This window comes from Streptomyces sp. NPDC055966, assembly GCF_042269865.1.
Lineage (GTDB): Bacteria > Actinomycetota > Actinomycetes > Streptomycetales > Streptomycetaceae > Streptomyces.
Window position 1 is genome coordinate 327096 of the sequence record NZ_JBHJYK010000004.1, and the last position, 83402, is coordinate 410497.

The following is an 83402-nucleotide window of genomic DNA, read 5'->3' on the forward strand; positions in this document are numbered from 1 at the left end:
CTCGACGGCGACCTGGCGCCAGCCGTGCGCACCGCTGTCCGGCTGCGGCTTGACGCGCAGGTTCGGGGAGTCGGTGTGCGCGCCGACGATGTGGAACGGGGTGTGCGGCTCCGCGCCCTCGGGGACGTACCAGGCGACGATCGCGCCGCCGCGCAGCACGTACCTGCCGCCGCTCCCCGCGGCGGAGGCCGCCGATGTCCGCGCGTCCCAGGCGTCCGTCTCCGAGACCTGGCGGAAGCCGGCCTTCTCCAGCCGCGCCGCGGTGGTCGCCACGGCGTGGTACGGCGACGGTCCGGCCGCCAGGAAGGACATCAGGTCGTCGGTGTGGCCGCGGTCGAAGCGGGCAGCGGGTGCGCTCATGGGTTCACCTTAACGACGGGCGCGGGCCCGCTCCCCCCGGAAGGGAAGCGGGCCCGCGCGACGGACCTACGGGATCAGAACGCGGCCTCGTCCAGCTCCATCAGGTCCAGCTCGACGCCCGTGGCGACCTTGCGGGCGAGGGTGACGCCGGGCAGGACGTTCGCGGCGAAGAACTTCGCCGCGGCGATCTTGCCGGTGTAGAAGGCCTGGTCCTTCGCCGAGGCGGTGGCCAGCTTCTCGGCGGCGATGGCGGCGCCCTTGAGGAGCAGGTAGCCGATGACGACGTCGCCGGAGGCCAGCAGCAGGCGGGTGGTGTTCAGGCCCACCTTGTAGATGTTCTTGGTGTCCTGCTCGGTGGCCGCGAGGTCGGTCAGCATCAGGCCGACGATGGCCTCCAGCTCGACGGCCGCCTTGGCCAGGTGCTCACGGGCGCCGGACAGCTCCTCGCCGCCGGTGCCGAGCGCCAGGAACTTCTTGATGTCCTCGGCGAGGGAGTTCAGCGCGGCGCCCTGGTTGCGGACGATCTTCCGGAAGAAGAAGTCCTGGCCCTGGATCGCCGTGGTGCCCTCGTAGAGGGTGTCGATCTTGGAGTCCCGGATGTACTGCTCGATCGGGTACTCCTGGAGGAAGCCGGAGCCGCCGAAGGTCTGGAGCGACTGGGCGAGCTGCTCGTAGGCCTTCTCGGAGCCGTAGCCCTTGACGATCGGCAGGAGCAGGTCGTTCAGCGCGTGCTCGGCGGCGGCGTCCTCGCCGTTCGCCTCCTTGACCTGGATCGCGTCCTGGACGGAGGCGGTGTACAGCACGAGGGCGCGCATGCCCTCGGCGTATGCCTTCTGCGTCATCAGCGAGCGGCGCACGTCGGGGTGGTGGGTGATGGTGACCTTGGGCGCGGCCTTGTCCATGAACTGCGCGAGGTCGGGGCCCTGGACGCGCTCCTTGGCGTACTCCAGCGCGTTCAGGTAGCCGGTGGAGAGCGTGGAGATCGCCTTCGTGCCGACCATCATGCGGGCGAACTCGATGATGCGGAACATCTGGCGGATGCCCTCGTGCTTGTCACCGATGAGCCAGCCCTTGGAGGGGTGCCGGTCGCCGAAGGTCATCTCGCAGGTGTTGGAGGCCTTCAGGCCCATCTTGTGCTCGACGTTGGTGGCGTAGACGCCGTTGCGCTCGCCCAGCTCGCCGGTCTCGAAGTCGAACTCGTACTTCGGCACGAGGAAGAGGGACAGGCCCTTGGTGCCGGGGCCGGCGCCCTCGGGGCGGGCGAGGACGTAATGGAGGATGTTCTCCGACATGTCGTGCTCACCGGAGGTGATGAAGCGCTTCACGCCCTCGATGTGCCAGGAGCCGTCCTCCTGCTGGACGGCCTTGGTGCGGCCGGCGCCCACGTCGGAGCCCGCGTCGGGCTCGGTGAGCACCATCGTGGAGCCCCACTGCTTCTCCACGGCGATCTTGGCGATGTGCTTCTGGACCTCGTTGCCCTCCTCGAAGAGGATGCCGGCGAACGCCGGGCCCGAGGAGTACATCCACACGGCCGGGTTGGCGCCCAGGATCAGCTCGGCGTAGGCCCAGATCAGGGAGCGCGGCGAGGTGGTGCCGCCGATCTCCTCGGGCAGGCCGAGGCGCCAGTACTCGGAGTCCATGAAGGCCTGGTAGCTCTTCTTGAAGGACGCGGGGACCGGCGCGGTGTTGGTCTCCGGGTCGAAGACCGGCGGGTTGCGGTCGGCGTCGGCGAAGGACTCGGCCAGCTCGTTCTCGGAGAGGCGGGTCAGCTCCTCCAGGACGCTCTTGGCGGTCTCGACGTCCATCTCCTCGAACGGGCCGGTGCCGTACACCTTGTCGCGCCCCAGTACTTCGAAGAGGTTGAACTCGATGTCGCGGAGATTCGACTTGTAGTGCCCCATGGCGACGGCTCCGTAGAGGGATCGGCGAGGCACTGACTCCTCGCAGCCTAATTCACATACCAACAAGTAGCTACGATGATGCTACCCGTCGGTAATAAGACGCAACCCCTCTCGGCCCGAGTGTGAGAAGGGTCTACTCCGCGGGGGTTCTGCCGCTCTGCCCCTGCCCCGCCCCGGGCCTCGGTACGCTTGCGCCCATGTACGGATACGGCCAGCCCATGGACGGTGGTGCTGCTCAGCAGCAGTACGGCTCGGCGCAGCAGCAGATGCAGGGCGGAGCCGGCGGGTACGGCCAGCAGCCGCCGCTCTACCCGGAGCCGTCCCCGCCCTCCCTCGCGGACGCGGTGCGCGCCTTCACCACCGGGCAGATGGCCGCCGAGGACTTCCAGCAGATCTTCGCCACGTCGAAGGTGTACTGCCCGCGCGGTGACACCCCCGGCTTCCTTGCCCTGCACAACACCCAGCAGCCGGTGATCCCGATGTTCACCTCGCTGAAGGAGCTGCGCCGGTACGCGGGCAAGGAGTCCAAGTACTTCGTGATCACCGGCGCCGAGGTGATCGACCTGCTGCCGACCGGCTACGGCTTCGTCCTGGACATGGAGGGCGAGCACCGGATGGTGTTCGACGCGAAGGCCGTCGAGCAGATGGTGGACTTCGCGATGCGCCGGATGTACGGCGGCTGAGCCGCGCGCCGTCTCGACCGAGAGAGCCCGGAGGGAATGCCCTCCGGGCTCTTCGCGTTGGGGGTGGCAGAAAGTTCAACGCTCAACTAAAGTGGGCGCACAAGGAGGTACCGACCATGCCTGCAGTGACCGTCGAGAACCCGTTGACGCTGCCCCGCGTGACCGCACCCGCCGACGCCGTCGCGCGTCCGGTGCTGGCTGTCAGCACCGCTCCGAGCGGTTTCGAGGGCGAGGGTTTCCCCGTCCGTCGGGCGTTCGCGGGGATCAACTACCGTCACCTCGACCCGTTCATCATGATGGACCAGATGGGCGAGGTGGAGTACGCGCCGGGCGAGCCCAAGGGCACCCCCTGGCATCCGCACCGCGGCTTCGAGACCGTCACCTACATCATCGACGGCACCTTCGACCACCAGGACAGCCACGGCGGTGGCGGCACCATCACCAACGGTGACACCCAGTGGATGACCGCCGGCTCGGGCCTGCTGCACATCGAGGCCCCGCCGGAGTCCCTCGTGGTGTCCGGCGGCCTCTTCCACGGCCTCCAGCTGTGGGTGAACCTGCCCGCCAAGGACAAGATGATGGCTCCGCGCTACCAGGACATCCGCGGCGGTCAGGTCCAGCTGCTCACCTCCCCCGACGGCGGCGCGCTGCTCCGCGTCATCGCGGGCGAGCTGGACGGCCACCAGGGCCCCGGGATCACGCACACGCCGATCACGATGATCCACGCGACGCTGGCGCCGGGCGCGGAGATCACCCTGCCGTGGCGCGAGGACTTCAACGGCCTGGCGTACGTCCTGGCGGGGCGCGGTGCGGTCGGTGCCGAGCGGCGTCCGGTCCACCTGGGCCAGACCGCGGTGTTCGGCGCCGGGTCCTCGCTGACCGTCCGCGCGGACGAGAAGCAGGACAGCCACACCCCGGACCTGGAGATCGTCCTCCTCGGCGGACAGCCGATCCGTGAGCCCATGGCGCACTACGGCCCGTTCGTCATGAACACCCGCGACGAGCTCCAGCAGGCCTTCGAGGACTTCCAGAAGGGCCGGCTGGGGACGATCCCGGCGGTGCACGGCATGACCGAGGGCGGACCGCAGGGCTGACTCGGTTGGTTCAAGGAAACAGGGCACACGTCCGGCGGTCATGATCCGCTGGACGTGTGCATCTGCTCCCCGATCCCGTCCGGCGCCTCGCCGCCTGGTGCGCCGTGCTGCTGCTCGTCGCGGGAGTGGGCTGGGTCGGGGTGCGGCTGTGCGGGGAGTTCCGTACGGCCGTCACGCCGGTGCTGCTCGCGCTGCTCGGGACCGCGCTGCTCGGGCCGTTGTACCGGCAGCTCGTCGCGGCGCGGGTACAGCCGTCGGTGGCGGCCGCCCTGACCTGCGTCGCCGTCGTGGCCGTGGTCGGCGGGGCCGTGTACATCGTCGTCGCCGCGCTCGTCGACACCGGGGACCAGATCATCTCCTCGCTGCGGGCCGCCGCCAAGAGCGTGTCCCAGCACTTCGGGGCCGCCGGGACCGGGCTGGACGACCTGGCCGCCAACTCCCGCAAGCTGCTGGCCAAGTTCGGCGGGACGGCCGCCTCCAACGTGATCAGCGGGGTGAGCGTCGCCGCCGAGAGCATCGCCATGGCGGTCCTCGCCCTGCTGCTCGTCTTCTTCTTCCTGCGCGACTCCCACCGGGCCGTCGAGGGCCTGCGCGCCATTGCGCCCGGGGACACCGCCGACACCGTGGAGGCCATCGCCCGGCGGGCCTTCGAGGCGGTGGAGGGGTTCATGCGCGGTACGACGCTCATCGCGCTCATCGACGCCGTCTGCATCACCGTCGGCCTGCTGGTCCTGCGGGTGCCCGGCGCGATCGGGCTCGGCGCGCTGGTCTTCGTCGGCGCCTACATCCCCTATCTCGGCGCCTTCCTCTCCGGCGCGGTGGCCGTCCTGGTCGCCCTCGCCGACCGCGGCTTCGTCATCGCGCTGTGGGCGCTCGGCGTCGTCCTCGCCGTGCAGGTGCTGGAGGGGCATGTGCTGCAGCCGGTCATCCAGAGCCGGACCGTGCAGATGCATCCGGCGGTGGTGATGCTCGCGATCACCGCCGGGGCGTCCGTCGCCGGCATCCTCGGCATGCTGCTCGCCGTACCGCTGACCGCGGCCGCCTTCGGGGTGGTGCAGGAGCTGCGCGGCCGTTACGCGGCGCCGCCCTCCGCGGCCGCCTCGGCCTCCCCGACGCCGTCGGACCCGTCGGCCCCGCCCCCGGACTCGTAGAGCGCGAACCAGATGCTCTTGCCCTCGCCCCGGGGGTCCACGCCCCAGGCGTCGGCGAGGAGCTCGACCAGCATCAGGCCGCGCCCGGAGGAGGCCAGCTCGCCGGGGCGGCGCCGGTGGGGCAGGTCGTCGCCCGTGTCCGTGACCTGCGCCCGGAGCCGGCGCGCCCCCGGTTCGCCGGTCACCTCGGCCAGCAGCAGCGCGTCGGTGTCGGTGTGGACGAGGACGTTGGTGACCATCTCCGAGACGAGCAGCACCGCCGAGTCGACCTGGTCCGGCGAGGCCCAGTCGTGCAGCAGCTCGCGCAGGTGCTGGCGGGCCTCGGTGATCCGGTCCGGCTCGTCCTGCGCCACCGACAGCAGGGTGCGCCGGACCGCGGGCCGGGCGGTGCGCTCCGGCGTCCGGCACAGCAGCACCAGCGCGATGTCGTCCTCGCGGCGGTCGGCCAGCGGGCCGGTGGTGTGGTGCGAGGACGGCCCGTGCACGCCCTGCACCAGCGCGTCCGCCAGCGACTCCAGGCCGGCCGCCCCCTGCTGAGCGTCCGCCGGGTGGTCCTCCAGGATCGCGCGCAGCCGCAGCCAGCCGCTGTCGATGTCGTGCCCGCCGGTCTCCAGCAGGCCGTCGGTGCACAGCATCATCGTCTCGCCGGGTTCGAGGGCGAAGCGGGTCGTCGGGTAGTCGGCGTCCGGGTCGATGCCGAGCGGCAGCCCGCCCGCCGTCGGCCGCATCATCACCGTGCCGTCGGCCATCCGGATCGCCGGGTGCGGGTGTCCGGCGCGGGCGATCTCCAGCATCCCGGTCGCCGGGTCCACCTCGATGTACACGCAGGTCGCGAAGCGCAGGTCGGCCGACTGGTCGGTGTGGTCGGCACGGGCGTGGCCGGCGTCGCGGGTGTCGTGGCCGTCGTGGGCGATGCCGTGCAGGAAGCGGGAGACACGGGAGAGCACGGCGTCCGGGCGGTGGCCCTCGGAGGCGTACGCCCGCAGGGCGATGCGCAGCTGGCCCATCAGGCCCGCCGCCCGTACGTCATGGCCCTGGACGTCCCCGACGACCAGCGCGAAGCGGCCGGAGGGCAGCGGGATCATGTCGTACCAGTCGCCGCCGACCTGGAGTCCGCCGCCGGTCGGGATGTACCGGGCGGCCACCCGCATGCCCGGGATCTTCGGGCCGAGCGAGGGCAGCATGGAGCGCTGGAGGCCCTCCGTCAGCTCGCGCTCGGACTCGACGGCACTGGCCCGGGACAGCGCCTGGGCGAGCATCCGGGCGACCGTGGTGAGCACCGCGCGCTCGTCGGGCGTGAACGCCACCGGGCAGGTGAAGGCGGCCAGCCAGGCGCCCATCGTGTGCCCGGCGACCGTCAGCGGCAGAAAGGCCCAGGACCGGCGGCCGAAGGGCTGGGCGAGCGGCCAGGTGACGGGGTAGCGCTCCTTGTACTCCTGCGGCGAGGAGAGATAGACCGCCCGGCCGGTGCGAGCGACCTCGGCCGCCGGGTAGTCGGTGGCCAGCGGCATGTCCGAGAACGGGTTCATGTCGCCGGGCTCGTGCCCGTGCTGGCCGGTGATCGTCAGCCGGTCGCCCTGGACCCCGAAGACCACCAGCCCGTCCGGGGAGAAGCCCGGCATCGACAGACCGCCGGCCACCCGCAGCACCTCCTCGGTCGACCGGGCCTCCGCCAGCGCCCGGCCCGCGTCCAGCAGGAACGCCTCCCGTGAGCGCCGCCAGTCCCCGGTGACCGCGCTGCGCCCGGCCGGCGTGCCCGGGGCCGGCTCGGTGACCTCCTGGAGGGTGCCGATCAGCTCGAAGGCCTGCCGCTCACGGTCGTAGGACGGCTTCGACCGGCTGCGCACGACCCGCAGGACGTTCCCCCGCTCGTCCATGATCCGGATGCGTACCTCGGCGAGCGTGCCCTCGGCGACCGCCAGCGGCACCACCCCGGTGATCTCGTTCCAGTCGGCCGGGTGCAGCCGGGCCCGCGCCTGGGCCTCCGTGAGGGTGGCGGGCTCCGCGGGCAGCCCGAGCAGCCGCGCCGCCTCCGCGTCGACGGTGACCAGTCCTGTGGCCGTGTCCCAGTGCCACAGCCCGGTCGCGAGGGCGGCGAGGACGTCCCCGACGGACGGAAGCGGCTCGCGTGTACGCATTGCCCCACTTTAGGAAGGTCCGAGCGGAGGGTGCCACCGTAGGAACGGGAGGAACCTGCCCGCCCTCGCATACGGAGGATCCTCCAGTCGGGGACGCGGAAAAGGGTGGAGAGCCGATCTTGGGGTGCCCGGTACCCTTGATGGGTCCGGGCCCCGTGCCCGATTCGGTCAGGGAGAGCACCCTGGCGGACCACGAACGAAGGACGATGAACGACGATGCATCGGTACAGGTCCCACACCTGCGGCCAGCTCCGCGCCTCTGACGTCGACACCGACGTCCGGCTGAGTGGCTGGCTGCACAATCGGCGCGACCTGGGCGGCATCCTCTTCATCGATCTGCGCGACCACTACGGCATCACGCAGCTGGTCGCCCGCCCCGGCACGCCCGCGTACGAGGCCCTGGACACGATCTCCAAGGAGTCCACGGTCCGCGTCGACGGCCGCGTTGTTTCACGTGGAACCGAGAACATCAACCCCGAGCTGCCCACCGGCGAGATCGAGGTCGAGGTCTCCGAGGTCGAGCTGCTCGGCGCGGCAGCCCCGCTGCCCTTCACGATCAACGCCGAGGACGGGGTCAACGAGGAGCGGCGCCTGGAGTACCGCTTCCTGGACCTGCGCCGCGAGCGCATGCACCGCAACATCATGCTGCGTACGGCGGTCATCTCCGCGATCCGCCACAAGATGACCGCGCTCGGCTTCAACGAGATGGCGACGCCGATCCTGTCCGCGACCTCCCCCGAGGGCGCCCGCGACTTCGTCGTCCCCTCCCGGCTCAACCCCGGCAAGTTCTATGCCCTGCCGCAGGCCCCGCAGCAGTTCAAGCAGCTGCTGATGATCTCCGGCTTCGACCGCTACTTCCAGATCGCGCCCTGCTTCCGCGACGAGGACGCCCGCGCCGACCGCTCGCCGGGCGAGTTCTACCAGCTCGACGTCGAGATGAGCTTCGTCGAGCAGGAGGACGTCTTCCAGCCGATCGAGCGGCTGATGACCGAGCTGTTCGAGGAGTTCGGCGGCGGCCGCCACGTCACCTCCCCCTTCCCGCGGATCCCGTTCCGCGAGGCGATGCTGAAGTACGGCTCCGACAAGCCGGACCTGCGCGCCCAGCTGGAGCTGGTGGACATCACCGACGTCTTCGAGGGCTCGGAGTTCAAGGCCTTCGCCGGCAAGCACGTGCGCGCCCTGCCGGTGCCGGACGTCTCCGCCCAGCCGCGCAAGTTCTTCGACCAGCTCGGCGACTTCGCCGTCTCCCTCGGCGCCAAGGGCCTGGCCTGGGTCCGCGTCGGCGAGGACGGCGCGCTGTCCGGCCCGATCGCGAAGTTCCTCACCGAGGAGAACGTCGCCGAGCTGACCAAGCGCCTCTCGCTCGCCCCCGGCCACGCGATCTTCTTCGGCGCGGGCGAGTTCGACGAGGTCTCCAAGATCATGGGCGCCGTCCGTGTCGAGGCCGCCAAGCGCGCCGGCCACTTCGAGGAGAACGTCTTCCGGTTCTGCTGGATCGTCGACTTCCCGATGTACGAGAAGGACGAGGACACCGGCGCGATCGACTTCTCGCACAACCCCTTCTCGATGCCGCAGGGCGGCCTGGAGGCCCTGGAGACCCAGGACCCGCTGGACATCCTGGGCTGGCAGTACGACATCGTCTGCAACGGCGTCGAGCTGTCCTCCGGCGCGATCCGGAACCACGAGCCGGAGATCATGCTGAAGGCCTTCGAGATCGCGGGCTACGACCGCGAGACCGTCGAGGAGAAGTTCGCGGGCATGCTCCGCGCGTTCCGCTTCGGCGCCCCGCCGCACGGCGGCATCGCCCCCGGCGTGGACCGCATCGTCATGCTCCTCGCGGACGAGCCCAACATCCGCGAGACGATCTCCTTCCCGCTCAACGGCAACGCCCAGGACCTGATGATGGGCGCGCCGACCGAGCTGGAGGAGGCCCGGCTGCGCGAGCTGCACCTGAACATCAGGAAGCCGCAGCCGAAGTAGACAGTGCGTGCGGCTGAGGCCCGGAACCCCGAGGTGGGTTCCGGGCCTCAGCCGTTGTCGGTGTCGTCGTTGTCCTCGTCGTCGGTGTCGGGGAACTCCTCGTCGGGAGACGCGCCGTCCTCCAGCAGCCGTTCGGCGATGTCGTCGGACCAGTGCTGGGCCCAGGCGCGCAGGGCGACGACCTCGTTCTCGTCCAGCCCGTGGCGCAGGAAGTCCCGGTCGGCGTAGAAGTCCGTGCCGGTCAGCCGGGACTGGAGGGTGGGCAGGTCGAAGGGGTCATGGGCGTGCCGGCGGCCCAGCTCCTCCAGGCCGGGCAGCGGGAACCGGGCGGCCGCGGCCCGCGCGTCGACCAGGTCGACGGCGGCGCCCCGGTCGTACAGCGCGCGGATCTTCGTACCGACCGCGTCCGCCAGGGACAGCGTGGGGCCGTACTCGGTGAGGCACGGCGGCCGCCAGAGCGCCTCCTTGTGCAGCGCGAGCGCGCACTGCTCGCCGCTCTCGGGGTCGGTGACCGTCAGCTGAGCGGTGAGCACGCCGACGGTCCCCGTCCGCACCCGGCGGCCCCGTGCCTCCAGCGCGGCGGCCACGGCACCGGCGATCATCGGCAGGTCCTCGGGGCTCTCCGTGGCGAAGTCGAGGTTCGCGTGCGGCCGGTGCAGCAGACCGTGCGCCTGGAGGGCGTAGCCGCCGGCGAGCACCAGCCCGTGGGGGCCGCCCGCGGTGACGACGTCGGCGAGCAGCCGGCGGTGGGATTCGGGGAGGTGGACGTGGTGGTTCACGACATCGGACTCTGCCAGAGAGAATTCCGGGAAGGTCGGCAACTCCTCGCGGCGCGGCGGCCACTGAGGGGGCGCCAGTACCAGATCCACGACGGCGACCTCGACATCACCAACGGCTCGGACCTGGTCACCGTCGACGACGGCTATGCGCCCCTGTACAGCATCGACTCCCGCGCCAAGGCGCAGGTCGTGGCGCAGAACAACTTCTGGAAGGTGCCGAGCGGCGGCAAGGTCGCGGCGCTGCTCAGCGGCGACGGCACCGGCGTCCTGAAGGAGGCCGCCCGGACCCGGGCATGCGCGAGGGCGCCGAGTGCTGAAACTCGGCGCCCTCTGCGCTACGGAGTACGACCCGGTCAGCCCGCGTCGCCGCCGAAGCGCTCCTTGTACGCCGCCAGGTCCTCGTCGGTCAGCTTGGCGAACAGGACCGGCGGGACGGTGAAGGCGGTGCCCGGCGGGACGGAGGCGAGGGACCTGGCCTCGTCCGGGGTGACCCAGGTCGCGGTGTCCTCGGTCAGGGCGAAGGCCTCGCGCATCGCCTTGGCCGTGGCCGGGATCAGCGGCTCGGAGACCACCGCGTACAGGTGGATCAGGTTCATCGCCGTACGCAGCGTCAGGGCGGCCGCGTCCTTGTCGGTCTTGATCTCCAGCCAGGGGGCCTTCTCCTCCAGGTAGGAGTTGCCGGCCGACCACAGGGCGCGCAGGGCGGCGGCCGCCTTGCGGAACTGGAGGGTCTCCATGTGGCCCTCGTACTCGGCGAGGAGCTCGGCGATCTGCTCGCCGAGCTTCGTCTCGGCCTCGCCGGGCGTGCCGCCCTCCGGGACCGCGTCGCCGAAGCGCTTCCTGGAGAAGGACAGGACGCGGTTGACGAAGTTGCCGAGGGTGTCGGCGAGGTCCTTGTTGACCGTGGCGGTGAAGTGCTCCCAGGTGAAGGACGAGTCGTCCGACTCGGGCGCGTTGGCGATCAGGAAGTAGCGCCAGTAGTCGGCGGGCAGGATCTCCAGGGCCTGGTCGGTGAAGACGCCGCGCTTCTGCGAGGTGGAGAACTTGCCGCCGTAGTACGTCAGCCAGTTGAAGGCCTTGACGTAGTCGACCATCTTCCAGGGCTCGCGGATGCCGAGCTCCGTGGCCGGGAACATCACCGTGTGGAAGGGGACGTTGTCCTTGGCCATGAACTCGGTGTACCGGACGTCCTCGGCCTCGTACCACCACGACTTCCAGTCGCGGTTCTCCGGGTCCCGGTCCGCCCACTCCTTGGTGGCGCCGATGTACTCGATCGGCGCGTCGAACCAGACGTAGAAGACCTTGCCCTCGGCGGCCAGCTCCGGCCAGGTGTCGGCCGGGACCGGGACGCCCCAGTCCAGGTCACGGGTGATCGCGCGGTCGTGCAGACCCTCGGTCAGCCACTTGTGGGCGATCGAGGAGGCCAGCTGCGGCCAGTCCTTGTCGTGCTTGGCGACCCACTCGCGGACCTCGTTCTCCAGCTTGGACTGGAGGAGGAAGAGGTGCTTGGTCTCGCGCACTTCGAGGTCCGTGCTGCCGGAGATCGCCGAGCGCGGGTTGATCAGGTCGGTCGGGTCCAGCACGCGGGTGCAGTTCTCGCACTGGTCGCCGCGGGCCTTGTCGTAACCGCAGTGGGGGCAGGTGCCCTCGACGTAGCGGTCGGGCAGGAAGCGGCCGTCGGCGGGGCTGTACACCTGCCGGATCGCGCGTTCCTCGATGAAGCCGTTCTCGTTCAGCCGGCGGGCGAAGTGCTGGGTGATCTCGCGGTTCTCCGCGGACGAGCTGCGGCCGAAGTAGTCGAACGCGAGCGCGAAGCCGTCGTAGACCGCCTTCTGGGCGTCGTGCGCCTGCGCGCAGAACTCGGCGACCGGCAGACCCTGCTCCTTGGCGGCCAGCTCGGCGGGGGTGCCGTGCTCGTCCGTCGCGCAGATGTAGAGGACGTCGTGGCCGCGCTGGCGCAGGTACCGGGAGTACACGTCCGCCGGGAGCATGGACCCCACCATGTTGCCCAGGTGCTTGATCCCGTTGATGTACGGAAGGGCGCTGGTGATGAGGTGTCGAGCCATCGTGGCTGCTCCCAGGTCGCTGCTTTTTCTGCGGTTTCGAACCTTGAAATCGTAGCCGACAGGGGTGGGCCGCCCGCTTCCCGTTTTGCAGGGTGGGACCCGGAGGGAAGGGGCGGCCCGGTGGGGACGGGGTGACTACTGTCGGTTACGGCTTCCAGTCGATCAGTACGCCGTCGTACAGCTCGGTGTCCGTCAGCTCGCGGGGGGCCGGGCCCGCGTGGAAGAAGGACGTGTTGGGGGTCTTCAGCTTGCGGAGGTAGTCGAAGGCCTTGTTGTCGTTGTCTCCGAAGGCGACGAAGGAGAAGAAGACGGCGGGGTGGGAGCCGGCGGCCGCGGTGAGGGCCTGGGTGGCGGGGGTCTTGGCGTCGGGGGCGCCGTCGGTCTGGAAGACGACGAGGGCGGGCGTGCCGGGGCCGTCGTTGTCGTTGGCGTCGTTGTGCCGGTCGTAGTGGGCGAGTACGGCTTCCACGGCGGCGTGGTAGCTGGTACGGCCCATGCGGCCGAGGCCGGCGTGGACGTCGTCGATCTTCGTCTCGTGGTCCGGGGTGAGGGTGAGGTCGGTGGTGCCGTCGATCTCCGTGGAGAAGAAGACGACGTGGACCGAGGTCTCCTCGGGCTCCAGGTGGGCGGCGAGGGCGAGGGTCTGGTCGGCGAGGGCCTGGGCGGAGCCGTCCTTGTAGTACGGGCGCATGCTCGCGGAGCGGTCGAGCACGAGGTAGAGCTTGGCTCGGGTGCCGGTGAGGCCGGCGGTGGCGAGGGCGTCCGCGGCGGCCTTGTGGGCGGTGGCGAGGGAGTGGGGCAGGGGGGCGGTGGCGGTTGCCTCCGGCGCGACGGGAGTCGGCGCCTCGGCTTCGCCTTCGGCACCGGTGCCCCCACCCGCACCACCCGTACCACTCTCGTCGTCGACCGCGGGTGGCCCCTGCGGGACGTCCTCGCCGTCGGCGGCTTGCGGCACGGTGGCCGGCTCCCCGGCCGCCGCGGCGGCGTTGTCCGCGGGGGCGGCCGTCTTGTCGGCCTCGGGGGCCGGTGCCGGGGCCTCCGGCGCGACAAGGGCGGGCGCTGCCTCCGGTTCGGGCTCGGCTTCCGGGGTGGCGGTGTTCGCCTCCGGCGCGGCGGGGACGGGCGCCGGCTCGGCCTCGGGCTCGGCTTCGGGCGTGGGGGCGGTCGCCTCCGGGGCGGGGGCAGTGGCTTCCGGCTCCGCCTCCGTCTCCGGTTCGGTGGGCTCTTGCGCGACCTGCTCGACGGTCGGCTGGGGTTCGGTCTCCGGTTCGGCCGTCGGCTCCGTGGCCGTCTGAGGCTCGGCCGCTTCCGCGGTGGTGGGTTCCGGTGCGGCCTCCGGCTCGGTCCGTGCCGCTTCCGGTTCCGGCGTCGGGTCCACGTCGGTGGTGGGCGTGGCCTCGGCCGTCTCCTGCGGGCCCGGCTCGGCGCCGTCCGCCGCCTGCGGCTCCGCGTTCCGGGGCTCCGCCTCCGGCTCGGTGTCAGCCTCGGCTTCGGCTTCGGCGCCAGCCTCGACCCCGGCCGTCGTCTCGGGCTCGGTGCCAGCCTCGGCCTCTGCCGTCGTCTTGGGCTCGATGTCGGCGTCGGACTCGAAGCCAGCCTCGACCAGCGAGTTGGCTTCGGCGTCGCCCCCGACCTCGGCCGTCGTCTCGGGCTCGGCGTCGGTGTCGACGGTTGCCTCGCCCTCGACCGTCGCCTTGGGCTCGGTGTCGACCTCGACCGTTGCCTTGACCTCGCCGTCAGCCGTCGCCTCAGCCTCAGCCGTGGCCTCGACCTCGCCCTCGACGGTCGCCTCGCCCTCGGCCTCAGCCTCGGCCGCCGCCTCGTCCTCGACGGTCGCCTTGTCCTCGGCCTCAGCCGTCGCCTCAGCCTCAGCCGTCGCCTCGACCTCGCTCTCGACGGTCGCCTCGCCCCCGGCTTCAGCCTCGGCCGTCGCCTCAGCCGTCGCCTCGCCCCCGGCCTTCGTCTCGGCCTCAGCCTTCGTCTCCGGGCCGGTGCTGGATTCGGTCAGGGCCTCCGGCTCGGTCGGGTGGGGGACCTTGACGTTGTCGAAGGCGGCTGCCACCAGGTCGTGGGTGCCGGGGTTTTCCTGGCGGGGTTCGGGGACCGTGGCGGTCGGGCCGGAGGCCGTTGTGGGGGGCTCGGTCGGTCGGGTCGCGAGACGGCTCGCACCCTCCGCCTCGGCGGCTCGTCCCTTGCGTGAGCGGCCGAATGCGTTCCGCAGGAGAGTGAGAATGCCCATGTGCGCAACCCTTCGCGTGAGTTGATGCCCGTAGATCCCTGGCCAGGACGGACACGTAAGGTTAGCGAAGCGCTCAGTGGGGAGATGCGATCGACCGGGCCGCGGCGACCTCCTGGCGCAGGGGTTCCAGAACGCTGCCCGCCGGGCCGGTGAGATCCGTGCGAACCGGGGTCAACGTTTCGGCGTTGCGCACGCCCTCCGACAGCTCCCGCAGTTGCAGCGCGATCTGCGCGACCTCGGCCGGCGACGGCGGCTGTGCCCCGTGCTTCACGCGGACGCGGGCCGCCGTCGTGGCGTCCACGATGCGCTCGACGGCGACGACCAGCGGCCACCAGGCCGCCGCGCGGCGGCCGGTCGGCGGCGGTTCGGTCAGGGCCCGCTGGAACTCCGTACGGATGACCGACAGATCGCGGTAGAGGCGGCGGCGCATGCGGGCGCGGGCGGCGGGGTCCGGGGCCGTGCCCGGGGCGAACGCCTTCTCCACGTAGGCCGCCGTGTCCGCCACCGCGTCCGCCAGACGGTCGCCGACGCGGGTGCGCCAGCTCTCCGGCCACAGGAGGTACCCGGCGGTCAGGGCGATCGCGCAGCCCAGGAGGGAGTCCGTCAGGCGGGGCAGGAGGAGGGCCGTGCCCTGGTGGTTCAGGATGTCCGAGAGGAGGAGGATCACCGGGGTGATGGCGGCGGTCTGGTAGCCGTAGCCCCGTGGGGTCAGGGCCGGGATCAAAGGGGCCAGGAACAGCATCGCCGGGACGTCCCACCAGCCCAGGGGGACCTCGGCCAGGACCACCGCCGCGATCACCAGGCCCGCCACCGTGCCGAGCGCGCGCAGCAGGGCGCGGGAGAAGACCGAGCCGAAGTCGGGCTTGAGGACGAAGGTGATCGTCAGGGCCACCCAGTACGAGCGCGGGACCGGGATCAGGGAGACGAGGGCCTGGGCGATGCCGATGCAGACGGCGAGGCGCAGGCCGTAGCGCCAGGAGTTGGCGGAGAGGATCACGTTGCGGGTCGCCCGTGCCGTGCGGATGCCCAGGGCGGCGGGGCGGCCGAGGCGGTCGTCGATGCCGCGCGGGTCCACGTCGGGGCAGGCGACCACCTCGGCCGTGTGGCGCAGGGCGTGGTCCACCGCGCGGGCCGTCTCGGTCAGCGGGACCGGGAGGTCGAGCGCCGTCGGACCCGTGGCGCCCGTTTCGACGGCGTGGGCCAGGCGGTGGACGGCCTCCGGGATCTGCGGGGACAGCGGGCGGGCCGCCCAGTGGGCCGCGGGGGCCGCCTCCAGTATCGGGGTGACGGCGTTCAACTGGGCCAGCAGACGCGTGAGTTCGGGGCTGCGGCCGTGCTGGCGGGCGCGGCGGGCCAGCACCAGGTCGTACGACTGGTTCAGGGACTGGGTGACCGCCTGGCGGGCCTGGTCGTACTCCTCGATGCGGTCGGTGCCGGAGACGGTGAGGAGCGCGGCGACCGCGCGGTACGTGGCGGCCACCGCCGCGCGTTCCGGTACGCCCGAGCGCAACGGCCAGGCGAGCAGGGCGAGGAGGAGGACCAGGAGGCCGCCGCCGCTCATCAGGGCCGGGGCGAGCCACCAGGGGTGGGGCAGGGGCAGGCCCGCGCCCACCACGCAGTTCAGGAGCAGGAGCAGGCCGGAGACCGAGGCGACCGCGCCGATCGTCGAGATCATGCCGGAGAGCAGGGCCACGCCGGTGACCGCCGCCACCGCGTACCAGCCATGGCCGTACACCAGCGTGCCCAGCGTGACGCCGACTGCGCCGAGGAGCTGGGGGACGGCGATGTTGAGGATGCGCATGCGGTAGGCGTCGGCGGTGTCGCCGATGACGCCGGAGAGGGCGCCCATGGAGGCGAGGGCGCCGTAGGCCGGGTGGCCGGTGGCGAGGCCGATCGCGAGGGGGAGGGCCAGGGCGATGGCGGCGCGGGCCACGGCGGGACGGTTGACGGGGGACTGCTGGGGTTGGAGGTTCCGGACCAGCCAGTCGGGAGGGGTGAGGCCGATGGGGAACTCTCGGGACATGGGCCCATTATCCGGTTCCGCTCCGGCTTCCTCTCAGGTCAGGTCGGGTCAGGTCGGGTCAGGCCTGTGCCCGGGACCGGGGTGTCTCCGGTGTCGGCGCCGGGGCCGGCGGCCGGCGGCGGGAGGGGCGGCCCGGGCGGTTCAGGCGGACGTTGCGGGTCAGCCAGGTGACCGCGGCCGCGGTCAGGCCGAGGGCCAGCAGGAGCCAGGCCGTGGTGCGGAGGGTGGCGGTGAGGGCGTCGTAGACCGCGGCCGCGGCGGGGTGGGGGACGTCGGCGGGCAGGTCGGCGAGGGTCAGGGCGCGGCCGATGGACAGGGCCAGGGCCAGGAGGCCGCCGCCCAGAGCCGTGCCGAGGGCGGTCGCCGTGATGGCCCGGCGGCGGTGGACGGCCAGGCCGATGCCGGTCGCGGCGAAGGCGACCGCCGCGACCGGCAGCCAGAAGCCGGCTACCTCCAGCACGTGGAACCCCTTCCGGTACGCGGCCAGTTCGTCCCCGGGGAGCACGGCGACCGGGGTGTGCTGCACCGGGATGCGCGCGGCCAGCGGCACGTGGTCCTCGGTGAGCCGGCGCTTGACCGGGTCGGTGACGGAGGCGAGGTCGACGGTGACCGGCTGCCCGGCCGTCATGTCCTGCTCGTCGCGCAGGGCGCGCAGCACCGCGTCGTGGGTGACCTGGTTGCCGGTGTCCCAGGCCAGCCGGAACGCCTCGGTCTGGGTGAAGGAGCGCACCGCGTCGTGCACGAAGGGACGCAGGGAGCCTCCCCCGGAGGGGGTACCCCCGGCCGGGCGGACGGTCATGTGCTCGTCCACCACGCGCCAGAGGCCGTCGCCGACCGTGTTCGCGACGGCTTCCCGCACCGCCGGGTCGGCGGCGAGCGGCGCCATCGTGGTGACGTAGCGGCCCGTGTCCACCAGCCCGTACGCCGCCCAGGCCGCCAGCGTGCCGAACGGTACGAGGAGGCAGGACAGGGTGATCAGTGCGGCCGACAGGGCGCTCCTGAGACGTGGGGGCACGTTTCCAGGCAACGGCCTTCGGACGGGGCGCGCGACCCGGGCGCGGCGTTCGGGTGGTCTTCGCCCCGTCGTGCGCCCCGCCGTGCGGCCACCGTGCGCCCCGCCGTGGGCCGCACCGCGCGCACCTGGGGCTTCGGCTCCTCCGGTGGAGGGTTCGGCCGAACGGGTGTTTCCTGGTGCTGGGGAGACGGAAACCGGCTCATGGGGCCGGTGTGGGTAGAGGGAAACAGGGGAGTGCGTGGGCCCCGGTCCGACGGCCCGCCGGACGGGGCCCACGCACACACGCGCCACGCGGTGGCCCGCTCAGCGGATGCGGTGCCCGAAGGCGTCCTCGCGCGTGTAGTAGCGGTAGAAGAACGTGGCGAACGTCGCCCCCGACACCACCAGCGACATCACCGTCGACCGCCAGATCGAGTGCCCGGTCTGGCTGTAGAGGAAGCCGAACGCACAGCCGGCGAACACCGTCCACAGCAGCGCGTGCACCTCCCGCGGCATCCGCGGGGCCAGCGTCAGCAGCGCCATGGACACGACCGCGAACACCAGCGCGCTGACGAACCCGAGCAGCAGGTTCCAGCCCGTGATGGCGCCGCCGGCGCGGTTGTCGGCCGCGACCCAGTAGCCGTACACCAGGCCGAGCACGACCGGGCCGGCGATGTGGGCGACGCGGTGGGTGCGCGCGTCGAAGACGTCGGGCGGGCGGGCGTGCCGGGCAGCTTCCACCTCCGGTGTCCGCCCGGGGCGGGACATGCCGCCGGGCGCGGGTGCCGCTTGAGCCATGAGAGCGCTCCTCTCTCTCCTCGCCCCCGCCTTCCAGAGCACACCTGGGACCGTGGCCCGGCAAGTCGGCCGGACGGGTGAAGTCGCCCGGGCGGTGCCCGGATGCGGGCGGATACCCGGCGTGTTTCGCTGGGTGCATGGAGGGCTGCCCACCGTGACGGAGACGGAGTACGGGCGGGGGCGTCAGCTGCTGCGGGTCCGCGGCCGGAGCGTCGCCTGGGTGCCGTCGCTGCTGCTGCTCGTCGGCATCGTGCTGGTGGACCTCAACACCACCGAGCGGTTCCGGATCATCTCCTGGATCGTGCTGGTCCCCGGCACGGCCGCGGCGATCTGCGGGGTGTGGACGACGGGCGCCTTCGCCGTGCTCGCGGTGGTGACGTACTTCGCCGTCGACAGCGCCTGGCCCGGCGAGTACCGGGCCGGGCTCGGCGACTTCGTCCTGGTCGGCCTCGGCGGCATCCTCGCCACGCTGGCCGCGGCCGTGCGCGAGCGCAAGGAGCGGCAGACCCTGCACATCCTGGACATCGCCGAGACCACCCGGCGCACGGTGCTGCGCCCGCTGCCGGCGCGCTGGGCCGGGCTTGAGCACGCGGGCGTGTACCTGGCCGCCGACGTCGAGGCCCGGGTCGGCGGCGACTTCTACGACATCCAGCCCGGACCGCACGGCACCCGGGTCCTCGTCGGTGACGTGCAGGGCAAGGGGCTCGGCGCGGTGGAGGCCGCCGCCGCGCTGCTCGGCACCTTCCGCGAGGCCGGCTACCACGAGAAGGATCTCGCGACCGTCGCCGAACGCCTGGAGATCCGGATGCTGCGGCACCGCACGCTCTCCACGGCGCTCGGCCGGGACGACGGGGACCGGTTCGCGACCGCCGTGCTGATCGGCTTCTGCGACGACTGCCCGGACGTCGTCGAGACCGTGAACTTCGGGCACGAGGCGCCGCTCGCCGTCGGCCCGCACGGGGTGCGTGAGCTGCCGAGCGGGGACGGGCTGCCGCTCGGACTAGGGGAGTTGGCGGCGGGACCGCCGCCCGTGCACCGGGTGCCGCTGGCCGCCGACGAGACGCTGCTGCTGGTCACCGACGGGGTGACCGAGGCCCGTGACCGCGGCGGCGTCTTCTACGCACTGGCCCCGGACGTCGCCCGCGCCGTCGCCGCCGAACCGGACCTGCGCGCCGAGCCCCTGAGCCTGGTCCGCCGGGTCCGGGACGGGGTGCTGCGGCACAGCGGAGGGCGGCTGGGCGACGACACCACCGTGTTCGCCGTACGACGCCTGGCGGAGGCGGAGGCGGAGGCGCGGGCGGAGCCGGGGGCGGAGGAGCCGGCCGGTGCGGGCGGGGACGAAGCGACCGAACGGGGTTGTCCGCGGTCCTGAGGCGCGCGTGTGCAGCCGCAGCGGTTACGGTGCTGGCTGGAAGCAAGCCGTGACCACGGGTTGCGCGGGGTCGACGGTCGACAGGGGGAGGGACGATGCCCGGAACCGTACTGCTGCTCGCGGCCTCGCCGCTGGGCAAGGGGCGCCTGGTGGACGCGGCCGCCGTGCTGCCGGTGCTGGCCGCGGTCGCCCCGGCCGTGCTGTCCAGCACCGAGACGGCCAACGTGGTCGAACTCGCCGATCCGCTGGACCCGCAGGCCGTGCTGACCCGGCTGCGGGCCGCGGCGGCCGCGCCCGGGCCGCTGACCGTGTACCTCGCCGGGCAGCTCCAGCTGGACCGCAAGCAGCATCTGCCGCACGTGGCGCTGGCCCGCACCACCGCGGCGACCGTGCGCTACACCGCGTTGCCGTGGCACTGGATCCGGGACGAGCTGCGGCTGCGCTCCGCGGCGGACGCGGCGCTGGTCGTGGATCTGCACGCGGACGCGGAGGCGTGGCGGTACGTCGCCGAGCGGGGGCTGGACTGCGGGCCCAACGCGGCGGTGTACGGCCGGGTGGCTCCGGCGTCCGGGCGGCGGGGCCCGGCGGAGCCGGCGTACATGAAGGCGGTGGCGACACTGCTGCGCAGCGGGCATCGGCCGCCGCTTCTCCGGTTGCACGAGCAGGCGCTGGCCCGGATCGCCGAGTCCGGCGCCGGCCGGGACCTGGTCTTCGCGCACCCGCCCACCGGCCTGCCCCGCCCGCAGACCCCGACCCCACCCCCACCGGGCGCCTCCCCGCACCCCTACCCCCACCCCCAGAACCCCCGCCCCGGCACCCCGGCCGCCCCACCGGCCGCCCCCGCCGCCCACCTCACCACCACTCACCCCGCGCGCCCCGCGCACCCCGCCCCTCAGGACCCGCACACGGTCATCAGCACCGCCGTGCGCAGCGGCCGGCACGCCGAGGCCGCCGATCTGGCGGCCCGGTACGAGGCGGCGGCCGTGCGGGCGCACGGGCCGGCTTCCGACACGGCCCTGCACTGGGCCGAAGTGCGGGCCGATCTCGCGATGTTCGCGGGGGACGCGGTGGGCAGCTGCCGGGCGTGGCTCGCGGTGGCCGGGGTGCGGCTGGCCGCCGGGCAGGCCGTGGACGCGCCTGCCGTGGAGGCGGCCGCGGACCGGGCGCACCACCAGTGGGGCCGGATCAGGGACTCGGCGCGGGCCCGTGAACTCGGCCCCGCGCTCGCGGAGTTGCGGCTGCGGGTACCGGGCCGCAGGCAGGGTGCGCTGGAGAACGTCCAGCGGCAGTTGAGCCAACTCCAGGCGGCAGCCCGGTAGTCACGCGGTCGGCAGGAACGCCAGGGCCCCGGAGACGAGGGTGCGGACGCCCGGGGCGATCACCGACAGGTCGGGCGCGAAGTGCGGGCTGTGGTTGCTCGGGACGGCCGCGAACTTCTCCGGGAGGGTGTCGCCGGGGGCCTTCTCCCACACCTCGGCGGGGGTGGTCGTCACGAACCAGTACGCGTACGGGAGGGTGCCGTCGAGGGCCAGCTGGGGGAAGTCCTCGCTGCCCATCGCCGGGCCCGGGTCGAAGACCGTGCCGGGGCCGAAGACCTCGCCGTGCACGGCGGCGACGGCGGTGTCGGTGGCCGCGTCGTTCACGGTCACCGGGAACGTGTTGCCGACGACGACCTCCGGCTCGCGCGGGCAGCCGGCGGCCAGGCACTCGCCGCGCGCGATGCGCTCGATCGCGGCGAGCATCCGCCGGCGGACCTCCTCGGACTGGCTGCGGAGGTTGAGGGAGATGCGCGCCTCGGAGGGGATGATGTTGTGCCGGGTGCCCGCCTCGATCCGGCCCACGGTCAGCACGGCCGACTCACCGGCCGCCAGCTCCCGCGAGACGACCGTCTGGAGGCGGGTGACCAGGTAGGCGGCCGTCACCACGGGGTCCACGGTGGCCTCCGGGCGTGAGCCGTGTCCGCCCCGGCCGTGCACGACGATGTCCACGTCCGTCGCCGCCGACATGATCAGGCCGGGTGAGTGCGGGTACAGGCCCGCCGGGCCGGGGGCCGCGTGCTGGCCGAGCAGCACGTCGGGGCGGCCGAAGCGTTCGTACAGGCCGTCGGCGACCATGCGGGCCGCGCCCTGGCCGGTCTCCTCGGCGGGCTGGCCCACGAGCAGCAGGGTGCCGCGCCAGGCGTCCCGGCCGGCGGCGAGTGCCGCGCCGGCCCCGGCCAGCCAGGTGACGTGCAGATCGTGTCCGCAGGCGTGCATCACGCCGTCCGTCCGGGAGGCGTACGGCAGCCCGGTCTCCTCGTGCACCGGCAGCGCGTCCATGTCGGCGCGCAGCAGGACGGTGGGCCCGTCGCCGTTGCGCAGCCGGGCCGCGACGCCGGTGCCGCCGATCCCCTCGGCCGTCTCGAACCCGGCGTCCGCCAGCCGCCCGGCGAGCAGCCCGGCGGTGCGGTGCTCGCGCAGGGACAGCTCGGGGTGGCGGTGCAGGTCCCGGTACAGATCCTCCAGGTCCGGGACCGGGAGGTCGGCGGTCAGGTCCAGGGCGGTACGCGCGGCGGCGGAGGTCACGGGCGCAAGACTAGGCCTCCGGCGGGGGCAGGGGGGAGAGGGCCGCCGGAGGCCGGTCGGGCGGCGCGTCCTCAGTGGTGGTGGACGTGCTGCTGGACGGCCGTGGGGGCCCGGGTGCCGTCCGCCGCGTGGGCCGGGCCCGCGTTGGCCGCGAGGATGAGGGCCGCCGCGGCGATCACGGCCGCCGCCACACCCCGCACGGTCGGGGTGGCTGCGCTCAGGCGAATCCGGGCAGGGATCAGGGGTGCGGGGGTGGGGGGTCCGTAGGGGGCGGGCGTACGTCCTTGCACGGCGACCTCGCAACACAACAACGACGAACACAACGACGAACACAACAGCGACGTATTAAGCACGCTTAATCCGCCGTTTAACCTAGGGCTGCCCGATGCGAACGGCAAGGGGCACCAAGGGAGTTGGGGGGATCCAACGGATGCGGGAACGGGACGATCCGGCGGTCGTGGGGCGGCGCGTACAGCAACTTCGTACGGAACGCGGGCTGACGCAACGTCAGTTGGCGGAGCCCGCCTACACGCCCGCCTACATCTCCACCGTGGAGGCCGGCCGGGTGCGGGCCTCCGACGAGGCGCTGCGGCACATCGCCGGGCGGCTCGGCGTCGCCTTCGAGGAACTGGCCGTCGGGCAGCCCGCCCATCTCGCCACCGACCTCAGGCTGCGGCTCACCGAGGCCCAGCGGGTGCTCGCCGACGGGCGGGCCGAGGAGGCCGCCGGGCGGTACGAGGCGCTGCTCGCCGAGGCGGAGGGCTACGGGCTGGGCGCCGAGCAGGCCACCGCGCTGCTCGGGCTCGGTGAATGCGCTCTGGAGACAGGGGAGTTGACGAAGGCCCGGGAGCGCTTCGAGCGGGCCGAGCGGTGCCTGGACGGCGAGTCGCTGCCGGTGCGCGTGCCCGCGCTGCGCGGCCGGGCGGTCTCGCACTACCTCGCCGGTGAGCTCCGGTACGCCGTCTACCTGCTGGAGTCCGCCCTCGACGAACTGAACCGGGGCGGACTGCACGACCCCGACGCCCTGCTCCTCCTCTACGCCAGCGCGATCGGCCCGTACATGGACATGGGCGCGCACGCCCGCGCCGCCCAGGCCGCCGAGTTCGCCCTCGCGCTCGCCCCGCAGGCCGGTGACCCGGCGCTGATCGCCCGGATGCACCGCTCGGTGGCCCGCACCCTGCTCGCCGAGGGCCGCCTCACCGAGGCCGACGCCTCCCTCGCCAAGGCCGCCGAGCTGTACCGCCGGCTGCGGCTGCGCACCGAACTGGCCAACTGCCACTGGATGCGCGGCTACGTCTGCGCGCAGAACGGCGAACTGGACCGCGCCGAGGCCGAGTTGAGGCAGGCGTACACCATGCTCTCGGAGAGCCGGGCCGCCCTGTACCGCAGCCAGGCGGCCGTGGAGCTCGCCGACGTGCTGCACCGGCGCGACAAGTCCGACGAGGCCGCCGTCCTGCTCCAGGAGGTCCTCGGCGACTTCTCCTCGGAGCGCGGCGCCGTGCACGCCGCCGCGGCCCACCGCCTCCTCGGCATCATCGCCGAGGACACCCGCGACACCGAGGCCGCCGAGGAGCACTACGTCCGCGCGCTCAGCCTGCTGGAACGCGCGGGCGCCGCCGGCGACCTGGCCGATCTGTGCCGCCTCCTCGGCGACCTGCTGCGCCGCACCGGCCGCACCGAGGCGGCCCTGGACGCCTACCGCACCGGCCTCGGCCACCGCACCGCCCCGGGCACGACGACGCTGGGCCCGGCCCCGGCCCAGCCACCGCTGTGACACCCGTGCGGGCCGTGCCCGGGCAGGTCACACCTGGGCGCGCCCCCGCCGGTGGACGTCCGTCAGGTGCAGTGCGCCCACCTGGACGGCGGCCTGGGTCGCGGCGTTCGGTACGTCGCCGAGGCCGCCGTTGGTGAGGGCGAAGGCGTCCTGGCCGACCCGGACGGCGGCCACGTCCAGGGTGAGCAGACGGTTCCGGCCGTCGGAGGTGGTGGTGGCGATGGTGATGTGCAGGCCCTGGCGGGCGTCCCCGACCTCGGGCAGCGCGGCCGTGTCGACCCGCACGTCCTCCTGGAGCCCGTTGTCGGTGGTGGCCGTGAACCGGGCGCACTGCGCCGGCAGCGACTTCAGCCAGCCGAGCGCCGCGTCGACGTCGGCGGGGCGGCGGGCGCCGATCTGGTAGCGCAGCTGGGCGCCGGTGTCGGTGTCGTCCAGGCCGATCGCGGCGCGGGGCGGGCCGCCGAGGAGTTCGTCGGTGTAGAGCGCGTTCAGCAGCCGGGAGCACTCCCCGGCCGAGCTGGTCGCCTTCAGCATCCCGTCCCGCCAGGTGGCGAAGCCGCCGGTCGCCGCCCAGGGGGCGCCGAGGTCGGTCGGGGTCAGGAGCGCGGCCTGTGCCTGCGCGTCGGTGAGCGCGGACCCGTTCGGCCGTCCGGGCGCCTTCGGTATCGGGGTCGGCCGGTCGATCGTCGGCAGGGGCTGGGGCGCGGTCGCCGGGTGGTTCAGTCCGAGGGCGGCGCAGCCGCCGACGGCGATGAGCCCGGCGGCTATCAGGGAGAGCCGCAGACGGGGGCGGGAGCGTATCGCCTCGGTCAACGAGGTCATCGACTGCAACGACGGCATCGACGGCATCGGGCTGCCTCCTGGACTGCGGGCCGGTGGGGTCCTGTTCTCACGGCACCACCGCCCCGCCCACCCCACCAGCGCTCCGGTCCGTACGGGTGAGGGGCCGGGCGGGAGTCCGGGGGGAAGAGAGAGCGGGCGCGGCGAAATTGCCTCGCCCCGCCGCCTCCGCTGCTGTTACGGTCGCCGTATGCAGCGCGCCCAGCAGTGCCCGTCGAGCACGACGACGCCGGAGACCGTCCCGGCGCGCTGACACCTGACCAGCAGCAACGAAGCCCCGGGGCGAACGCCCCGGGGCTTTCGCGCGTCGCGGGGCGTTCGCCTCCCTCCGCAGCGAGGAGAGGACCAAGGACCATGAGCGACGACCGTTTCCCCGACCACCGCCTCCCCGACCACCGCCGTCTCGGCCGCGCACTCGACCTGTTCGACACCGACCCGCTGATGGGCGCCGGGCTGCCGTACTGGCTCCCGGACGGCGCGGTCGTCCGGCACGCCCTGGAGGAGTACGTCCGCGACGCCGAGCGCCGGGCCGGGTACCGGCACGTGTACTCGCCGGTGCTCGGCAAACGCGAGCTGTACGAGATCTCCGGGCACTGGGACCACTACCGCGACGACATGTACCCGCCCATGAGGCTCGGTGCGGAGGAGGTCGTGCTGCGCCCGAGCCTGTGCCCGCACCACGCCCTGATCTACCGCTCCCGCTCCCGCAGCTACCGCGAACTCCCGCTGCGCATCGCCGAACTGGGCGGCATGCACCGCGCCGAACTCTCCGGCGTGCTCGGCGGGCTGACCCGCGTCCGCGCCATCCAGCTCAACGACGCGCACGTCTTCTGCACCCTGGAGCAAACCGTGGCGGAGGCCTGCGCCGCGCTGCGGCTGATCGCCCGCGCCTACGCCGACCTCGGCATCGAGGCCGTACGGCACCGGCTGTCGCTGCCCGGCGAGGGCGGCAAGTACGTCGCCGACCCGGAGCTGTGGCGGCGGGCCACCGCGCTGCTGCGGGAGGCGCTGGACGAGTCCGGGACCGATTACGAGGAGGCCGAGGGCGAGGCCGCGTTCTACGGCCCGAAGATCGACGTCCAGATCGCGGACCCGGCGGGCCGCGAGTCCACCCTGTCCACCGTGCAGATCGACTTCCACCAGCCGGCCCGCTTCGACCTGCACTACATCGGCGCCGACGGCGCGAGACACCGCCCGGTGATGGTCCACCGCAGCATCGTCGGCAGCGTCGAACGGGCCGTCGCCCACCTGGTCGAAGTCCACCGGGGCGCCTTCCCGGCCTGGCTGGCCCCGGTGCAGCTGGCGGTGCTGCCGGTCGGGGAGGAGCAGGCGGAGCAGGCGGCGGCGGTCGTCCGGGAGGCGGTGGAGAGGGGGCTGCGTGCCGAGGTCGTCGGGCCACGGGAAGGCACCCTCGGCGCCCGGGTCCGGGGCGCGCGGCTGGTGCCGTACCAGGCGGTGATCGGTGCGAGGGAGGCGGCCGAGGGGCTGGCCGCCGTACGGCTGCGCGACGGGCGGCGCCCCGGGCAGGTGCCGGTGCCCGAACTGCTGCGCCGGATCGCCGACCGGGTCGCGGCGCGCGGCACCGCGCTGTGGGAGTGACCGTACTGCTCTAGGGTCGCCTCGACGGAAGGAGTCCACTGTGACCGGTCAGCCCACCCCCGTGATCATCGACTGCGACACGGGTGTCGACGACGCCCTCGCCCTGCTGTTCGCCGTGCGCCACCCCGGGATCGACCTCAGGGCGGTGACCTGCGTGGCCGGGAACACGGACGTCGACGGCGTGGTCCGCAACACGCTGACCGTGCTGGAGCGGGCGGGCGCCCCCGACATCCCGGTGGGCCGGGGTGCCGCCCGCCCGCTGATCGAACCGGCCCGCTCGGCCCAGCACGTGCACGGCAGCGACGGCATGGGCGACCTCGGCCTGCCCGCGCCGAAGCGGACCGCGTCCGAGCTGGACGCCGTGGCCCTGCTGCGCCGCGAGATCCTCGCCTGCCCGCGCCCGGTCACGCTCGTCCCCACCGCGCCGCTGACCAACATCGCCCTGCTCCTGCGCACCCACCCGGAGGTGACCCGCAACATCGAGCGGATCGTCTTCATGGGCGGGGCCGTGGGCAGCGGGAACGCCACCCCGGTCGCCGAGTTCAACGTCTGGCACGACCCGGAGGCGGCGGCGATCCTGCTCACCGCCGGGGTGCCGATCACGATGTACGGCCTCGACGTCTTCATGCAGGTCACCGTGGACACCCCGGACGTCCGGCGGCTGCGCGCGAGCGCCGACCCCGGCACCCGGCTGGCCGGTGACCTGCTCGCCCACCGGCCGACCACGATCGGCGAGGAGCCGGAGGCGGAGGAGGCGGGCGGCCTCGGCGACGCGGGCGCGGTGTGCGCGGTCGCCGACCCGGGCGGCCTCACCACCCGTCGGCTGCCTGTCGAGGTCTCCCTGGCCCCCGGCCCGTCCCGGGGCCAGACGATCGTGGACCGCCGCCCCCGCCCCGGCGAGTCCGAGATCCACGGCGGCGGACGCGAACAGGCGCTGGTGGACGTGGCGTTGGAGGTGGACGTGCAGCGGTACGTGAAGCTCTATCTGGACACGGTAGAGAGGTAGGGCGCGGTACGCCGGACACGGCGGAGCCCGCTGTCGGAAGGAGCCCGCATGGCCACCCGTTCCCCCGACCTCTCCGCGAAGAACCCCGACTGGTGGCGGCAGGCCGTCGTCTATCAGGTCTATCCCCGCAGTTTCGCCGACGCCGACGGTGACGGCGTCGGCGATCTGCGGGGCGCCGCCGGGCGGCTGGACCACCTCGCCGCGCTCGGTGTCGACGCGCTCTGGCTGAGCCCCTTCTACCCGTCCGAACTCGCCGACGGCGGCTACGACATCGCCGACCACAGGGACGTCGACCCCCGCCTCGGCACGCTGGACGACTTCGACGCGCTGGTCGCCGAGGCCCACCGCCTGGGCCTGAAGGTCGTCGTCGACATCGTCCCGAACCACACCTCCCGTCTGCACCCCTGGTTCCAGGAGGCGCTGCGCTCCGGACCCGGATCGGCGGCCCGCGACCGCTACGTCTTCCGCCCCGGCACGGGCGAGCACGGCGAACTCCCGCCCACCGACTGGCAGTCCGTCTTCGGCGGCAGCGCCTGGCGGCGCACCGGGGACGGCGACTGGTACCTCCATCTGTTCGCGCCCGAGCAGCCCGACCTGAACTGGGCGAACGACGAGGTCCGCGCCGACTTCCGCACCACCCTGCGCTTCTGGGCCGAGCGGGGCGTCGACGGCTTCCGCGTCGACGTCGCCCACGGCCTCGCCAAGGATCTCGCCGAACCGCTGCGGAACACCGGGGACATCGGCGCCACCGGCGAGGAGTCGCTGCTGCGCGTGGCGCCGGGCAGCCACCCGTACTGGGACCGCGACGAGGTCCACGCGATCTACCGCGACTGGCGCACGGTCCTCGACGGCTACTCCCCGCCGCGCACCGCCGTCGCCGAGGCCTGGGTGCCGGGCGCCCGCCGCGCCGCGTACGCCCGCCCCGACGAGCTGGGCCAGGCCTTCAACTTCGAGTATCTGGAGGCGGCTTGGGACGCGGACGAACTGCGTGAACTGATCACCGCGTCGCTGTCCGGCGCCCGGGCCGCCGGTGCCTGCGCCACCTGGGTGCTGTCCAACCACGACGTCGTCCGCCACGCCTCCCGGCTCCTGCTGCCGCCCGGCACGGACGCGGGAGCCTGGCTGCTGTCGGACGGCAGGACCCCCGCGCTGGACACTGCGGCCGGACTGCGCCGGGCCCGGGCGGCGACCCTGCTGATGCTGGCGCTGCCCGGTTCGGCGTACCTCTACCAGGGCGAGGAACTCGGGCTCCCCGAGGTCGCCGACCTGCCCGCCGAGGCCCTCCGGGACCCCGTCTGGGAACAGACCGGCCACACCCGCAAGGGCCGCGACGGCTGCCGCGTCCCCCTGCCGTGGACCGCGACGGGCCCGTCGTACGGCTTCGGTCCGGGCCCCGCCTGGCTCCCGCAGCCGCCGGCCTTCGCGTCGTACGCCGTCGAGACCCAGACGGGGGCGGACGGCTCGACCCTGGAGCTGTACCGCGCCGCCCTGCGCCTGCGCCGCAAGCTGCTGGAGGGGGAGACGCTGACGTGGTCGGCCGGCAGCGCGGCCGACGTCCTGGACTTCGCCCGCACGCCGGGCTGGCGGTGTGTCACCAACCTCGGGGACGCGCCGGTCCCGCTGCCGCGGGCGGAAGTGCTGCTGGCGAGCGGGCCGCTCGGCGGGAGCGGAGATCTCCCGCCCGATACGACGGTGTGGCTGGGATAGCGGCGCCGACGCACCTAACCGGCGGTCGGCGCGGGGCTCGCTCCCGGGGAGGCCCCGGCCGCGCCCCCGCCCCCGCCCCCGGCGATCCCGTTGATGTCCACCGGAGTCGACGTCGCGTTCGGCGGCGGGGTCAGCACCACCTGTGGCTGACCCGCAGGGGGCGGCGGTGGGGTCAGGTCCGAGTTCGGCAGCTTCGGCGGGGTCGTCTGCTGGAAGATCGTCTGGTCGAAGTCGACGAAGCCGGTCTTCTCCATCACCGTCATGTGGTCGAGCACGGTGTTGTTGGCCTGGTCGGCCAGTGCCCGCACCAGTGTGTTCTTCGTGGTGGAGCGGATCTTCGAGATGGTGTTGAAGATCGCGCCGTGCGTCATCCGCAGGATGTTGGCGAAGTCGCTGTCGAACTTCGTCCCGCTGTCGGCCTGCAACTGCCGGACGAAGCCCTCCTGTTGCGGGCTCGCGATGTTGGGCAGCGTGATGTTCAGCATCGGCGCGATCTTGCGGCACGTGGTGTCCAGCGCCGCGTGCCCGTCGACCAGGTGCTCGCTGGCCGTCTTGACCGCCGGCGTGGTCCCCTTCTGGAGTCCGATCTGCCCCACCGGGTACTCCCACAGACCGGCCGCCCGCACCTTCACCACGAAGTCCCGGTCCTGCTCGGTCAGCGGTCCCCACTGCGTGTTGGCGATGACGCGGTCCTGGGCGGTGGTGACCTTGGTGATGCCGAGCATGCTCGGGTAGGCCAGTGACACGAGGGTCACGGCCATCGCACCGCCCACGAAGAGAGTTCCCGTCGCGTTCCGCGAAAAGCGCACCGTGCCTCCTGCCCGGTCGGGGTGCCGCCCGCGTGACGGCGTGCGGGGCGGCTCGGACACACAGCAGTACGGATGCGGAAGCCGTTCGTATCTGTTCGACAGGTAAAGAAGAGTTGACCATTCCTCGGGAGAGAGCGGGGCAAACGCTGGCATAGATTCGCCGCATGCCCCCACAGCCACCCCCCAGGACGCCCGCCGCGCTGCCGGTGCTGCCCTACCGCAAGCCCACCAAGGGCCGTGACTACTGGGTCTTCGACGACGTCCTGCCGGACGTCGACGCCGTACGGGAGCGGTGTCTGGCCAAGGACGACTGGGTGCGGGGGTATCCGTACACCTCCGAGACCTGGCCCGGACTGCGCGCCATGCCGGGGCTGGAGCCGGGCGAACTCGCCGTCATCGAGCGGCTGGTGAAGAAGGCGACCGGCGCGAAGGAGCTGTGGGTGCAGCAGGCGCCCGGCGGCGGCACCCTGAACCACAACTGCGTCCAGGTGGTCGGCGAGGGCGAGAGCGAGCCCCGCCCGCACACCGACTCACGCGCCCTGTGCCGGTACGCGGCCGTGCTCTACCTCAACCCCCACGTGCCGAAGAACTGCGGCACCGCCTTCTACCGCCAGTCCCTGCCCGGCGGCCGGCTCGGCGGCAACATCGTCCAGGCCCCGCACAACAACCTCGTCGAGGCCCTCGGCACGCGTTACGTCCCGGGTGACCACTTCGAGGAGGACGTCCGCGTCCCGCACAAGTACAACCGGCTGCTCGTCTACAACGCCAACCTCGTGCACAGCGCGACGGACTACACCGGCAGGACCCTGGAGGAGAAGCGCATGACGGCGGTCTTCTTCTGGATGGCGTGAGAGCCGTACGGCACGGTCACAGGACCAGGAACAGCGCGGCCACGGCCGTGCAGCCGGCGCACACGGCGACGGCGGTGGCGACGGTCACGGCCAGACAGCGGCGGCGCAGCTCGGCGTAGCGGTGCTCGTACTCGGTGCGCAGCGACCGGCACCGGGCCGCGACGCGCTCCAGGTCCGCGCGGGCCCGGCGCAGGCTGTCGGCGGTGTAGCGCCGCTCGATCTCCTCGCGCTGCGCGGTCGTCAGCCAGTCCAGGGGACCGGTGAACTCCCGCGCGCGCTGCTCCGCTTCGGCGATCCGCGCCTGCCAGAGGAGGTATCCCTCCACCTGGTTGGCGAGCGTGCCGTCGGCTCCGTGCCCGGCCGTGCCGGTCACGCCTGCCCTCGGTCGGGCCGCACCGGGACCTGGTGTTCGTGCTCCGCCATCGCGATGTCGGGGTGGTGCAGGTCGAACGCCGGGGACTCGCTGCGGATCCGGGGCAGGGTCACGAAGTTGTGCCGGGGCGGCGGGCAGGAGGTGGCCCACTCCAGCGAACGGCCGTAGCCCCACGGGTCGTCGACGCCCACCGGCTTGCCGTACCTGGCGGTCTTCCACACGTTGTAGAGGAACGGCAGCATCGACGTGCCGAGCAGGAAGGAGCTGATGGTCGAGACCGTGTTCAGCGCGGTGAAGCCGTCGGCCGCCAGATAGTCGGCGTAACGGCGGGGCATGCCCTCGGCGCCCAGCCAGTGCTGGATCAGGAAGGTGCCGTGGAAGCCGACGAACAGGGTCCAGAAGGTGATCTTGCCGAGGCGCTCGTCCAGCATCTTGCCGGTCATCTTGGGCCACCAGTAGTGGAAGCCCGCGAACATGGCGAAGACGACGGTGCCGAACACGACGTAGTGGAAGTGGGCCACCACGAAGTACGAGTCGGAGACGTGGAAGTCCAGCGGCGGCGAGGCCAGGATGACCCCGGTCAGCCCGCCGAAGAGGAACGTCACGAGGAAGCCTGCCGACCAGAGCATCGGGGTCTCGAAGGACAGGCTGCCCTTCCACATCGTGCCGATCCAGTTGAAGAACTTCACCCCGGTCGGCACCGCGATCAGGAACGTCATGAAGGAGAAGAACGGCAGCAGCACGCCGCCGGTGACGTACATGTGGTGCGCCCAGACGGTGATGGACAGACCGGCGATGGAGATGGTCGCGGCGATCAGGCCCATGTAGCCGAACATCGGCTTGCGGGCGAAGACCGGGATGATCTCGGAGACGATGCCGAAGAACGGCAGGGCGATGATGTACACCTCGGGATGGCCGAAGAACCAGAAGAGGTGTTGCCACAGCAGCGCGCCGCCGTTGGTCGCCTCGAAGACATGGGCGCCGAACTTGCGGTCCGCCTCCAGGGCGAACAGCGCGGCCGCGAGGACCGGGAAGGCGAGCAGGACCAGGACGGCCGTCAGCAGCACGTTCCAGCAGAAGATCGGCATGCGGAACATGGTCAGGCCGGGGGCGCGCATGCAGATGATGGTGGTGATGAAGTTGACCGAGCCGAGGATGGTGCCGAAGCCGGAGAACGCCAGGCCCATGATCCACAGGTCGCCGCCCACCTCAGGGGAGCGGATCGCGTCCGTCAGCGGGGAGTAGGCGAACCAGCCGAAGTCGGCCGCGCCCTGCGGGGTGAGGAAGCCGGCCACCGCGATGAGCGAGCCGAACAGGTACAGCCAGTAGGCGAACATGTTCAGCCGCGGGAACGCCACGTCGGGCGCGCCGATCTGCAGCGGCATGATCCAGTTGGTGAAGCCCGCGAACAGCGGTGTCGCGAACATCAGCAGCATCACGGTGCCGTGCATGGTGAACAGCTGGTTGAACTGCCCGTTCGACATGAGCTGCAGGCCCGGCCGGGCCAGCTCGGCGCGCATGAGCAGCGCCATCACGCCGCCGATCAGGAAGAACGCGAACGACGTCAGCAGATACAGCGTGCCGATCGTCTTGTGGTCGGTGGTCGTCAGCCACTTCACCACGACGCCGCCGGGCTGTCTGCCCCGGAGCGGCACCTCGCTCTCGTACGAGTCGGCGGCCGCGGCGGCACCGTGGGGTTCGTCGATGATGCTCACAAGTCGTCTGTCTCCCGCTGCTCGCGCTCCGCGCACGCCAAGACGTCCGCGCCTCGTCATGCTCCTCGTCATCCTTGCCGCGCGGACGCCGTGCGGGAGAGCCGGAACGGCCCGCGCACGGCCGATCGCATGACGGATGCACACGGATGGCGCAGCGGCGCCTTCCATGGGACAGGATGATCAGGTGACCGAACAGATGAACGTGCTCTCCGCCCGCCCGTTCGCGCTCCGGCCGATCAGGGCCTCCGGGTGGCTGGCTTCGGGGGGACTGCTGCTGGCCGGGCTCGCCTGGGTGGTGCGGGGGGTGTGGGAACTGCGGCTCGCCGCCGCCGGGGAACCGGCCGCGGGCCCGCCCGAGCAGGGCGACGGCGTGCACCGCCCGCTCAACTCCCTGGAGAACTCGTACCACTTGGTGACGTCGGTCGGCGGTGCGGCCGTCGCGCTGTGCGCCCTGCTCTTCGTCTCCTGGCTGTGGCAGCTGCGCGACAACGCCCGCGCGCTGTCGGGGAACGAGCCGAAGTACGCGGGGATCTGGGTGTACTTGGGGTGGGTCGTGCCCCTGGTCAACCTCTGGTTCCCGCGCGGGATCGTCGTGGACGCGTTCCGCGGCAGTGCGCCCGGGCGCCGGGTGCCCGTCTCCGTGAACGTGTGGTGGGTGCTGTGGGTGATCGGCATGCTCAGCGGCGTCGGGCTGGTGTACAGCGACTCCACCGACGAGATCATCGCCCGCGCCTACCACGAGGTCTGGCCGCTGCTGACGTCCGACGCGGCCGTGGTCGGCGCCGCGATCGCCGGGTTCTTCGCCGTACGGGCCGTCACCGCCGCGCAGACGGAGCGGATGCGGGAGGCCGGGGCGGCGTAGTTCCCCGGGCGGTACCGGGGCCTGCGGGGTGTGGAGCGGCGCCGGGTGCGGTACGGATGGCCCCCATGAGCAGTATCGCCATCGTGGGTGCGGGGACCGGGCTGGGGGCCGCGGTCGCGCGGCGGTTCGGGCGGGAGGGGTTCGCCGTGGCGCTGTTCGCCCGGCGGCGGGACCACCTCGACCGGCTCGTCGAGGACCTCGCCGCGAGCGGCGTGCGGGCCGCGGGGTTCACCGCCGACGTGCGCAGGCCGCAGGAGCTGGCCGCGGCGCTGGAGCGGGCCGCCGGGGAGCTGGGGACGGTGGAGGTGCTCCAGTACAGCCCGGTGCCGCACCGGGACTTCATGCGGCCCGTGCTGGAGACCGGGCACCGGGAGCTGGTCGGGCCGATCGAGTTCTCCGTCTACGGGGTCGTCGCCGCCGTGCAGCAGGTGCTGCCGGGGATGCGGCGGCTCGGGCGCGGGACGATCCTCCTCGTCAACGGCGGGACCGCCGCCGTACCGCATCCCGAGCGGGCCGGTACCTCGATCGCGTTCGCGGCGGAGAGCGCGTACGGGCATCTGCTGCACGACCGGCTCGCCGGCGAGGGCATCCACGTCGCCCAGCTGGTCGTCCCCGGCGCCATCACGCCCGGGCACGCGCGCAAGGACCCCGACGTGCTCGCCGAGGTGCTGTGGGGCCTGCACCGGGAACGGCACGGATTCCGGCACTTCGCCGACGACCTCGACAGCTGAACTGCGCGGTGCCGGTTTGTAGGCCAATATGGTGACGTTGGGCGTAATGCTCTCTTCGAGGGGGCTTGGCATGGCTGTCGAAATCCCCACGATCATCAAGCCGTCCCGGCTCAGAAGCCGGGGAGGGCTCCTCGGCGAGTGCCTCGCCGAGTTCCTCGGGACCTTCGTCCTCATCGCCTTCGGCTGCGGTGTGGTCGCGATGGCGGTCGCCGCGCTGCCCGGTTCCGGCCGGGCCGCCACGCCCACCACGATCTTCCTCGCGGCCGGGGACTGGCTGCTGATCACCTGGGGCTGGGCGATGGGCGTCACCTTCGGTGTCTACGTGGGCGGCGGAGTCAGCGGCGCCCATCTCAACCCGGCGGTCACCCTCGCCATGGCCGTGCGCCGCGGGTTCTCCTGGGCCAGGGTCGTGCCGTACTGGTTCGCCCAGGTCGTGGGCGCCTTCGCCGGCGCGGCGCTGGTCTACCTCGTCTACCACGACGCGATCCACGCCTACGACAAGGCGGCGACGGGCCCGAAGGTGAACGGCCACACCAACGCCACCTTCTCCATCTTCGCGACCTTCCCCGCCCCGTACTTCCACGGCGGTGTCTGGGGCCCGCTGATCGACCAGATCGTCGGTACGGCGTTCCTGCTCATGCTGATCGCCGCCGTCCTCGACGTCCGCAACCAGGCCGTGCAGTCCAACCTCGCCCCCTTCGTCGTCGGCCTCGTCGTGGCCGCGGTCGGCATGTCCTACGGCGCCAACGCGGGCTACGCCATCAACCCGGCCCGCGACTTCGGGCCGCGGCTGCTGATCTGGTCCCAGGGCTGGCAGAGCCTGGCCTTCCCGGGCAGCGTGTCCGGCTCGTTCAGCCACTACTGGTGGATCCCGATCGTCGGCCCGCTGATCGGCGGCGTGATCGGGATCGTCGTCTACGACCTGTTCATCGGTGACGTCCTGCTGCTGCGCGCGAAGCTGGACGAGCCGCTGGAGCCCGGGGAGTCGACTCCGGTGCGGACCGTCAACGGCGATTAGCCCGGGAGGGGAGGAATGTCAGGGGGCCGCCGGGAGACGTGTCAACTGCCCGCCTCGGACGGGTCGTTGGTGCGGGAGCCGGCGGCCCGCCTGGCCGTCGCCGCTTGCCCGGGCAGCGGCCCGGAGGGGTGTGCCGGTGTGTCACAGCGGCCGGTTCGGCCAGTCCAGGAGGCGGGCGCCGATCACGGCCGTCTGGAGCATGTAGCGGTGGGCCGGGTCGGCCGGGTTGGCGCCGGTGAGGTGGTGGATGCGTTCCAGGCGGTAGGTGAGGGCCCGCACGCTCAGGGAGAGGCGGCGGGCCGCCTCCGCCGCCACGCAGCCCACGTCGAAGTACGCCGTCAGGGTCTCCAGCAGGGGGCCCGCGCCGCCTCGTGCCTCCGTCAGCGGGCCCAGGGCGTGCGAGACCAGGTCGGCCATCGCCTGGCGGTCCCGGGCCAGGACCGGGTAGACGAGGAGGTCGGCGGCGCGCAGGACCGGGTCCGCGAGGCCGAGGCGCTCGGCCATCTCCAGCGCGGCCAGGGCCTCTTCGTACGACTGGACCACGCCGCCGGGGCCCGGCTGGGCGCGGCCGACGGCGACCCGGCCGCCGTCCGTCGCCGCGTACGCCTGCTGGGCGAAGTAGGTGAGGACCTCGTCCTCGTCGCCGGGCGCGATGCACAGCAGCCGGCCGTGCTTGGTGGTGAACAGGACGCTGCGGGTCTCGAAGCGGCCGAGTACGGCGGCCTCCACCGTGCGGGCCACCCCGCCGCCCTCGACGTACGCCGTCGGGCCCTCGGCCACGGCCACCGCGTGCGCCCGGGACAGGCGCAGGCCGAAACGCTCGGCGCGCTCGGCCAGACGGCCCAGGCCGCCGCGGCCGTGCAGCAGGTCGTCGATGAACTCCCGGCGGGCCGCCTCCTCGCGGCGCACGGTGAGCCGCTGGGCGCGCTCGTACCCCTCGGCGAACGCGTCCACCGCCTGCTCCACGGCGGCCAGGGCGGCCAGCGTGCTCTCGGCCGAGCCCGGGCCGGCCGGCCAGGTGCCGCGGGCGGCGGCGAGGTGGGCGACGACCAGGGCGCGCAGGCCGTGTCCGGCCTCGGCGGCCTGCTCGCCCAGGGTGCGGCGGGCCTTCAGCTCCTCCCGGCTCAGCCGGCGCCCGGTGGCCGCGACCTCGGCGAGCGTGTCGGCGAAACCGTCCAGATAGTCCTCGTAATGCCCGGATATGTCATGGCGATCCCGCACGCCGTCCGCCCCCCGCCCCCGTGATCTTGACGCGCCGGTGACGCCTTCTTAGCGCATGTCCGGCACAAAGACCCTAGTGAACACTGCCGGAAACCGGCAATGCGCCGGCACGCGCCCCGTCGCACCATTGCCGGTGGGGAGCACTACGGGGGGTTTCCGGTGCCGGACGCCGGTATGCGTGCCGAGGTCCGGCACCGGGAACTGCGACTGCCAGGGGCTCCGATCTGTCGTCTGAGGCAAGGACGTATGCCATGGAAGCCCTCGGCGTGCTCGCCGCCGTCTGTCTCGTCGTCGTGGTGCTCGCGGTGTTCGGGTTCTCGCGGCTGTACCGCAAGGTCGACCAGAGCCAGGCCCTGATCGTGTCGAAGACGCGCCGGGTGGACGTGTCCTTCACCGGCCAGGTCGTGCTGCCGATCCTGCACAAGGCCGAGGTCATGGACATCTCGGTGAAGACGATCGAGATCAGCCGCGCCGGCCGGGACGGGCTGATCTGCCGGGACAACATCCGCGCCGACATCCGGATCCTGTTCTTCGTGAAGGTCAACAAGACCGTCGAGGACGTCATCAAGGTCGCCCAGACCGTCGGCACCGAACGCGCCAGCCACCAGGACACCCTCCAGGAGCTGTTCCACGCGAAGTTCTCCGAGGCGCTGAAGACCGTCGGCAAGCAGCTGGACTTCACCGACCTCTACACCAAGCGCGAGGAACTCCGGTACCACGTCATCGAGTTGATCGGCATCGACCTCAACGGCTACCACCTTGAGGACGCCGCGATCGACTACCTGGAGCAGACCCCGCTCACCCAGCTCGACCCCGCCAACGTCCTCGACGCCCAGGGCATCCGCAAGATCACCGAGCTGACGGCGATCGAGCACGTGCGCACCAACGAGGCCCAGCGCACCGAGCAGAAGGAGATCACCCGGCAGAACGTCGACGCGCGCGAGACCATCCTGGAGCTGGAGCGCCGGCAGGCGGACGCCGAGATCAAGCAGAAGCGGGAGATCGAGACGTCCCGCGCCCGCGAGGAGGCCGAGACCGCCCACGTGGTGGAGGAGGAACGGCTGCGCGCCCAGGGCGCCTTCCTGCGCACCGAGGAACAGCTCGGCGTGCAGCGCGAGAACCAGGCCCGGGAGATCGCCGTCGCCGCGAAGAACCGCGAGCGGGTCATCGCCGTCGAGAACGAGCGCATCGAGAAGGACCGGCTGCTGGAGGTCATCGCCCGGGAGCGGGAGACCCAGCTGACGAAGATCTCCGCAGAGAAGGAGGTCGAGGCGGAGAAGCGGGAGATCGCCGAGGTCATCCGGGAGCGGGTCGCGGTGGACCGTACGGTCGCCGAGCAGGAGGAGTCCATCAAGAAGCTCCGCGTGGTCGAGGAGGCCGAGCGCGAGCGGCAGGCCCTCGTCATCGCCGCCGAGGCGGAGGCGCAGGAGAAGCTGGTCAAGGACATCAAGGCGGCGGAGGCGGCGGAACAGGCGGCCACGCACCGCGCCGGCGAGGAACTCACCCTGGCCGAGGCCCGGTTGAAGACCGCCGACCTCGACGCCCGCGCCAAGCTTCGGCTCGCCGAGGGCGTCCAGGCGGAGGCCGCCGCCGAGGGACTGGCCGCCGTCCAGGTCCGCGACAAGGAGGCCGAGGTCACGGTCAAGGCGGGGCGCGCGGAGGCGGAGGCCACGGAGGCCCGGCTGCGCGCCGAGGCCGAGGGCACCCAGGCCAGGGCGCTCGCCGAGGCCGAGGGCGCGCGGGCGAAGGGGCTCGCGGAGGCCGAGGCGGCGCGGGCCGCGGCGGAGGCCACCTCGGCCCGGCTGAAGGCCGAGGCGGAGGGTGCGCGGGCCAGGGGGCTCGCGGAGGCCCAGGGCGCGCAGGCGGCGGCGCAGGCCACCGAGGCGCGGCTGCGGGCCGAGGCCGAGGGCGTGCGGGCCAAGGGCCTGGCCGAGGCGGAGGGCGCCAAGGCGAGGGCGCTCGCGGAGGCCGCCGCCATCGGCGAGAAGCTGAAGGCCGAGGCCGAGGGCCTCACCGAGAAGGCCGCCGCGATGGCCGCGTTGGACGACGCCTCGCGCGGGCACGAGGAGTACCGGCTGCGGCTCCAGGCGGAGAAGGAGATCCGGCTGGCCGGCCTGGAGACCCAGCGGCAGGTCGCCGAGGCGCAGGCGGCCGTCCTCGCGACCGGGCTGGAGAACGCCGACATCGACATCGTCGGCGGGGAGTCCGTCTTCTTCGACCGGCTGGTGTCCTCGGTCGCGCTCGGCAAGGGCGTGGACGGCTTCGTGGACAACTCCCGTACGGCACAGGCCCTGGCGGGCCCCTGGCTGGACGGCTCGGCCAGCTTCACGGACGACCTGAGCCGGATCCTGGGATCCGTGGGCACGGCGGACGTGCAGAACCTGACGGTGTCGGCGCTGCTGATGAAGCTGATGAACGGCGGAGGATCCCGGTCGGCCGACATCCAGAAACTCCTGGAGAAGGCCGGCGAACTGGGTCTGGCGGAGACGCCGTTGAGCGCCTTGAACGGAAAAAGCGCCCTGAACTGAAGCGCCCCCGAAGGGGCGCGGGGCCGTATCGACATGCGGCTCCGCCGCGTGGGCGCGATCAGCCCACCACGACCCGCACCCGGCACGCGACCCGCAGCACCGAGTTCGTAGTCGCACGGTCCCGAAGGGAAAACATCCGCCATGGCCACCGCTCCGGAGGTCGACGCCGGCACCTACGACCTCCTCCGCGCCCGCCTCACCGCCCACGCCGCCGAGCTGGCCCGCAGGGCAGAAACGCTGAACACCCGCCGAGCCGACGAGTTCGGCTCGGCCCGGGTCGGGCTGGCGACCACCGCCCGCCTCGGCACCGGCCACCCGTGCGTGCCGAGCGACATCGTGGCCGTCGGCGACGTCCTCCTCTTCGGTGGCACCGGCCGGCCGGCCGACGGCACCGAGGTGTCCGTCGCCGACGTCCTCGGGCTGTACGACCGCTCCGGCGAGCGCCTGCCGCAGGACGCCGTGCCCGGGCTGCTCGACGACCCGGCGTTCGTACGGGAGTTCACCGCCCTGCACCGCTACTACCGCGAGGCCCGCCTGCTGCGGCTGCGCCGGGTCGGGGGCCGGCTCCTCGCGGTGTTCCGCACCGGCGAGAAGGCCGACGACGTGCGCGTCCTGCGCTGGAGCGTGGCCGACGACGGCCGGGCGGCGTTCCTCGACGCGCGCGGCGACCGCGACGACGTCTTCCCGCCCGGCCAGGACGTCACCTGGACGGAGACCACCCGCGAGGACCACGTCCTCGGCCGCGACCCCTACGTGGCCGTCCCCGGCGGCCTCGGGGTCACGACCGTCGGCGGCGCCCTCGTCGTGCGCACCCCGGACGGGGAGACGCTGCACACCGAGCCGGTGCGGGAACCGCTCCAGTCCCTCGCCGACGCGGCCGTCGCGCACGCCCAGGCCGGCCCGCTGGTGCTGCTGCGCGTGCGGCCGTACAAGGAGGACGCCGACCGGCACCTGGTCTTCGACACCCTGACCCGTACGGTGGTCCGCCTCGACGGCATCGGGCAGGCGTGCCGCCGGCTCCCCGAGGAGCAGGGCATCGTCTTCCCGGGCGGCTACTGCCTGGCCGGCGGCGGCCACAAGACGTACGAACTCGACGTGCAGGGGCTGGAGTTCGAGCACGAGGTGCGCGCGCCGAACGGCGAGGACGTGCTGTACGCCTTCCGCGACCGGGCGGGCGGCCGCACGCTGCTGCTGCCGTACAACACCCTGCGCAAGGAGGTGGAGACGCCGCTGCCGTGCCGGGGCTGGGCGCTGTTCGCCGACGGCGCGCTCGCCGTGCTGCGCACGGGCGGCGACGAACCCGCGCACACCCACCCCCTCCAGTGGTGGACCTCGCCGTACGTCTCCGACACCCACGCCGCCGCCCTGCGCACCGGCACCGGGCCGCTCGCCCGCGTCGGCAACGCCGACCTCGTGCGCGGGCTCGCCGACTGTCTGTCGGTGGCCCGGCTGGTCGCCGACGGGATCGAGACCGGCGCGGGCTACCGGGCGCTGGCCGCCGCCTGCGTGCGCGCCGCCGACACCCACCACTGGCTCACCGATCCCGAACTCGGCGAGCTGGCCGGTCCGTTGGAAGACGTCCGGGGCACCGCCGAGCAGGTGCTGGCCGAGTTCGAGACGGTGCGGGAGCTGACCCGGCAGGCCGCCGAGGCGCTGGACGAGTCCGCCGAGCGGATCGCCGCCGTCGTGCGCCGGCTGCGCGGCGAGGCCCCGCGCGAGGCCGCCGCCTGGGTGCGCGGGCTGACCGAACTGCGCCACGCGCACGGCCACCTGCTCACCCTGCGGGAACTGCGGCACGTCGACGCCGACCGGCTGGCGGAACTGGCGTCCGCGGCCGAGGACGACCTCGCCGCGTTCGGCCGGCGCGCGGTGTCGTTCCTGGCCCGCGAGGACGCCTTCACCGGGCAGCGGGCGGAGGTCGAGCGGCTCGTCGCCGACGCGGCGGCCGCCCCGACCGTCGCCGCGGCCGCACCCGTCGCCGCCCGCCTCGACGACCTCGCCGACGGGCTGCGCACGGTCACCGAGGTCGTCACCGGCCTCGACATCGCCGACGCCACCGTCCGCACCGCCGTGCTGGAGCGGATCGCCGACGTGCTGGGCGGCGTCAACCGCGCCCGGGCCACCCTCGACGCCCGCCGCCGCGCCCTCCAGGACAGCGAGGGGCGTGCCGAGTTCGCCGCCGAGACCGCCCTGCTCGCCCAGGCCGTCACCGCCGCGCTCGGGGTCTGCGCCACCCCGCAGGAGTGCGACGACCAACTCACCGCCGTCCTCGGCCGGTTGGAGGACCTGGACGGCCGGTTCGCCGAGTTCGACGACTTCCTCGCCGAACTGGCCGCCCGGCGCGCCGAGGTCTACGAGGCCTTCGCCGCGCGCAAACAGTCCCTCGCCGACGCCCGCGCCCGCCGCGCCGAACAGCTCGCCGTCTCCGCCGGGCGCATGCTGGAGACCATCGCCCGCCGCGCGGCCACGCTGGCCGACACGGAGGCGGTCACCACCTACTTCGCCTCCGACCCGCTGGTCGGCAAGGTCCGCCGCACCGCCGGCGAACTGCGCGACCTCGGCGACAGCGTGCGCGCCGAGGAGCTGGACGGGCGCCTGAAGTCCGCCCGCCAGGAGGCGGCCCGCGCCCTGCGCGACCGCGCCGACCTGTACGCGGACGACGGCCGCACCCTGCTGCTCGGCGGCCACCGCTTCGCCGTCAACACCCAGCCCCTCGACCTCACCCTCGTCCCGCACGGCGACGCCCTCGCCTTCGCGGTGACCGGCACGGACTACCGCGCCCCGGTCACCGACCCCGACTTCGCGGCGTACCGCCCCTACTGGGAGCGCCATCTGCCCTCCGAGTCACCGGAGGTGTACCGCGCCGAGCACCTGGCCGCCCGCCTGCTCGCCGAGCACGGCCCGGCCGCCCTCGCCGCCGCCGACGACCTGCCGGACCTGGTGCGCCGGGCGGCGCAGGAGTCGTACGACGAGGGGTACGAGCGCGGCGTCCACGACCACGACGCGACGGTCCTGCTGCGTGCGCTGCTGCCCCTGTACGAGGGCGCCGGGACCCTGCGCCACGAGCCGGCCGCCCGGGCCGCCGCCCAGCTGTTCTGGGCGCACGGCACGTCGGAGGAGGCCCGCACGGCCTGGACCCGGCGGGCGGTGTCGCTGGCCCGCGCCCGGGACACCTTCGGCGCCGTACCGGCCGTCGGCGAGCTGGAGGGGGAGCTGGCGGCGGCGATCGGGGAGTGGGACCGCTCCGGGCCCGCCGGCCCGGCCGCCGCGTACCTCTTCGAGGAGCTGACCTGTGGCCCGGAGGGCTTCGTGCTCGGGACGGTGGCGCGCACCCTGCTGGAGAAGTTCCGCCACACGGACGGGAGTTACCGTGCCGATCTGGAGGGGCTGACGGAGCTCGCCGCCCGCCGGCAGGTGGTCGCGGCCTGGCTCGGCGCGTACGCCGCCGCGACCGGCACCGAGACCGGCCCCGGCGAACTGGCGGAGGCGGTGGCCGCCGAGCTGTGCCCCGCCCTGCCCCGCTACGACGGCGACGCCCCGCTCACGGCCACGGCGGACGGCCTGCTGGGCACGCACCCGCGCGTCATCGCCGGCCAACTGACCCTTCGCATCGACGAGTTCCTCTCCCGCACGACCCGCTTCACCGCCACGGACGTCCCCGCCTTCCGCGCCTACCAGCGCCGTCGTACGGCCCTGGTGGCGGCCGAACGCGACCGGCTCCGCCTGGACGACCACCGCCCCCGCGTGATGTCGGCGTTCGTCCGGGGCCGCCTGGTCGACGAGGTGTACCTCCCCCTGATCGGCGACAGCCTGGCCCGCCAGCTCGGCACCACCGGCGAGACGAAGCGCACCGACACCGGCGGCCTGCTCCTGCTCGTCTCCCCGCCCGGCTACGGCAAGACGACGCTCATGGAGTACGTCGCCGACCGGCTCGGCCTGATGCTGGTCAAGGTCAGCGGCCCGGCACTCGGCCACGACGTCACCTCGCTGGACCCGGCCGACGCCCCGAACGCGATGGCCCGGCACGAGATCGAGAAGATCAACTTCGCGCTGGCGGCCGGCAACAACACGCTCCTGTATGTGGACGACATCCAGCACACCTCGCCCGAGCTGCTGCAGAAGTTCATCCCGCTGTGCGACGCGACGCGCCGGGTGGACGGCGTCCGGGACGGCGAGCCGCGCACCTACGACCTGCGCGGCAAGCGGTTCGCGGTGTGCATGGCCGGCAACCCGTACACCGAGTCCGGCGAGCGCTTCCGCATCCCCGACATGCTCGCCAACCGGGCCGACGTGTGGAACCTCGGCGACGTCCTCACCGGCAAGGAGGACGTCTTCGCGCTCAGCTTCCTGGAGAACGCCCTCACCGCCAACCCGGTCCTCGCCCCGCTCGCCGCCCGCGACCGGGCCGACCTGGACCAACTGGTCCGGCTGGCGTCCGGCGACCCGACGGCCCGCGCCGACCACCTCACCCCACCGCTCTCACCGGCCGAACTCGACCGCGTCGTCGGGGTGTTGCGCCACGCCGTCGTGGTCCGCGAGACGGTCCTGCGGGTCAACGCGGCCTACATCGCCTCCGCCGCCCAGTCCGAGGCCGCCCGCACGGAACCCCCGTTCCGCCTCCAGGGTTCCTACCGCGACATGAACAGGATCGCCCAGCGGCTGCGCCCGGTCATGAACGACACCGAGCGCGAGGCCGTCGTCCACGACCACTACACGGCCGAGGCCCAGACCCTCACCACGGGCGCCGAGGCCAACCTGCTGAAACTGGCGGAGCTGCGCGGCGAACTGAACGAGGAGCAGTCCGCCCGCTGGGCCGAGGTGAAGTCCGCCCACATCCGCGCCCACGCACTCGGCGGCCCCGAGGACGACCCCCTGACCCGCGCCGTCGCCGCCCTCGGCCTGCTGGCGGACCGGGTGGCGGCGGTGGAGTCGGCGATCACGCGGGTGCGGGGTGGCGACGGCGACCGCTGATGCGGTCAGAAGTCGACGTTCGAGTGCTGGAAACCTTCTCCCAGGGTGTGGAGGGCGACGCACCACAATCACCAGCGTGCCCAGCAACGCACCGCTCGCCGCCCACAGCCCGGCCCGGCGCCGCAGCAGCGCGCCGGTGGCCCCGAGGAGCACGGCCCCGCCGGCGGGCCCGCCGACGAGGGCCAGGCCCATGGAAGGGCCGTGGCGGGTCAGGATCCGCCGAGGCAGATCACGACCAGGCAGAGCTGGTTGGAGGAGGAAGAGGAGGAAGGGGACGAAGGAGAGGAAGAGGAGCCTGAGGAGGTGCTCGTGCCGGGCGCCGGGGGCGGCGTCGAAGCCGTTGAACTCCCTGTTCCCGTAGAGGAGTTGGTGGAGGTGCCGGTGCTCGGGGTCGACGTACCCGTCGGGCGGGGTGTCGTGGGGACGCTGTCCGGGCGGGTCGCCGATCGTGCGGTGTGGGGGGTGGAGGTGTGGGACTGCTGCTGGGGTACGTAGCTGTAACCGGCCGGGGTCCGGTCCGTGGAACCGGTGGGTGTGCCGGATGTGCTGGGCGCCGCGTGCCGTGGGGCGGACGGGGTCGGCGTGGCGGGCGGCTGGCCGGGCGAGGCGGGCTGCTCCTCGCCGAGGCCCATGCTGCGGTTGTCCGGGGCGGTGGCCGCCTGGGCGCGGTCGCCGGAGCCGCGGTCCATCGAGGAGAAGGCGAGACCGCCCCCGACGAGTGCCACGGCGGTCGCCACCACGGCCCGGCGCTGGCTCTTCTTCCAGCGGGCGAGCTGCCGCCGCCGGGCCGCCCGTCCCTGCGGGGCCCGGGGCGCGTCCGTGACGTCGGCCGCACCGGCCGCGGCCTCGGCGCCGTACTCGGCCGGGTCGGCGGCCGGCACGCCGTCGTACCAGGCGATGTCGTCGAGTGCCGGTGCCGGTGCAGGTGTGGTGGAGGGTATGTGGGGAGAGGCGGTGCCGGTGGCGTTCGCGCCGGAGTACCCGTCGGTGCCGGGCGGGGCGATGTCCGGGGCGTAGGCGCCGCACCCGGGACAGACCAGGGCACCGTTGAGGTGCCGGCGGCACGAGGAGCAGTAGTCCATCTGCGGTCTTCCTGGATTGACTGCGCCGTCGGTCACCGGGACCACGGCCTGGTCACGCTCGTACGGGAGATCGAGCGACCCAACACGCTAACGAGACTTTCGAAACGCTGTGTGCAGCCGGTGTGGCACTCCTGCGCAGATTCTTCGCCGAAGGCATGTGCCACGGTCCGGTCCGCCGTCGGCACTCGGCACCCGGGTGAAACCCGTCGGCCGCCCCGGTCGGTGCGCCGTCCCGTCCCGTGACGGTGGGCATAGTGGCGGGCGGCTCCGCACCGGATCGGCAGGAGGAAACGCATGCTCGGCACAGACTTCCGCACCGGGTCACCCGTCTGGCTCGACCTCGGCAGTCCCGACCTCGACCGGACCGCCGCCTTCTACGGCGCCGTCTTCGGCTGGCACTTCACCTCCGCCGGCCCCGACACCGGCGGTTACGGCTTCTTCCAGCAGGACGGCGCGACGGTGGCCGCCGCGGGCCGGCTCACCGAGGAGAGCGCGGAACCCGCCTGGGTGACGTACTTCCGGACCGACGGCATCCGGGCCACCGTCGACGCCGTGACCGCGGCCGGCGGTGCGGTGCGCGTCGAGCCCATCACCATGGGCGAGGCCTCCATGGCGCAGCTCACCGACCCCCAGGGCGCCGAGTTCGCCGTGATCCAGTCCGGTACGGGGCTGCAGCGGGTGTCGCAGGACAACACGCTGGTGTGGGTGGAACTGCACGTCCCCGACCCGGAGGCCGCCCTCGCCTTCTACCGGCGGCTCTTCGGCTGGCGTGCGGCGGAGATGTCGGCGCCGGGCATGACGTACCGCGTGCTCAGCATCGCCGACGGGGACCAGCAGGAGGGTGCCTTCGGCGGCGTGGCCCCGCTCCAGGAGGGCCAGGAGGCGCGCTGGGTGCCGTACTTCGCGGTGTCCGACGCGGACGCGACCGCCGACGCCGTCCGGGGCAACGGCGGCACCGTCCTGATGCCGCCGTCGGACATCCCCGACGTCGGCCGCGTGGCCTGGCTGACGGATCCGGCGGGCGCGGTCTTCGCCGTCCTGAAGCCGAACCCGCGCCAGGCGGCAGCGCAGTAGCGGAGCAGCCGCGCCGCCGCCTGCCCTGGTTCGGTACGTCCGGTTCCGGTACGTCCCGGTCAGACGGTGGCGTCCGGGCCCGCGTTCCTGCGGCGGCGTACGACGAACACGGCGCCCGCGCCGAGCGCGACCGCGGCGCCGCCCGCGAGGGCGAGCACCGGCAGCGCGGAGCTGGAGCCGGTCTCGGCGAGGTGGCCCTGGGGCTCGATCCGGGTGTTGCCGGTGGGCTGCTTCGGCAGCGGCTTCTTGCCGCCCTGCGGCTTGGCGTCACCGGGGTGGCCGGGCGCGGAGCCGGCCTTGAGGATGTCGAACTGGTAGAAGCTGTCGTCGCTGGAGAAGACGCAGTTGCCCTGGTCGTCGGCGTACATGCCGATGCTGATGGCGTAGCCGAGGCCGGCCGGGGCGGTCCTGTCGACGCTCACCCGCAGGTTGACGGAGAACGACTCCTTGGCCTTGACGCCGGTGTAGCCGAGGTAGCCGGCGCCCGCGTCGTTCTCGTCCAGGGAGATGCCGATCCACTTGCGGGAGGACGGGTCCTGGTACTGGAGCGTGAGGTGGCTGGTGTCGACGAAGTAGTCGGTGTCGTTCGTCTGGGCGGCGAACACCCCGAGGTCGACGCGCGGGTAGGCGTGGCCGCCGGTGTTCTTCACGTTCAGCTTGAAGCCGTGGAAGCCGCTGCCGGCGACGATCCGCGAGGGCAGGCCGCTCAGGGTGGTGTGCAGGTTGTCGTCGTACTTCGGCTCGTCGCTGTCGGCGCACTGGCCCGGGAAGCCGGAGGCCGACGGGGAGGGCGAGGCCGAGGCGGAGGCCGACAGCGAGGCGGTGGGCTGGGGCGAGGCGGAGGACGCCGGGGCGGACTGGCCGGCGGCCGGGGTCGACGCGCCGGCCGCCGGGCTGCTCTCCTCGCCCGCGGGTCTGGACTCCGCCGGCGCCGGCGTCGTGTCGCCGGCGGCGGGGGTGGTCTCGTCCGCGGCGGGCGTGGACTCGTCCTGGGTGGGAGTCGTCTCGGAGGCCGTGGGCGTCGTCGGAGTGTCGCCGTCGGCGGCGTGGGCGAGCGGGGCCGTGAGCAGGACGGCCGGGGCGAGGGCGGCCGTCGCGGCGGCGAGGGCGAGGGAACGGCGAAGCTTCATGCGAACCTCAGGGCAGGAGTGAGCGGTGTGTGCGCAGAGATGACCTTCGCCGACCGTAAAGAGTTGCCCAAGGCCTCATGGGATCCTTATGTGACGTGGGTCACGTTCCAGGCTCCCGGTGTGCGGCGGGCTCGACGCGGATGACGATCGACTTCGAGGCCGGGGTGTTGCTCGCGATGGCCGTGGCGTCCAGGGCGACCAGGACGTTGGTCTCGGGGTAGTAGGCGGCCGCGCAGCCGCGCGGGGTCGGGTAGCGGACGGCGCGGAAGCCGGGGGCGCGGCGTTCGCCGTCGGGGTTGACGCTGATCAGGTCGACCAAGTCCCCGTCTTTCAGGCGCAGTTGGCGTAGGTCGTCGGGGTTGAGGAAGACGACGCGGCGGCCTCCGGAGATGCCGCGGTAACGGTCGTCCAGGCCGTAGACCGTGGTGTTGAACTGGTCGTGCGAGCGCACCGTCGTCAGCAGCAGATGGCCGGGCGGGACGTCGGCCGCCGTCGGCGGGTTGACGGTGAAGCGGGCCTTGCCGGTGGCGGTGGGGAAGGTGCGGGAGTCGCGGGGCGCGCGGGGCAGCATGAAGCCGCCGGGCTGCCGGACGCGCTGCTCGAAGGCGTGGAAGCCGGGGACGACGTGTTCGATGTGACGGCGGATCACGGCGTAGTCGTCGCGCATGGCCCGCCAGCCCAGGCCGTCGCCGAAGAGCGCGAGGCCGAGGCCGGCGACGATCGCGACCTCGCTGCGCAGGTGCGGGGAGCCGGGCCGGAGCCGGCCGCGTGAGGCGTGCACCATCGCCATGGTGTCCTCGACGGTGACGAACTGTTCGCCGGACGCCTGCCGGTCGCGCTCGGTGCGGCCGAGGCAGGGCAGGAGCAGGGCCTCGGTGCCGTGGCAGAGGTGGGACCGGTTCAGTTTGGTCGCGATGTGCACGGTGAGGCCGCAGTTGGCGAGTGCTGCCTCGGTGACCGGTGTGTCGGGAGTGGCCGAGGCGAAGTTGCCGCCGAGGCCGACGAAGACGTCGACCTCGCCGTCGCGCATGGCTCTGATCGCGTCGACGGTGTCCAGGCCGCGGGCGCGGGGCGGGTCGAAGCCGAACTCCTCGCCGAGCCGGTCGAGGAACGCGTCCGGCATCCGCTCCCAGATGCCCATGGTGCGGTCGCCCTGGACGTTGCTGTGCCCGCGGATCGGGGCGGGCCCGGCGCCGGGGCGGCCGATGTTGCCGCGCAGCAGCAGGAAGTCGACGATCTCGCGGATGGTCGCCACCGCGTTGCGGTGCTGGGTCAGGCCCATCGCCCAGCAGACGATCACCCGGTCCGCGCGGAGCACGTCGTCCGCGCAGGCCTCGATACGGGTGCGGGACAGTCCGCTGAGCGCCTCGATCCGGGACCAGTCCAGGGCCCGCCAGGCCGCGACGGCGGCCCCGAAGCCCTCGCAGTACCGGTCGATGAAGTCGTGGTCGAACACGGTGCCGGGGCGGGCGTCCTCCCGGTCGGTCAGGGCGCGGTTCAGGCCCGCGAACAGGGCGAGGTCGCCGTTGACGCGCACCGGGAGCCAGCGGTCGGCGAGCCGGGTGCCGGGGCCGAGCAGTCCGCGCGCGGTCTGCGGGTTGTGGAAGCGGCCGAAGCCGGCCTCGGGCAGCGGGTTGGCGGCGATGATGCGGGCGCCGCGCCGCTTGGCCGCCTCCAGCGCGGTGAGCATGCGGGGGTGGCAGGTGCCCGGGTTCTGGCCCACGACGATGATCAGGTCGGCGTGTTCGGTGATGTCGTCGTACGCGATCAGGCCCTTGCCGACGCCGAGCGTCTCCTTCAGGGCCGCGCCGCTGGACTCGTGGCACATGTTGGAGCAGTCCGGCAGGTTGTTGGTGCCGAGGCGGCGCGCCAGCAGCTGGTGGAGGAAGGCCGCCTCGTTGCTCGTACGGCCGCTGGTGTAGAAGACGGCGCGGTTCGGATCGGGCAGGTCGCGGAGCCGGGCGGCGGCGAGCGCGAGGGCGTCGTCCCAGGTGATGGGGGTGTAGTGGGTGGCGCCGGGGGCGAGGTGCATCGGCTGGGCGAGCCGGCCCTGCGACTCCAGCCAGTGGCCGTCGCGCTCGCGCAGCTCGGCGACGGAGTGCGCGGCGAAGAAGGTGGCGTCGACCCGCTTGCGCGTCGCCTCCCAGGCGACGGCCTTGACGCCGTTCTCGCAGAACTCCGCCGTCTTGCGGTGCCCGGGGGCCGGTTCGCCCCAGGCGCAGCTCGGGCAGTCGAAGCCGTCGACGTGGTTCACCGACAGCAGCGTCAACAGGCCGCGCCTCGGCCCCATCTCCGTGAGCGTGTAGCGCGCGGACTCGGTGATGCTGGGGAGGCCGACGCTGGATGTGCGGGGACCCGAGACGTGGGTGCCACCGGGGTCGGCCGGTCGCCGGGGCTGCTCCGCCATGACCGCCTCTTCCTTCCCCCGCTCCCCCTTTCCCTCTCTCCCTGCCTTTCCCTCCCCCCTGTGAAGTGTGACACACCTCACATGTCGATCATGGTCGTCACGTGTTGTCGTCCGGTGTTCGACGTTCCGTTGACTGCGGGTGAACGGCCGTGCGACGGTGAGGAGCATGGACCGCAGCCTGACCCCGGATCAACTTGAGTCCTTCGACAAGGAGTTCGCCGCCCGGCCGGTGAACCGGCTGATGCAGAACGCCGTCACCCAGACGCCGGTGGACGACGTCGCCCTGGACCGGCGGATCCTGACCGGCATCGACCACTCCGTCTCCCACCACCTGGACGACTGGAAAGCCACCAACCAGAAGCAGAGCGGCCGCTGTTGGATGTTCGCCGGGCTCAATCTGCTGCGGGTCGGCGCCGCGCGGAAGCTGGGCGTGAAGGACTTCGAGTTCTCCCAGAACTACCTGCTCTGGTGGGACAAGTTCGAGCGCGCGAACCACTTCCTGGAGGCGGTCATCGAGACCTCGGACCGGGAGGTCGACGACCGTACGGTCGCGCACCTGCTGGAGGACCCGATCAGCGACGGCGGACAGTGGAACATGTTCGTGGCGCTGATCGCCAAGCACGGCCTGGTGCCCAAGTCGGCCATGCCGGAGACCGACAGCTCCTCGGCGACCCGGGCGATGAACCGGGCCCTGAAGACCCTGCTCCGCCAGGGCGCCCGTGATCTGCGCGGGCAGGCCGGCGAGGGGGCCGAGGCGCAGCGGGAGCTCAAGCGGGAGGTGCTGGCCGCCGTCCACCGCGTGCTCGGCATCCACCTCGGCACGCCCCCGCAGCGGTTCCTGTGGCAGTGGGAGGACAAGGACAAGGAGTTCCACCGCGACGGCTGGCTCACCCCGGCCGAGTTCGCCGCCTCCTACGTGGACCTCCCGCTGGAGGAGTACGTCTGCCTGGTGCATGACCCGCGCGCGTCGAGCCCGGTCGGCCGTACGTTCACCGTCGAGTACCTCGGCAATGTCGTGGACGGCCCGCCGGTGGTCTATCTCAATGTCGGGATGGAGCTGCTGAAGCGGCTGGCCATGGAGTCGATCACCGGCGGCGAGCCGGTGTGGTTCGGCTGCGACGTGGCCAAGATGATGCGCTCGGACGCGGGCGTCTGGGACGCCGCCCTCTTCGACTACGCGGCGGTCTACGACGCCCCGTTCACCATGGACAAGGCCGACCGGCTGCTGCACCACGACACGCAGATGACCCACGCGATGCTGTTCACCGGCGTCGACGTGGTGGACGGCGGCCCGCGCCGCTGGCGGGTGGAGAACAGCTGGGGCGAGGAGAAGGCCGACCGGGGCTTTTGGACCATGAACGACTCGTGGTTCGACGAGCACGTCTTCGAGATCGCGGCCCGCCGCTCCGCCCTGCCCCCGCACCTGGCCGCCGCCCTGGACGAGCCCCCGATCGTCCTCCCCGCCTGGGACCCGATGGGCGCCCTGGCCGACTGACACCGCGCGGGCCGACCGAGGGGCGCCGTTCGCGGAACGGGGGGCGCCTTTCGGTCACGGAGGTCAAGGGGCGAAGCCCTCGGAGATGCGGGTCAGGACCGCGCCGGCGCCGTCCTCCGTCGCCATCAGGCGGGCGATGGCCGCCGCGCGGTGGCGGAGCGGCTCGGCGGCGGCCGCCGTGATCGCGGCGGCCAGGCTCTCGGCGGTGAGGTCGGGGTACGGCAGCGGCCGGGGGGCGACGCCCAGCCGGTGCAGGCGCGCGGCCCAGAACGGCTGGTCCGCCATGAACGGGACCGGTACGGCGGGGACCCCGGCCCGCAGCCCGGCTCCCGTGGTGCCCGCCCCGGCGTGGTGGACCACGGCGGCCGTGCGGGGGAACAGCCAGTCGTGGGGCAGGTCGCCGACGGCCAGGACGTCGTCGCCCGCTCCGCTCGGCCCGGCCCACTCCGCCTGCACCACCGCGCGCACCCCGGCCCGCCGCGCCGCGGCGGCCACCAGGGCGCCGAGCCGCTCGCCCTCCCCGGGCGCCATGCTGCCGAAGCCGACGAACACCGGGGCCGGGCCGGCCTGGAGGAAGTCGACCAGTCCGGCGGGCGGCCGCCAGTCCCGCGGCGTGGCGGGCCACCAGTAGCCCGCTACGCCGACCCCGGACGGCCAGTCCGCGGGGCGCGGCACCACCAGCGGGCTGAAGCCGTGCAGGACCGGCCCCCGGTGGGCGAGCGGTGCCGACGGCCGCCCCGGTGCCGGCGGTCGTCCGGCGGGCAGGCCGAGGCGGTCGCGCAGCCGGGCCGCGGCGTCCGCGAAGAGCAGGTCCCCGCGCCGGAGCACCGCCCAGCCGGCGGCGAGGTTGGCCTCCGGCCCCAGGTCGGCGTCGGCCGCCGCGGCGCCGGGCAGTGGAAACTCCCTGGTGGCGAAGGCCGGGGCGAGATACGTGCCGAGCACCGGGACGCCGAACGCCTCTCCCGCCGCCCGGCTGAACGCCGACGGGCCGAAGGCGGTCAGCAGCAGATCGGCGCCGCCCGCCACGGCGTCCACCACGCCCGAGGCGAGGTCGTCCAGGAACGTCGTCATCACCGCCCGGGCCTCGGCCGGGGCGACCGTCCGGTCCCGGGAGCGGATCAGCTCCTGCGGATCTCCCGGCAGCGCCCGGCAGGCCAGACCGCACGCCTCGACCAGCGCCGTGAACGGGGCATGGGCGGCCAGGGTGACCTCGTGCCCGGCCGCGAGCAGCCGCCGCCCCAGCCCCGTGAACGGCGCGACGTCCCCCCGCGAACCGGCGGTGACGACGAGAACCCGCATACCTCGATTCTGCCCGCCGAGGGCACGGGTGTAAGCGGCTCGCGACCTCGCGCTTCAGGCCCTCAGGCGGGCTCACCGCCGAGGGGCGCCAGTGCCGCGGACACCGTCCGGCGCAGGTCGGCGGGGTCGGCGCCGGTGCGGGAGCGCAGGTTGACCCCGTAGGCGAGCACGGCCAGCAGCTCGGCGGCGGTGTCGAGATCGGTCGTCGCGGACAGCTGTCCCAGGGTCCGGGCGGTGCGCAGGGCGGCGAGCAGGGCGTCCCGCAGCCGGCGGTGGTGGTCTTCGAGGACGCGGCGGACCTCCGCGTCGCCGTTCTCGGCGCCGGCGTGCGCGTTCACGGCCATGCAGCCCCACCGGGCGTACGGCCCCGAGCAGCGCACCTCGATCAGTCCGGCGAAGAACGCGGCGACGGCCGGCAGCCCCCGCCCGTCCTCGGCGAGGCCCCGGAACGCCGGCGCGGAGTGGGTCTCGACGTAGCGCCGCAGCGCGGCGAGGTAGAGGTCCTGCTTGCCGCCGAAGGTCGCGTACAGGCTGGAGCGGTTGAGGCCGGTCGCGGACACGACGTCCTGGATCCCGGTCGAGGCGACGCCCTGGCGCCAGAACAGCCGTACCACCGTGTCCAGGGCCGTGTCCGGGTCGAAGTGCTTGATGTCCGGCATGGTTCCCTCATCATCCTGAAACGAGGGTTCCAAGATACGCCCGTCGCCCGCTAGGCTGAAGCGAACTTGGAACGGCCGTTCCGAGATCTTCCGAGATCTTCCGTGACGGGCACCGGACGAAAGGCACCCACCATGAGTCTCGACGCCGAACTGAGCGCCCTGCGCACCTCCTTCGAGTCCCGCTACCCCGAGGTCCCGGCCGAGCACCGGGAGGTCATGCGGCGCGCGGCCCAGGAGCTCGCCGCGTCCGGGCAGGCCGACCGCGCCCTGTCCGCGGGCGCCGACGCACCCCGCTTCACCCTGCCCTCCGCGACCGGCCGGGCCGTCGCCCTGGACGAGCTGCTGGCCGCGGGCCCGGTCGTGCTGACCTTCTACCGAGGCGCCTGGTGCCCTTACTGCAACCTCGCCCTGCGCGCCCTCCAGCGGTACCACGACGCCATCGCCGCGCGCGGCGCCCGCCTCGTGGCCGTCTCCCCGCAGATCCCCGACGAGTCCCTCACCCTGACCGAGAAGCACGAGCTGGCCTTCGACGTGCTCAGCGACCTCGGCTCGGACACCGCCGCGCGCTACGGCCTCGCCTTCGACCTGACCGACGAACTGGCCGCCGTCTACGACGCGTTCGGCTTCGACCTCCAGCAGGTCAACGGCGGCCACGCCCGGACCCTGCCGCTGCCCGCCACGTACGTCATCGACCGCGACGGCGTCGTCCGCTGGGCGTTCGTGGACACCGACTACACCAGGCGTGCCGAGCCCGCCGACATCCTCACCGCCCTCGACGCCCTCGCCGGCGGCGTCAGCGGCGACGCGGCTCAACTATCGTGATGTCCTGACGTCTTGACGTTCCGGGCCGTTTCCGCGTTTGCTTCCGCCACCTGGGTTCCCAGATGCTCCCTGATTCCGGAAGGCACCTGCAGTGAACGCTCCGACCCCCCACGGAACTCCCCCGCGCCGTCTCGCAGTTGCCGTGACCGCCTCCGCCTCGGCCCTCGCCCTCACCGCGTGCGGCGCCCTCGGCGGCGGCGGGAGCGACAGCTCCACGCCCTCGGCGAAGGGCGACGGCATCACGGTGGGGCTGCTCCTGCCCGACAAGGACACGGCACGCTTCGAGAAGTTCGACCACCCCATCATCGCGAAGGAGGTCGCCGCCCTCACGAACGGCAAGGGCAAGGTCGTCTACGCCAACGCCGAGGCCAGCACGGCCACGCAGAGCCGGCAGTTCCGGCAGATGGTGGCCCGCAAGGTCGACGTCATCCTGGTGGACGCCCTGGACGCCAGGGCCGTCGCGCCGGACGTGCAGAAGGCCAAGGACGCGGGGATACCGGTCATCGCGTACGACCGGCTCGCCCAGGGGCCGGTCGACGCGTACGTCTCCCACGACAACGAACTCGTCGGCCAGGTCCAGGCCCGCGCGATCGTCAAGGCGCTCGGACCGAAGGCGGCGAGCAGCAAGGTCGTCGTGATGAACGGCGACCCGGCCGACCCGAACACGGCCCTGCTCAAGAAGGGCGCGCTCGGCGAACTCCAGGGCCAGGTCGACATCGTCCGGCAGTACGACACCGACAAGTGGTCGCCCGCGGTGGCCGGGGCGAACATGAGGAAGACGATCCGGTCGGTGGGGCTGGCGAACATCGCCGCCGTCTACTCGGCGAACGACGGCATGGCGGGCGCGGTCATCGACGCGCTGAAGGCGGCGGGCGCGACGCAGGTGCCGCCGGTGACCGGGCAGGACGCGAACCTGGACGCGGTGCAGCGGGTCGTCTCGGGCGAGCAGTACATGACCGTGTACAAGTCGTTCCTGGACGAGGCCACCGACGCCGCGCAGCTGGCGGTGGACAAGGTCCAGGGCAAGGACATCCAGTTCGACGCGCTGACCCGGGACACGGTCGACAGCCCGACGGAGAAGAACATCCCCGCGCGGCTCGTGCCGGTCGTCGCCCTCACCCGGGACACCGTCAAGGAGACCGTGATCGCGGACGGTGTCTACACGGTCAAGGACATCTGCACCCCGGCGTACGCGGCGGACTGCGCCGCGATCGGGCTGAATTGACCTGCTCTCCCTGGGACAGGGAGATTCCGGCCTGCTCGCTCGATGTGGTGCCGCTCAGCCGGCACGGGCATCGGGCGGGCCCGCGCTCACGCGGGACGCGGGTTCGTTCACCGAGTGCCGGACACAGGGGAAGGGCCCGGCACATGGCGTGCCGGGCCCTTCTCGCCGATGCTCAGCTCTCGGGTGTCACTTGGTGAAGGCCGAGACGCCGTTCGGGGTGCCGAGGCCGGTCGGACCGTCGTAGCCCGTGCCCGCCTTGCACAGGTAGTTCGAGCAGGACCCGTTGGCGCCGCTGGTGACGTCGTTCAGCTTGTCCGGGTGGGCGTAGGGGTAGGACGCCGGGGTGTCACCGGAGCCCGGGGCGCCCGCGAGGGCGTAGACGCCGGCGATGAACGGCGCGGAGGCGCTGGTGCCGCCGTACACGTTCCAGCCGCTCGCCTGGTAGGTGTCGTAGACGGCGAGGCCGGTGGCCGGGTCGGCGACCGCGGCGACGTCGGCGACGCTGCGCTTGGCGCAGTCGGTGTCCTTCTGCCAGGACGGCTTGGCCTCGTACTGCGAGCAGCCCGAGCCCGCCCCGTCACCGCCGGCGGAGGTGCCCCACACCGACTCGGACCAGCCGCGGGTGCTGCTGTCCTTCTTGAGCGAGGTGCCGCCGACGGCGGTCACGTACGGGGAGGCGGCCGGGTACTCGACGCCGTAGCCGCTGTCGCCGGAGCTGACGGTGATGGCGACACCGGGGTGCTTGAAGTACTGGTCGTCCGCCTTGGTGTCGCTGGTGTCCTCGCCGCCGCCGTAGCTGTTGGAGACGTACTTGGCGCCCTGCTTGACGGCCTGGTTCACGGCCGCGCCGAGGTCGTCCATGTTGGCGGACTTGGCCTCGACGAGCAGGATGTGGCACTGCGGGCAGGCGGCGCTGACCATGTCGACGTCGAGGGAGATCTCGCCCGCCCAACCCGCGTCGGCCGTCGGGTAGTTGGAGCCGCCGTCCTGGTCGATCTTCTTGAAGCAGCCGTTGCCGGTGCTGCACTCCGGCAGGCCGTACTGCGAGCGGTAGGCCGCCAGGTCCTTCTCGGCGTTCGGGTCGTCGTTGGCGTCGACGATCGCGACGGTCGCGCCCTTGCCGCCGTCCTTGGGCAGGTTGTAGGCGGCCTGGAGGTCGGCCGGGCCGAAGCCCTTGGGGGTGTCGTGGCGGCCGAGGGACTTCTGGGTCTTCAGGTCGGTGCGGACCTCCGCCTGACAGGCCATGTAGCCGGGCTTGCTCGGCTGCGAGCAGAGCCGGTGGGTGTGCACCGTGGTGGCGGCGGAGGAGGCCGTGGAAGAAGAGGTGGTCGTGGTCGCGAAGGCCGCCGACTGCGAGGCGACGAAACCGCCGGTGATCAGGGCCGCTGCGGACAGCAGGGCGGGTATGCCGCGGCGTATCGGATTCCTTCTGCGATGCGAATGCAATGAACTGCCCTCCGTGGGGGGATGGATGGGCTCCGCGACGGCGGGGCGGAAGCGCTGCGGTGGCACCCGCCTCAGCGAGGTGACGAGTGCATGACAAGCGCTTTCCGTTGGGGGTGTGCCGTGGAGGAGCCCGCTTCCGGGCATGCTGTCGGTCGTGCCACCCCGGTCAGTGGTGGCTGTTGACGAGGTTATGGAACATTTGCCGAAGAGAACAGGGGCGATTGGTAAAACCTTGCCCTCAACTCCTCGGCTGCGGCGGGTACCTTGTGCAGCCATGGAGCTGGAAGATGCAACGGTCAACGACCTGATGTCGCTGGGCCTCGCCCGGTACGAGGCGCGGGTCTACCTGGCGCTCATCAGGCGTGGTTCCTACACGGCCGCCGAGGCGGCCCGCGAGGCCGACGTGCCGCGCCAGCGCGTGTACGACGTGCTGGACGGGCTCGTACGACGCCAGTTGGTCACCGCCCATCCCGGCCGCGTCGCCACGTACTCCGCCGTCACGCCCGAACTGGCGGTCGCCCGGCTGATGGCCGTGCAGCGGGAGTCCGTCGACCGGCTGGAGCGGGTCTCGCAGGGGCTGGCCGGTGTCCTGCAACCGCTGTGGTCCCAGGGCCGGGAGCACACCGACCCGCTGGACTACATCGAGATCCTGCGCGACCCGAAGGCGATCGCCGAGCGCTTCGCCGACATCCAGCGGCAGGCCCGGCACGAGCTGCTCACCTTCTGCAAACCGCCGTTCGTGGCCCCCGCCGAGAACACGGAGGGCATCGCGGTGGTGCGCCGGCTCCACCGGGCGGGCGGCACCGTGCGCGCCCTCTACCTCGACGAGGCCCGGGACGACCCCGAGACCATGGAGCACGTACGGCGCTTCGCCGCCGCCGGCGAGGAAGCCCGCTTCGCCCCCGACCTGCCGCTGAAGCTCGTCATCGCCGACGCCTCCCTCGTCCTGTGCGACATGCCCGACCCGGTGGCCGCCGGCTCCACCACCACCCTCTTCATCGAGCACCCCGCCCTCGCGACCTGTCTGCGCCTGGCCTTCGACACGGTGTGGAAGGACGCCATCCCCGGCGACGTCCCCGGCTGAGCCGGGAATCCCCGCTGTTCAGGGAGGGGGGACTCAGAGCCCGAAGAGCCGTGCCGCGTTGTCGTGGCACACGGCCCGCAGCCAGTGCTGCCCCAGGTCCAGGCGTTCCAGGGCGTGGAGCTGGTGGACGTAGGGGTAGGGGAGGTTGGGGAAGTCGGTGCCGAGCAGGACGCGGTCGCCGAGTGCGGCGAGCCGGGGCAGGGCGCGGCGGGGGAACGGCAGGAATGCCTCGGTGAAGTCGGTGAACGCCATCGTCGTGTCCAGCCGCACCTGGTCGTACCGCTCGGCGAGGCCGAGGAACTCCTCGTACTCGGGCATCCCCAGATGCGCGACGACCAGCCGCAGTCCCGGATGCCGCGCCAGCACCCGGGCGATCGGCTCGGGACCGGTGTGTTTGCCGGGCGCGGGTCCGGAGCCGCAGTGGACGACCACGGGGATCCGCGCCTCGGCCAGCAGCCCCCAGACCGGCCGGAGCAGCTCGTCGGCGGGGTCGTAACCGCCTACCTGCACATGTGCCTTGAACACGCGCGCGCCCGCCTCGACGGCCTCGCGGACGTACGTCCCGACACCCGGCTCGGGGTAGAGGGTCGCGGTGTGCAGACAGCCGGGGGTGCGGCGGGCGAAGCCGGCCGCCCAGTCGTTCAGCCACCGGGCCATGCCGGGCTTGTGCGGGTAGAGCATCGCGGTGAAGGCCCGGAGGCCGAACTCCCGCAGCAGACCGGCGCGTTCGGCCTCCTGCGTCCGGTAGGTGATGGGCCACTCCAGCCCGCCGATCAGCGGTCCGTTCGTGTCGAAGTAGTCCCAGACCTTGTGCAGGACACGCTCGGGCATGAAGTGCGTGTGCACGTCGACCAGCCCGGGAAGGCCGAGCCCGGCCCAGAAACGGCGGACTTCGGCGGCTTCGGTGGCTTCGGTGGCGTCAGCGGGCGTGGCGGGTGCGTCGCGGTGATCGTCCATACCGCTCACGATCGGCCGCGGCGACGGCGCGGGTCCACCCCTTTCGGGCGGCGGGGCGGGATCGGTCGGCCGGATCGGTCCGGGCTGGTTCGGGCTGGGCCGGGCTGCTGGGTCGGAGCCGTGGCCGGCCTCCGGCTTATGGGTCCTTACCAGGCGCCGACTGTGCGGAGCAGGAGGTGGAGGTCGTGGGCGGCTTCGGCGGTGGTGAGGGCCGTGGCGGTGAGGACGGCCGCGGTGGCGGCGGTGAGAGCCGGGTGGCGTCCCAGTGGCGGGGCCAGGAGGGCGGCGACGCGGCGGGGGACCGGGCCCGCGGAGGCGAGCGGGCCGCGGCGGCCGAGGATGCCGAGGATGCCGAGGGTTGTACCGGCGGCGCGGGCGGGGGCCGGGGTGCGGAGGGCGGCGAGTGCCGCCTTGCCGACCGTACGGGCGACCCGCCTGCGGTCGCCCGCCTGGGCGGCCGCGCTCTCGTCGGCCCAGCGCTCGATCGTGTAGGTGACGGCCGTCGCGAGGGGGCGCAGGACCGGGTTGGCGGCGGCGCCGAACTGGGCGAGGGCGACGAACGCGTAGTGGTGGGCGGTCAGATGGGCGCGTTCGTGGGCGAGCAGGATGCCGTGTTCGGTCTCGTCCAGGGTGCGCAGCATGCCGGTGGAGACGACGACCCGGCCGGGCAGTCCGGGCAGGGCGAAGGCGTCCGGGGCGTCGTCGGTGAGGACGACCAGACCTTCGCGCGCGGGCATGCAGGCGGCGTCCCACGCGGCGGAGGCCAGTGACCGGGTCCGGCGCCACAGCATCCGGGCGGCCATGAGCACGGCGACGCCCAGCAGCAGTCCGGCGAGCAGCGCGACGGACAGCGCGGCGGGGTCGTCGTGCCGGGCGGTGGCGGCCGACCAGTGGCCCAGGGCCGCGAGGCGCGGGACGCGGATCAGACCGGTCACGGCCAGCAGGCCCAGGGAGATCGTGCTCGCCGCGCCGAGCACGAGGGCCGAGGCCGTGAGCAGCCAGGTGGCGAGGCGGGGCTCGCAGCGTTCGGCCAGCGGGCGTGCGCCGAGCGGGGCGACGAGCGAGAGCAGCAGCGGCACATAGACGGCGACGCGCATTCCGGGCGGCCTCTTCCGGTTCCCGCCGGTCCTACCGGTCGGGGTGCTGGTCGGGGCCGAGCAGCCGGCGCGGCGACTCGGCGCGGGGGACGGACGGTACGCAGGCAAGGGCCTCGCGCACCGGGTCGGACCGCCGGGGGCCGCGTCCGCGTGCAGGGGCACTCATGGATCCACCGTCCTCCCGTTCGGCTTCCGCTTCCACTTCCACGGCCGCGTCCGTGCCGCCGTCGTCCGAGTGTGCCATGCGCCCGCACGGCGGGTGTAACGCCTGCTACATCCCCGGACGCGCCGAAGCCGGAAGCGGCGCGCCGCCGCCCCGCCGCGAACTCGGCGACGCGGGCGGCCCGTTGCTCACCCCGACGGCGCCCTCGGCCCGGCCCTCACCGCACTACAGGTGCGCGGGGGCTTCGGTGCAGGCGAGCGGGACGGCGATGCCCGGCGACACCGTGGCCGCCGCACCTGCGACGGCCAGGCTCAGCCGCCGCCGTCCGGGCGTGGCGGCGATGGCGGTCACCGGGCCGGGAGCGGAGCGGTGCAGTTCGAGTCCTGCCGCCCGTGCGATGGCCCGCGCCACCAGGCGCCGGTCCGCCACCTCGGCCCCCGCCTCCTCGTCCGCCGACCGCTCCAGCGGTCGCAGCAAGGGATCGGTCGCAGCAACGGATCGATCGTGGCCGTCAGACGCGCGCGTCCAGGAGCCGCAGCATCCCGGAGGAGACCACCACGCGCCCCGGCACGCCGAGCACGGCGAAGGCCGCAGGGACGGGATCGTCGACCACCGCGAGCTCCCCGCCCCCCCCGCGCTGTCCCGGCACTCCCGCCAGGCGTCGACCAGCGCTCGTCCCCGCCGCCAGGACGCCACCGTCACACCGGCCACCATGGCCGGCACCACCCCGGCGCACACCGCGGCGACCTTCCGGTTCACCGGGTCCTCCGCCGCGAGCACGCTCACCGACCACGGCCCCTGCGCCGCCACCAGCGGCACCTGCCCTATCGCGGTGAACGCAGGATCGCCGTCTCGGCCGCGCACGCCGTCGCCCACGTCCCTGCCCCGGGCGGCATCCGGCGCCCCGCCCAGGACGCCACCAGCGCCGGCGCCGCGCTCACCAGCAGCGGCAGATGCATCGGCACGGGCCAGAACACGCCTCACCCCCGCAGGGGGCCGTCACCGTGCAGCAACTGCTCCAGCAGACGCTCGTCCTCCGCCGACAGATCCGACACGAACCGGGCCAGTACCACGGCGCGGTCTCCACCGTCGTCGAGCAGCGAGTGCATTCCGGCGGCGGCCATCCCCGGCCGGTCGTCCACGGGTGTGTACACGTAACTGCGCCCCTCGCGCCGCCGGGTCACCAGCCCCTTGTCGCACAGCCGCGTCAGGATGGTGAGGACGGTGGTGTGGGCCGTGCCGTCGTCGCCCAGGTTCTCGTGCACCACGACAGCCGTCGCCGGCCCGCCGGCCGCCCACAGGGCCGCAAGCACCTGTCCCTCCAGCTCTCCCCGCGCACGGCGCCGGGACTCCTTCCGGCCGTCAGCACCGCCGGTCATCCAGCACCTCCCTCTGCCTGCTCCAGCAAGCCGCGTCTTCGCCCCGTTCAAGCTACTACGAGACGTAGAAAAACAGTGAAGGGCAGACGCGGTGCCCCTCCCCGGTACAGGTGCCCCTCCCCGGTACAGCGGCAAGCCCGCGCCCGGTGGAGACGGCGGCCGAACCCTCAGCGGGTGACGTCCAGTTCCGCGTACATCCCGGCCGCGTAGTGGCCCGGGACATTGCACAGCAGCTCATAGCGGCCCGGTCGCAGCGTCACCGTGGTCCAGGCCGCCGCACCCGAGGCGATGCCCTCTCCGGCACCCGCGCCACAGGTGCGGGACGCCTCGCCGAGACTGCCCGCCTCCGACACCCGGCCGTCGGAGCCGATGGCACGTTCTCCGGCAGCCCGGCCCGCCGGCAGCGGCAACACGATCACCTCGTGCGTGAGGGCTCCCGCATTGACCACCCGCACGGTCACCCTGCCCGCCGGAACGGTCATGGGGCGGGCCGCCAGGCGCATCATGCCCATGCCGTACCAACCGGGGTGGCCGTTGTTCGGCGCGGGCCCGTCCGGGCCCCGCATCATGCGTCCCGTGTCCCATACGGTCACGTCGACCGCACTGCCTTTCGCGGCCGGTGCCGTACAGCGTGTGCCCTGCGCTCTCCAGGAGGCCGGCCCCGTCCTGTGGAAGGCGCCGGACGCGGCCATCAGGCCCGTCGTGGCGATGCCCAGGACCAAGGCCGCGGCGGCGATGGCGAGCGCCGTCCACACCTCTCGGCGGCGACACGGAGTCATCGGTGCTCCCGAAGCACCGCGAGCCGGCGTTTGTACTCGTCCTCGTCGATCTCCCCGCGTGCGAACCGCTCGGCGAGCAGGTTCTCGGCCCGCCGCTCCTGCCACCCGCCCTCGCCGGGCGGTGGAGGCGAGCCCGGCTGCTGACCCGGCTGCTGATGATGACGGGAACCGGCGAGGTGGCGCACGAGTGCGAGGAGCCCGACGAGCACGACGGCCCAGAACAGCACCATGAACACCGTCATGACGATCCAGCCGCCCCAGCCCCAGCCCCAGCCGCCGTCGTACCACATCATGCCGATCACTTCCCTCGGCCGACCGACCCAGCGCCACCAGGATGGATCAGCGAGACCTCGGCCGATCCGGGCCACAGTTCCCGGGCATGGGGCCGAAGGACCCAACGCCCGGTACGGATCACACTGCCACGGACAGCGGTGTCGCGCATGCGCCGTCGTGCCGGCCGTGCGGGCGGGTACCCGCAGGGGGACCGTCGGGGCACCGGCGCCTTCATGACCGGGGCCCGGGCCCGGCGGCGGTGTGGTCCGTGCGGGAAGGGCGGCGGCGTGACGGACGGCTCGAAGCCCGGCGGAGAGCACGAACGGCTGCCGTCGGCGGCGAAGCCGGATCTGTGGCAGCGGGTCGTCGAGCAGCTGGGTACGGCCGTCGCCGCGATCGACCCGGCCGGGCGGATCGTCGCGGCCAACCCGGCCGCGGAGCAGCTGCTGGGGCGTACGGCGTGTGGACGACGACGGGTGCCTGCGTGGTGACGGACGGCTGGTCCCGGTCTCCTGGTCGGCATCGCCCCTGACCGACGACGACGTCTGCGATGTCTCCGGCGTCGTCCGGGGCATGGTCGTACTCATCGAGGAGACCGGCCGACCGGAACTTCCGCGGCGCGGTCAGGAGAGCGCCGACGCCCGGGTGCGCGCCCCTCCCGGTCGGGCGGTGCGAGAAGGTCACCGCCGTCGACGCGTGCCCGGCCGGGGAAGGTGAACCTTGCGGGACGCCGAGATGAACACCCCCTCACCCCGGCCATCAAGTTTTACAAGATGTAGTAGTTTCCGGACGGGTCGGAGCCGCCGCGAGCGTCGCCCGAAGCCTCACTTTCCCGCATTCCGAGTCGAAGGCCCTCCATGTCCGTCCTGACCTATCCCGAAGCCGTCGGCGTCGGCCTGCTGCAAGGCGTCACCGAGCTGTTCCCCGTCTCCAGCCTGGGGCACAGCATCCTGATACCCGCGCTGCTCGGCGGGCACTGGAAGCACGACCTGGACGTCTCCGCCGACGGATCCCTCTACCTCAACGAGCTGGTCGGCCTCCACCTGGCCACCGCGCTCGCGCTGGTCGTCTACTTCTGGCGGGACTGGGTGCGGATCGTCCGCGGTCTGTTCACGTCGGTCACCCAGCGCCGCATCGAGACCGTGGAGCAGAAGCTCGCCTGGCTGATCATCACGGCCTGCATCCCGGTGGGCATCGCCGGCATCGCGCTCGACAAGGTCTTCCGCACGACGCTCGGCAAGCCCGTCCCCACCGCGATCTTCCTGGCGCTCAACGGCATCGTCCTCTTCGTCACCGAGCAGCTGCGGCGCGGCGGGACCGGCCACCGGCGGGCCGGGGCCACCGTCGCCCCCGGCGAGGAGCACCTGTCGGCGGACGAGCAGTCGGACCTGCGGATCACCCGGCTGACGATCCGGCAGGCCGTGACGATCGGCGCCGCCCAGATCCTCGCCCTGCTGCCCGGCATCAGCCGCTCCGGCTCCACCATCAGCGCGGGCATCTTCAAGGGCATGGACCACGAGGACTCCGCCCGCTTCGCGTTCCTCCTCGCCACCCCCGTCATCGGCGGCGCCGCGCTGCTCAAGCTCCCGCCGCTGCTCGGGGCGCAGGGCAACGGCCTGCGCGGCCCCCTGCTGGCCGGCAGCGTGGCCGCGTTCGTCGCGGCCTACCTCGCCACGCGCTTCCTGGTCCGCTACTTCGAGCACCGCACCCTCATCCCGTTCGCCGTCTACTGCACACTGGCCGGCCTGGGCAGCCTCGCGTACTTCACGCTGGCCTGAGGCGGGCCTGCTCCGGCTTCTTCCTGCCCGGCGCCGGCCGGGCCGCTGAACGCACCTCCGCCCGGACCGGCGGATGACGGCCGCATCACTCATCCGCACACCACCGGATGTAACCGCTGCTACATTCGGCGGTGTGTCGAACGTCGAAACGGTGAGCCGCTGGCTCGTCCTCCTGATCAGACTCCCCGCCCAGCCGTCGCGGCACCGCGTCGGCGTCTGGCGGGAGCTGCGCAGGATCGGGGCGCTCTCGCTCGGCCAGGGGATCTGGGCCGTGCCGGACGTGCCGGTCTTCGCCGACGGCATCGCGCGGGCGGTCGTACTCACCGAGCAGGCCGCGGGCCAGGTCGTGACGTTGGCCGCCTCCGGGCGCGGCGCCCAGGACGCCACCCTCCTCCAGGAGATGTTCGACGCCGCCCGCTCGGCGGACTGGGCGGAGTTCCTCGCCGACTGCGGCACGTTCGAGGCGGAGATCGCCGAGGGGATCCGCGTCGCCACGTTCACGCTGGCCGAACTGGAGGAGGAGGAGCGGTCGCTGGAGCGGCTTCGGCGCCGGCACCGGGACCTGACGGCACGCGACGTGTTCGGGACTCCCGAGGCGGCCGAGGCCGGCGAGCGGCTGGGGCGGTGCGTGGCCGTCTGCGAGGACTACGCCGAGCGCGTCTTCGCCGCCCTGCACCAGGCCCCGCGGACGGAAGCGGAACAGTGAGCACGACGCCGACGGCGCGGACGGCTCCGGCCCGGCAGATGTGGCCGCTGTACGCCGCCGGGTTCACCACCGCCTTCGGCGCGCACGGCATCGCGGCCAACCTCGGCGGGCACGGCCGGGGCGCGGTCACCTCGCTGCTCGTGCTCGGCGGCCTGCTCGCCCTGTACGACGGTGCCGAGGTGCTGCTCAAGCCGCTGTTCGGCACCCTCGCCGACCGCATCGGCGCCCGGCCCGTGCTGCTCGGCGGACTCGTCGCCTTCGCCGCCGCGTCCGCCCTGTACGTCGTCGCCGACCGCCCCGGCTGGCTGTGGGCCGCCCGGCTCGGCCAGGGCGCCGCGGCCTCCGCCTTCTCCCCGTCCGCCTCCGCCCTGGTCGCCCGCCTCAACCCGGCCGCCAGGCACGGCCGGGCGTTCGGCAGTTACGGCTTCTGCAAATCCATCGGCTACACCCTCGGCCCGCTGCTCGGCGGCGTCCTGGTGTGGGCGGGCGGCCTGCGGCTGCTGTTCGCCGTACTCGCGGTGCTCGGTGCGGCGGTCGCCGGGTGGGCCGCGCTCGCCGTGCCCGTCGTACCCCCGCTGCCCAAGGCCCGGCAGACGGTCCTCGACCTCGCCCGACGTCTGGCCGACCCGGCCTTCCTCGCCCCGACGTCCGCACTCGCGGCGGCCACGGCCGCCCTGTCGGTCGGGGTCGGCTTCCTGCCGGTGTCCGGGCGTGCGGCCGGGCTCGGCACCGTGGCCACCGGCGCCGCGGTGTCCGTGCTGGCCGCCTGCTCGGCCGTGGTCCAGCCACGGGCCGGCCGGGCCCTGGACGACGGGCGGCTCACGACCCGGTCCGGCATCACGGCCGGGCTGCTGCTCGCCGCCGCCGGAATGGGCTGCGCCATGCTGCCGGGCCTGGCCGGCATCCTCCTCGGCGCCGCCCTGACCGGGACCGGGACCGGCCTGATCACCCCGCTCGGCTTCGCCGCCCTCGCCGCGAGCACCCCCGCCGAACGGCTCGGGCAGACCATGGGCGCCGCCGAACTCGGCCGCGAACTCGGCGACGCGGGCGGCCCGTTGCTCGTCGCCACGGTCGCCTCGCTCACCACCCTCACCCACGGCTACGCGACCCTCGGCGTCCTGCTGGCTCTCGGCTCGCTGCTCGCCCTCGTACGACGCCGCGCCGCCGGCGGCTGAGCGCGCCCTGCCACCTGCGCAGTCATCGGTATGTCAACGCGATGTGAACACCGGTGCCTAGCGTCTGGTGCGTTCGTCGCCCGGCACGACCACCATCCCAGGGGGAGATCACGCCATGTCGAAAACGAGCAGGCTGGCACGGGCCGTGCGCACCGCGGCCGTCGCCGCGACGCTGACCGCCGGTGCCGCCGTCGCGTTTCCCGCCGCCGCCCACGCGGCCGACGCGGGGCACTACTACATCGAGATCGGCGGCACCGGCCCCACGGACAACAAGGACGGCTGCCCCACCACCACGCGCTCCTACACCACCGCGAACAACCGTCTCGGCCTCGGCTCCTCTGCGATCGAGGTGTGCTACCCGGCCACCGCCGGCCCCGTCATCGGCCCCACCGGCGGGCTCGTCGAGCTCCCCCTGAAGGTCAACCCCGAGGCCCTCACCGCACCGACCTACGACGCCAGCGTCGAACTCGGCTACCAGCGGGGGCTGCAGGCGGCGCAGGACACCCACCGGGCGCACCCCGGCGCCCGCATCACGATCACCGGCTACTCCCAGGGCGCACAGGCCGCGGACCGGGTGCTCCAGACGATCGCGAGCGGCAGCACCGGCATCCCGCTCTCCCAGGTCGACGGCATGCTCTACGCCGACCCGATGCAGCCCGACACCGGCTTCGGGGCGCACCTGCCCAAGGGGCTGGGCATCCCCGGGGTGGCCACCGCCCCCGGCGCCGGCCCGGTGGAGTTCAACGGCATCCCGGTCAGGCGGTACTGCATCGTCGGCGACCCGGTCTGCGACCTGAGGTCCCTCACGAACGCCCCCGGCTACGTCAACCTGCACTGGAAGTACCCGGACTTCGTCATCCCCAAGAACCTCACCCAGGACGGCCAAGACGGCGTCCAGTGGCTGAACGAGAACGGAGACCCCGTGTAGGACCCCTGAGCGAACGGGGGCAACGGGGGCAGGGGAGGACACGGGGGAAGAAGGGCCCGGCCGGCACGTCCCGGCCGGGCCCGGCCCCGCTCGTACCCACCCGGGCCGCTACGGCTCGTCCGCGTCCGGCCGCCGGTGTGCGCGTCGGCGGCGGCCGAGGTCGTCCAGCACCCGGGAGATGCGCGCACGGTTGGCGTCGGTGGCGGGCAGGGCGGTGCCCCGCTCGAAGAAGTCGCGCGCCCCGGTCAGGTCCTCCGCCACGGCGCCCGGCCGGATCAGCCGATGGCGTATCGCGATCTCCGGCGCGCTGCCGGTCTGCTCGTCCAGCAACTCCTGTGACCGGCGGCGGAGTTCGGCCGCCGCCCGCAGGTTGCCCAGGTCGGCCTCCGCCGCGGACAGCCGGCCGAGGACGGCGGAGTGCAGGGGAACGTCCCCGAGACGCCTCGCCAGGTCCTCGGCCTTGCCGAGCGTGCCCACGGCCTCGGCCGGCCGCCCGAGGTCGAGCTGGAGACCACCGAGGCGGAGCAGCGTCTTGCCGAGGAGCCGGGGACTGCCCGCCCGCTCGGCAAGGGCGATCGCCTCCAGGTAGCGGTCGTACGCCTTGTCGTACTCGCCGAGTTGGTGGTGCACATCGCCGGCGCGCGTCATGACCGAGCCCATGAGCCAGTCGTCGTGCGTCAACTCTCCTACGAGACCCAGGACTTCGGCGAAATGGGCCATGGACTCGGCGATCCGCCCCTCCAGGTTGGCGAAGGTGCCCAGACCGGCCGCGGCCTTGGCCTGCTCATGCCGGTCACCGGCCCGGCGGCTGATGTCCAGCGCCTCCGTGAACCAGGTGCGGGCCTGCCCGTAACGGCCCTGGAGCCCGAACAGGATGCCCAGGCCGGTGCGCAGCGCGGAGTCCATCCGCCGGTCGCCGGCCCGGCCGACCAGCGGCAGCAGTGTCTCCAGCGCGGTGCGGCACTCGTGGAACCGGCCCTGCCGGGTGAGGTAGTCGACCAGGCCCTCGGCGATCCAGCAGGCCTCGTCCAGCCGGCCCGCGGCCGCCGCCCGGCCGATCACGTCGACCAGTTCACCGCCCGCCTCGTCCAGCCAGGCCGCGGCCTCCTCCCAGTCCGCGAAGGGGCCGATGCCCCGCGGGCCGGTCGGGAAGGACGTGGTGCCCCAGTCACCGGCACAGCGGGCGGCGACCACGTACAGCCGGAACACACCCTCCTGGGCCGTCGCGACCTCGTCGGGCGACGCGGCGGCGACGCGCCGGGCATAGACCGCCACCAGATCGTGCAGCCGGTAGCGGTCGGCGGTCACCCGCTGCACCAGACTCGCGTCGGCCAGGCTCTCCAGGGCGCGTGCCGCGTCGGGGGGCGGGCAGCCGAGCAGGGCCGCCAGCGTCAGCCGGTCCAGCCGTACGGTGGGCGACAGGCCCAGGGCGCGGAAGGCGCGCTGCTCGGCGGCCGGCAGCCGGTCGTAGGAGATCCGGAACGCGGCCTCGACGCTGCGGTCCTCCACCGCCAGCTCGTCGAGCCGGTACTCGTCGTCGGTCAGCCGCGCCACCAGGGCTGCCACCGCCCACGACGGGCGGTCCTGGACGCGCGCCCCGACGATCCGCAACGCCAGCGGAAGCCGGCCGCACAGCACGGCCAGTTCCCGGACGGATCGGTCCTCGCCCGGCCCGTCGGCGTCCTCGCCGCCGCCGACGATACGGGTCAGCAGCCTCGCGGCCTCGTCGATGCCGAGCGGGGACAGCGAGACCCTGCGGTCCGCGTCCAGCCCGGTCAGGCGCCGGCGGCTGGTCACGATCACCATGCTGCCGGCACCGGCGGGGATCAGCGGGCGCACCTGCTCGGCGCGCGAGGCGTCGTCGAGCACGAGGAGCAGCCGGAGGGAGGCGGTCGCCGCCCGCCAGGACGCGGCCAGCTCGTCCAGGTCCTCGGAGTCCTCCCCCTCGCCGGCCCCCACCGCCCGCAGCAGCCGGCGCAGTACGCGCTGCCGCCCCGCCGTCTCACGGTCCGCGCGATGCCCGTGCAGCTCGATGAACAGGCAGCCGTCGGGGTACCGGTCCCGCAGCGCCCGCGCCGCGCGCACCACCAGGGCGGTCTTCCCGACCCCGGCCATGCCGTCGACCGCCCGGACGGTGACCGCCCGCGCGTCGGCGGGCGCGACGAGCAGCCGCTGCTCCCGGTCCCGGCCCGTGAAGCTGCCTGTCTCGACGGGCAGTTCATGGCGTATCCGGCGGGTGGCGGCAGCGGGTTCGGGACGCCGGGGCCCGGTCGGCCGTCGCGTCGGGTGCCGCGCCGCCCGCCCCTGCCGTACGGCGTTGTCGGCGGTGTCGCCGAGCAGGAACGCGTCGTCGCCGCGGAGGACCGCCTCGTGCACCCGGCGCAGTTCGGCGCCGGGCTCCACCCCCTGCTCGTCCACCAGCCGGCGGCGTACCGCGGCGTAGACGTCCAGCGCGTCGGCCTGCCGGTTGGCGGCGTGCAGGGCGCGCATGAGCAGGGCGGCCAGCGCCTCGTTGTGGGGGTGGGCCGTCGTCAGGGAGAACAGTTCTCCCACGGCCTCGGCGTGCCGTCCCGACCGGAGCCGGCAGTCCACCTTGTCCTGCGTCAGCAGGAGCCGCTGCTCCGCCAGCCGCAGCCGCTCCCCTTCCGCGAAGGGCCCGGGAATCCCGGCCAGGGGCTCGCCGCGGAACAGGGCCAGCGCCCGGGACCACGTGTCCGCCGCGGCGTCCAGGTCCCCCGAGTCCCGCGCCGCACGCCCCTCGGCGGCGAGCTCCGCCCACCGCGCCTCGTCCACACCCGCGGTCCCCGGGGCGAAGCGGTAGCCGCCGCGAACGGTGTCGATCACGGAGGTCGCCGAGCCCTCTCCAGGAGCGTCCAGGCGCCGCCGTAACCGGTGCACATAGACCGGGATCACCCGGTCGCCCGTGCCGGGGGGCTCCGCACCCCACACCCCGTCGAGCAGCTGCCGCCGGCCGACCGTCCTGCCCGGTCGCAGCAACAGGGCCACGAGCAGGGCCTGTTCACGAACCGGCCCGAGCTCCAGACCCGCCTCGCCACGCCAGGCCTGGAGCGGCCCGAGCAGAGCGAATCGAAGTTGCTGATTTGCGTTCGTGGACAACTCGCGCGGAATCGGCACGCGGGGAGCCTATCCAGCCCCGGCCCACCCCACGGCGGCCCCCACAAGACCTGCCCCTCTCGCGTACGACGGCACCACACCACCCCTGCGCAAGGTTCTCAGGCGCGCTGCTGGTCGAGGGCGTCGTCCAGGGTGGTGGCGGCCATGATCAGCGACAGATGCGTGAAAGCCTGCGGGAAGTTGCCCAACTGCTCGCCGCTGGGGCCGATCTCCTCGGCGAACAGGCCGACGTGGTTGGCGTAGGTCTGCATCTTCTCGAACGCGTAGCGCGCCGGACGGATCCGGCCGGCGCGGGCGAGGGCGTCCACGTAGAGGAAGGTGCAGAGGCTGAAGGTGCCTTCGGAGCCCCGCAGTCCGTCCGGCGAGGCCGCTGGGTCGTAGCGGTAGACGAGGCTGTTCCGACACCAGCGTGCGCTCCATCGCGTCCAGGGTCGACAGCCAGCTCACCGTCCTCGGCGCCAGGAACCCGACGCGCGGAATGAGCAGCAGCGAGGCGTCGAGGACGTCGCTGCCGTAGTGCTGGACGAGGGCCTGCTCCTGCTCGTTCCAGCCCCGCTCCATCACCTGTTCGAGGATCGCGTCGCGCGCCGCGGTCCACCGGGGAGCGTCCGCCGGACGGCTGTGCTCCCACGCCAGACGCAGCCCCCGGTCGAAGGCCACCCACGCCATCACCCGGCTGAAGGTGAAGTCCCGGCGCCCGCCGCGCGTCTCCCAGATGCCCTCGTCGGGGCGGTCCCAGGAGTCGGCGAGCCAGTCCAGCGTGCGCGCGACGTTCTTCCAGCCGTGGTAGCTGCCTCCCGCCGTCACCTCGCTCCCCTCCGACAGGGCGTAGAGCGCCTCCCCGTAGATGTCCAGCTGCAACTGGCCGGCCGCCGCGTTCCCCAGCCGTACCGGATACGAGCCCCGGTAGCCCTCGAAGTGCGAGAGCACCTCTTCCGGCACCTCGGGGTCGCCGTCGACGCGGTACATGATCTGCAACGGCTCGCCGCCGGCGCCCTCCCGGGCCTGGAGGCGGTCCCCCAGCCAGCGCGTGAACCGCGCCGCCTCCTCGGCGAACCCCAGGTCGAGCAGGGCACGCACGGACAGGGAGCCGTCGCGGACCCAGGTGTAGCGGTAGTCCCAGTTGCGTTCACCCCCGATCTGCTCGGGCAGCCCCATGGTCGCGGCGGCGACGGGCGCACCGGTGGGCGCGTAGGTGAGCAGCTTGAGCGTGATGGCCGAGCGGTGCACCACCCCCGGCCACCGGCCGTGGTACCGGGAGGAGCGCACCCAGTCCTGCCAGAAGTCCACCACCTCCCAGAACCGCTCCATCGCCCGCTCCGCGGTGACCGGCGGCGGGGGATCGCCACCGGGCCCGCCGACGGTGAACACCGCCGCGGCCACCTCGTCCGTCCGCAGGGTCACCTCGCCCCGCACGTCCGTGCCGTCCTGTCGCAGGGGGAAGGTGCTCTGCAACCAGGCGGCGGCGCCGGGTGCCCGGAAGGTGGCGGTACCGTCCCGCAGGTCGAGGCGGTGGGCGGCCCTGCCGTAGTCGAAGCGCGGACGGCACTCCAGAGTGAAGCGCACCGTGCCGCGGACCGCCCGCACGCCGCGTATCAGAACATGCCGGTCGGTGGGGGTTCCGGTGCGGTCCGGCGGCATGCAGTCGAAGACCTCGCCGACTCCGTCGGGCGACATGAACCGTGTCACCAGGACCGCGGTGTCGGGGTAGTAGAGCTGCTTGCAGGTGGTGTTCCGGCTCTCCGGGGCGAACAGGAAGGAGCCGCCGCGGTCGTGGTCGAGCAGGGAGGCGAAGACGCTGGGCGAGTCGAACCGGGGAGCCGTGAACCAGTCGACGACCCCCTGGGACGACACCAGGGCGGCGGTCTGGAGGTCACCGACGAGGCCGTGATCGGCGATGGGCGGGTAACGGTCCATGATCACCCCGATTTCCTGACGCCCCTGACGCCCCTGCCCCCTTTGATGCCCTGAGGCTCCCGATTCCACTGTCCGCCCTGTGGGACGAACCCGCCACGGCATGCGGGACGGGGCGCGCGAGCGCCGCACGGTGCGGAACACGGCCGGAGGGCCGAGGACCGCGTGGAACGGTCTTCGGCCCTCGGCCCTCCGGCGGGGCGGGCTAGCGGCGGCCGCGGTAGCGCTCGTGACCCCGGTACCGGTCGTCGTACCGGCCGTGGTCCCGGTGCCAGCCCCGGTCCCGGTCACGGCCCCGGTCCCAGCCGTGGCCCCGGCCCCGGTCGCCGAATCGGCCGTCGTGGTCGCGGTCGCCCCTGCGACTGTGCGAGTAGTTCCTTCCGTGGTCGCGGTCATGACCGCCCCCGGCGGCCAGGGCCGGCATGGCGGCCGCGCCGATGAGGGCGCCCGAGGCCAGACAGGTGGCGATCAGGCGGATCGTCGTACGAGAAACAGACATGAAGCTGTCACCTCACGTTCGTGCATACCGGCCCCTGGCCGGGGCCGGGCGTGCCATCCGAGATTCCCGGCTCTGTGCCGAGGCCCCACACTGTGGCCCGCCGGCACGGGACCGGATCGACGAAAGGATGTGCGTTACAAAGAACGGATATATCCGTGACTGTCCCTTGTAGGGGCCATCCGTCGCGTTCTCGGTGGCGCCGCCGCCCCGCCTCCTCCGAAAGGCCCAATTGCCTCAGTAACGAGGGGAGACCCCCGTTCGGGCAGGTTGATCACGCAGTGGGAGGCGGCGTACCTCTGGCGGAGGGTGTCACGTCGAGGCCGTGCCCCCATCCGCGACGTGATCGGGGACCGTGTCCGGGTCAGGTGGGCCCGTGCGGGCTTCGGGAGAAGGCCGTGTCGCCGGCCGTCGCCACGATCGCGTCCTCGACGAGCAGTACGCGCGGCGGATAGTCCTGCGCTTTGTCCCCGGGGTCGTCCAGCGCGGACGTGCGCCAGACCTCCGCTCCGGTGCGGCTGTCCAGCGCCAGCAGACGGCCGAAGCGGTTGGAGAAATACACCCGCCCGTACGTCGCTGACACCGCGGGCGCGGACAGACTCTCCACGTCCGTCACCTTCTGCCACAGCTGTCTGCCGCTGTCCGCCGACACCGCGGTGACCGACCCGTCGGACCGGACGAAGTAGACGACGCCGTCCACAAGGGTGGCCGCGCCGGTCAGCGGACGTGCCAGCGGTATCCGTCTGACCTGCCCGGTCGAGGTCACCCGCAGCAGCGCGTTGTACGGCCGTTCGTACCCGGCTTCGTACACGTCCTTCGCGGTCTGGGGGGCGAGGAACAGGGGTTGCCCGCCGACAGCGCCGAGCGCCTGCGCCTTCGTGGGCAGTGTGGCGGTTCCGGTCAGGCTGCCGGGTCCGGGCTTCATCAGCTCGACCGGGGCCCGGCCGGGCTCGGTGCCCTTCGAGCACAGGGCACGGGGGACGCCTCCCAGCGCCGACGGAGTGCAGTACTCGGCCGGCGAGGGCGCCCGCCACAGTTCCTTGCCGGAAGGCCCGTAGGCCACGAACGACGCGTGGTCGGGAGACAGGGTCAGCAACCCGCCGTCGTACAGGACCGCGTCCTCGGCCTTGTCGATGTCGCGTTGCCACCGCCGGTGCCCGGTGGCGGCGTCGAGGGCCACCACGCGCCGGGTCCTGTCGTCCGGATCCTCGTACACATAGACCAGCCCGTCGCGAACGCCGATCGGCTGCACCCCCTGAGGGCGGGTGCCGGTCCGCCACAGGGTGCGGCCGGAGGCCGCGTCGATCCTGGCGACCGTGAAGCCCGTACCGCCGCAGAACAGGGCGCTTCCCGCCGCCACGCATCCCGGGCTGTCGTAGTCGAGAGGGACACCCTTCACGTCGTACCGCAGCTCCGTGCGCCACGGCCGCCAGCCGTCGGGCAGTGACGCGGCACGGGCGGTGGCCGTGGCGGCGGCCCGGGAGACGGCGGTGGTGTCCGGACCGGACACGAAGACCCCCACCCCGACACACAGCCCCGTGACGGCCAGCGCCGCGCCGAGGCCGGTGAGCAGCAACCGTGCCCGGCGGCGGCGGGGCCGCGCGGACCGCCCGGTCCTCGGGGACGCGGTGACGTCGGACTCCGGCAGCGCCTGGAGCATGCGGTGTATGTCCGTCAGTTCCGGCCGGGCGGCCGGGTCCTTGTCCAGGCAGCGCTCGACGATGCTCAGGAGCGCTTCGGGCACCCCGTCGAGGTCCGGGGTCCCGTGCACCACCTGATAGCCGGTGATGTACGGGCTGTCGCTGTCGAACGGCCCCGTGCCGACGGCCGCGAACACCAGCAGCGACCCCAGCGAGAACACGTCCGAGGCCGGGGTGACGTCTCGGGGAGCGGACAGTTGTTCCGGCGACATGAAGGGCGGAGTGCCGATCATCCGGCCGGTCGTGGTGAGGCTCTGGTTGTCGGAGGCGCGCGATATGCCGAAGTCGATGACGCGCGGCCCGTCCTCGGTCATCAGGACGTTGCGCGGTTTGAGGTCCCGGTGCACCAGGCCCGCCCGGTGGATGTCGCGCAGCGCCTCGGTGAGCCCCAGCCCCAGCGCGCGCAGTTCCCGCTGGCTCAACGGGCCGTCCTGCTCCACGACTTCGGCGAGGTTGAGCCCCGGGACGTAGAGCGTCGCCATCCATGGCCGGTCGGCGTCCGGGTCGGCGTCCACGACAGGCGCGGTGAAGGCGCCGCTCACTCTGCGCGCTGCCGCGACCTCCTGCCGAAAGCGCGTCCGGAACTCCTCTTCCTGGGCATACGGCCCGTGCGCGAGCTTGACCGCGACCTGCCGTCCCGAGGCGGAGACTCCCAGATAGACGACTCCCATACCGCCCGCCCCGAGCCGGCCGAGAAGGGTGTACCCGCCTATGGACTCCGGGTCCCCGGTGCTCAGGGGCGTCATCGCCGATCGTCCTTCCCAGCGCCTGCCTGCCTCACGGGGATCAGAGTAGGTCCTGCCGCCCCGGAAACGGAGCCGCTCAAAACCCGCGTGGTGTCGGACACTTCGCCGGACATGACATCCGTCCTCGCTCGACTCCGCGTCCACGGCCCGCACTTCGGGCGCGTCTCGGCGTACCTGGAGGCGGCGGCCAAGCGGGCTCCGCTCACCGGCGGGACCTCGGATGCCGGGGCGGCCGTATGAGCGGTGCCCTGGTCCTGGACACTGCGAGCAGCGGGGCTGCATGGTCACAAGCACGCCATCGACGCCATGCTGTGCGCGACCGCGCTCCAGTACCCCGGCCGGGTGACGATCCTGACCTCCGACGTCGAGGACATCGGACTGCTCACCGCCAGGCAGCCGCGTCGGCCGAGGCCGCCCAGACGGTGATGGTGGAAGTCCGAGCGGAGTCGGGCATCTGTCCTCGGTGACCCACGCGTCTACACCTCGACGTGGGAGCCCATGATGACGGTGCGGTCGCGGGGCAGGCCGAAGTACTCGGCGGCGTCGGCGGTGATGTAGGAGGTGGCGATGAACAGCCGCTTGCGCCAGGGCGCCATCGTCGGTGACGTGCCGCGCCGGAGCTCGATCTTCGACAGGAAGTAGGACGCCTGGTCGAGGTCCAGCGGCCCCTCGGTCTGTGCCGGGGTGAGCACGGCCAGGGTGCCGGGCACGTCCGGTGTCTCCATGTAGCCGAACCTTGCGGTGACGTGGATGATCCCGTCGTCGGTGTAGCCGAGGTCGTCGACGACGATCCGCTGGTCGGCCGGTACGCGGGGCATGGGTTCGGTCGCCAGGGAGAGGATGACGACCTGGTCGTGACGCACGTGGTTGTGCTCGACGTTGGCCCGCATGGCCAGGGGCGCGGTCTGCTTGCCCCGGTTGAGGAAAACGGCCGTGCCCGGGATCCGGAGCGTCGACAGCTTCCCTGAGCGGAGGTCTTCGATGAACTCGGGCAGCGGACCTTCGAGCCGCGCCCGTTCGGCGGTGACGACCTCGCGTCCGCGTTGCCAGGTCGTCATGACGGTGAACGCGGTGACGCCGATCAGCAGCGGCAGCCACGCGCCGTGGACGAACTTGGTCAGGTTGGCCGCCACGAACAGCAGGTCCACAAAGAGCAGTACGGCCGCGCCGATGGCGACCAGCCACTTGGGCGTGCCCCATTTCGCGCGGGCGACGTAGAAGAACAGCAGGGTGGTGATGGTGATGGTGCCGGTGACCGCCATGCCGAACGCGAAGGCCAGCGCCGCGGAGCTGCGGAAGGCGAAGACCAGGGTGAGGACCGCGACCATCAGCAGCCAGTTGATCCAGGGGACGTAGATCTGGCCGATGGTGGATTCGGAGGTGTGCGCGATCCGCAGCCTCGGCAGGTAACCCAGCTGGGCTGCCTGGGAGGTCACCGAGTACGCGCCGGTGATCACTGCCTGGGAGGCGATCACGGTGGCCGCCGTGGCCAGCACGACCATCGGCAGGCGTCCCCAGTCCGGTGCGAGCAGGAAGAAGGGGCTGCTGATGTTGTGCGGACCGGCGAGGATCAGCGCGCCCTGGCCGAAGTAGCTCAGGATGCAGGCGGGGAAGACGAGGAACAGCCAGGCGCGGGTGATCGCCCGGCGGCCGAAGTGCCCCATGTCGGCGTACAGCGCCTCGGCGCCGGTGACCGCCAGCACAACCGCGGCCAGAGCGAAGAAGGCCGTGCCGAAATGGCCGAACAGGAAGCCCAGGGCGTAGGTCGGCGACAGCGCCCTGAGGATGGCCGGATGGTCGGCGATGCCGGCGACACCGCAGGCGCCGATGGCCGCGAACCAGGCGATCATGACCGGTCCGAAGACCCGGCCCACCGCCGCGGTTCCCCTGCGCTGCACGAGGAACAGCAGCACGATGATCACCGCGGTGATGGGTACGACCGCGCCTTCCAGCGACGGCTGGACGACCTTGAGCCCTTCGACCGCGGACAGGACCGAGATCGCCGGGGTGATCATGCTGTCGCCGAAGAACAGCGACGCGCCGAAGATGCCCAGCGCTGCCAGTACGGCGGCGGTGCGTCCGGCCCGCCGTGAGCTCCATCGCCGTACCAGGGTGATCAGCGCCATGATGCCGCCCTCGCCGTCGTTGTCGGCGCGCATCGCCAGCAGCACATAGGTGACCAGGACGATGACCACCACCGACCAGAACACCAGGGACACCACCCCGTAGACGTTCTGAGTGGTGACCGGGACGGGGTGCGGGTCGCCCGGGTCGAACACGGTCTGCAGGGTGTAGATCGGGCTGGTCCCGATGTCACCGAAGACCACGCCGAGAGCACCGATCACGAGGGCCAGGCGCACCGTGCCGTGCGCGCCCGCATGATCGGTGTCCGGCGTCCGCGATGGGGATCCGTCCTCGGGCGCGGTCCCCTGCCGGTGATCGGCCATGGTGAATCCTCCTCGTTGCAGGCCGCTGTACTGAAGGCCCTGTGCGTCGGGGCGGACGATACCGATCATCAGCGCGAATACCGGTAGGCGGAGGGCGGCGTGGTCTCAACGGGGGAGGCCAACGGCAGCCGCACCTGCACGATGACCGGGAGCGTCGTGTGAACCTGTTCCTCATGTCAATCATTGCAACCGCCGTGGTACTGCTCATCGCCGCTCTGCACGTCTGCATCCTGGTCCTGGAGATGTTCCTGTGGACCGGCCCCAGGGCTCGGGCAGCCTTCGGGACCAGTGCCGAGTTCGCCTCCGGGACGAAGGCACTCGCGGCCAATCAAGGGCTGTACAACGGCTTCCTCGCCGCCGGTCTGGTGTGGGGTGCGGTGGCATCCGATCCGGTGGGTTTCCAGGTGAAGGTGTTCTTCCTGGTGTGCGTGGCCGTGGCCGGCGCGTACGGTGGCGCCACGGCCAGCCGAAAGATCGTCTTCGTGCAGACTGTTCCCGCGCTGATCGGACTGGCGCTGGTGCTGGCCGCCCGCTGAGTGTCGCCGGCAAGTCGAACGGGGCCGACGGAACTGTCAGTGGTGGGAAGTCCTGCTGCGGCGTACGCGACGTACCAGCACGCAGCCGGCGGCGATGGCCAGCAGGGCGCCGGCGGTGGCGATCAGCGTTCCTCAACCCGAGCCGAACCGAAGCAGTACAGGGAAAACGGGCCGCGGCCGGCTGCCGTGGCCCGTTTTCCTTCTCCGTGCCGCCGAGGAGACCCCACGTCCCCCTCACGCCGGCGGCTCCCCGTGACCCGACGGGGCGGTCCTTGCATGCGTGATGTGTGCTGGTGTCACTCAGCTTGCGCTGAAGGCGGACGTGCCTTCCGGGGTGCCCCAGCCGGTCGGGCCGTCGTAGCCGGGCCCTGCGGTGCAGAAGTACGACGTGGAGCAGGAGCCGTTGCTGCCGCTGGTCACGTCGTTGAGGGCGGCGGTGCCGGCCTTGGCGTACGGGTACTGCGCCGGGTAGTCGCTGCTGCCCGGGGTGCCGGCCAGCGCGTAGACGGAAGCGATGATCGGCGAGGAGGCGCTGGTGCCGCCGTAGGTGTTCCAGCCGCTTGCCTGGTAGGTGTCGTAGACCGAGACGCCTGTGGCGGGGTCGGCGACGGCGGACACGTCGGCGATCATGCGGGTGGAGCAGCCGCTGTCGGTCTGCCAGCTGGGCTTGGGGTCGTTGGCGGAGCAGCCGGAGCCGGTGCCCTCGGTGCTGGAGGTGTGCCAGACGGACTCGGTCCAGCCGCGGCTGTTGGAGGCGGTCTTGAGGGCGGTGCCGCCGACGGCGGTCACGTACTGGGAGGCGGCCGGGTACTCGGCGCCGTAGGCGCTGTCACCCGCGCTGGCGGTGATGGCGACGCCCGGGTGGTTGTAGTACTCGGAGTCGTACGTCGTGTCGGAGGAGGACTCCGAGCCGCCGTAGCTGTTGGAGACGAACTTCGCGCCGAGGGAGACGGCCTCGTTCACCGCGGTGCCGAGGTCGGCTTCGGACGCCGACTTGGCCTCGACGAGGAGGATGTTGCAGTTCGGGCAGACCGCGCTGACCATGTCGAGGTCGAGGGACTCCTCACCGGCCCAGCCGCTGTCGGCGGTGGGGAGGTTGGACGACGAGCCGTCCTGGCCGACCTTGCTGAAGCAGCCGCTGTCGCTGGTGCAGGCCGGGAGGCCGTACTGCGAGCGGTAGGTCGCGAGGTCCGACTCGGCGTTCGGGTCGTCGAAGGCGTCGACGATGGCGACGGTCTCGCCCGAGCCGTTGGCGGAGGCCGCGGAGGTCAGGCCGTAGGCGGACTGGAGGTCCGACGGGCCGAATCCGGTGGGGGAATCGGAGGCGGCGTTCGGCCTGATGGTCTTGGGCGTGATGCCCTTCAGGGCGGCCTGCTTCTCCATGAAGGCGGTGGTGCCGCCGGTGACGCGCAGGGCGTTGCAGGCGGCGTAGCCCTTCTTCGGGGTGGCGCCGCATGCCCGTGTGTACTGCACGTGGGCCTTGGCGACCTGGGCGGCGATCGCCTTGGAGCTCACCTTGTGGCTCGTGGTGGCGGTGGCCGCGCTTGCGTGGCCGGCGGTGCCGAGTCCGGCGATGACGAGCGCGGCGGTGGCCGCTGCCGCCGAGGCCACGCGGCGCCATCTGCCGCGTATGTGGGGGGAGCTGGGGGTGGTCGTACGCAAGGTACAGCCTCCTGGAAGTGGTGGACAGAGGCCTGCGGGTGTGGGGGTCCACCGATGGGGTGACCGGTGGGGGCGGCGGCCCGCGACGACCATCGCTTTGTTGAGTACGCAACAACAAGAAGCCTTGCGGAATCCTGACCGCCGCATTGCTCAAGGGGGTTGGGCGCTTACTGGTCAATGGGTGGGGGATGGGTGTTGTCTGGCTGAAACTTGACCCTGCGCACGGCATGCGCGCGGGCCCGCGCTACGCGCGTTAACCAGCGCGCCCGAGTCCGTTTGTGTTACGGCGGGCCGAGGCGTGCCCGAGGGTGTCCGCGTGGCGAGTTCGTTTGCGTCAGCGGGGTGGACGGGTGCCCCGGGGGAGTCCCACCCCCGGGCTGCCCGACCGAATCCGCTGGTCTGGGCGGCGTCAGCGGCGGAGGATGTCCGTCATGCGATATGCAGGGTCGCCCAGCTGGCAGGTCCGAAGCGGGACCTCGCAGGAGCTCGTGATCGGGTTGTTCGTGCGGGACGCGGCTGGTCTGCGTCCGCGCGCCGGCATCGACGTGCCGCCGCTGGTGCCGGCGGTCGAGACGCGGGCGAGCCTCGTGCCTCTCGCGGTCCCGGAGGCGTCGGCGCAGTGGGCTCGATGGTGGGATCGCGCATTGACGCGGCACGAGGGGCCCGATCGCGGGTTCCCTGCGCCGGAGTCCAGGTTCGGGGACGGCGAGGAACTCGGGGTGCTGGTGCGCGAGTGCTTCGATGACGCCGTGCGGTGGAGTTCTGCCCGGGGCCGCGAGTACGCGGAGGCCATGATGCGCGGTGGTCGCCGTGGCCATGAAGGAGACCTCGTCCGTGCGGTGGAGAAGGAGTTGGGGCGCAAGGCCCGCCCGTTCGAGCTGCACGTGTTGGAGTTGCCAGTCGCCGGCGCGGTCGGCTGGTGTGTCTCGGAGAAGCGTGTGGTGGTGAGCCGGGCTCTGCGGGAGGACACGGCGGCGTACCGCCGATGGCTTACCCCGGTGATCCGCAAGCTGGCCTGAGACCCTCGGTGGTTTCTGCTTCGCCGACGCGCGGGTTGCCGGAAGACCGCGGTGCCATGGGCGGAGTATTCCGGTCCGACCTACGGTCAGGTACGGGGTGCGACGACGGCGAAGGAGCGGCTGGCCCGGTACGCGGCGCTGCTCTCGGAGGGGTCGAGCCGGAGCTCGGGGTTGTCCCGGTGACGGAGGTGGCGGCCCGGGCAGTTGTACGACTCCAGGGAGAGCGACCCGTCGGCGGAGCCGGAGCGGGCGCAGAAGGTGGCGTCCTTCCGCGGCGTCCATGAGCGAGTAGCAGCCCGGGTCGGCGAGACCGGGAACGAGCGGCGACCGGGGTGGGATGCGTGTCGTGCGTCAGGCTATGACCATCGCGGCGCTCCTCGGCTTCGCCGTCCGCCGATGGCCGATGCGGCGACCTCCCGGCCACGGCAGCCGGGCCTCCCGAAGCGGGCGAGTAGGGCCGGTACCGAGCAGGGCCGGTACCGAGTAGGAGGACGCCCGGATCCGGGCGGCCGTGGGCAGCGAGGGGAGTGACTGCACTGAAGATCCCTTTCGTGCCGTGCACCGATCGCCACGAAATCGGCGTCGGGGCGGCAACCTTCTCGGCTCCTGCGGCGACTGGGAGCCGGAAGGCCGAGTCGAACTACCGGATGGACGGGCATGAGGGCAACGAAGCACGCCGCGCCGCAACCCGCGCCGCAACGGCGGCGCAGGCGCGGACTGGTCACGGGCATTCCCTTGGGGCTGCTGGTCGTCGATGTGCCGGCGTGCCTGGCCCTGACCGTCCTCACCGGGAGCGGAACCGGTACGGGGCGGGCAACTCGACCTCAGCCGACAGGCGTTCGCCGAGCTCGCCGACCTGCCGGTGGGCCGGCCACCGGAACCCGGTGGCCGCGCTGGAGGTGCGGGCCGCCGGCGGCCGGCGGCGGCTGTCCTGCACCGAATACCACTACTTCCTGTCCGCCGATGGCACCGGCTGCGGCGGGCCGCTCAGGATCACCGACATCTACGGGAGCGGCTGACCGTCGGCGGCATCGCCGTGCGGCCGGACCGCGCGCAGCCGACCGGTGTCCAGTTCGCCCGGCATTGACCAGCCCGCCGGTCAGCCTTCACCGGCCCGCAACCGAGCACGACCGCTGTTCGAATCCCGGGCTGGGCACTGTTAGGCTGCGCCCCCATTGTTAAACGCGCAACTAACGCGCACATCATTGTCAGGAGAGGGCGGGGGATGCTCCTCGATGACGCGTCCGCGGAGTTCCACGAATTCTTCGAACGCCACTATGCCGAACTCGCCCGTCTGGCACACCTCCTGACCGGCGAGACCGACGCGGCGGACGACCTCGCGGCGGACGCCCTGGTCGCCCTGTGGCAGCGCTGGGACCGGTTGCGGCAGGCCGACCACCCGCTCGCCTACGCCCGCGGTGTGGTGGCCAACCTGGCGCGCGGACGGATCCGCAGCGCGGTGCGCGAGCGACGCCGGATCACGCTGTTCTGGTCCCGCAGCCCCGAGAAGGTGGAGGGGCCGGACATGGCGGCCGTGCTGGACGTCCGCGCGGCGCTCGCCCGGCTGCCGTTCCGCAAGCGCGCCTGTGTGGTGCTGCGGCACGCCTTCGACCTGTCGGAGAAGGACACGGCGGTGGCGCTGGGCATATCGGTCGGTACGGTGAAGAGCCAGACCTCGAAGGGAATGGCCGAGCTGGAAAGGATTCTTGGCGCGCGAGCGGTCGGGGACCTGGTGGCAGGGAGGAGGAACCGGTGAACGAGGAGATCGCCCGTCGGCTGCGCGAGGCCGCCGAGGCCCACCGGCCCGACCGTGCGAGGATGCTGGCCCAGGTTCAACGCGGCATGGCCGGTCCCGCCGTCCGTCACCGCGCGCGGCCGTTCGCGAGGTCCGGGACCAGGGTCGCGCTCGCCGGGCTCGCCGCCACCGGCATCCTGGCGACCGGCGGCCTCGCCGTCGCCGCCATCGTCGCGCACTCGTCGCCTTCGGCCACCGTGACCACGCCTGCCACCCCGTCCCCGACCGTCAGTTCCCCGCACCCGGCATCGGGCCGTCCCGCCCCTGTCGCGCCGGCCCCGGCCACCACGCCGGGCAGCGCGCGCCCGACTCCGCCGGCCACCAGCCCGTCGCCGACCGCCGGCGAGAGCCAGAACGGGCCGCTGTGGTCGGCCGGCTCGGTGGACCCGCACAGCACCGTCTACTGGACGCAGAGCAACCTCGCCCTCAAGACGACCCAGCCGCTCACCTCGCTCACGATCGAGATGCGGATCGCGCAGACCGGCGGGGTGAAGATCACCGGCACCTGGCAGACCCTGCCGAGCACTGACTTCACCGTCACCGCCCAGGAGGCCGACGGCACGCTGGTCTACCGCTGGGTCCTCAAGCCGGGCCTGACCGTGCCGGCCGGGAGCTATGAATTCGCCGCCCAGTTCAACCACGCCACCGGCGTGCGCAGTGCCGCGGGCGACGGCTACCGCGTCGACGCGCAGGGTTCGGGCGGCCCCGCGTCGGTCCGGGGAGGGTTCGTCCCGACCCGGTGAACGCCGCGGTGGGGGGGGGGGGGGGGGGCCCCCCCCCCCCCCCCCCCGGGGCGGGTAAATTTTTTCCCGAGAGCGGGGCCCAAGGATTTGGTGGGGGGCACAGG

At 72.9% G+C, this 83402-nt stretch carries 66 protein-coding genes and 3 pseudogenes (1 of these 69 only partly in view); 34 read left to right on the plus strand and 35 right to left on the minus strand.

Annotated features, from left to right (window positions below; translation table 11 throughout):
* Both ACFC8N_RS11270 and ACFC8N_RS11275 read right to left on the minus strand, forming a co-directional pair.
* Positions 1 to 360, minus strand: partial view of a M18 family aminopeptidase gene (locus tag ACFC8N_RS11270; protein ID WP_362822594.1) — the beginning only. It extends 966 nt beyond the left edge of the window; only the first 360 of its 1326 coding nucleotides appear in the window; it begins with the start codon at positions 358 to 360; its stop codon lies off the left edge, out of view.
* 74 nt (positions 361 to 434) lie between these two features.
* Positions 435 to 2261: an acyl-CoA dehydrogenase gene (locus ACFC8N_RS11275; protein ID WP_376288040.1), complete on the minus strand. Its 1827-nt coding sequence runs from the start codon at positions 2259 to 2261 to the stop codon at positions 435 to 437.
* A 197-nt stretch (positions 2262 to 2458) separates the two neighbouring features.
* Between ACFC8N_RS11275 and ACFC8N_RS11280 the strand changes: the two genes are divergently transcribed.
* The 3 genes from ACFC8N_RS11280 (at position 2459) to ACFC8N_RS11290 (ending at position 5189) form a co-directional block, all read left to right on the plus strand.
* Entirely contained in the window at positions 2459 to 2944 is a 486-nt protein-coding gene (locus tag ACFC8N_RS11280; RefSeq protein ID WP_356026042.1) for an SseB family protein, read from the plus strand.
* Positions 2945 to 3060: 116 nt separating this feature from the next.
* Positions 3061 to 4038, plus strand: coding sequence for a pirin family protein (locus ACFC8N_RS11285; protein ID WP_356026044.1), 978 nt, complete (start codon positions 3061 to 3063; stop codon positions 4036 to 4038).
* Positions 4039 to 4094: 56 nt separating this feature from the next.
* Positions 4095 to 5189: an AI-2E family transporter gene (locus ACFC8N_RS11290; RefSeq protein WP_356026047.1), complete on the plus strand. Its 1095-nt coding sequence runs from the start codon at positions 4095 to 4097 to the stop codon at positions 5187 to 5189.
* On the opposite strand, the gene ACFC8N_RS11295 is transcribed toward ACFC8N_RS11290, so the two are convergent.
* Complete coding sequence (locus tag ACFC8N_RS11295; protein WP_362822593.1) at positions 5111 to 7327, minus strand: SpoIIE family protein phosphatase; 2217 nt, start codon at positions 7325 to 7327, stop codon at positions 5111 to 5113. The genes ACFC8N_RS11290 and ACFC8N_RS11295 overlap by 79 nt on opposite strands.
* Before the next feature lie 216 nt (positions 7328 to 7543).
* Here ACFC8N_RS11295 and aspS point away from each other — a divergent pair, with 216 nt between their 5' ends.
* Entirely contained in the window at positions 7544 to 9307 is a 1764-nt protein-coding gene (gene aspS / locus ACFC8N_RS11300) for an aspartate--tRNA ligase (protein ID WP_356026052.1), read from the plus strand.
* Positions 9308 to 9354: 47 nt separating this feature from the next.
* On the opposite strand, the gene ACFC8N_RS11305 is transcribed toward aspS, so the two are convergent.
* Complete coding sequence (locus ACFC8N_RS11305; RefSeq protein ID WP_376287954.1) at positions 9355 to 10086, minus strand: hypothetical protein; 732 nt, start codon at positions 10084 to 10086, stop codon at positions 9355 to 9357.
* Positions 10087 to 10155: 69 nt separating this feature from the next.
* Here ACFC8N_RS11305 and ACFC8N_RS11310 point away from each other — a divergent pair.
* A pseudogene (locus ACFC8N_RS11310) lies at positions 10156 to 10350 on the plus strand (hypothetical protein); the annotation flags it as partial.
* A gap of 89 nt (positions 10351 to 10439) precedes the next feature.
* Here ACFC8N_RS11310 and metG read toward each other — a convergent pair.
* The 5 genes from metG to ACFC8N_RS11335 all read right to left on the minus strand — a co-directional run bounded on the left by metG (position 10440) and on the right by ACFC8N_RS11335 (position 18206).
* Entirely contained in the window at positions 10440 to 12152 is a 1713-nt protein-coding gene (gene metG / locus ACFC8N_RS11315; protein ID WP_376287955.1) for a methionine--tRNA ligase, read from the minus strand.
* 145 nt (positions 12153 to 12297) lie between these two features.
* On the minus strand, positions 12298 to 14391 hold the full coding sequence (locus ACFC8N_RS11320) for a VWA domain-containing protein (RefSeq protein WP_376287956.1): 2094 nt from the start codon (positions 14389 to 14391) through the stop codon (positions 12298 to 12300).
* 73 nt (positions 14392 to 14464) lie between these two features.
* The gene (locus ACFC8N_RS11325) at positions 14465 to 16414 is read right to left on the minus strand and encodes an FUSC family protein (RefSeq protein ID WP_376287957.1); all 1950 of its coding nucleotides are present in this window, start codon (positions 16412 to 16414) and stop codon (positions 14465 to 14467) included.
* A gap of 58 nt (positions 16415 to 16472) precedes the next feature.
* A complete protein-coding gene (locus ACFC8N_RS11330) occupies positions 16473 to 17429 on the minus strand; it encodes a hypothetical protein (protein WP_356026062.1) in 957 nt (318 codons plus the stop codon).
* Positions 17430 to 17732: 303 nt separating this feature from the next.
* Entirely contained in the window at positions 17733 to 18206 is a 474-nt protein-coding gene (locus tag ACFC8N_RS11335; RefSeq protein ID WP_356026064.1) for a hypothetical protein, read from the minus strand.
* A 154-nt stretch (positions 18207 to 18360) separates the two neighbouring features.
* Here ACFC8N_RS11335 and ACFC8N_RS11340 point away from each other — a divergent pair, with 154 nt between their 5' ends.
* Positions 18361 to 19578 (plus strand): PP2C family protein-serine/threonine phosphatase, encoded by a 1218-nt coding sequence (locus tag ACFC8N_RS11340; RefSeq protein WP_376287958.1) that lies wholly within the window; start codon positions 18361 to 18363, stop codon positions 19576 to 19578.
* Between the two features lie 95 nt (positions 19579 to 19673).
* On the plus strand, positions 19674 to 20897 hold the full coding sequence (locus tag ACFC8N_RS11345; protein WP_376287959.1) for a hypothetical protein: 1224 nt from the start codon (positions 19674 to 19676) through the stop codon (positions 20895 to 20897).
* Here ACFC8N_RS11345 and ACFC8N_RS11350 read toward each other — a convergent pair whose 3' ends face one another.
* The gene (locus ACFC8N_RS11350; protein WP_376287960.1) at positions 20898 to 22142 is read right to left on the minus strand and encodes an amidohydrolase; all 1245 of its coding nucleotides are present in this window, start codon (positions 22140 to 22142) and stop codon (positions 20898 to 20900) included. It abuts the gene before it with no gap.
* 430 nt (positions 22143 to 22572) lie between these two features.
* Here ACFC8N_RS11350 and ACFC8N_RS11355 point away from each other — a divergent pair, with 430 nt between their 5' ends.
* Positions 22573 to 23916 carry a tetratricopeptide repeat protein gene (locus tag ACFC8N_RS11355; RefSeq protein WP_356026074.1) on the plus strand — a complete coding sequence of 448 codons (1344 nt, stop codon included), beginning with the start codon at positions 22573 to 22575 and terminating at the stop codon, positions 23914 to 23916.
* Positions 23917 to 23943: 27 nt separating this feature from the next.
* Here the strand turns inward: ACFC8N_RS11355 and ACFC8N_RS11360 are convergent, their stop codons facing one another.
* On the minus strand, positions 23944 to 24765 hold the full coding sequence (locus ACFC8N_RS11360) for a hypothetical protein (protein ID WP_356026076.1): 822 nt from the start codon (positions 24763 to 24765) through the stop codon (positions 23944 to 23946).
* Positions 24766 to 25110: 345 nt separating this feature from the next.
* Between ACFC8N_RS11360 and thrS the strand changes: the two genes are divergently transcribed.
* Genes thrS through ACFC8N_RS11375 form a run of 3 tightly spaced genes read left to right on the plus strand, consistent with a single transcriptional unit; the run spans position 25111 to position 29068 of the window.
* Positions 25111 to 26355: a threonine--tRNA ligase gene (thrS, locus tag ACFC8N_RS11365; protein WP_376287961.1), complete on the plus strand. Its 1245-nt coding sequence runs from the start codon at positions 25111 to 25113 to the stop codon at positions 26353 to 26355.
* A 40-nt stretch (positions 26356 to 26395) separates the two neighbouring features.
* Positions 26396 to 27361 carry a nucleoside hydrolase gene (locus ACFC8N_RS11370; protein WP_356026081.1) on the plus strand — a complete coding sequence of 322 codons (966 nt, stop codon included), beginning with the start codon at positions 26396 to 26398 and terminating at the stop codon, positions 27359 to 27361.
* A gap of 48 nt (positions 27362 to 27409) precedes the next feature.
* Positions 27410 to 29068, plus strand: coding sequence for a glycoside hydrolase family 13 protein (locus tag ACFC8N_RS11375; RefSeq protein ID WP_376287962.1), 1659 nt, complete (start codon positions 27410 to 27412; stop codon positions 29066 to 29068).
* A 14-nt stretch (positions 29069 to 29082) separates the two neighbouring features.
* Here ACFC8N_RS11375 and ACFC8N_RS11380 read toward each other — a convergent pair whose 3' ends face one another.
* The gene (locus ACFC8N_RS11380) at positions 29083 to 29841 is read right to left on the minus strand and encodes a DUF4142 domain-containing protein (RefSeq protein ID WP_356026200.1); all 759 of its coding nucleotides are present in this window, start codon (positions 29839 to 29841) and stop codon (positions 29083 to 29085) included.
* 200 nt (positions 29842 to 30041) lie between these two features.
* Between ACFC8N_RS11380 and ACFC8N_RS11385 the strand changes: the two genes are divergently transcribed.
* The gene (locus ACFC8N_RS11385) at positions 30042 to 30728 is read left to right on the plus strand and encodes a DUF6445 family protein (RefSeq protein ID WP_376287963.1); all 687 of its coding nucleotides are present in this window, start codon (positions 30042 to 30044) and stop codon (positions 30726 to 30728) included.
* 16 nt (positions 30729 to 30744) lie between these two features.
* Here ACFC8N_RS11385 and ACFC8N_RS11390 read toward each other — a convergent pair whose 3' ends face one another.
* On the minus strand, positions 30745 to 31101 hold the full coding sequence (locus ACFC8N_RS11390; protein WP_356026089.1) for a cytochrome C oxidase subunit I: 357 nt from the start codon (positions 31099 to 31101) through the stop codon (positions 30745 to 30747).
* The gene (gene ctaD / locus ACFC8N_RS11395; RefSeq protein ID WP_376287964.1) at positions 31098 to 32816 is read right to left on the minus strand and encodes a cytochrome c oxidase subunit I; all 1719 of its coding nucleotides are present in this window, start codon (positions 32814 to 32816) and stop codon (positions 31098 to 31100) included. Before ctaD ends, ACFC8N_RS11390 begins: the two co-directional genes overlap by 4 nt.
* A 184-nt stretch (positions 32817 to 33000) precedes the next feature.
* Here ctaD and ACFC8N_RS11400 point away from each other — a divergent pair, with 184 nt between their 5' ends.
* The 3 genes from ACFC8N_RS11400 (at position 33001) to ACFC8N_RS11410 (ending at position 35427) form a co-directional block, all read left to right on the plus strand.
* Complete coding sequence (locus ACFC8N_RS11400) at positions 33001 to 33678, plus strand: DUF4328 domain-containing protein (RefSeq protein ID WP_376287965.1); 678 nt, start codon at positions 33001 to 33003, stop codon at positions 33676 to 33678.
* Between the two features lie 65 nt (positions 33679 to 33743).
* Positions 33744 to 34409 (plus strand): SDR family NAD(P)-dependent oxidoreductase, encoded by a 666-nt coding sequence (locus ACFC8N_RS11405; protein WP_362822585.1) that lies wholly within the window; start codon positions 33744 to 33746, stop codon positions 34407 to 34409.
* A 70-nt stretch (positions 34410 to 34479) separates the two neighbouring features.
* Entirely contained in the window at positions 34480 to 35427 is a 948-nt protein-coding gene (locus tag ACFC8N_RS11410) for an MIP/aquaporin family protein (protein ID WP_356026095.1), read from the plus strand.
* Positions 35428 to 35568: 141 nt separating this feature from the next.
* Here ACFC8N_RS11410 and ACFC8N_RS11415 read toward each other — a convergent pair whose 3' ends face one another.
* Positions 35569 to 36648: a helix-turn-helix domain-containing protein gene (locus ACFC8N_RS11415; protein WP_362822584.1), complete on the minus strand. Its 1080-nt coding sequence runs from the start codon at positions 36646 to 36648 to the stop codon at positions 35569 to 35571.
* A gap of 251 nt (positions 36649 to 36899) precedes the next feature.
* Here ACFC8N_RS11415 and ACFC8N_RS11420 point away from each other — a divergent pair, with 251 nt between their 5' ends.
* Entirely contained in the window at positions 36900 to 39176 is a 2277-nt protein-coding gene (locus tag ACFC8N_RS11420; protein ID WP_376287966.1) for a flotillin family protein, read from the plus strand.
* A gap of 141 nt (positions 39177 to 39317) precedes the next feature.
* The gene (locus ACFC8N_RS11425) at positions 39318 to 44147 is read left to right on the plus strand and encodes a DNA repair ATPase (protein ID WP_376287967.1); all 4830 of its coding nucleotides are present in this window, start codon (positions 39318 to 39320) and stop codon (positions 44145 to 44147) included.
* A gap of 209 nt (positions 44148 to 44356) precedes the next feature.
* Here the strand turns inward: ACFC8N_RS11425 and ACFC8N_RS11430 are convergent, their stop codons facing one another.
* Positions 44357 to 45229, minus strand: coding sequence for a hypothetical protein (locus ACFC8N_RS11430; protein ID WP_376287968.1), 873 nt, complete (start codon positions 45227 to 45229; stop codon positions 44357 to 44359).
* A gap of 294 nt (positions 45230 to 45523) precedes the next feature.
* On the opposite strand from ACFC8N_RS11430, the gene ACFC8N_RS11435 reads away from it, so the two are divergent.
* Positions 45524 to 46303: a VOC family protein gene (locus ACFC8N_RS11435; protein WP_356026111.1), complete on the plus strand. Its 780-nt coding sequence runs from the start codon at positions 45524 to 45526 to the stop codon at positions 46301 to 46303.
* 59 nt (positions 46304 to 46362) lie between these two features.
* Here ACFC8N_RS11435 and ACFC8N_RS11440 read toward each other — a convergent pair whose 3' ends face one another.
* Positions 46363 to 47433, minus strand: a complete 1071-nt coding sequence (locus tag ACFC8N_RS11440; protein WP_376287969.1) for an LAETG motif-containing sortase-dependent surface protein — start codon at positions 47431 to 47433, stop codon at positions 46363 to 46365.
* A gap of 100 nt (positions 47434 to 47533) precedes the next feature.
* A complete protein-coding gene (locus ACFC8N_RS11445; RefSeq protein ID WP_376287970.1) occupies positions 47534 to 49840 on the minus strand; it encodes an FdhF/YdeP family oxidoreductase in 2307 nt (768 codons plus the stop codon).
* A 166-nt stretch (positions 49841 to 50006) separates the two neighbouring features.
* On the opposite strand from ACFC8N_RS11445, the gene ACFC8N_RS11450 reads away from it, so the two are divergent.
* The gene (locus ACFC8N_RS11450; protein ID WP_356026119.1) at positions 50007 to 51335 is read left to right on the plus strand and encodes a C1 family peptidase; all 1329 of its coding nucleotides are present in this window, start codon (positions 50007 to 50009) and stop codon (positions 51333 to 51335) included.
* Positions 51336 to 51398: 63 nt separating this feature from the next.
* Here ACFC8N_RS11450 and ACFC8N_RS11455 read toward each other — a convergent pair whose 3' ends face one another.
* Positions 51399 to 52634: a glycosyltransferase gene (locus ACFC8N_RS11455; RefSeq protein WP_362822576.1), complete on the minus strand. Its 1236-nt coding sequence runs from the start codon at positions 52632 to 52634 to the stop codon at positions 51399 to 51401.
* Between the two features lie 62 nt (positions 52635 to 52696).
* Positions 52697 to 53293 (minus strand): TetR/AcrR family transcriptional regulator, encoded by a 597-nt coding sequence (locus tag ACFC8N_RS11460; RefSeq protein WP_376287971.1) that lies wholly within the window; start codon positions 53291 to 53293, stop codon positions 52697 to 52699.
* A 132-nt stretch (positions 53294 to 53425) separates the two neighbouring features.
* On the opposite strand from ACFC8N_RS11460, the gene ACFC8N_RS11465 reads away from it, so the two are divergent.
* Together ACFC8N_RS11465 and ACFC8N_RS11470 are read left to right on the plus strand one after the other, a co-directional pair.
* Positions 53426 to 54115, plus strand: a complete 690-nt coding sequence (locus ACFC8N_RS11465; RefSeq protein WP_376287972.1) for a peroxiredoxin-like family protein — start codon at positions 53426 to 53428, stop codon at positions 54113 to 54115.
* A gap of 142 nt (positions 54116 to 54257) precedes the next feature.
* Positions 54258 to 55340, plus strand: coding sequence for a sugar ABC transporter substrate-binding protein (locus ACFC8N_RS11470; RefSeq protein WP_376287973.1), 1083 nt, complete (start codon positions 54258 to 54260; stop codon positions 55338 to 55340).
* A gap of 186 nt (positions 55341 to 55526) precedes the next feature.
* Here ACFC8N_RS11470 and ACFC8N_RS11475 read toward each other — a convergent pair whose 3' ends face one another.
* Positions 55527 to 56786 carry a S53 family peptidase gene (locus ACFC8N_RS11475; RefSeq protein WP_356026131.1) on the minus strand — a complete coding sequence of 420 codons (1260 nt, stop codon included), beginning with the start codon at positions 56784 to 56786 and terminating at the stop codon, positions 55527 to 55529.
* 274 nt (positions 56787 to 57060) lie between these two features.
* Here ACFC8N_RS11475 and ACFC8N_RS11480 point away from each other — a divergent pair, with 274 nt between their 5' ends.
* Entirely contained in the window at positions 57061 to 57870 is an 810-nt protein-coding gene (locus ACFC8N_RS11480) for a TrmB family transcriptional regulator (RefSeq protein WP_376287974.1), read from the plus strand.
* 33 nt (positions 57871 to 57903) lie between these two features.
* Here the strand turns inward: ACFC8N_RS11480 and ACFC8N_RS11485 are convergent, their stop codons facing one another.
* From ACFC8N_RS11485 to ACFC8N_RS11515, 7 genes are all read right to left on the minus strand, one after another.
* Positions 57904 to 58827, minus strand: a complete 924-nt coding sequence (locus ACFC8N_RS11485) for an amidohydrolase family protein (protein WP_356026135.1) — start codon at positions 58825 to 58827, stop codon at positions 57904 to 57906.
* Positions 58828 to 58973: 146 nt separating this feature from the next.
* Complete coding sequence (locus ACFC8N_RS11490; RefSeq protein WP_376287975.1) at positions 58974 to 59924, minus strand: M56 family metallopeptidase; 951 nt, start codon at positions 59922 to 59924, stop codon at positions 58974 to 58976.
* 31 nt (positions 59925 to 59955) lie between these two features.
* Complete coding sequence (locus ACFC8N_RS11495; protein WP_376287976.1) at positions 59956 to 60090, minus strand: hypothetical protein; 135 nt, start codon at positions 60088 to 60090, stop codon at positions 59956 to 59958.
* 222 nt (positions 60091 to 60312) lie between these two features.
* Positions 60313 to 60564 (minus strand): hypothetical protein, encoded by a 252-nt coding sequence (locus ACFC8N_RS11500; RefSeq protein WP_376287977.1) that lies wholly within the window; start codon positions 60562 to 60564, stop codon positions 60313 to 60315.
* A 503-nt stretch (positions 60565 to 61067) separates the two neighbouring features.
* Positions 61068 to 61466: a BlaI/MecI/CopY family transcriptional regulator gene (locus ACFC8N_RS11505; RefSeq protein ID WP_356026146.1), complete on the minus strand. Its 399-nt coding sequence runs from the start codon at positions 61464 to 61466 to the stop codon at positions 61068 to 61070.
* 167 nt (positions 61467 to 61633) lie between these two features.
* Positions 61634 to 62245: a sulfocyanin-like copper-binding protein gene (locus ACFC8N_RS11510; protein WP_376287978.1), complete on the minus strand. Its 612-nt coding sequence runs from the start codon at positions 62243 to 62245 to the stop codon at positions 61634 to 61636.
* Positions 62242 to 62538, minus strand: a complete 297-nt coding sequence (locus ACFC8N_RS11515; RefSeq protein WP_376287979.1) for an SHOCT domain-containing protein — start codon at positions 62536 to 62538, stop codon at positions 62242 to 62244. The genes ACFC8N_RS11510 and ACFC8N_RS11515 overlap by 4 nt, the downstream gene beginning before the upstream one ends.
* A gap of 267 nt (positions 62539 to 62805) precedes the next feature.
* On the opposite strand from ACFC8N_RS11515, the gene ACFC8N_RS11520 reads away from it, so the two are divergent.
* The 5 genes from ACFC8N_RS11520 (at position 62806) to ACFC8N_RS11540 (ending at position 67105) form a co-directional block, all read left to right on the plus strand.
* Positions 62806 to 63009 (plus strand): PAS domain-containing protein, encoded by a 204-nt coding sequence (locus ACFC8N_RS11520; RefSeq protein WP_376287980.1) that lies wholly within the window; start codon positions 62806 to 62808, stop codon positions 63007 to 63009.
* A 366-nt stretch (positions 63010 to 63375) separates the two neighbouring features.
* A complete protein-coding gene (locus ACFC8N_RS11525) occupies positions 63376 to 64296 on the plus strand; it encodes an undecaprenyl-diphosphate phosphatase (RefSeq protein ID WP_376287981.1) in 921 nt (306 codons plus the stop codon).
* 133 nt (positions 64297 to 64429) lie between these two features.
* Positions 64430 to 65002, plus strand: a complete 573-nt coding sequence (locus ACFC8N_RS11530) for a Chromate resistance protein ChrB (protein WP_376287982.1) — start codon at positions 64430 to 64432, stop codon at positions 65000 to 65002.
* 38 nt (positions 65003 to 65040) lie between these two features.
* Positions 65041 to 66177: an MFS transporter gene (locus ACFC8N_RS11535; RefSeq protein ID WP_356026203.1), complete on the plus strand. Its 1137-nt coding sequence runs from the start codon at positions 65041 to 65043 to the stop codon at positions 66175 to 66177.
* Positions 66178 to 66292: 115 nt separating this feature from the next.
* Entirely contained in the window at positions 66293 to 67105 is an 813-nt protein-coding gene (locus ACFC8N_RS11540) for a cutinase family protein (protein ID WP_376287983.1), read from the plus strand.
* A gap of 108 nt (positions 67106 to 67213) precedes the next feature.
* On the opposite strand, the gene ACFC8N_RS11545 is transcribed toward ACFC8N_RS11540, so the two are convergent.
* The 4 genes and pseudogenes from ACFC8N_RS11545 to ACFC8N_RS11560 all read right to left on the minus strand — a co-directional run bounded on the left by ACFC8N_RS11545 (position 67214) and on the right by ACFC8N_RS11560 (position 75096).
* Positions 67214 to 70240: a BTAD domain-containing putative transcriptional regulator gene (locus ACFC8N_RS11545; RefSeq protein WP_376287984.1), complete on the minus strand. Its 3027-nt coding sequence runs from the start codon at positions 70238 to 70240 to the stop codon at positions 67214 to 67216.
* Positions 70241 to 70338: 98 nt separating this feature from the next.
* Positions 70339 to 72157, minus strand: a pseudogene (locus ACFC8N_RS11550) (glycoside hydrolase family 15 protein).
* A gap of 202 nt (positions 72158 to 72359) precedes the next feature.
* Positions 72360 to 72653, minus strand: a complete 294-nt coding sequence (locus ACFC8N_RS11555) for a hypothetical protein (protein ID WP_356026164.1) — start codon at positions 72651 to 72653, stop codon at positions 72360 to 72362.
* A gap of 361 nt (positions 72654 to 73014) precedes the next feature.
* Positions 73015 to 75096, minus strand: a complete 2082-nt coding sequence (locus ACFC8N_RS11560) for a PQQ-binding-like beta-propeller repeat protein (protein ID WP_376287985.1) — start codon at positions 75094 to 75096, stop codon at positions 73015 to 73017.
* A 111-nt stretch (positions 75097 to 75207) separates the two neighbouring features.
* On the opposite strand from ACFC8N_RS11560, the gene ACFC8N_RS11565 reads away from it, so the two are divergent.
* Positions 75208 to 75336: a hypothetical protein gene (locus tag ACFC8N_RS11565; RefSeq protein WP_356026169.1), complete on the plus strand. Its 129-nt coding sequence runs from the start codon at positions 75208 to 75210 to the stop codon at positions 75334 to 75336.
* 3 nt (positions 75337 to 75339) lie between these two features.
* Positions 75340 to 75522: a hypothetical protein gene (locus ACFC8N_RS11570; protein WP_376288045.1), complete on the plus strand. Its 183-nt coding sequence runs from the start codon at positions 75340 to 75342 to the stop codon at positions 75520 to 75522.
* Between the two features lie 50 nt (positions 75523 to 75572).
* Here the strand turns inward: ACFC8N_RS11570 and ACFC8N_RS11575 are convergent, their stop codons facing one another.
* Positions 75573 to 77543: a potassium transporter Kup gene (locus tag ACFC8N_RS11575; RefSeq protein WP_376287986.1), complete on the minus strand. Its 1971-nt coding sequence runs from the start codon at positions 77541 to 77543 to the stop codon at positions 75573 to 75575.
* Positions 77544 to 77716: 173 nt separating this feature from the next.
* Between ACFC8N_RS11575 and ACFC8N_RS11580 the strand changes: the two genes are divergently transcribed.
* Entirely contained in the window at positions 77717 to 78079 is a 363-nt protein-coding gene (locus ACFC8N_RS11580; protein ID WP_362822560.1) for a DUF1304 domain-containing protein, read from the plus strand.
* A gap of 300 nt (positions 78080 to 78379) precedes the next feature.
* Here ACFC8N_RS11580 and ACFC8N_RS11585 read toward each other — a convergent pair whose 3' ends face one another.
* Positions 78380 to 79741, minus strand: a complete 1362-nt coding sequence (locus tag ACFC8N_RS11585) for a peptidase S8 (RefSeq protein ID WP_376287987.1) — start codon at positions 79739 to 79741, stop codon at positions 78380 to 78382.
* Between the two features lie 488 nt (positions 79742 to 80229).
* On the opposite strand from ACFC8N_RS11585, the gene ACFC8N_RS11590 reads away from it, so the two are divergent.
* Positions 80230 to 80760, plus strand: coding sequence for a hypothetical protein (locus ACFC8N_RS11590; RefSeq protein WP_376287988.1), 531 nt, complete (start codon positions 80230 to 80232; stop codon positions 80758 to 80760).
* 86 nt (positions 80761 to 80846) lie between these two features.
* On the opposite strand, the gene ACFC8N_RS11595 is transcribed toward ACFC8N_RS11590, so the two are convergent.
* The gene (locus ACFC8N_RS11595) at positions 80847 to 80978 is read right to left on the minus strand and encodes an AbfB domain-containing protein (protein WP_376288041.1); all 132 of its coding nucleotides are present in this window, start codon (positions 80976 to 80978) and stop codon (positions 80847 to 80849) included.
* 651 nt (positions 80979 to 81629) lie between these two features.
* Here ACFC8N_RS11595 and ACFC8N_RS11600 point away from each other — a divergent pair.
* The 3 genes and pseudogenes from ACFC8N_RS11600 to ACFC8N_RS11610 all read left to right on the plus strand — a co-directional run.
* Positions 81630 to 81847, plus strand: a pseudogene (locus ACFC8N_RS11600) (hypothetical protein); the annotation flags it as partial.
* Between the two features lie 138 nt (positions 81848 to 81985).
* The gene (locus ACFC8N_RS11605) at positions 81986 to 82516 is read left to right on the plus strand and encodes a SigE family RNA polymerase sigma factor (RefSeq protein ID WP_376287989.1); all 531 of its coding nucleotides are present in this window, start codon (positions 81986 to 81988) and stop codon (positions 82514 to 82516) included.
* A complete protein-coding gene (locus ACFC8N_RS11610; RefSeq protein ID WP_376287990.1) occupies positions 82513 to 83298 on the plus strand; it encodes a hypothetical protein in 786 nt (261 codons plus the stop codon). Before ACFC8N_RS11605 ends, ACFC8N_RS11610 begins: the two co-directional genes overlap by 4 nt.
* The last annotated feature ends 104 nt before the right edge of the window (positions 83299 to 83402 follow it).

Bases quoted from the DNA above. Each gene is read 5' to 3' on its own strand.
- ACFC8N_RS11425 (WP_376287967.1), top strand. From the start codon at position 39,318: ATGGCCACCGCTCCGGAGGTCGACGCCGGCACCTACGACCTCCTCCGC.
- ACFC8N_RS11435 (WP_356026111.1), top strand. From the start codon at position 45,524: ATGCTCGGCACAGACTTCCGCACCGGGTCACCCGTCTGGCTCGACCTC.
- ACFC8N_RS11510 (WP_376287978.1), bottom strand. From the start codon at position 62,245: ATGACTCCGTGTCGCCGCCGAGAGGTGTGGACGGCGCTCGCCATCGCC.
- ACFC8N_RS11285 (WP_356026044.1), top strand. From the start codon at position 3,061: ATGCCTGCAGTGACCGTCGAGAACCCGTTGACGCTGCCCCGCGTGACC.
- ACFC8N_RS11460 (WP_376287971.1), bottom strand. From the start codon at position 53,293: ATGCCGGACATCAAGCACTTCGACCCGGACACGGCCCTGGACACGGTG.
- ACFC8N_RS11575 (WP_376287986.1), bottom strand. From the start codon at position 77,543: ATGGCCGATCACCGGCAGGGGACCGCGCCCGAGGACGGATCCCCATCG.
- ACFC8N_RS11490 (WP_376287975.1), bottom strand. From the start codon at position 59,924: ATGCGCGTCGCCGTCTATGTGCCGCTGCTGCTCTCGCTCGTCGCCCCG.
- ACFC8N_RS11495 (WP_376287976.1), bottom strand. From the start codon at position 60,090: ATGAGTGCCCCTGCACGCGGACGCGGCCCCCGGCGGTCCGACCCGGTG.
- ACFC8N_RS11325 (WP_376287957.1), bottom strand. From the start codon at position 16,414: ATGTCCCGAGAGTTCCCCATCGGCCTCACCCCTCCCGACTGGCTGGTC.
- ACFC8N_RS11360 (WP_356026076.1), bottom strand. From the start codon at position 24,765: ATGCCGTCGATGCCGTCGTTGCAGTCGATGACCTCGTTGACCGAGGCG.
- ACFC8N_RS11275 (WP_376288040.1), bottom strand. From the start codon at position 2,261: ATGGGGCACTACAAGTCGAATCTCCGCGACATCGAGTTCAACCTCTTC.
- ACFC8N_RS11540 (WP_376287983.1), top strand. From the start codon at position 66,293: ATGTCGAAAACGAGCAGGCTGGCACGGGCCGTGCGCACCGCGGCCGTC.
- ACFC8N_RS11385 (WP_376287963.1), top strand. From the start codon at position 30,042: ATGCCCCCACAGCCACCCCCCAGGACGCCCGCCGCGCTGCCGGTGCTG.
- ACFC8N_RS11455 (WP_362822576.1), bottom strand. From the start codon at position 52,634: ATGCGGGTTCTCGTCGTCACCGCCGGTTCGCGGGGGGACGTCGCGCCG.
- metG (WP_376287955.1), bottom strand. From the start codon at position 12,152: ATGGCTCGACACCTCATCACCAGCGCCCTTCCGTACATCAACGGGATC.
- ACFC8N_RS11565 (WP_356026169.1), top strand. From the start codon at position 75,208: ATGACATCCGTCCTCGCTCGACTCCGCGTCCACGGCCCGCACTTCGGG.
- ACFC8N_RS11445 (WP_376287970.1), bottom strand. From the start codon at position 49,840: ATGGCGGAGCAGCCCCGGCGACCGGCCGACCCCGGTGGCACCCACGTC.
- ACFC8N_RS11465 (WP_376287972.1), top strand. From the start codon at position 53,426: ATGAGTCTCGACGCCGAACTGAGCGCCCTGCGCACCTCCTTCGAGTCC.
- ACFC8N_RS11560 (WP_376287985.1), bottom strand. From the start codon at position 75,096: ATGACGCCCCTGAGCACCGGGGACCCGGAGTCCATAGGCGGGTACACC.
- ACFC8N_RS11450 (WP_356026119.1), top strand. From the start codon at position 50,007: ATGGACCGCAGCCTGACCCCGGATCAACTTGAGTCCTTCGACAAGGAG.
- ACFC8N_RS11505 (WP_356026146.1), bottom strand. From the start codon at position 61,466: ATGACCGGCGGTGCTGACGGCCGGAAGGAGTCCCGGCGCCGTGCGCGG.
- ACFC8N_RS11580 (WP_362822560.1), top strand. From the start codon at position 77,717: ATGTCAATCATTGCAACCGCCGTGGTACTGCTCATCGCCGCTCTGCAC.
- ACFC8N_RS11485 (WP_356026135.1), bottom strand. From the start codon at position 58,827: ATGGACGATCACCGCGACGCACCCGCCACGCCCGCTGACGCCACCGAA.
- ACFC8N_RS11555 (WP_356026164.1), bottom strand. From the start codon at position 72,653: ATGTCTGTTTCTCGTACGACGATCCGCCTGATCGCCACCTGTCTGGCC.
- ACFC8N_RS11410 (WP_356026095.1), top strand. From the start codon at position 34,480: ATGGCTGTCGAAATCCCCACGATCATCAAGCCGTCCCGGCTCAGAAGC.
- ACFC8N_RS11405 (WP_362822585.1), top strand. From the start codon at position 33,744: ATGAGCAGTATCGCCATCGTGGGTGCGGGGACCGGGCTGGGGGCCGCG.
- ACFC8N_RS11345 (WP_376287959.1), top strand. From the start codon at position 19,674: ATGCCCGGAACCGTACTGCTGCTCGCGGCCTCGCCGCTGGGCAAGGGG.
- ACFC8N_RS11280 (WP_356026042.1), top strand. From the start codon at position 2,459: ATGTACGGATACGGCCAGCCCATGGACGGTGGTGCTGCTCAGCAGCAG.
- ACFC8N_RS11535 (WP_356026203.1), top strand. From the start codon at position 65,041: ATGTGGCCGCTGTACGCCGCCGGGTTCACCACCGCCTTCGGCGCGCAC.
- ACFC8N_RS11355 (WP_356026074.1), top strand. From the start codon at position 22,573: ATGCGGGAACGGGACGATCCGGCGGTCGTGGGGCGGCGCGTACAGCAA.
- ACFC8N_RS11480 (WP_376287974.1), top strand. From the start codon at position 57,061: ATGGAGCTGGAAGATGCAACGGTCAACGACCTGATGTCGCTGGGCCTC.
- ACFC8N_RS11375 (WP_376287962.1), top strand. From the start codon at position 27,410: ATGGCCACCCGTTCCCCCGACCTCTCCGCGAAGAACCCCGACTGGTGG.
- ACFC8N_RS11525 (WP_376287981.1), top strand. From the start codon at position 63,376: ATGTCCGTCCTGACCTATCCCGAAGCCGTCGGCGTCGGCCTGCTGCAA.
- ACFC8N_RS11420 (WP_376287966.1), top strand. From the start codon at position 36,900: ATGGAAGCCCTCGGCGTGCTCGCCGCCGTCTGTCTCGTCGTCGTGGTG.
- ACFC8N_RS11430 (WP_376287968.1), bottom strand. From the start codon at position 45,229: ATGGACTACTGCTCCTCGTGCCGCCGGCACCTCAACGGTGCCCTGGTC.
- thrS (WP_376287961.1), top strand. From the start codon at position 25,111: ATGAGCGACGACCGTTTCCCCGACCACCGCCTCCCCGACCACCGCCGT.
- ACFC8N_RS11335 (WP_356026064.1), bottom strand. From the start codon at position 18,206: ATGGCTCAAGCGGCACCCGCGCCCGGCGGCATGTCCCGCCCCGGGCGG.
- ACFC8N_RS11295 (WP_362822593.1), bottom strand. From the start codon at position 7,327: ATGCGTACACGCGAGCCGCTTCCGTCCGTCGGGGACGTCCTCGCCGCC.
- ACFC8N_RS11515 (WP_376287979.1), bottom strand. From the start codon at position 62,538: ATGATGTGGTACGACGGCGGCTGGGGCTGGGGCTGGGGCGGCTGGATC.
- ACFC8N_RS11440 (WP_376287969.1), bottom strand. From the start codon at position 47,433: ATGAAGCTTCGCCGTTCCCTCGCCCTCGCCGCCGCGACGGCCGCCCTC.
- ACFC8N_RS11320 (WP_376287956.1), bottom strand. From the start codon at position 14,391: ATGGGCATTCTCACTCTCCTGCGGAACGCATTCGGCCGCTCACGCAAG.
- aspS (WP_356026052.1), top strand. From the start codon at position 7,544: ATGCATCGGTACAGGTCCCACACCTGCGGCCAGCTCCGCGCCTCTGAC.
- ACFC8N_RS11605 (WP_376287989.1), top strand. From the start codon at position 81,986: ATGCTCCTCGATGACGCGTCCGCGGAGTTCCACGAATTCTTCGAACGC.